Below are 113,271 nucleotides of genomic sequence, written 5' to 3'. Positions count from 1 at the left end.
GCTCGGTCGACGGCTGGATCACCTCGGAGAGCGCGAGGTCGGCGACGAGGACCTCGTACACGCTCTGCTGCTCGGAACGGTGGTCGACGCCGAGTGCGGTCGACGCATTTCCCTGCGGATCGAGATCGATGACGAGCACGCGTGCACCTGATCGCGCCAGTGCGGCGGCGAGATTCACGGCAGTGGTCGTCTTGCCGACGCCACCCTTCTGATTCGAGATCGTGAGCACACGAGTCTTCGCCGGCTTCGGAAGCACGGCCTCCTCGAGCGCAATGCGCCGGCGCGTTTCGTCGGCAAGTTCGTAAGCCAGGGGAGTTCCTCCGTGATTGATCGATGTTTCACGTGAAACATCGGGGGTTGTGATCGGCTGCAGGGCAGCGGCTTCGGGCGCGGGGAGCGGCTCGGCGAGCGTTCCAGCGGCCGACGAAGCCGGTTCTTCGGCGACAGAAGGCGCCGCGGAAGGCTCCGCAGAGGCGGTCGGCTGTGGTTGCTCGACGGGCGGTGCATCGAGCGGCTCCGGCGCGACAATCGGCGACGCGGGCGGCTCGCTCACGGGCTCAGCCTCGGACGGCTCTGTCGCCAGGGGCTCCGGCGCGGGCGCCGCAGGCATAGCCGGCTCGGTCGCAGCGGCCACCGCCGCCTCAGCGGCGGATGCGGGGGCCGCCGCGGGCGCTTCCAGGTGATCTGCCTCGGATGACGACTGCGCTGGGTCACTCGATGCAACGTCTGCAGCGGTGCGCGAGACCGGCTCGTCCTGCTCCTGCACGACTTCCGTGCCTGACGACTCGGGGTGGAGCGACGTGGCGGTGTCGACTGCCGCGTCACCGACGATCTCGCGGATGAGGTCCTCGAGCAGGCGATCGGGCCCGCTTTCGACATCGAGGGGATGCACCTCGGGGAGCGCGGAGCGGTCGGCCTCGTCGTTCAAGGCCGCGGCAGTCGCCGCATCCCAGTCGAATGCAGCTGCCGGGGGAGTGGTCTCGGCCCCGGACGTCGCATTCGCCGACTGCGCTGCCGGCGCGGCATTCGTCGGGGGCTGAGTCACCGAAGACCCGAGCTGCTCACGACCGGCCGTCGGTTCGGTGATGGCATCGACCTCGTTCGGAACACCCGGATTCATCGTCGACTCGGGAGTCGATTCCGGTTCATTCTGGCGGGAGCGTCGACGATGGAACCATCCTCGTCCCCCACCAGGCGTCATAACCGTCGTCTCCCGTTCCTCGTGGATCTTCCTGCGAATTCACGTGCTGCGACCCGAGAGTCCAGCCTAACCGTCACCGCCGTCGCGTGCCGGTCGAATCGACAACCAGCAGGCACTCCACGAGACTCACGACGTCGTTTCACGTGAAACGCGCCGGACCCGGGCAGCGCAACGAACACGCGCGCGCGGCTGACGATGTTTCACGTGAAACGGAGCAACCTCCGGCCTGGTGCGAGCTTCAGCGCTCGTATCCCTCCGAACGTGCCGCGAGGGCCCAAGCGGTTTCGCAGCACGACGTTGGACTTCGACGACCGAACCGTCGCTGCACGCGAACGGAAGACACTGCGCGAAGCTGCGATCATCTCGGGCTCGGCACATGCGAATGCCGGGGCGCACCGTTCAAGCTCCGCCACAGAACAGGCTCCTCCGCCCTGATCACCGACAGTTCGGCGGCTACCCGTCGGTAGTCACTCCGCGCCGATTGCTGCCGGGCTGAGCCGATGTTTCACGTGAAACGCTCGGACTTTCGATCGCGCCCGAACCCACTCGTTGCCCGGCCGTCCGATGCGTGGCGAGCACTCACTCACGACGGGACACACGTGCGCCCGACGCGAGAGATGCTCTGCCGCGTGAGGTGAGGGCGAGAAGGCAGGATCCGCTCACCGTGGCAGGCGAGACAGCCATCCGGATCGGCATCTCGCGACAGCCGAGCACACTCAACCTGCGCAGTGGTGCCACACCGACGAGCAGTGACGCGGTCGGCAACGCTGATCCACCTCGCCACCCCGCCGTTCGGAGCTCTCCGCATGACGATCCGCTGCGGCGATACAGCGTCTGCTCGTTTCGGTGAGGCACTGGATCGATCGACCAGGCAACCGCGTGGATCCGACTTCGTGACCGAGATCCGAACAACCGGCCCCGGCAGCAGCGTGAGGTGGGAGCTGGATGTCAGCGCTCGATCCATCGAACGCCCGTACAGCCACACGACTTGGCCCATCCCGGCATGGAGCCCGGCGCTCTGCACGACAGCACAGGTTCGGCGTCACAGCGGCTTTCCACCACCCGCGCCGGCAGTGGGAGAAGCACCAGATAGTCGAACGCACGCTTACCGCGACCGCTTCGAACGATGCGATGCGCCTGTTCGAGCGTGGCCGGCCGGGAGAGCCAGTCGTTCACGACGCGTTGCCGGCGCTACCGGCTCAACGCACACTGGCCCGGCGCGCATGCAACAGGTGACTCATGGCGCTGCTGGGCCTGCGGACTCGTGCGCCCAACGTCCACCATGGCAGCAGCCAACTCAGTGTGACGAGAGTCCCGCCCCGTCCGACGGAGGTGGCGCGCGCGTCTGGAGCACAGATCGCCCCGAATGGTCACGACACACTGCTCGAGCCAGAAGCCGTCGCTGCAGATGGCGCCACTACAGACGAACGACGCCATCGTGGCGCACCGAGAAATTCGTGCGCACCGCTCGAGATCGAGGTCTTCAGGCGAGCTCGACCGCGCCTGCTTGAGAGCGACCATCCGTCGCCGAACTGGCGGCACGACCCGATGTCCGAAGTGACGACTGCGGCACGCACGCCAAGACGTCGAACCGTGTGCGGCTGGGCGTTGCACCGGGATGCACTAGCCTCGCCTTCCCCGCCTCGTCCCCACGTTCCAGCTCACCATGCGGTTCCCATGCCTGCCCTGGAAGAAGGCCTCCACGTACAACAGGGGCGATGCCGTCTCCATGACTCCAGGCGCGACGAAACATGAGAACGGCCGGCATCGATTTTCGCCCGGCGACCAGTAGCCGATCACGGCTCACGGCCCACGGCCCACGGCCCCACGGCTCACCACTCGCCACTCACCACTCACGGCTCAGGGCTCACCGCTCCCGACTCATCACTCCCGACTCATCACTCACGGCTCACGGCTCACGGCTCACGGCTCACGGCTCACGGCTCACGGCTCACGGCTCACGGCTCACGGCTCACGGCTCACGGCTCACGGCTCACGGCTCACGGCTCACGGCTCACGGCTCACGGCTCACGGGCATAGCCTCACTCCTTGATGACAAGCGAGGAGGCCTACTGTCGGCAAGCACCACGCACCACGTCGCGCATGATCGATCGCCCACGGGGGAGAGGTGAAGTGAGAGGTGGTCACCGCCATGGGCTCCCGTACTCTCATCGCCCCAGCCGACCACCGCAAGGCCAAAGCGTTTCACGTGAACATCCGTACGCCGCCCCACCGGCCCTCGGCTGACGCGGCGAGGTGATCCGAGTCGAGGACTGGATGGACCGGACCCCTGGCGAGATGTGAATGCACGCGCAGCCGCGGTCGTCCGGCGGCGCGATGTCGAGAAGGCTACGTTTCACGTGAAACATCCACCCCGCCGCAAGCGCCAGACACCGCAACCAACGGCGGCGGGATTGCACGAACCGAGCAGGACCCGGGGGAGCGCCCGCAGCCGGATACCCGACCCCTCCTGACGGCGACACTGCGCAGATTCCATCGCGTCGAGCGAATGGCGACCTACCGCGAACCCCATCCCGGCGACGGAACCAGCCGCACCGACCGCCTTGCTCCTCCGCGAATCCGGCTAACCGCTTCAGGCGTCCTTGGTGTACTGGTCGGCTCAGCTACTCAGCGCGTCTGGTTGGCAGGCCCTTGGGCTCGAGCGGAACGACGGCGCGCGCGATGATCCCCGGTCGCACGTCTCCCCGCCCGCGTCGATGCCGCCATCGACAGCGCCGGGGTGGCCCCGAGTTGATCGTCGCGAAGTCGACCGCGACACTCGCGCTCCCAATCGGGATCGCGCGTGGCATCCCGGGCATCTCGTTGCTCCCGCTGCTTACCGAGCCCGCGGTCGCCCGCGCGATCGAGGCCACGACCGGTGAACACCCATGATCGATGGCACCGCGGACCACTGCTGGCAGCCGGCCGTCACCGCGGACGATCACCACGGGCGCGCGGGTGCGTGAGATCGAGGCGGGCGCACGATCTTGAAACGACTGGCGGCTGGCGGCTGGCGGCTGGCGATGGTCCAGCACCGGCCGTCGTCGACGCCATCGCGGCCCACGCGAACGAAATGCGTATCGAGGCCGGCGAGCAACCGACTGCCCGCCACTCGGGCTCAGCCGCGGACGCGGCTCACTCCCGATCGATGGCCGATTCAATCGACCGCCGACTTCAGTCCACGACCGCGCGGAACACCCTGGTCAACTCCGACTCGGGCACGATGCCTTCACCGAGCACGAGCACCTCGACATCGCGCAGGCCGAATTTGCGGATGACCTTCTCGGCCTTGCCGATCTCACCCTCGACGCTCGCGCCCTTCATGAGCACGAGCTCGCCGCCGGGGCGGACGAGGGGAGCGGTCACCGGGATGAGCGTGCGCAGCGCACTCACCGCGCGGGCCGTGACCTGGTCGAGTGCCTCGAACAGTTTCGACTCCTCGGCGCGCGCACGCACGACGGTGACGTTCGCCAGCTCGAGTTCAGTCGCCTGGCGCTCGAGCCAGGCGACGCGGCGCTCCATCGGTTCGATGAGCACGAACTCGACGTCGGGCCGGATGATCGCGAGCACGATGCCCGGCAGACCGGCGCCGGAGCCGACATCGCCGACACGACCCTGGCGAATCAACGGTGCGACGAGCGCGCTGTTCAGTATGTGCCGCGTCCAGAGCCGCGGCAGCTCGAGCGGTCCGATGAGTCCGAGTTCCTCACCGTGTTCGGCAAGGGCGGTGGTGAACGCACGACCCTTCTCGATGTGCGCTCCGAAGAGTGTCGCGGCGCCGGCCGGTTCGGGTTCGAGTCCGTCGATCGTCATCGTTTCACGTGAAACGTCGAGTGCGGCGCGGTCAGCCGACGCGGGTGATGACGGTGTGGCGGTCAGCGCCCTCGCCGCGCGACTCCGAGTGGAAACCCTGCTCGGCGACGAGGTCGTGCACCAGCTTGCGCTCGTACGACGACATCGGGGGGAGTGCCGCCTCGGTGGCACCGCCCTCGATGCGCTCCACCGCTCGCGACACGAGCGTCGCCAGCTCATCGCGACGTGCGTCGCGCGAGCCGCCGATGTCGAGGATGAGGCGCGAGAAGGCGCCGGTCTTGGTCTGCACTGCGAGGCGAGTCAACTCCTGCAGCGCGCTCACCGTCTCAGGCTTGGAGAGCAGGCTCAGGTTCGCGCCGTCGCCGGCGTTCACCGAGATGTACGCGCGACCGTTGCGCGCATCGATGTCGATGTCACCGTCGAGGTCGGTGATGTCGAGCAGTTCCTCGATGTAGTCGGCGGCGATGTCGCCCTCTTCTTCGAGCTGGGCGGTCGAGCGCTCGTCGGCGTCGTGCTGCACGTCGGTCATCGTTCTTACTTTCCCTGCTTCTTGGCGCGCGACTTGCTCATCGGCTGCTGCCGCTGCGACTTCTTCTCTTCCACGACGACGGTCGTCGAGTCGCCCTTGTCCTCGACCACGAGCTTGCCCTTCTTGGCAAGACGCGCCTCGCGGGCCTTCGCGGCCTCACTGCCGGGCGTGGGCATGTTGCGGATGACCACGAACTGCTGACCCATGGTCCAGAAGTTCGAGACGAGCCAGTAGAACATGACGCCGAGCGGGAAGGCGACACCCGAGAACGCGAACACGAGGGGGAGCAGGTAGAGGAGGATGCGCTGCTGCCGGAACATCGGGCTCGCCTTGGTCTCGGGCGACATGTTCTTCGAGACGATCTGCAGCTGGGTGATGAACTGCGATGCGGTCATGAGCACGATCATCGACAGGGCGATGATCATCGTGTTCACGCTGAACGGATCGCCCGCGATCATGAGGTTCCACTGCTGGATGAACGTCGAGTTCAGCGGAGCGCCGAGGAACTCGGAGTTCGCGAACGAGTTGGCGAGCTCCTGCGTGAGCAGGCCGACGCCGGCCTTGTCGTGCTGTGCGTCGTTGAGCACCGAGAACAGGGCGAAGAAGATCGGCATCTGCAGCAGCAGCGGCAGGCACGACGAGAGCGGGTTGGTGCCCGTCTTCTTGTAGAGCTCCATGGTCTCGCGCGACATCGCCTCGCGAGAGAGCTGGTCCTTCTTGCCCTTGTACTTGTCCTGGATCTTCTTGAGCTGCGGCGCCACTTCGAGCATGCGGCGCTGGCTCTTGATCTGCCGGACGAAGATCGGGATGAGGGCCGCGCGGACCACGAGCACGAGGCCGACGATCGAGAGCACCCAGGTGACGCCCGCGTTCGGGTCCATCCCGAGGAAGTCCCAGAAGGAGTGGAAGGCGACGAGGATCAGCTCGACGGCCCATTTGATGGGCCAGAGAACCAGGCTGATGAGATCCATGGGCTGGGGTCAGTCCTTTCGGGACGGGCTGGGGGAGGAGATCATGGCGGCTGCTGCGGCGGGCATCCGCTGCGCCGAGAATTCGAAGGATGCCTCGTGGCCGGCGTGCGACCCGTGATGGTTGTGCGGCGTCGGCGCCGAGGCATCCGCCTTCACATACCCGGCCGGGAGCACCCAGCCGAATCGGGTCACGCGATAGCGATCGTGGCGAGCGGGCCGGACATCGTCGATGCCGCCGGGCGACCAGGGGTTGCAGCGCAGGATGCGCCACGCGGTCAGCACCGAGCCGATGACGAGCCCGCGCTGCTGCACCGATCCGAGCCCGTAGGCCGAGCAGGTCGGGTAGTAGCGGCACACGTCGCCGTAGAGCGGAGAGATGAGCTTGCGGTAACCGCGGATCAGGAGGACCCCGAGGTTACGGGGGATGAGTACGACGAAAAGGGCGAGGTCACGCATGCGACCCGCCCTGTTGCTGTTTCGTCGACGTCGTACGCGCACGGCGCTTCTCGACCGCCCGGACCACGTCGGCCCTCAATGCCGCCCAATCGGCGTCGGCCGCCGAGGGCAGTGCCCGCACCACGATGTCGGTGCCTGCGAAGCCGTCGCCGAGCACCTCGTAGCACGCCGCCTTGAGGCGACGTCGCACGAGGTTGCGGCGCACCGCGCCGCCGACCTTCTTCGAGACGATGAAGCCGAAGCGCGCGTCGGTGCCCGACTCCCGTGAACGCATGTAGCTCACGGTGTGGGCACCGGCGACCTTCGCACCGCGGCGCACGATGACTCGGTAGTCGTCGGCGCTCGTGATGCGATTGGCTTTGGCGAGCACCGACGAATTACGCGGAGAGCTCGGTGCGGCCCTTGGCGCGGCGTGCCGACAGGATGGCACGGCCCGCACGGGTGCGCATGCGAAGGCGGAAGCCGTGCTTCTTGGCGCGACGACGGTTGTTCGGCTGGAACGTACGCTTGCTCATTCTTCTTCTCCGGCTGTCGGATCTCCTCGCCGGAAAGTGGCTGCGACACGTGCTGCAGCGCGGCGGCGGGAAAACTGGGTGCCCGAAAGGGCTGGGGTCAACTGATTAAAACTACGGCCTCGACGGCCCCCGGTCAAACCGGCGGCCGCGCACGACGGCGCAATTCGAACCCCACAGTATCGCTCGAACCTCGATACCACCTGTGGAACGACACGCCCGCGATGTCGAATCCTCCGATCGGCATTTGTCGGCGGCGGCATCCTCGGATAGCGTTTGACACCAGTTATCCCCAGCTTCGTGCGCGGAATCCCGGGCGAGTTCCCGAATCTCCCCACAGGCGGTGGAGAACGTTGTGAACACTCGCCTCGCGCCGCTCGCTTCGTCGATGGGGGATCGATGAGCGGCCCACGAGAGCACCGAAACTTGATTGCGGGGAACGATGACCGAACAGCCCATTTCCGAGACGTGGGCGACGATCCTCGATCGACTGTCGGACGACGACGCGATCACCCCGATGCTCCAGGGCTTCCTCAACCTGGTCGAACCGAAGGGCATCGCCGCCGGCACCTTCTACCTCGAGGTGCCGAACGACTTCACCGCGAGCATGCTCAACCAGCGCATGCGGGTCTCGCTCCTCTCGGCCATGAGCACGGTCGAGGCACCGTCGCCCGTGACCTCCTTCTACGTCGTCGTGAACCCCGAGCTCGAAGAGGTGCGCGCGGCCGCCGAGCAGCAGGCCGGCTACGCGACCGAGCCCGACCCCGTCGAGCTGCCGGCATCGCCGCAGTCGGTGTTCGAGAACACGAGCCCGGTCACGCCGCGCGATACGCGGCTGAACCCGAAGTACTCGTTCGACAGCTTCGTCATCGGCCAGTCGAACCGGTTCGCGCATGCCGCCGCGGTCGCCGTGGCCGAGGCGCCGGCCAAGGCGTACAACCCGCTCTTCATCTACGGCGACTCGGGTCTCGGCAAGACGCACCTCCTGCACGCCATCGGCCACTACGCGATGAGCCTCTATCCGGGCATCCGCGTCAGGTACGTCTCCTCCGAGGAGTTCACGAACGACTTCATCAACTCGATCGCGAACAACCGCGGCTCCCTCTTCCAGCAGCGGTACCGCAACATCGACATCCTGCTGATCGACGACATCCAGTTCCTGCAGGGCAAGGCCGAGACGCAGGAGGCGTTCTTCCACACCTTCAACCAGCTGCACGACCACAACAAGCAGGTCGTGATCACGAGCGATGTGCCGCCGAAGCACCTCACGGGCTTCGAGGACCGCATGCGCAGCCGGTTCGAGTGGGGCCTCATCACCGACGTCCAGGCGCCCGACCTCGAGACGCGCATCGCGATCCTCCGCAAGAAGGCGCAGTCCGACCGACTGCAGGTGCCCGACGACATCCTCGAGTACATGGCGTCCAAGGTCTCCTCGAACATCCGCGAGCTCGAGGGCACGCTCATCCGCGTCACGGCGTTCGCGAGCCTCAACCGCACGCCCGTCGACATGCCGCTCGTGCAGACGGTGCTCAAAGACCTGATCACGGATGACTCGGACAACGTGGTGGCACCGGTCGACATCATCACGGCGACGGCGGACTACTTCAAGCTCACCGTCGACGACCTCTACGGCTCGAGCCGTTCGCAGGCGGTCGCGACGGCACGCCAGATCGCGATGTACCTCTGCCGCGAGCTCACGAACCTCTCGCTGCCGAAGATCGGGCAGCTCTTCGGCAACCGCGACCACACGACGGTGATGTACGCGAACAAGAAGATCTCGGAGCTCATGAAGGAGCGCCGCTCGATCTACAACCAGGTGACCGAGCTCACCGCGCGCATCAAGCAGACGACGCGCTACCGCTGACCCGCGTCGGTTGGTTGAGGAGGGAGCCGAGCGACCGTCTCGAAACCCAGTCCCGCCGTTACATGGTTTCGAGACGCTCCTTCGTCGCTCCTCAACCAGCCCGAGCAGGCTCTGCAGCGCCCGTGCAGACCCATCTCCGAACGGTTCCCACAGTTGTGGAGAACCTGTGGATTGTTAACGAGCAACCGCGACGGGACTGTTGACACCGTTCTGCGCCCTGTGCAGAACACCGTTCGGCGATCGACGCCGCCCCGCTGCATCCGTCGACGATTCCACACGGTGTGCACAGACCCGAACCCCCTCGATCGGCATCGTTCCGCGGGTCTCCGAACACCATCCACAGTTTCCACAACGGTTAACACCGTTAAGAGAGAGTGATTAAGGGTCGATTCCCACAACCTCGAGGTCGGCGCGCGTCGAGCGCGGGTCGGGTGTTCGCACAGGCGGGCTCGATTCACCGGCGCCCCGAACGGCTCTGCGGATAGCATGGGACCCACCAAGCGACATCCACGACGGGAGAACCGTGAAGTTCCAGGTCAATCGCGACGTCTTCAGTGAGGCCGTTTCCTTCGCCGTCAAGCTGCTGCCGCAGCGCACCACGCTGCCGATCCTGTCGGGCGTGCTGATCCAGGCGAACGCCGACGGCCTCGTGCTCTCCTCCTTCGACTACGAGGTGTCCTCGCAGACCGAGATCCAGGCCGACGTCGAGGAGCCCGGCACCGTGCTCGTCTCCGGCCGCCTCCTCGCCGAGATCGCCGGCCGCCTGCCGAACGCGCCCGTGCGCGTCGCGACCGAAGAGAGCCGCATCTCGGTGAGCTGCGGCTCGGCGAGCTTCACCCTGCTGTCGATGCCCGTCGAGGAGTATCCGTCCATCCCCGAGATCGGCGAGCAGTCGGGTCTCGTTCCGGCCGAGGAGTTCGCGGCCGCCGTCGCGCAGGTCGCCGTCGCGGCGTCGCGCGACGACGTCACCCCCGTCATCACCGGCGTGCAGCTCGAGGTGCGCGAGAACAGCCTCGGGCTCGTCGCGACCGACCGCTACCGCGTCGCCGTGCGCGAGATCGACTGGGACGGCGGCAGCGTCGCCGGCGCGGGCGACGCCGAAGCCGTCACCGCCCTCGTCCCGGCGCGCACTCTGCAAGAGGTCGGCAAGACCTTCGGCCACTCGGGCAACATCTCGGTCGCGATCACGAGCCGCGACGACCGCGAGCTCATCGCCTTCAGCGCCGACAAGAAGACCGTCACGTCGCTGCTCATCAAGGGCAACTTCCCGCCCGTGCGCCGGCTCTTCCCCGACACGGTCGACAACTACGCGGTCATGAACACCGCTGACCTGATCGAGGCGACCCGTCGTGTCGCGCTCGTCCTCGAGCGCGAGGCCGCCCTGCGCTACAGCTTCTCCGCCGACGGGCTCACCCTCGAGGCGATCGGCTCCGAGCAGGCCCAGGCATCGGAATCGATCGACGCGATCCTCACGGGCGACGACACGGTCGTGTCGTTGAAGCCGCAGTTCCTGCTCGACGGCCTCGGCGCCGTGCACTCGGAGTACGTGCGCATCTCGTTCACGAAGACCGAGAACCCGAACAAGCCGGGCCCGGTGCTCATCACGAGCCAGACCTCGCGCGAACAGGCCGGCTCCGACAGCTACCGCTACCTGCTGCAGCCCAACCTGCTGCTGCGCTGATCGGGGTCCATGCCGGTTGAGGAGCGCCCGACGGGTCGGCCGCTCCTCGAAATCCGTGGTGCCGGATGTCTCGGGCGAGTGTCGGTCGCCGCCGGTAACGTCGTCCTGGTCGATCGAGAGGAGTGGTGCCCGTGCACGTCGCCCGCCTCTCACTGACCGACTACCGCAACTACGCGAGGGCCGAGCTCGAGCTCGGCCCGGGCGCGACCGTGCTGGTCGGCCGCAACGGCCAGGGCAAGACGAACCTCGTCGAGTCGATCGGCTACCTCGCGACCCTCGGCTCGCACCGGGTGTCGAGCGACCAGGCGCTCATCCGTGCCGGTGCCGACGCGGCGATCATTCGGGCGCAGCTCGCCCACGGCGACCGCCGTCTGCTCGTCGAGCTGCAGCTCAACCGGCAGGGTGCGAACCGTGCGCAGCTCAATCGCTCCGCGGTCAAGACCCGCGAGCTGCCGCGCTACGCGCACAGCGTGCTGTTCGCGCCCGAAGACCTGGCGATCGTGCGCGGCGAACCCGGGGTCCGGCGACGCATGCTCGATGAACTGCTCGTCCAGCGCTCACCGCGACTCGCGGGCGTCATGGCCGACTACGACCGCGTGCTGAAGCAGCGCAACTCGCTGCTCAAGAGTGCCCGCGCCCGCGGTCTCGCCGCCGACAAGCTGACGACCCTCGACATCTGGGACGAACGGCTCGTCGAACTCGGCACCGAGCTCATCGACCAGCGCGTGGCGCTCATCGCCGAGCTCGCCGAACCGGTCGCGGCGGCCTACCGGTCGATCGTCGACGCCGATCACCGGCCCGAGCTACGCGCCGTGCTGTCGGTCGACGGGGCCGATGTCGACGGCGAATCGACGGGTTTCGACGCGACCACCGGTGGTCGCGTGGCGCCCGAGCGCACCGACGACGCGTATCGAGACCCGTCGGGCGCTGCTCAGCCGGCGGTCAACACCGCCGAGCGGTTCGCCGGCGCGCTTCGCGCGCTTCGCGCGAAAGAGCTCGAGCGCGGGGTCACGCTCGTCGGGCCGCACCGCGACGACGTGCTGCTGCTGCTCAACGGGCTGCCGGCGAAGGGGTATGCGAGCCACGGCGAGTCCTGGTCGTTCGCCCTGGCGATCCGGCTCGCGTCGGCAGAGCTCCTCCGTCGCGACTCGGCGACGGGCGACCCCGTGCTCGTGCTCGACGACGTCTTCGCCGAGCTCGATCGCCTTCGTCGCGAGCGGCTGGCCGAGGCGATCGTCGGCTTCGAGCAGGTGCTCGTCACCGCCGCGGTGCTCGAAGACGTGCCGGCGCCACTGACCGCGCGTATCGTGCACATCGAGGCCGGCCGAATCGTCGATGTCGACGATCCGTCGCCCGCGCCCGCGACCGAGACCGAAACCGAAACCGAGATCGAGACCGAGACTCCTACCGACATCCCGATCGACGAGGAGGGGGCCCGCCCATGACCGACGTCTCCGAGTCCGTGCGCGTCTACCGCCATTTCCGCGAGGTCTTCGGCGGCGAGCCCCGGGTGCGTCCGGGCCGCTCGAGGGTCCGCACCCGCGACGAGTCGGGCAGCCAGCCGTTCACGCCGGGTCGCGACCCGAAGCCGCTCGCCGCGACGCTCGACGGCCTGAGCTCGCAGCTCGGCTGGACGGGTCCGCTCTCGCAGCACGACGTCCTCGCGTCGTGGGCCGAGATCGTCGGTGACGAGACCGCTCGGCACTCCGAGGCGATCGCGATCGAAGGCGGGGTGCTGCAGGTGAAGTGCGCGTCGACGGCGTGGGCGACGCAGCTCCGACTCATGCGCACGCAACTCGTCACCGAGATCGTGTCCCGGTTCCCCGGCGCGGGGGTCGAGACGATCCGCTTCCAAGGACCCGACGCCCCCACCTGGAAAAAGGGTCCCAGATCGGTTCCAGGGCGCGGTCCTCGCGATACCTACGGTTGACGAGACGAAAACGGTCGCTCGAGTCGAGTTATCCCCTGAGAGGGCCCGTCGGCGGTCGGACGCAAGGCTCCGTTTGATAGGATCGACTGTCGCCAGAACGACGGTTTGGAGCCCGATTCACCCATGACAGCGGAACCGACGAAGGCCCAGAGCGCGCCCGAATACGGCGCAGACGCGATCCAGGTTCTCGAGGGCCTCGAAGCGGTACGCAAGCGGCCCGGCATGTACATCGGATCGACCGGGCCCCGAGGGCTCCACCACCTCGTCTACGAGATCGTCGACAACTCCGTCGACGAGGCGCTTGCGGGCTACGCCACGCAGATCGACGTCACGATCCTCCCCGACGGGGCCGTGCGCGTCGTCGACAACGGCCGCGGCATCCCCGTCGGCATCCACAAGACCGAGGGCCGGTCGACGGTCGAGGTCGTGCACACGGTCCTGCACGCCGGCGGCAAGTTCGGCGGCGGCGGGTACGCCGTGTCGGGCGGCCTGCACGGCGTCGGCGCCTCGGTCGTCAACGCGCTGTCGACCCGGTTCGAGGTCGAGGTCCGGCGCGAGGGCCACGCGTGGCGGCAGGCGTACGAGATCGGCGTGCCGCTGGCTCCGCTCTCGCAAGACGAGGCGAGCGACGAGACCGGTACGACGACCACGTTCTGGGCGAGCCCCGACATCTTCGAGACCGTCGAGTACGACTACGAGACGCTGCGCACCCGCTTCCAGCAGATGGCGTTCCTCAACAAGGGCCTGCGCATCACCCTGACGGACGAGCGCGCCGGCCACGACGTCGTCGACCCCGACGACACCGCCGAGGTCGAGGCGGATGCCGCGTCGTCGGGTCCCCGCACCGACACGTTCCTCTACGAGCGCGGCCTGAGCGACTACGTCGAGTACCTCAACAAGTCGAAGCGCGCCGAGCTCGTGAACGAGGAGATCATCTCGTTCGAGGCGGAGGACACCGAGCGCAAGATCGCCCTCGAGGTCGCGATGCAGTGGACGACGGCGTACACCGAGTCGGTGCACACCTACGCGAACACGATCAACACGCACGAGGGCGGCACGCACGAAGAGGGCTTCCGCGCCGCGCTCACGACGCTCGTGAACCGGTACGCGCGCGAGAAGAGCATCCTCAAGGAGAAGGACGACAACCTCTCGGGCGATGACGTGCGCGAAGGGCTCACCGCCGTCATCTCGGTCAAGCTCTCCGAGCCGCAGTTCGAGGGCCAGACGAAGACGAAGCTCGGCAACACCGAGGCGAAGTCGTTCGTGCAGAAGGTCACGGCCGACCAGCTCGGCGACTGGTTCGAGCGCAACCCCACGCAGGCGCGTGACATCATCCGCAAGGCGATCCAGGCGGCGACCGCCCGCATCGCCGCCCGCAAGGCGCGCGAGGCGACCCGGCGCAAGGGCCTGCTCGAGTCGGGCGGCATGCCCGGCAAGCTCAAGGACTGCTCGTCGAAGGACCCGTCGATCAGCGAGATCTTCATCGTCGAGGGCGACTCGGCCGGCGGCTCCGCCGTGCAGGGCCGCAACCCCGAGACCCAGGCGATCCTGCCGCTGCGCGGCAAGATCCTCAACGTCGAGAAGGCCCGTCTCGACCGTGCGCTCGCGAACAACGAGGTGCAGGCGATGATCACGGCGTTCGGCGCCGGCATCGGCGAGGACTTCAACACCGAGAAGGCCAGGTACCACAAGATCGTGCTCATGGCCGACGCCGACGTCGACGGCCAGCACATCACGACCCTGCTGCTGACGCTGCTGTTCCGCTACATGCGGCCGCTCATCGAGCTCGGCTACGTGTACCTCGCGCAGCCGCCGCTGTACCGGCTCAAGTGGTCGAACGCCGACCACCAGTTCGTCTACTCCGACCGCGAGCGCGACGCGCTGCTCGTCGACGGGCAGGCGAAGGGCTGGCGCATCCCGAAGGACAACGGCATCCAGCGCTACAAGGGTCTCGGCGAGATGAGCTACCAGGAGCTCTGGGAGACCACGATGAACCCCGAGACCCGCACGCTGCTGCAGGTCACCATGGACGACGCGGCCGCCGCCGACGAGATCTTCTCGACCCTGATGGGCGAAGACGTCGAGAGCCGCCGCAACTTCATCCAGAAGAACGCGAAGGACGTGCGTTTCCTTGACATCTGATGTGATCAACCCGGGCGCCGACGAGAACGAGGGTCCCGGCATCCACGGCAGGATCGACCAGGTCGATCTCCAGCTCGAGATGCAGCGCTCGTACCTCGACTACGCGATGAGCGTCATCGTCGGGCGCGCGCTGCCCGACGTGCGCGACGGCCTGAAGCCCGTGCACCGCCGCGTGATCTACGCGATGTACGACGGCGGCTACCGTCCCGACAAGGCGTTCTCGAAGTGCGCGCGCGTCGTCGGCGACGTCATGGGCCAGTTCCACCCGCACGGCGACACGGCGATCTACGACGCGCTCGTGCGACTCGTGCAGCCGTGGTCGCTGCGGTACCCGCTCGCGCTCGGCCAGGGCAACTTCGGTTCGCCCGGCAACGACGGCGCGGCCGCCCCGCGGTACACCGAGACGAAGATGGCTCCGCTCGCGCTCGAGATGGTGCGCGACATCGACAAGGAGACCGTCGACTTCCAGGACAACTACGACGGCCGCACCCAGGAGCCGTCGATCCTGCCTGCCCGGTTCCCGAACCTGCTCGTCAACGGCTCGGTCGGCATCGCCGTCGGCATGGCGACGAACATCCCGCCGCACAACCTCCGCGAGGTGGCCGACGGTGCGCAGTGGTACCTCGAGCACCCCGAGGCATCCCGCGAAGAGCTGCAGGAGGCGCTGCTGCAGCGCATCAAGGGGCCCGACTTCCCGACCGGCGCCCAGATCCTCGGCGTGAAGGGCATCACCGACGCGTACCGCACGGGCCGCGGCTCGATCACGATGCGCGCCGTCGTCGACGTGGAGGAGATCCACGGCCGCACGTGCCTCGTGGTCACCGAGCTGCCGTACCAGGTGAACCCCGACAACCTCGCGATCAAGATCGCCGACCTCGTGAAGGACGGCAAGGTCTCGGGCATCGCCGACATCCGCGACGAGACGTCGGGCCGCACGGGCCAGCGCCTCGTGATCGTGCTGAAGCGCGACGCGGTCGCGAAGGTCGTGCTCAACAACCTGTACAAGCACACGCAGCTGCAGGAGAACTTCGGCGCGAACATGCTCGCGATCGTCGACGGCGTGCCGCGCACGCTCTCGATCGACGGCTTCATCGCGCACTGGGTCGACCACCAGATCGAGGTCATCGTCCGCCGCACGCAGTACCTGCTGCGCGAGGCCGAGGCGCGCATGCACATCCTGCGCGGCTACCTCAAGGCGCTCGACGCCCTCGACGAGGTCATCGCGCTCATCCGCGCGTCGGCGACGGTCGACGTCGCACGCGACGGCCTGAAGGCGCTGCTCGAGATCGACGACCTGCAGGCCGACGCGATCCTCGCGATGCAGCTGCGACGGCTCGCCGCGCTCGAGCGCCAGAAGATCATCGACGAGGCGAACGACCTCGAGGCGAAGATCGCCGACTACAACGACATCCTCGCGACGCCCGAGCGCCAGCGCACGATCGTCTCCGAGGAGCTCGCCGAGATCGTCGAGAAGTACGGCGACGAGCGTCGCACGCACATCGTGCCCGGTTTCGACGGCGACATGTCGGTGGAAGACCTCATCCCCGAAGAGGAGATGGTGGTCACGGTGACCCGCGGCGGGTACGTCAAGCGCACGCGCAGCGACAACTACCGCTCGCAGCACCGGGGCGGCAAGGGCGTGAAGGGCGCGCAGCTGCGCGCCGACGACGTGGTCGACCACTTCTTCGTCACGACGACGCACCATTGGCTGCTGTTCTTCACGAACATGGGCCGCGTGTACCGCGCGAAGGCCTACGAGATCCAGGAGGCCGGCCGCGACGCGAAGGGCCAGCACGTCGCGAACCTGCTCGAGATGCAGCCCGACGAGGAGATCGCCGAGATCCTCGACATCCGCGACTACGCGGTGGCGAAGTACCTCGTGCTCGCGACCCGCGGCGGACTCGTCAAGAAGACCGACCTCACCGCCTACGACACGAACCGCTCCCGCGGCGTCATCGCGATCAACCTGCGCGAGGGCGACGAGCTCGTCTCGGCGATGCTCGCCGACGAGCACGACGAGATCCTGCTCGTGTCGAAGAAGGGCATGTCGCTGCGGTTCGAGGCGACCGACGAGGCGCTGCGGCCCATGGGCCGCTCGACATCGGGTGTCAAGGGCATGGCCTTCCGTGAGGGCGACGCACTGCTCGCGGCGAACGTCGTGCCCGGTTCTGGGCCCGACTCCGGTGAAGAAGCCGAGAATGCGGCGGATGCCGCAGCCGAGGTCGCGGGCGCGCAGTACGTGTTCGTCGTCACCGAGGGCGGCTACGCCAAGCGCACCGCGGTCGGCCAGTATCGCCTGCAGAACCGCGGCGGTCTGGGCATCAAGGTCGCCAAGCTGAACGAGGACCGCGGCGATCTCGCCGGCGCGCTGATCGTCGGCAGCGACGACGAGGTGCTGGTGGTTCTTGCCAGCGGCAAGGTGGTACGCTCCGATGTCGCCGAGGTCCCCGCCAAGGGCAGGGATACGATGGGCGTCGTCTTCGCGAAGTTCGCGGAGGACGACAAGATCATCGCCATCGCGAAGAATTCCGAACGGAATCTCGTGGAGGAGGCCGCCGAGACCGAGGCGGCCGAGACCGCGGGAGAGGAGTAATCGTCTATGAGTAGCGTCGCCGAGAAGCTGGCCCGCAAGTCGAGCAAGCGCCCGCCGGCCAAGCAGGTGCGCCTGCGGCTCGTGTACATCGACTTCTGGTCGGCGGTGAAGCTGTCGTTCCTCGTCGCGGTGTGCCTCGCGGTGGTGTCGATCGTGGCGACGTTCCTCATCTGGACGGTGCTCAACTCGACCGACGTCTTCGACAAGCTCAACGAGCTCGTGAAAGACGTGGCCGGCACGGGTGGCGACCTCTCGTCGGTGCTGTCGCTCGGCAACGTCATGGGCTTCGCCGTCGTGGCGTCGCTGCTCAACCTCGTCGTGACGACCGCGCTCGGTGCGATCCTCGCCGTGCTGTACAACCTGAGCGTCAAGATCACGGGCGGAATCCTGGTCGGCTTCACCAACAATTGAGCCGGCTTCGGCTCGATTCGGACTTTCGCCCGGAGTCGGGTAGTCTGTCCTTCGGCCGAAATTCGGGGATATAGCTCAGGCGGTTAGAGCGCTTCGCTGATAACGAAGAGGTCCGAGGTTCAAGTCCTCGTATCCCCACTCCAAAACTCCACATCGCAGGTGCCCATGGCACCTGCTCAGGGGCCTTAGCTCAGTTGGTAGAGCGCCTGCTTTGCAAGCAGGATGTCAGGAGTTCGATTCTCCTAGGCTCCACCCTTCGCATTTCGTTCGAAGCGTGTGATCTTCCGCGCTGTCCGACACGCCCTCCTCCCGCTAATCTTGAGTCAAGCGCATCGGCGATCCCGGGCGTCTCGATCACAGCGAAAGGCGATCCCGATGGACATGTGGAGCAATTTCTGGAACATCTTCAGCGGGCTCTTCGGCGTCTTCGTCTTCATCGCCTATCTCGCGGTGCTGCTGACGATCGTGCTCGACCTGTTCCGTGACCCGAAGCTCGCCGGCTGGGCCAAGGCCGTGTGGCTGATCTTCCTGGTCTTCGTGCCGTTCCTCACGGCGCTCGTGTACGTCATCGCGCGCGGCCGCGGTCTCGCGCAGCGCGAGCGCGCCCGGCACGGCCTCGAGCAGGAGTACATCGACGACCGCGGCAACGTCTCGCAGGCGAGCGTCACCCCCGAGGTCGCGAAGGCCCAGGCGCTCGGCGGCGACCCTTCGATCGGCCGCTCGGCGTACGACTCGGTGCAGAACGACTCGATGATCCAGAGCTGATCGGCTCGTCGTCGCAGCCCTCGCGGGTAGGGTGACGGCATGGACATCCGCATCGCCGCGTACGCCGTGATCATCCGCGACGGCGAGATGTTGCTCTCGCACTGGAACGAGCACGGTCGGTCGGGTTGGACGCTGCCTGGCGGCGGCATCGAGGGCGACGAGCATCCCGCGATCGCCGCGCGACGCGAGGTGGCCGAGGAGACCGGCTACGAGGCATCCATCGACCGCCTGCTCGGCATCGACACGATGGTCATCCCGGCGGCGAAGCGGCGCACGGGCGGCGTCCCGCTCTACGCGATGCGGGTGGTCTATCGGGGGAGCGTGACCGGCGGCGAGTTGCGCAACGAAGTCGGCGGTTCGAGCGACGAGGCCCGCTGGGTGCCGCTCGACGAGGTGTCGGGGCTCAAGCGGGTCAGCCTCGTCGACATCGCACTGCGCCTGAACGCGGCTGAGCCGGCAGACGGGGTGCCGCCCGCCGCCTGACGCAGCGCCGGCACGACGTCGACGTTCCGACCGAGGTCGAACCGTCGGCGACGTGCCGGCGCTGCGTGGGCGGATCCGGGGTTTCGAACGGCCAGCTCGTCGAGGCGCATGAGCGCAGGGGAGGGGAGCCGGGGGGACGGCGCCGCCGCGATGGCGGCGGCGCCGTCGGTGGTGGTGATCATGGTGCTGGACATGGGAGCTGTCCGATCACATGTGGGACGAGACGAGGGCGACCCGCTGGAGGTCGCCGCCGCGGACCCGGTGCGCGAGACGGGTGTTCTGCTGACGCAGGAGCACGGCCTCGTGCGAGAGACGCTCGTTCTGCCGGCGGCTCCACGCGATGAGCGCGAGGCCGGCGCGCAGTGCGATGCGCTCGTTGAGTCGGCGCGCCTGGACGCGCACGTCGGTGGCCTGTCGCTGCGACTGGCCGAGGGCGAGAGAACTGGTGTTCACGGTGTGTCCTTTTCAGGGTGATGGATGGGTGCACCGGTCGGTGCGTGGGCATCGCCGCGACTGCGACGATGTCGTCTGCGGGAGAGAAGCGGCGACGGACATCGGGTCCTGGTCACCGGAGCGTGCGGCGGAGCCGCGGGACCGACGAGGTGGGGCGAGGCATCCGGCGATCTGCCCGAACGGTCGGGCGTGACGGATGCTGCGGCAGGGCCGCGGCTCGCACCTCGAGGGTGGCGAGGCCTCAGGCGATCAGAACGATCACTCGTGAAGCCAGGGGCGGAGAACTAGCAGGCCGAAGCGGCGAGGAGGATCACCGTGCGGCCGGCAGTAAATGCTGGCGTGAAGATGTACTTCATCATCGGGATCAACTCCTCTCGTGGCTCTGCGGTCTCGCGGGGCGCGTTTGCGCCGAAATCAGACACTAGCGGGGAATTCACGTCGAGCGCAAGGCGATTTCTCAGATTCGTCGAGAATCAGTGCAGGCCCTGAGCGACGGAGGCGTCAGGCGTGCGCTTCGACGGTGCGCTCGGCCGACTGGATGACCGCGTCGACGCCCAGCATGAACAGTTCACGGTCTTCGAGATCGAGCAGGCGCGTGTTGATCGACGTGATGAGGGGGTAGCGCCGCGGATCGGCGAGCAACGGCCCGTCGAACCACGGACTCGGCTCGTCGTCGGTGATGCCGTGCTCGCGCCGCTCGCCGCGGGCGCGCGCGATGCCCGCCGCGCTCGAGAGCACGTGCGACGCGAGCAGCGCGTAGTGGCGCACGAGGTCGTCGCCCGTGAGGCCGGCGACCGTGAAGGACTCGAGCATGAGTTCGATCGCGTCGAGCTCGCCGGTGCCGTGCGTCGTGAGCACCGTCGCCTCGACGCCGATCGACGGGTGCTGCGAGTACTCGTCGAGCGTCGCGGCTGCGAGCTGGCGAAGCCGATTGCGCCAGTCGTCATGGCCTGCGGTGACGGCCGCCACGCTGCGGCGGGTCAGCTCGTCGAGCAGCGCCTGCATCAACTGGTCCTTGTTGCGGAAGTGCCGGTAGATCGCGGTCGGGTCGGCGCCGAGGTGGGCGCCCAGCTCACGCACCGACAGCGAGGTCGACGCCTTCGCGGCGAGCTCGAGGCCCGCGGCGATGATCGACTCGCGATCGAGACGGGTCTTGCCGCCGGAGCCGGATCCGCCTCGCCGTCGTGTCGTGCTCGTCGGCATCGGTCTCCTTCCGGCTGCTCCGCCATCCATGCTGCCACGCCCGCGACCCCTGTGTCGCGAAGACCTCGCAGGCGTGGCAGCCCGCCCAGCATAACAATTGGATCAATGGTGCTGTCAACAGTGTTGACAGCGCGAACGCGCCCGGGCTATCGTCTCGACGTCCGACGCATTCGATGAGGAACGAGGGGCGAAGTGCCTGCTGCCGACGTACTGTTCACCGGGGGATCCGTGTTCACCGGAACGGGGGAGCCGCTCCGCGGCCACTCCGTCGCCGTGACCGGCGATCGCATCACCGCGGTCGTGCCCGATGCCGAGGCGGCCGCCCTCGTCGGCGAGGCCACGCGAGTCGTCGAACTCGACGGGGCCCTCCTCGCCCCCGGATTCCAGGACGCGCACATCCACCCGGTCGGCGGCGGCGTCGAACTCCTGCAGTGCAACCTCACCGAGGCCGAGAATGCCGACGAGGCCGTTGCGACGGTCGCCGCCTACGCGTCCGCGAACCCCGACGAGCCGTGGATCCTCGGCGGGGGCTGGTCGATGGACCACTTCCCGGGCGGCGCTCCCGTGCGCACCCTCCTCGACGCGGTGGTGCCCGACCGTCCGGTGCTGCTCATGAGCCGCGACCACCACAGCGCCTGGGCGAACACGGTCGCCATCGATCTCGCCGGGCTCGAGGCATCCACCCCCGACCCGGCCGACGGCCGGATCGAGCGCGAAGCCGACGGCACCCCCGCCGGCACGTTCCACGAGGGTGCGATGGGACTCTTCGCGCATGTGAGTCCCGAGACCACCGCCGAGGTGGCCTACCAGGGGCTGCTCCGCGCGCAGGACGAGCTGATCGCCCTCGGCATCACCGGCTGGCAGGACGCGATGGTCGCGGGCGGCACGGCCGGCGCCGGTGACGGGCTCGCCGCCTACCAGCGGGCGCTCGAGGAGGGCACCCTCAAGGTGCACGTCGTCGGCGCCCAGTGGTGGGAGCGCGACGGCGGGCTCGAGCAGGTCGACGCCATGGTGCGGCGCCGCGAGGCGATCGCCGCCCTCGGCCAGGAGAACCGGCTCTCGCTCGGCACCACGAAGATCATGGTCGACGGCGTCGCCGAGAACCAGACCGCCGCGATGCTCACGCCCTACCGCGACGGCCACGGACACGACACGCACAACCACGGCATCTCGTTCGTCGACCCGCAGCTGCTGCGCGAGGCCGTCGCGGCGCTCGACGCGCAGGGGCAGCAGGTGCACATGCACGCCCTCGGCGACCGCGCGGTGCGCGAAGCGCTCGACGCCGTCGCCGCGGCCCGCACGGCGAACGGGCCGAGCGACGGCCGCCACCACCTCGCGCACCTGCAGGTCGTCGCCGAGGCGGAGACCGGACGGTTCGCCGAGCTCGACGCCGTCGCGAACCTGCAGATGCTGTGGGCGACCCACGAGGACCAGATCGACGACCTCACCCTGCCGTTCCTGCAGGACGGCCAGGAGGCGCGGCAGTACCCCTTCGGCGACCTGGTGCGCGACGGCGCCCGCCTCGCGGCCGGCAGCGACTGGCCCGTCTCATCGGCCGACCCGATGGCCGCGATCCACATCGCGGTCACCCGCGTCGCGCCCGGCATCGACGCCGAACCGCTCGGGGGCGCCCACCAGCGCCTCGACCTCGCGACGGCGATGGCCGCCTACACCTCGGGCACCGCCTACGTGAACCACCGCGACCACGACACCGGGTACGTGCGCGAGGGCTACCTCGCGAACCTCGTCGTGCTCGAGCCGAACCCCTTCACCGTTCCCGCCGAGGAGCTCTACCGCACGACGGTGGCCTCGACGTGGATCGAGGGCGAGCCGGTCTACACCCGCTCGATCGACGCCCTGCCCCGCACCACCCCCTCCACCGCATCCACCATCACTGCCTGACCTCGAGGAGGCCACCCCGATGTCCCTGAATCGAACCAGCAGCGCCCGAATCGCCCCACGACGACGCAGCGTCGCGCTCGTCGCGGGCGCGGCCGCTGCGCTCATCGCGCTCACCGGCTGCACCGCCGGCTCATCGGACGAGAAGCCCACCGGCTCCGCCGAGTGGGAGATCACCGACACCACGCCCGCCCCGTCGGGTGACATCGACTCGTTCACGTGGGCGTCGTACGCCGAGCCGTACTCGCTCGACTACGCGTACGCGTTCGACTACGCCGACAACCAGGTGCTGTCGAACGTCTGCGAGTCGCTGCTGCGCCTGAACCCCGACTACACGCTCTCTCCCGGCCTCGCCGAGTCGTACGAGCAGACGAGCGACCTCACCTGGGTCTACAAGATCCGCGAGGGCGTGACCTTCCACGACGGCAGCCCCCTCACGGCCGCCGACGTCGTCGCCTCGATGAACCGCCACCTCGACCCGGCGGTCGGCTCGTCGTGGTACTCGGTCTACCAGAACGTGGCCTCGATCGAGCAGACGGGCGACATGGAGGTCACAGTCACGACGGCGATCCCCGACTCGCAGTTCAACCAGGGCCTCGGCGGATCCGCCGGTGTCGTCGAGTCGGCGAAGACCCTCGCCGAGAAGGGCACCGACTACGGCAACTCGACGGGCCTCGTCAACTGCACCGGACCGTTCGAGCTCACCGAGTGGAAGTCGGGCGAGTCCGTCACCCTCACCCGCTACGACGACTACTGGGACGACTCGCTGAAGGCCAAGTCGGGCGAGGTGAAGATCGTGTTCATGAACGACGCGAACGCCCGCACCAACGCACTCAAGTCGGGTGACGTCGACGGCGGCTACATGATCCCGGTCGACGCGATCGACCAGCTGCGGAACTCGGGCAGCGGCGACGTGTACTTCGGTCTCACCTCGGCCGTCTCGAGCCTCATCATCTCGAACCTCGACGGACCGCTCGGCGACCAGCGCGTGCGCCAGGCGCTGCTCATGGCGCTCGACCGGCAGGGCATCCTGGATGCCGCGCTGAAGGGCTACGGCGAGGTCACGAACGCGCTCACGACCGAATCCGTGTGGACGGGCGCGACCGATGCCACCCGCGACGAGGCGTTCAGCGGCCTCGAGGAGTACCCGACCGACCTCGAGGCGGCGAAGAAGCTCGTCGAGGAGGCCGGCGCGACCGGCGAGGAGCTCGTCTTCGCCACTGCGCCCATCGGCAACGACTTCAACGTGATCTCGCAGGCGACCGTCGCGGCCGCCCAGTCGATCGGACTCGACGCGAAGATCGAGACGGTGACGCCGAACGCCTACACGGCGCTGTTCAGCGACCCGAGCGCGCGCGAGGGCATCGACATGTTCTACACGGTCTGGTACCTCTCGAGCCCCGACCCGCTGGAGATGTACGGCGTGCTGCGCACGGGCGAGTTCAGCAACTACGGCAACTGGTCCGACCCCGAGTACGACGAGATCGCGACGCAGGCCGTCGGCACGTTCGACTCGGAGGAGCGGGCGAAGCTCACGAGCCAGCTGCAGCACATCGCGAACGAGCAGTTGCCGTGGCTGCCGCTGTTCACCGGCCCCATGACCATGTACATGAACGACCGCATCACCGGCGCATCGCCGTCGATCGCGTTCCTCTACTACCCGTGGGCGGCGACCATTGGCGCTCGATAGTTCCACCAAGGCGGTCGCCGCGCAACGCGCGGCGGCCGCCGGCCCCCGACCGGGCGGCCACGCGGCCGCCGCGGTGCGGCGGATCGCCGGCAAGCTCGGCAGCCTCGCGCTGACCCTGTTCCTCGCTTCGTTGCTCGTGTTCTTCTCGCGATTCCTCGTGCCGGGCGACCCCGTGACCTTCCTCCTGCGCGGCCGCAAGCCGAGCCCCGAGGCGATCGCGCAGGTCACCGAGCAGTACGGTCTCGACCTGCCACCCTGGCAGCAGTACCTGAACTGGCTGTTCGGCGCACTGCGGGGCGACTGGGGCCGATCGCTCCAGTACCGGCAGGACGTCTCGACGGTGATCGGCGAACGCCTGCCGGTCACGCTCATGCTCGTCGTGATGTCGGGCATCCTCATCGCGATCGTCGGACTCACCGCCGGTATCGTCGCCTCGCTCAACAAGGGCAAGGTGCTCGACCGGGCGACCCTCATCGGCCTGACGGTGCTGAGCGCGATCCCGTCGTTCGTCGGATCGATCGTGCTCATCGCGGTCTTCGCGGTGCAGCTCGGCTGGTTCCCGACGTTCGGTTCGGGAGAGGGCTTCGCCGACACCGTCTACCACCTCGTGCTGCCGTCGATCGCGCTCGCGATCGTGTTCGTCGTGCTCGTCGGCAAGGTCACCCGTTCGTCGATGGTCGAGCAGCTCGGCCGCGAGCACGTCGAGGTCGCCACGAGCCGCGGCCTCAAGCGCGGCACCGTCATCCGCCGCCACGTGTTCCGCAACGCGCTCGGTCCGATCCTCACCGTCTCGGGCGTGCTGGTCGCGGGCCTCATCGTCGCCTCGACGATCGTCGAGGCGGCATTCGGCATCGCCGGCATCGGCTCGCTGCTCGTGGCGTCGGTCGACCGCCTCGACTTCCCGGTGGTGCAGGCGATCGTGATGCTCGTCGTCACGACGTTCGTGGTCGTGAACGCGATCATCGACATCGCCGAACCCCTCATCGACCCGCGATCCGCCGCAGGAGCCAGTGCCAGATGACCGTCTCGAACAACACCCTCGCCATCGAGGTGATGCGGGCGCCGAAGCTGAAGCCCGCAAACGTCACGTTCGGCATCGCCGTGGGCGTCATCGCCGTGATGACCCTCGCCGCGATCTTCGCCCCGTTCATCGCGCCGTACCCGCCCGACGCGCTCGACTTCGGAGCCGTCTACGCGCCGCCGAGCCCCGAGCACTGGCTCGGCACCGACGGGCTCGGTCGCGACCTGCTCAGCCGCCTGATCTTCGGTGCGCGCACGGCCCTGCTCGGGCCGCTGCTCGTCGTCATCGGCTCGACGATCATCGGCATGCTGCTCGGCCTCGTCGCCGGTTGGCGCGGCGGTTGGATCGACGCGGTGCTCGGCCGCGTCTTCGACGTGCTGTTCGCGTTCCCGTCGCTGCTGCTCGCGATCATGGCGGTCGCGCTCTTCGGCAAGGGACTCGTCGCACCGGTGATCGCGATGAGCATCGCCTATGCGCCGTTCGTCGCCCGGCTCACCCGTGCGCTCATCAAGGCCGAGCGCACGCGGCCGTACGTGGCCGCCTACCGGGTGCAGGGCTTCAGCGGGCCGTGGATCGCGTTCCGCCGCGTGCTGCCGAACGTGACCCCGATCGTCGGCGCCCAATCGACCCTGAACTTCGGGTACGTGCTCGCCGAGCTCGCCGGCCTGTCGTTCCTCGGGCTCGGCGTCCAGCCGCCGACGCCCGACTGGGGCGCGATGATCAACGAGGCGCAGGCGGGCATCGTCGGCGGCCACTTCCTGCCCGCGCTCGAGCCCGCGATCTGCGTCGTGCTCGTGGTCGTGGCGTTCAACATCATCGGAGAAGAGCTCTCCGACCGCATCGGAGGGGCCCCCACCTCATGACGACACCGCCCCGCACGAGTCTGCTCGACATCGCCGACCTCACGCTCGACCTGCCGAACGGCACGCGCCTGCTCGACGGCATCTCGCTCACGGTCGAGGCGGGCGAGACGGTCGGCCTCGTCGGCGAGTCCGGGTCGGGCAAGTCGCTCACGGCGCGCACCGTGCTCGGCCTGACCCCCGATGCGTCGACCCTCGGCGGCCGCGTCGTGGTCGACGGCCACGACCTGGTCGGCGCGGGCAAGCGCGACGTGCTCGACGTGCGCCGCCACGCGGCCGCGATGATCTTCCAGGATCCGCGCGCCGGCATCAACCCGATGCGCACCATCGGCGACCACATGACCGAGACGTTGCGCCTCTGCGAGGGCAGGTCCGAGGCCGACGCGCGGGCGCGGGCGCTCGAGCTGCTCGCCGCCGTGCGGCTGCCGCGGCCCGAGGACCACCTCAAGCAGTTCCCGCACGAGTTCTCGGGCGGGATGCTGCAGCGCGTCATGATCGCGGGGGCGCTCACGAGTTCGCCGAAGCTGCTCGTGTGCGACGAGCCGACGACCGCTCTCGACGTGACGACGCAGGCCGAGATCATCCGCGTGCTCGTCGAGCAGCGGGCGAGCCGCGGCATGGGCATGCTCTTCATCACGCACGACCTCAACCTCGCGGCATCCATCTGCGATCGCGTGGTCGTCATGAGCAAGGGCCGGGTCGAGGAGACGGGAGATGCCCGCCGTGTCTTCTCGACGCCCACCGCCGACTACACGAAGCGCCTCGTGGCGGCGACCCCCACGGTCGCCGGCCCTGCTGCATCCGTCATCGAGATCGCGGATGCCGCTCCGGCGACGGCCCCGGACGCGTCTCGCGAGGCGGCCCCTCGAGCCGACTCCATGCTCGACGTGCGCGGCGTGTCGAAGACGTACCACCTGCGCGGCAAGCCGCCCGTCAACGCCGTCGCGGCCACCGACCTGCAGCTCGCTCGCGGCCGTGCACTGGCCGTCGTCGGCGAGTCGGGCTCGGGCAAGTCGACCCTCGCGCGCATGATCGTGGGACTCGAGGCACCCGACACCGGCGAGATCCTCATCGCCGGGCGCGACCGCACGGTGGCGCCGCGGTCGCGTGCGGAGCGCATCGCGCACGCCCGCAGCGTGCAGATGGTCTTCCAGGACCCGTACCTGTCGCTCGACCCGCGCATCACGGCCGGTCGGGCGATCGAAGACGGGCTGCGCCTGCACACCGACCTGTCGACGACCGACGCGCGGGCCAAGGTGGTCGACCTGCTCGAGCAGGTCGGCCTCGGCGCGCAGCACGCGCAAGCGCGTCCCCGCACGCTCTCGGGCGGCCAGCGGCAGCGCGTCGCGATCGCCCGGGCGCTCGCGATCGAGCCCGACGTGCTCGTCATGGACGAGGCGACGAGCGCCCTCGACGTCTCGGTGCAGGCGCAGGTGCTCGATCTCGTCGCGCGCATCCGGGCGGAGCGCGGGCTCACCCTGCTGTTCATCAGCCACGACCTCGCGGTCGTGCGGCGCGTCTGCGAGGAGACCGTCGTCATGCGGTACGGCGAGATCGTCGAGCGCGGCGAGACGGCGGAGCTGCTCGCGGCACCGCAGCATCCCTACACCCAGCTGCTCATCGACTCGGTGCCCAGACCCGACTGGGTGCCGGAGCCGGCCCGGCCCGTGGCATCCGCCTGAGGTCGTCGGCCGCTCGTCGTCGATGAGCCCACCGGGCCGCGTTTCCCCGGCCTGCACGAAGAACGGCCCCCGCGCTCGCGGGGGCCGTTCTTCGTACGTCTGGTGCGGGGGTCAGCCCTCGTTCACGGGGCCGGCCGGCTCGTCGTCGGCGACCCACAGCTCGTCGTCGGCGCGGAAGGTCTGCCAGACCGCGTAGGCCACGCCCGCGGCGGCCACGACGCCGGCGCCGATCGCGAGCCAGGTGCCCACGCCGGGGCCCTTCTTCTCCTCGACGACGACCGTGCGCGGCGACGCGACCCGCTCGAGTGCGTGGCGCACGCGGGTGTCGCTGGCGATGTCGCCGATCGCGAGGATCGACCCGAGCGCCGTGCCGAGGCCGCGCTGCGCGGTGTCGCCGGCCGAGCGGGCGTACCGCCCCGCGGTCTCCATGCCCGGGCGCACGTAGCTGTCGTACCCGGTGCGGACTCGCGGCACGACCTCTTCACGAGTGAGGTGCCCGAGCTGTCGGCTGGCCTCGCGAGCGACCGCATTGGCGTGCTCGAGCACGTTCTGCTGGTTTCCCCAGAGTTCCTCTGCGCTGCTTCGCAGACGCTTCAGTTCCTTCCGGCGCTTGCGTGACAGGCTCATCTCGTCCTCCATCGTCAGTACAGCGAACTCCTCCCATCTTGCCACCGAACCGGCTGTATGCGAGGTGGGAGTCGGAATACGGCATGCCCGTTGACGAATCCGCCCGTGACAGAATATGAGAATGCCGATTCACACCGCCGTCGCGACGATCAACACCAACCACGGCCCGATCAAGGTCGACCTCTACGGCGACCACGCGCCGAAGACCGTCAAGAACTTCGTCGGCCTCGCCACGGGCGAGATCGAGTGGACCCACCCCGCGACCGGTGAGAAGACCACCGCGCCGCTCTACGACGGGGTCATCTTCCACCGCATCATCCCCGGCTTCATGATCCAGGGCGGCGACCCGCTCGGTCAGGGCGTCGGCGGCCCCGGCTACCAGTTCGACGACGAGATCAACCCCGAGCTCGACTTCACCGAGCCCTACGTGCTCGCCATGGCGAACGCCGGCCGCGACCGCATGACGGGCGGCGGCACCAACGGTTCGCAGTTCTTCATCACCGTCGGCCCGACCACGTGGCTGCAGGGCAAGCACACCATCTTCGGCAAGGTCACCGACCCGGCGAGCCAGGCCGTCGTCGACAAGCTGGCCGCGGTCGCCACCGACGGCCGCGACAAGCCGCTCGACGACGTCGTGATCGAGACCATCACCGTCGAGCAGGTCTGATCCGCCGGTGAGCACGGAGCCTGCCGGGGGCGCCGACGCGGCCGACCGGTCGAACTACTGCTATCGGCACCCCGATCGGCAGAGCTTCGTGCTGTGCCAGCGCTGCGGGCGCACCATCTGCCCCGAGTGCATGACGCAGGGCGCCGTCGGCGTCATCTGCCCCGAGTGCATGCGCGAGCAGCGCGCGAGTGCGCCCCGCACCAAGCCGGCCGTGCTCACGCGCGCCCGCTCGGCGGCCGGGCGCGGCGCGCCGGTCGTGACGTATACCCTGATCGGCATCACGCTCGCGGTCTACCTGCTGCAGCTGATCCCCGGGCTCGGCGTCACGAACTGGCTCTACTTCACCCCGCTGGCGATGAGCGACATCGCGCTGCAGCCGTGGCGGTTGTTCACGACGATGTTCGTGCACTCCACCTCGCTGATCTTCCACGTGCTGCTCAACATGTACACGCTGTGGATCTTCGGCCAGCTGCTCGAGGGCCTGCTCGGCCGCTGGCGATTCCTCGCCCTCTACCTGCTGTCGGGACTCGCGGGCTCGGTCGGCGTGATCTGGCTGGCCGACCCGAACACCTCGGTGGTCGGCGCCTCGGGTGCCATCTTCGGGCTCATGGGCGCGTTCCTCGTCATCCAACGCCGGCTCGGCGGTCAGACGACCCAGCTGTTCATCCTGCTCGGCATCAACCTCGTGATCGGCTTCGTGCCCGGCTTCAACATCGCCTGGCAGGCCCATCTCGGCGGCCTCATCGGCGGTGCGGTCATCGGGCTGATCTTCGTCGAGACGCGCAAGCGCTCGCAGCAGGCCCTGCAGACGTGGCTGCTCATCGCCTTCGGCGTCGTGCTCCTGCTGCTGAGCTGCCGGTACCTCGTCTTCCCGCTCGCCTGAGTCCGAAGTTATCCACAGCACTCTCCACAGCTGTTGAGAGTTACACGCGTGTAATTGTCCGCACTTCAGCCGACACGCGGGAGAACGAAATCTCCACACCTGTGGATAACGGTGGGGAACCTGTGGACAAGCCTGAGGATGACCGGTGGACGGGCTGTGGGCAAACCGTCCCGCATCGCACGCGGGCCGGGTACGCAGAAGGGCGGATGCCGCAGCATCCGCCCTTCGCAGTGGGTCGAGCCGGCGTCAGCGCCAGCGGGTGGTCATGAGGAAGCCGATGAAGGCGATGCCGAAGCCGATGAGGATGTTCCACGAGCCGAGGTCGGCGATCGGGAAGCGGCCCTGGCTGACGTAGAACACGATGATCCAGGCGAGCCCGATCAACATGAAGCCGAACATGACGGGCTTGAACCAGACGGGGTTCGGCGCCTCCTCGCCGTTCGCCGCGGCTTCTGCGCGCGCCGGCTTCGATGATTTCGTACGTGCCATGCGGGAGATTCTAGCCGAGGCGGCCGTGCACTCGCAGCGCGCTCACGAACAGGCGCAATAGAATCGCTCGTATGTCCGAGTCGCTGCCCGACGGCCGGCGTGCTGCGCGGCGCACGTCGCGCGAACGCCACCGCGTGAGCGTCGTCGGCGTGCTCGGCGAACTCCTGCTCACCGCGGGCGTCGTGATCCTGCTCTTCCTCGGCTGGCAGCTGTGGTGGAACGACGCGATCATGAACACCCAGCAGTCGCAGGCGGCGGGTCAGCAGAGCTCCGACTGGGCCGAGGCCGCTCGCGCGCAGCGCGGTGACGGCCAGGCGCCCGCGCCGACGCCCGACCCCGGCGAGCCGGTGGTCGACACCACCGAGTACGGCAACGGCGAGGCGTTCGCGGTCATGTACGTGCCGCGGTTCGACAGCCCGGGCACGCACGACTCCGTGCGCAACATCGCGCAGGGCTACGGGCTCGACGTGCTCAACAGCTTCGACCTCGGCATCGGCCACTACCCGACCACCCAGATGCCGGGCGAGGTCGGCAACTTCGCGATCGCGTCGCATCGCAGCGCCTACGGCGGCGGCATGCACGAGATCGAGCAGCTGCAGCTCGGCGACCCGATCTACATCCAGACGAAGGACGGCTGGTACACGTACCGCTTCCGCGACTTCGAGTACGTGACGCCCGAGACGAGCGAGGTGCTCGCCCCGGTGCCGCACCACCCAGAGACCGCGCCGACCGACCGGATCATCACGCTCACGAGCTGCAACCCGCTGTACTCGACCGCCGAGCGCATCGTGGCGTACGGGGTGCTCGAGTCGTGGCAGCCCGGCGCCGACAACCCGCCGGCCGAGATCGCCTCGGTCGTCGCCGAATGGGGGCAGTGAGCATGTACGGAGCACTCTGGCGGGTGCTGCCCGGTCCGGTGTGGCTGCGCATCATCCTGCTGCTGATCCTCGCGGCGGCCGTCGTCTTCGCACTCTTCACGTGGGTCTTCCCCTGGGTCGACTCGGTCCTGAACCCGATCAACGTCACGGTGGAGCAATGACCCGGATCCTCGTCGTCGACAACTACGACAGCTTCGTCTACACCCTCAACGGCTACCTGCGAGAGCTGGGCGCCGAGACGGAGGTCGTTCGCAACGACGACTTCCCCGCGGCCGAGGTGCCGTCGCGCATCGCCGAGTACGACGGCGTGCTCGTCTCACCCGGCCCGGGCAAGCCCGCCGACGCGGGCGTCTCGATCCCCGTCGTCGAGGCGGCGCTCGCGAGCGGGCAGCCCATCCTCGGGGTCTGCCTCGGCCACCAGGCGATCGCCGAGGCGTTCGGCGGCGTCGTCACGAACGCCGAAGAGCTCATGCACGGCAAGACCTCCCGCATCGAGCACGACGGCAGTTCGTTCTACGAGGGCGTGCCGCAACCGTTCACCGCGACCCGCTACCACTCGCTCGCGGTCGTCGACGGCACCCTGCCGCCGTCGCTCGTCGTCACGAGCCGCACCCAGGGCGGCGTGATCATGGGCCTGCGCCACGTCGAGGCGCCCATCTTCGGGGTGCAGTTCCACCCCGAGTCGGTCCTCACCGAGGGCGGCTACCGCATGCTCGGCAACTGGCTCGCCGTCGCCGGCCTGCCCGAGGCGCGCGAACGTGCACAGCACCTGAGCCCGCTCGTACGCGCGAACGCCTGAGTCCCTCGGGTCTCCATTCGCGTCGTCGCCGCGCGCCGGCGCTCCTCGACCATCGGGAGTTCAGTCGCCTGCTCAGCCGGCGCAGTAGGTGAGATCGACTGCCGATCCCTGCGCCACCTCGCCGGGGGCGACCGACTGGTGCGTGATCGGCGAGCCCTCCTTGGTCGGGCACGAGGTGTCCTGCACGGGATTCACCTGCAGCTGGTGCGCGTCGTCGGTCAGCAGGCCCATCGCGGCGTCGAGCGAGACGCCGGTGACGTCGGGCATCTCGACCTTGCCGTTCGAGAGGGTGAACTCCACCGTCGAGCCCTTCTCGACCGACTTGCCCGCCTCGGGGTTCGTCGCGATCACGACGTCGGCCGGCACGGTCGGCGAGTTCGTGCGCGTCTCCTTGCCGGGGGTGAGCCCGGCGTCCGTGAGCGCCTTCTGTGCGTCGGCGAGCGACATGTTGACGGTGTCCGGCACCTTGACGGCCTCGCGACCGGTCGACACGAAGACGGTGATCGCCTGCCCCGCGTCGACGATTACGCCCTCCGCCGGGTCGCTGCCGATCACCTGGTCGGCGGGCACGGTCTCACTGTTCTGGTCGACCTCGGTCGCCGGCAGACCGAGCTTCTGCAGCTCTTCGACCGCCTGCTCGTAGGTCATGCCGGCGAGGGCCGGTACCTTGCGCGCACTCGACGGGATCTCCTGCGTCGGCTGCAGGTTGAACGCCCAGTACATCACCGCGATCACGATCACGACGACGGCCACGATGCCCGACCAGATCCAGATCGCCGGTGGGCGCCGCTGCGTGCGCGACATGGTCTCGTCCTCGGTGAGCTGGCGCAGGGCGAGCTCCGAGCTCGACAGCGACGCGGTGGGCGCGCCGAACAGCATGGTGGCCTGGTCGGGCTCCCGGTGCACGGGCACCTTGCCGGATGCCGCGGTGTCGACGTCGGCGCGGAACTCGACGGCCGTCTGGTAGCGCTGGTCGCGGTTCTTCGCGAGTGCGCGCATGACGACGGCGTCGAGCGCCGGTGAGACCTTCGGGTTGATGACGCTCGGCTTCACCGGGCGTTCGCTGACGTGCTGGTACGCGACCGCGACCGGGGTGTCGCCGCGGAACGGGGGCCGTCCGGTGAGCAGCTCGAAGAGCACGACGCCCGTCGAGTACAGGTCGGTGCGAGCGTCGACCGTCTCGCCCTTCGCCTGCTCGGGAGAGAAGTACGACGCGGTGCCGAGGATCGCGGTCGTCTGCGCGACCGTCGTCGACGAGTCGGAGACCGCGCGCGCGATGCCGAAGTCCATGACCTTGACCTGGCCGGTCGTCGTGATCATGATGTTGCCCGGCTTGATGTCACGGTGCACGACGCCGGCGCGGTGCGAGTACTCGAGCGCGGTGAGCACCCCGTCGATGACGCGCACGGCGGCCGTCGGTTCGAGCGGGCCGTCGTGGATGATGTCCTTGAGCAGGCGCCCCTCGACGTACTCCATGACGATGAACGGCAGCTGCACCTCGTGGCCCGAGGCATCCACGACGGTCTCTTCGCCGGCGTCGAAGACGCGCACGATCGTCGGGTGGGCCATGCGCGCCGCCGACTGCGCCTCCTGGCGGAACCGCATGCGGAACGCCGGGTCGGTCGCGAGCTGCGGCTTCAGGAGCTTGACGGCGACCTGGCGGCCGAGCCTCGTGTCGGTGCCGACGTGCACGTCGGACATGCCGCCGCGGCCGATGAGGGCGCCCACGCGATACCGTCCGGCGAGGACGCGTCCTTCATCGTTCACGGTGTGCGGCTCCCTTCATGCGGCGCGGCCGGGTTCGTCAGTGCTGGTTGCGGATGCCTCGTCGGTGCGTCAGCCGCCGATGCCGGTGCCGCCGTCGCCCGTGTCGGGGCCTTCGGCTCCGGCGACGACGACCTGCGTCGACGCGGCGGGCGAGGCCGGCGAGCTCGTCTGGCCGCAGAAGTACACGTACGTGACCTTGATGGTCGACTTGTCGGCCGCGTCGGCGTTCGCCGTGATCTGGGTCTCGGTCGTGTTGGAGTCGAACTGCTTCTGCGGAGCGGTCGCCGGTCCGTCGACGGTGATCGAGTAGCCGGAGAGGTTCTGGCCGGCGGGGCACTGCGCACGATCCCACGAGACCGTGAACTCCTCGCCGGGCTCGACCGTGTCGGGCATCGTCGGCGCACCCGGTGCGGTCGGCTGCTCGACGGCGGCGTAGTACGTGATCGTGATCTCGCTGTTGAGCGGCACCGGGCCGGTCGGGTTCACGTCGTACACCGTGCCGACCTGGGCGGGATCGGTCGCGGCATTGCCCTCGACCGCGTTCGCGACCATCTGCATGTCGGAGAGCTTCGCGCGCGCCTCGTCGACCGTGAGGCCGACGAAGTCGGCGGCGTTGATCTGCGCCGTCGTCGGGGCTTCTGACGTCGGGGGAGGCGGGGTCGGCGTCTCGCTGGGGGTCTGCGACTGCGTCGTGCTCTTCGTCGGCGTCTTCACCGGGTCCTTGTCGCCCTGGTTCATCGCGAGCGCGATGATCGTGCCGATGAGCACGATCGCGAGCAGGCCGATGAGCACGATGAGCGGCCACGTCCACGGGCTGCGCTTCTTCTTCTCGCCCTCTTCTTCGCCGTCGACGGGCTCGCCCTCGGGCGCCGCGGTGGGCAGCACCGTCGTGGCGGCGGTGGCGCCGGCCTGCGGCATGAGCATCGTCGCGGCGGTGAGTCCTGCTGCACCGAGCACGGCGGGCACGGCCGCGGCCGCCCCCTGCACGTCACCGCGGCGCAGTGCAGTCGCAGCGCGCGCGAGGTGCGCGGCCGACTGCGGACGGTCGGCCGGGTTCTTCGCGATGCACGAGTAGACCAGGTTGCGCACCGGCTCGGACACCGTGACCGGCAGGTCGGGCGGCGTCTCGTTGATCTGTGCCATGGCGATCGCGACCTGCGACTCGCCCGTGAACGGGCGGCGGCCCGCGAGCGCCTCGTACGCGACGATGCCGAGCGAGTAGATGTCGGTCGTCGGCGACGCCGGGTGGCCCGAGGCCTGCTCGGGCGAGAGGTACTGCACCGTGCCCATGACCTGGCCGGTCGCGGTCAGCGGCACCTGGTCGGCGATGCGCGCGATGCCGAAGTCGGTGATCTTGACGCGCCCGTCGGGCGTGATGAGCAGGTTGCCGGGCTTGATGTCGCGGTGCACGAGACCGGCCGCGTGGGCGGCCTGCAGGGCCGCGGCGGTCTGCGCGACGATGTCGAGCACCTTGTCGGTCGACAGCACGTGCTCGCGCTCGAGGATGGTCGACAGGGCCTCGCCGGGCACGAGCTCCATGACGAGGTAGGCGCTGCCCTCCTCTTCGCCGTAGTCGAAGACGTTCGCGATGCCCTCGTGGTTGACGAGCGCGGCATGACGGGCCTCGGCGCGGAACCGCTCGAGGAACCCGGGGTCGCCGAGGTACTCGTCCTTGAGGATCTTGATGGCGACCTGCCGGCCGATCACGAGGTCGGTGGCCTGCCACACCTCGCCCATCCCGCCGATCGCGATGCGGGATTGCAGTTCGTAGCGCCCCCCGAAGGTGAGCCCTGCGCTCGGTCTCATTTGTTCAGCACCGCCTCTAGTACCTGCTTAGCAACTGGTGCGGCAATCAGATTGCCGTACCCCTCCTGGCCCATTCCTCCGCCGTCTTCCACGAGTACCGTGATCGCGTACTGAGGATCGTCGGCGGGCGCGAATCCGGTGAACCACAAGGTATACGGGTCATCCTCGCCGTTCTCCGCTGTTCCGGTCTTACCGGCCACGCTGACGCCGTCTATTCTTGCATTACTCGCGGCCCCGTTCTCGACGCCGTTCACCATCATCTGCACCATGGTTCTGGCGGTCTCCTCGCTGATCGCGCGGCCGTACTCCGTCGCCTGGAACTCCTGCAGCGGACGGAAGTCGGGGGCCGTGATCTGGTCGACGAGGTTCGGGTTCATGACGATGCCGCCGTTGCCGATCGCCGCCGACACCATGGCCATCTGCATGGGCGTCGCACGCACGTCGCCCTGGCCGAACGCGGTGAGCGCGGTCTGCGCGTCGTCGAGCCCCTTCGGGTAGACGCTCGGCTCGGTGCCGGTGGGGATGTCGAACTCGTGGTCGAAGCCGAACTTCTCGGCCTGGTCGCGGATCGCGTTGTCGCCGAGTTCGACGCCGAGCTCGGCGAACGGGATGTTGCACGAGAGGCGCAGCGCATCGGCGAGCGTGACGGTCGCGCCGCCGCCGCAGGTGCCGCCGCCCGAGTTGCGCACGACCGACGTCGACCCGGGCAGGGTGTACTCGCCGGGGTTCGGGAAGGTCGACTCGGGCGTGTACTTGCCCGACTCGAGGGCCGCGGCGGTGACGACGAGCTTGAAGACCGACCCGGGCGGGTTCATGTCGCCGCCCGTGGCGCGGTTGTAGAGCGGATTGCTCGGGTCGTCGAGCAGCGCGTTGTAGGTCGCGAGCGCTTGCTCGCCGTCGTGCACGACGAGAGCGTTCGGGTCGTACGTCGGCTTCGTGACCATGGCGAGGATGCGGCCCGTCGACGGTTCCGTGAGGATGACCGCGCCCGTGTAGTCGCCGAGGGCGTCCCACGCGGCCTGCTGCGCGACGGGGTCGATCGCGACCTCGACCGAGGCACCCATCGGGTCCTGCCCGGAGATGAGCCGGTTGAGCTGGTCGAAGAACTGGCTCGACGACTGGCCGCTGAGGTAGTCGTTGAGCGAGCGCTCGATGCCCGTCGCCTCGCCGTTGACCGGGATGTACCCGGTCACGGGTGCGTACAGGGGCCCGTTCGAGTAGACCCGCTGGAACCGGTAGAAGTCCTTCGACGGCTCCGAGTAGGCGATCGGGTCGCCCTTCACGAGGATCGGCCCGCGCTCGACGGAGTAGCTCTCGTAGAGGGTGCGCGAGTTGCGCGGGTCGGCGGCGAGCGAGTCGGCCGACACGAACTGGATGATCGTCGAGGCGACGAGCAGCGTCAGGAACATGGCGAGGGCGAGTACCGAGACCCGCTTCAATTCGCGATTCATCCGTCGATCACCAGCCTCGGGTGGTTGCGAACCGTATCGGACAGGCGCAGGAGGAGCGCCACGATCATCCAGTTGGCGACGAGCGACGAGCCACCGGCCGCGAGGAACGGCGTCGTGAGGCCCGTGAGCGGGATGACGCGGGTCACGCCGCCGACCACGATGAAGACCTGGAGGGCGACGACGAACGAGAGGCCGACGCCGAGCAGCTTGCCGAAGTCGTCCTGGCCGGCGAAGCCGATGCGGAACCCGCGCGCCACGAACAGCAGGTAGAGCGAGAGGATCGCGAAGATGCCGGCGAGGCCGAGCTCCTCGCCGAGCGAGGCCATGATGTAGTCGCTCTGCGCGACGGGCGTGATGTCAGGTCGGCCCTGGCCCCAGCCGGTGCCGATGAGCCCGCCGTTCGCGAGGCCGAACAGGCCCTGCACGAGCTGATAGCTGCCGCCCACCTCGGCATCGAACCGCGCCGGGTCGAACGGGTTCAGCCAGTTCGCGAACCGGTTGCCGACGTAGTCGAGGAGCTGGCTCGCGATGATCGCTCCCGCGAAGAACAGCGAGAGCCCGAGCACGACCCACGAGATGCGACTCGTCGCGACGTAGAGCATCACGAGGAAGAGTCCGAAGTACAGGAGGGCGGTACCGAGGTCGCGCTGGAAGACGATGACGGCCATCGACAGCGCCCACACGATGAGCAGCGGGCCGAGGTCGCGTGCGCGCGGGAACTTCATGCCGAGGAACTTCGTGCCCACCATCGAGAGCGAGTCGCGGTTGCGCACGAGGTAGCCGGCGAAGAACACGGCGAGGGCGATCTTCGCGATCTCGCCGGGCTGGAAGCTGGCGACGTCGCCGATGCCGATCCAGACCTGCGCGCCGTCGTGCGACTGCCCGAGGCCGGGCACGAGCGGCAGGAGCAGCAGCACGATCGCGGCGAGCCCCGACACGTACATGTACTTGAACAGCACCCGGTGGTTGCGGATCACCACGATCACCGCGATCGCGCAGATGATCGCGATCGCGCTCCAAGCGATCTGACGCACGGCGGCGCTCTCCCAGCCGGCGTCGTCGTTCGCGATGTCGATGCGGTAGATCATCGCGATGCCGAGACCGTTGAGCACGGTCGCGATGGGCAGCAGGAAAGGGTCGGCGTCGCGGGCGACGAACCGCATCGCGAAGTGCAGGCCGAACACCAGCAGCGAGAGCCCGGCGCCGAGCAGCACGAGCTGGGTGTCGATGCGGCCGAGCGCGCCGAGCTGCACGAGCACGATCGCGGAGGCGTTGATGACGCAGGCCACGGCGAGCAGCCAGAATTCGAGGTTGCGCAGCTTCTGCGGCATCCGGATCCGGCGCACGCCGCTCGGAGGCGTCGCCGGCCGTGACGTCGAACCGCCGTCGCCGCTCGTCACGACGCCGTTCGGGTTCGACGGGCCCACCGGGCGGTCGGAGCGGTCAGTCAAGGGACGCCTCCAATCGCTCCACGATCTGGGATGCCTCGGCGAGGGACCCCGCGCTGATGGTCTGCTCGACGCGCTGCTGGTCGTAGGTGCGCAGCTCGGAGACGTCGATGTCGGTCTCGCGGTGCAGTTCGTGCAGCGAGATCGGGCCGAGGTCCTGCTGGATGCCCTGGAAGATCGCGACACGACCGTTCGACTCGCCGACGTAGTAGCGGGTCTGCGTCCACTGGTAGCCGAACACGACGGCGGCGGCGATCGCCGCCACGAAGAGCGCGATCCACACGCCCCAGACGATGCGACGGCGACGGTGCCGGCGCTCGTCCTCCTCGATGAGCTCGTCGAAGTAGTCGGCCGAGTCGGGCTCGAAGTGGGTCTCCTGCACCGGGTGCGGCCGGAACGGCGTGAGGCGGATGCCGCGGGGCTTCGGCGCTTCGACGGCCGTGCCGAACGCGAGCGGTGCGGCGGCCGAGCCCACGATGAGCGGCGGCGTCGCGGGTGCGGCGGGCTCGCCGATGTCGACCACGACGACCGTCACGTTGTCGGGAGCGCCGCCGTCGAGGGCCGCCTTGACGAGCCGATCGGCGATCTGCTTCGCCCCCGCGTCGGCCGACATGAGCTCGTGGATGTCGTCGAACGCGACGACGCCCGAGAGCCCGTCGGAGCAGAGCATCCACCGGTCGCCCTCGCGGGTGTCGAGCACCATCTGGTCGATCTCGGGCGACGCCTCGACGTCGCCGAGCACGCGCATGAGCACCGAGCGGCGGGGGTGCACCATCGCCTCCTCGGCGGTGATGCGGCCGGCGTCGACGAGGCGCTGCACGAAGGTGTGATCGGTCGAGATCTGGCTCAGCTCGCCCGAGCGCAGCAGATAGATGCGCGAGTCGCCGATGTGCGAGATCACGACGCGGTCGCCGAGGTGCACCATCGCGCTCACGGTCGTGCCCATGCCGGTGAGCTCGGAGTGCTCGGCGACGGTCTCGGCGAGGCGCCGGTTCGCCGCGATCAGCGCGCCCTCGAGGGCGGCGGCGGCCTCGGGCGGGCTCGCGTAGTCGACGTCGGCGTCGGCGATGCGACGGGTGGCGATCGCGCTGGCGACGTCGCCGCCCGCGTGGCCGCCCATGCCGTCGGCGACGAGGAACAGCCGGCGTCCGGCGTAGCCGGAATCCTGGTTGTTCGAGCGGATGCGCCCGACATGCGAGACCGCTGCGCTCGCCTTGACCGCCGGCATGGCCTACCGCCGCAGCTCGAACGTCGTCGCGCCGACCTTGACGGTGGCTCCGAGCGGGATGGGCGTGGGCACGGTCACTCGGGAGCCGTTGAGGAAGGTGCCGTTGGTCGAGTCGAGGTCCTGGATCATCCACCGGCCGTTCCACAGCATGAGCCGGGCGTGGTGGGTCGAGGTGTAGTCGTCGCGGATGATGATCGCCGAGTCGCTCGACCGGCCGATCGTGATCTCATCGGTGCCGAGCGGGAACTCGGTGCCCGACTTCGCCCCGTTCGTGATGACGAGGCGCCGGGCGTTGTCGCTCGAGGCGAGCTCGCCGTTGCCACCGCCCTGCGGGGTCGTCGTGACGGCCTCGGTGGGCGCGGCGGGCGAGCCCGTGACGGGCGACGTGGGGAACGCGCTCGCCGCCGGGGCCGCGGGTGTCGCAGCGGCCGCGTCGGGCTGGAGCTTGCGGACGCGCTGACCGAAGAGGTCGCTGCGCAGTGCGTAGACGATCGCGAAGATGAACACCCACAGGAGCAGCAGGAATCCGAGCTGGAGGACGAGGAGGGTCAGTTCGCTCATTCGGCCGGCCCCCAGAATCCGCCCATGTCGTGTCGACGGGTGGCCGGCGCGGGATCGCCGCCGCCGGCGGCCTGGGCGAGCACGCGGAACACGATGCGCGATCGTCCGATCGTGATGACGGAGTCGGGGGGCAGGATGGCCTCCTTCACGGGGGCGCCGTCGAGCTGGGTGCCGTTCGTGGAGCCGAGGTCGCGCACACGGGCGCGCGAGCCGTCCCACTGGACCTCGGCGTGCCGGCGCGAGGCGCCGGAGTCGTCGAGGGTGACGTCGGCCTCGGAGCCGCGGCCGATGACCGTGCGGCCCTTGATGATCGGGTAGCGCCGGCCGTTCACGTCGAGCACGGGCGTCCAGGCGACCTGGCCCTTCACGTTCTGCGAGTCGACCTGCACCATGCCGACGCTGAGGCCCTCGTCGGCTCGCAGGGCGATCGTGATGCCGCCCGCGAACTGGAAGTGCTGGCTCGCCGCGTGCTTCTGCACGAGGTCGACGAGTTCGTCGATCAGGGCCGGGCCGAGCGCCGACATGCGCTCGTGGTCGGCGGGCGACATGCGCACGGTGAAGTTGTTCGGCACGAGCACGCGGTCGCGCGAGACGACGGCTGCCTTCGTGTCGACCTCGCGCTTGAGCGCCGAGGTGATCTCGACCGGTTGCAGCCCCGAACGGAAGGTCTTCGCGAACGCGCCGTTGACGGCGCGCTCGAGACCTTTCTCGAAGTTGTCCAGTAGGCCCACAGGTCTCCCGATTCCGGTGTCTGACTTCGCGTCATGTTAGCGCGAGCGGCTGGAAACACCCCGGATCAGTCGATCGGGATGACCGATTCGATGTCGTCCGCGTCGAGTGACAGCGTCGGGATCGATGCCGTGAGCAGGGTACCGTCGGCACGGCGCGTGCCCGCGACATCCTGCATCGTCGGCGAGCCGTAGAGCCGCGGACCCTGGCCGTCGAGCGGCACCGACACCGGGGAATCCGCGGTCACGGTCACCTCGGTGCCCCGCACCGAGACCGCTGCCGACGTGCCCGACTCGATCGTGAACGCGATCGCATCGGGGGTGAGCTCGACGCGCATGCGCGTGCCGAGGAGCGTCAGCCGGAAGGTGAGGCCCGACCAGCCGTCGGGCAGGCGCGGGTCGAACGTGAACCGGCCGCCGTGGTCTCGGAACCCGCCGAACCCCGACACGAGCGAGGCCCACACGCCGCCCGTCGAGGCGACGTGCACGCCGTCGGACGCGTTGTGGTGCAGGTCGGCGAGGTCGACGAACAGGGCGGAGCGGAAGTATCGCATCGCGAGCTCGTGGTAGCCGACCTCGGCCGCGACGATCGACTGCACGACCGCCGACAACGTCGAGTCGCCCGTCGTCAGCGGGTCGTAGTACTCGAAGTTCGCGCGCTTGGCCTCGGCCGTGAACCGGTCGCCCTGCAGGTAGAGGGCGAGCACCACGTCGGCCTGCTTGAGCACCTGGAAGCGGTAGATGACGAGCGGGTGGTAGTGCAGCAGCAGCGGCCGGCGGTCGTCGGGCGTGTTCTCGAGGTCCCACAGCTCCTTCTGCAGGAACGCCGAGTCCTGCGGGTGGATGCCGAGCTGCTCGTCGTACGGGATGTGCATGTGCGCCGCCGCCCGTCGCCAGCTCGCGACCTCGGCGGGGGTCACCCCGAGCCGGTCGACGAGACGGTGGTAGGCCGCCGCGTCACCCACCTGCAGATTGTCGACGGCGGATGCCGCGGCCGCGAGGTTCGCCCGAGCCATCACGTTCGTGTACAGGTTGTCGTTCACGACCGTCGTGTACTCGTCGGGCCCCGTGACGCCGTGGATGTGGAACACGTCGTCGGCGTTCGACCGCCAGAAGCCGAGGTCCTCCCACATGCGAGCCGTCTCGACGAGGATGTCGATCGCGCCGCGTCCGAGGAAGTCGGTATCGCCGGTCGCCGCGACGTACTGGCAGAGCGCGAAGGCGATGTCGGCGTCGATGTGGTACTGCGCGGTGCCCGCGGCGTAGTACGCGCTCGACTCGAGACCGTTGATCGTGCGCCACGGGAAGAGGGCGCCCCGCTGGTTGAGCTCGAGCGCCCGAGCACGCGCCGCGTCGAGCATGCGCTGACGGAACCGCAGCACGTTGCGGGCGACGATCGGCGCCGTGTAGGTGAGGAACGGGAGCACGTAGATCTCCGAGTCCCAGAAGTAGTGGCCGCCGTAGCCCGACCCCGACACGCCCTTCGCGGCGACGCCGCCGCCGTCGGTGCGTGCGGTGGCCTGGGCGAGCTGGAAGAGGTTCCACCGCGTCGCCTGCTGCAGCATCGGCTGGTCGGCGATCTCGACGTCGGAACGGGCCCAGAAGTCGTGCAGCCACGAGCGCTGCTGCGCGAAGAGCTCGCCCGTGCCGAGCTCGGCTGCGCGGTCGAGCGTGCGGTCGCAACGGTCGGCGAGCTCGCGCGCGGGCACCTTGCGGGCCGTGTGGTAGCTGATCGTCTTGGTGATGCGGATCGGCATGCCCTGCTTCGCCTGCACCCGGTACACGTGCTTCGCGAGGTCGTCGCCGATCGTGCCGGTCTCGGTGAACGGGTTGTCGGTCGTGATCGCGTGCTCGGCGCCGATCGCGATCGTCATGCTCGAGTTCGTCGTCTGGTAGCCGAGCATGTACCGACCGCCGGCGGAGCGGCTGATGCGCGGCTGCAGCACCCGGTCGATGAACTGCTCGGCCTTGCGCGGGTCGAACGCCCCGGGCGTCTGGGCCTCCTGCTGCACACCCGAGCGGTACTCGTCGCGGCCGTCCTGCCGGTTGAGGATCTGGCTCGAGATCGTCACGGCGGCGTCGGCGTCGAGCAGCTCGACCTCGTAGTCGACGACCGCGAGGTGCCGGTCGGTGAAGCTCGTCATGCGCCGGCTCGTGATGAGCACGCGCTTGCCCGCCGGCGTGCGCCACTCGATCGAGCGGCTGAGCGCGCCGAGCCGGAAGTCGAGGCGCCGTTCGTAGCTCAGCAGTTCGGCCTCGGTGAGCACGAGCGGTTCGTCGTCGACGTACAGCCGGATGATCTTCGCGTCGGGCGCGTTGACGATCGTCTGGCCCACCCGGGCGAAGCCGAACGCCTCCTCCGCGTGGCGGATCGGCCACGTCTCGTGGAACCCGTTCACGAACGTGCCGTGCATGTGGCCGTCGCGGCCCTCCTCGACGTTGCCGCGCAGGCCCAGGTAGCCGTTGCCCACGGCGAACAGGGTCTCGGTCCGACCCATGTCGGAGTCGCCGAACTCGGTCTCGACGAGCGCCCACTCGTCGACCGGGAACCGGCTGCGGTTCAGGGGGTCGTCGTCGGCGAACCTCATTCGGTGTCCTTCCGGTTGCGCTGGAGATCGGGGATCAGCTCGTCGAGCTCGTCGACCACGACGTCGGCGCCGAGGCGCAGCAGCACGTCGCGACCGACGCCGCGGTCGACGCCGACCACGAGGCCGAAGTCGCCCGCCGCACCCGACTTGACGCCGGACTCGGCGTCCTCGACGACCGCGCACTCGGCGCCGGGCAGGCCGAGCAGCTCGGCCGCCCGCTCGTAGGTGTCGGGCGCCGGCTTGCCCGGCAGCCCATCGCGGGCGGCGACCGCGCCGTCGACGACGACCTCGAACCGGTCGGCGATGCCGGCGGCCTCGAGCACGGACGGCGCGTTCTTCGAGCTCGAGACCACGGCCACGAGGCATCCGGCGGCCTGCACCGCGTCGAGGAAGGCGACGCTCGCCGGATACGGGGCGACTCCCTCGTCGGCCAGCGTCTCGTTGAAGGCGGCGTTCTTGCGGTTGCCGAGCCCGCAGACCGTCTCGGCCTCGGGAGGGTCCGTGGGTTCACCCTCGGGCAGGTGGATGCCGCGGCTCTCGAGCAGGCTCCGGACGCCGTCGTAGCGCGGCTTGCCGTCGATGTACGAGAAGTAGTCGGCGTCGGTGTACGGCGCAGCGCCCTGCGCCTCGAGGTACGGGGTGAAGAGCCGCGACCACGCGTGCATGTGCACGATCGCGGTCGGGGTGAGCACGCCGTCGAGGTCGAAGAGCCAGCCGCGGATGCCGCTGGGGTCCGTCGTTCGGACGGGCGAGTCGTCGGGTCGTGGGTTCTGGGTCACGGGGCGCTCCTTTCGTCACGTCGGTCGGTGGGCGCCGGTACCCGGGATTCCGATGCTATTCCCGCCCGGCGGCCGGGCGCGAGGTGCGGTCGGGACTCGGAGCGGATGCCAAGGTCTGCCGCTGCCCGCCCTCGAATGGAGTTGTGGGCCGCGAGATGTTAGGCTCTCGTGGCTGGACGCACTTCGGTGCGACCACATTCGCGCGAGTGGCGGAATTGGCAGACGCGCTGGCTTCAGGTGCCAGTACTCGCAAGGGTGTGGGGGTTCAAGTCCCCCCTCGCGCACCACCACGAAGAGCCCCCGTGACAACGGGGGCTCTTCGTCGTTCAGGGCTCGCCGGTCGCGGCTACTTCGCGAGGAACGCGAGCAGCGCCTCGGTGACCTCGTCGCCGTGCGTCCACAGCAGGCCGTGGGGCGCGCCCTCGATCTCGACGTAGTCGGCCGACGGGAGTCGCTTGACGAACTCGCGGGCGGTCGCGTCGATCGGGAGGATGCGGTCGGCGGTGCCGTGCAGGATGAGGCTCGGCACCTCGACCTTCGCGATGTCGTCGCGGAAGTCGGTCAGCCACGACTGCACGACCGCCGACGAGGCGAACCAGGAGGCGCCTGCCGCCGTGTTCCAGCTCGCACGGACGGCGGCCTCGCCGATGCGGCTGCCGAGCGTCTCGTCGAGGTTGTAGAAGTCCCGGAAGAAGTCGTCGAACCAGGCGTACCGGTCGGCCTTCGCGGCCTGCTCGATGCCGGCGAAGACCTCGCCGGGGACGCCGGTCGGGTTGTCGTCGGTCTGCAGGAGGAACGGCTCGAGCGAGGCGAGGAAGGCGGCCTTCGCGACGCGCTCGCCGCCGTAGGTGCCGAGGTAGCGGCCGACCTCGCCGGTGCCCATCGAGAAGCCGACGAGCACGACGTCGCGCAGGTCGAGCTTCTCGAGCACCACGTGGAGGTCGGCGGCGAACGTGTCGTAGTCGTAGCCGGTGGTGGGCTGGCTCGACTTGCCGAAGCCGCGGCGGTCGTAGGTGATCACGCGGTAGCCGGCGTCGAGGAGCGCCGCCGCCTGCTTCTCCCAGGATGCGCCGCTGAGCGGGTAGCCGTGGATGAGCACGACGGGCTGCCCCGAGCCGTGGTCCTCGTAGTAGAGGTCGATGTTCTGGGAGTTCTCGGTTCCGACGGTGATGTACGACATGGCGCCCTCCTGGCTTCCGTTCACTTCTAACTGGAATAACGATTTGATCCGGTTAGTTCTGGTGGAAGCAACGCTATAACCCCACAGCTATTCCATGCAAGTTAGAATTTCGGTAACACCGGATGAACCCGAGGAGGCCGCATGATCGAGCCCACCGAGAACGCAGGACTGCTGCTCGACCTCGTGAATTCGCGGCTCGTCTACGGCGACCGGGTCGACGACGAGCTCGACGACGAGCGCGGGGCCTCCTGGCTGCGAGCCCACGGCGTCCCTGCCGAGGCGGCCGATCTCGCCGACGCACGCGAGGTGCGAGACGCGCTCGTCGCCGTGCTCCGCGGCCGCAGCTCGCCCGAAGCGTTCGAGCCGTGGCTCGACGAGATGACCCGTCGGCCCGAGCTCACCGCCGACGGCGGGATCGTCTGGCGCGATCGCGACGGCGCCGGTCGCCGCGTCGGCGGTGCGGCCATCCGAGAGTGGGCGGAGCTGCAGGCGCCGTCCGGATCCCGCATCCGGCCGTGCGCCGCCCCCGACTGCCAGCACTTCTTCATCGACACGAGCCGGGCGAACGCCCGAAGGTGGCATTCGATGGAGACCTGCGGCAATCGGGAGAAGGCGCGTCGACACTACGCGAAGACTGCGGTCTGAGCCGAGCCGACTCCGGGCCCTCCGTTCGATGCATCCGATCCGTCGACCGGATGATTGGATGGGCTCCTGCCGAATTCCGGCGGACCGTTCACATCGAGGTGAGATGACCGACTTGAATGCAGGGCCGGCCGAGGCGACCCGGCCGACCGGACCCGCGGCGGACGACGAAGCCGCCGCAGCCGCGGCGCAGGCAGCGGAGTCGCCCGAAGCTGCTCCAGAAGCAGCGTCCGAAGCGGCTCCCGAAGCCCTGCCGGGGGAAGACCCGGAGGTGACCGAGGATGCGCCGGCTTCGCGGCCGCGGCGATCGCGGGGAGTGATCGTCGTGATCTGCGTGCTTGCGGTCGCACTGCTGGCCGCGATCGCGGGCGGCGTCTGGTACTACCTGCAGTTGCAGGATGCGGAGGACCGCATCGACGAGCAGCAGCAGCAGATCGACGAGCAGCGCGACCTCATCGAGCAGAAGGAGACCTTCGGTGCGGCGATGGACGGGCTCGTCGAGTCCGCGGCGAAGTTCGACGGCGTGCTGATGGCGTCGGTCGTGCCGTGGGAGGACTACCACCGGCTCGCCGTGCAGTCGTGGGTGCATCGCTGGGACGCGGCGGCGATGGCCGACGACACGGAGGCAGTCGAGCGCGCCGCGGCCGAGCTCGAGTCGCGCTGGAGCGCCGCGCAGACGCAGGCGACGACGAACACGACGGGATCGACGTACGAGTCGGTCATCGATCGCCTGTCCGGCGGATTCGTCGAGTCGAAGATCGAGGGCGCCGTGCAGCTGTGCGACGCGGACGGCGGCGGCGACCGCGATCTGCTCGGGTGCGTCATCAGCGACGACCCGTACCTCGTGCACTTCGACTCGGCGGCGAACGCCCTGCCGTACATGACCGACGAGCTGCGCACCGGAATCGCGTACCACGAGTTCGCGCACGTGCTGCAGTTCACCAACCCCGTCGCCACCGCCGATGCCCTCGAGGCCTTCGACGGTGACAACGAGGTGATGGCCGACTGCTTCGCCCTCACCTACCTCGACGGATGGAAGCTCGACCACCGCATCTGGACGAGCGACTACGAGTACTGGGACGTGAACATCGGCTACGGCAAGACGTGCACCGGCCCGCAACAGCAGGCCGTGCGCGACTGGTACGGACGCCTCGGCGTCGAACTGAAGCCGATCTCGAGCGGCGCCCTCACCTGACACCGACGACGACTACTCGCGCTCGATCGGCAGCCAGAGCTCGGTCGTCGCGGTGCTGAAGTCGTCGGCGCGCTCGAGCACGGCCACGATCGACGGGCCCGGCCGCAGCCGCCACGGGTTCGACGGGAACCACTCGGTGGCCGTCGCGGCCCACGTGTCCTGCAGGGCGGCGGGGTAGGGGCCCGAGGTGCGGAAGACGACCCATTCGCCCGCAGGCACCTCGATCACATCGAGATCGGCGGGCGGAGTCGCATCCACCGACAGGGCGACGCCGTGCAGGTAGGTGAGCTCGCTGCCCTCGACGTAGTCGGGGTCGACGTCGGCGCTCACCTGCAGGAGGCCTGCGGGCTCGGTGTCGCCGAGCGCCTTGAGGCGCGCGTGCTCGGTGGGCGGCAGCGACGCGATGTGCGCCTGGATGTGCGGATTGACGCCCTCGTGAATGAGGGGCACGCGCGCGGCGCGCCCCACCAGGTGGAAGGCCGGTCGGTCGGCGATGCGGGTGTCCATGGTGAAGTTCCCTTCGACGGTCAGGCGGAACCTGAGTTTCGGTTGCGTGCGAAGGGGTCCGCCGTGGCGCCTGACGTCGGAGGGGCTCGAGCCGTGCACCGCACGGAACGCCCGCCCGAACGCCTCGGTCGAGCCGTACCCGTACCGGACCGCGATGTCGAGCATCGGCTCGCCCGCGGCGACGTCGGCCGCCGCGACGGTCATGCGCCGGCGGCGCACGTACTCCGACAGCGGCATGCCGGCGAGCGACGAGAACATGCGACGCAGGTGGTACTCGGTCGTGCCCGCGCCCTGCGCGAGCGCGGCGAGGTCGAGCTCCTCGGCGAGGTGCGCCTCGACGGTGTCGACGAGGCGGTTGAGGTCGGCGATCACGGGTTCTCCCTTCTGCACGTTCCAGCCTGCGGGCGAGCCGTCCCCGGCACCCGATCATCCCGGTCCGATCCGATCGAGTGGCGCCGGCTGCGGCATCCGCGTCGATCGAACCGGACCGGGGGAGCGCTGCCCATTGCGCCACGCCCACCCACCGGCCATTCTTGTGCAGGGCGCCCGACGCCCGACCCGAACCCGCCCGAGAGGACCCCATGCTCGAGTTCTTCGCCGCTGCCCCGATCATCGGCATCGTGATCGTCGCCGTCATCGTCGTGATCGCCCTGTGGATCTGGGCGAAGGTGCTGTATCGCAACGTGTCGCCCGACGAGGCGATCGTCGTCACCGGCAAGCGCTCGCGCCGTCGCGTCGTCGACGGCGTCGACACCGAGGAGTCGGGCCAGCGCGTCGTGCACGGCCAGGGTGTCTGGATCATGCCCTTCTTCCAGAAGGCGCACAAGATCTCGCTGCGCTCGCGCGCCATCGAGATCCGCGCCGAGGCGCAGACGAACAACGGCATCACGGTGCACGTCGACGCCGTCGCGATCGTGAAGGTCGGCGACAGCGCCGCCTCGATCCGCGCGGCCGCCCAGCGGTTCCTCGGGCAGGACAAGAACATCGACATCTTCGCCCAGGAGGTGCTCTCGGGTTCGCTGCGCGCCTCGATCGGCGCCACCGACGTGCTGACGATCATCAACCGCCGCGACGAGCTCTCGGCCGCGGTGCTCGGCGTCGCGCGCGAGTCGCTGCTCAGCCAGGGCCTCGACGTCGACTCGTTCGAGATCAAGGGCATCTCCGACACCAACGGCTACATCGACGACCTCGGCCGCGCCGAGCAGGCGAAGGTGCGCAAGCAGGCCGAGATCGCCGAGGCGGTCGCGCAGCGCGAGGCACGCGAAGCCGTGATCGCCGCCGAGCAGACCGTCGCCGAGCGCGAGGCCGAGCTCGCCCAGCGCAAGGCCGCCCTCCAGCGCGAGACCGACAAGGCGACTGCGGAGGCCGCCGCCGCCCGTCCGCTCGCCGAGGCGCTTTCGCAGCAGGAGGTCGTCGCGCAGCAGGAGATCACCGCGCAGAAGAAGGCCGCGCTGCGCGCCGCCGAGCTCGACTCCGAGGTCAAGGCCGTCGCCGATGCGCAGGCCTACAAGGTCAAGGTCGAGGCGGATGCCGCGGCCGAATCCGTGCGCATCGCCGCCGAGGCCGACCGGGTCGCGCGTACCGCTGCCGCGGAGGCGCTCAAGGCCGAGGGTCTCGCAGAGGCCGAAGCGATCCAGGCCAAGGGTGCCGCCGAGGCGGCCGCCACGAAGGCCGCGGCCGAGGCCGTCGCCCAGCAGTCCGAGGCGCTGCTGCAGATGCGCGTCATCGACGCACTGCCGCTCATCGCCCGCGAGCTCGCCGCACCCATGTCGAACATCGACCAGCTCACGGTCGTCTCGACCGACGGCGCCTCGCAGCTCGCGAAGAACGCCGTCTCGGGCATCACCGAGGTCGACGCGATGCTGAGCTCGACCATGGGCGTCGGGCTGCGTGAGCTGCTCGGCTCGATCATCGGCGGCGCAGCCGCCGGCGGTGCGGCCGCTCGGGTCGGCACCCACGACTCTGCGGCCGTGGGTGCCGCGGTCGCGTCGGCTGGAGCGCAGCTCGCCGCCGCGGTGGGGCCGGTCGCCGATCGTCTCGACTCGCTGGACGGGCTCGGCGGCGACCAGGAGGCCGGCGCCGCGCGCTGACGCGACCCGCACTCGTCGCAGCAACGGGGCCGGGCGATCTTCGCAGATCGCGCGGCCCCGTTCGCGTCGAGGTCACTCGTCCAGGTCACCCGGGCAGGTCGCACCACATGGTCGCCACGCGGCCGCCGCCGATCGGCGCCGTGAACGAGCCGATCTCGCGGAACCCGGCGCGCGCGTAGCGCCGGTCGTTGTCGGGATTCGTCGATTCGAGGTAGGCCGGCAGTCCGCGCTCGGCGAACGCACGGAGGTTCTCGGCGAGCAGTTGCTGCGCCAGCCCCTCGCCGCGGCGTGACGGGTGCGTCGCGAGCAGGCTGAGGTACATGTGCGGCGGCTTGGCCGGGTGATGGTGCTCGAACGACTCCCAGATCTCGGCGAAGGCGCCCCGCTGCTCGGCGTCGAGCCGCTCGTCGACGAACGCCTGCACCTCGGCGAGCTGGTCGTCGGTCATCTCGTCGGCGCCCGACGGCAGCCAGACCGCGACGGAGGCGCCGTCGTCGACGACCCAGACGGTGTCGTACCGGAGGGCGCCGCGTACGAACGGCGCCCAGAACAGCTCGAGATCGGCGGTCGCATCGCCCGGCAATCGCAGGATCGGGCCCCAGGCGGGGTCGTCGACGAAGGCGAGGGCGATCGTCTCGGCGATGGCGGGCACGTCGGCGTCGGTGGCGAGTCTGAACTGCACGAGAACATGGTGGCACGGATGGCGCGGCGGAGGTTCGGCGTGTCGTCAGTCGAGGCCTCGTGATCGCGGATGGTCCGCCCGATCGCTACGCTCACGAGGCGTAGGCTGCTGCCGGCTGCGACCGGCAGGCCGCACAGACCGGCTGAGGAGACGAACGCATGGCGCGACGAGACCCGCGACCGCCCACCGACGCCGACCTGGCGTACCTGCGACGTTGCGTCGATCTCGCCCGCGAGGCGCTCGACGCGGGCGACGAGCCGTTCGGTTCGCTGCTCGTCGATGCCGACGGCGTGGTGCGCTTCGAGGACCGCAATCGCGTCGCGGGCGGCGATCAGACGAGGCATCCCGAATTCGAGATCGCCCGCTGGGCCGCCGCCAACCTGACCCCCGACGAGCGCGCCGCGAGTACCGTCTACACCTCGGGAGAGCACTGCCCGATGTGCTCGGCCGCGCACGCGTGGGTCGGCCTCGGCCGGATCGTCTACGCGGGCAGCACCGAACAGCTCGTCGGGTGGCGGCGCGCGTGGGGCCTGCCCGACGGCCCCGTCGCCGCGCTGCCGATCGGCGAGATCGCGCCCGGCATCGACGTATCGGGGCCCGCGCCCGAGCTCGCCGACGAGTTGCGTGCCCTGCATGCGCGCTGCGCGGGGGTCGACGTCTCAGGCTCCTGAGGGCAGCGGGTCGATGAGCGTCGGGTCGCCGGGGTCGATCGCGCGGTGGTTGTTGATCCGCGGGTCGACCTCGTACTCGGTGATCGTCGGGGCGACGCGGTCGGACGCCTCGATCAGGAAGTCGACCATGGCCTGCATGCCGCCCGCATCCAGCTTCGCCGGGTCGAGGTAGCGCTCGATCTCGTCGAGAGGCAGGTACACCGGCATGCGGTCGTGCACTTCGCCCGACGCATCCCTCGCCTCTCTCGTGATGATCGAGGTCGACACCTGCCACTCGCCGTCAGGGAGCTTGCGCGCGGTCGAGATGCCCGCGGCGGCGAGCACGTCGCCTTCGCCGTGCAGGTAGTGCGCGCGCTTCTTGCCGGGCTCGCCCGTCCACTCGAAGTACCCGCGCATCGGCACGATGCAACGGCCTTGGGCGAACGCGCCCTTCCACAGGCCGTTGGTCGCGACCGTCTCGATGCGGGTGTTGAACTGCGGACGCTTCGCGTCTTTCATGAACGAGGGATGGAAGTTCCAGACGGCGGGTTCGAGCCGACGCACGAACTCGCCCGTCTCACGGTCGGCGCGCTCGCGGACGATCGGCACGGTGTCGGTCGGGGCGAGGCTGAAGCTCGGCTGCCAGTCGTCGAAGTCATTCTCGGCGTCGAAGACCGCGGTGAGGTCGTCGACCTTCTGCGAGACCACGAATCTGCCGCACATGGATGCCTCCTGGTCGATGTCGCCCGGGTACATCACCCAGCCTGCCACCGACCTCCGACATGTGCGACGGTATGCAGGCCGCAGGGCCGCTTGCGGCGAAAGAGTTTTGTTGCAAAACTATCTGCACGCACCCGACGAGACCATCCCCCTGCGACCGCGGCGCGCCCATGACAAGGAGGCCATGTTGAAGATCGTCATCGCCGGAGCCGGCATCGGCGGGCTCGCCGCAGCCCTGAGCCTGCACCGCGCGGGCTTCCGCGACATCACCGTGTACGAACGCGTGCGAGAGCTCAGGCCCCTCGGCGTCGGCATCAACCTGCTGCCGCACGCCGTGCGCGAGCTGACCGAGCTCGGCCTCGCCGACGAGGTCGCCTCGATCGGCGTGCCGCCGAGCCGTCTCTCGTACTACAACCGCTTCGGGCAGCCGATCTGGTCGGAGCCGCGCGGCCTCGACGCCGGCTACCGCTGGCCGCAGCTCTCGGTGCACCGCGGCGAGTTCCAGCTGCTGCTCGCCCGCGAGGTCGAGCGCCGGCTCGGGCCCGACACCATCCGCCTCGGCTGCAGGCTCGTCGGCGTCGAGCACCTCGACCCCGAATCCGCCGAGGCGCGTGCCGCCGGGCACGCCGAGTTCGCCCGCTTCGTGCGGTCGGGCGCCGGCGCGGGCGACGACGGTGCGGGCGAGACCTTCGAGGTCGCCGCCGACGTCGTCATCGGCGCGGACGGCATCCACTCGGCGATGCGCGCGCAGGCCTACCCCGACGAGGGCGGTCCGGTTTGGAACGGCCTCATCCTGTGGCGCGGTACCGCGAGCGTGCCCACCTACCTCGACGGCCGCACGATGATCATGGCCGGAGACGGCGAGCAGAAGTTCGTCTCGTACCCGCTCGTCGCGCCCGGCGCCGAGGCAGGCTCAACCCGGCTCAACTTCATCGCCGAGCGCCGTGCGCCCGAGGGGGTCGACGAGACCGCCGACTGGAACCACGCGGTCGACGCGGGCCCCATCGAAGCGCTCTTCGCCGACTGGAGCTTCGACTGGCTCGACGTGCCCGCGGTCATCGCCGCGGCCGACGAGATCCTCGAGTACCCGATGGTCGACCGCGATGCGCTGCCGCGATGGACGTTCGGCGGCTCGACCCTCATCGGCGACGCCGCGCACGCGATGTACCCGAACGGTTCGAACGGTGCATCCCAGGCGATCATCGACGGGCGCACGCTCGCCTTCCACCTGGCGAACGAGGCTGCGGGGGCGGATGCTGCTGCTGGGGCATCCCCTCTCGGAGACAGCGCACGCGCAGCGGCCGTGCGCCGCGCGCTCGAGGCGTACGAGGCCGACCGGCGCCCCGCGACCGCGCGCCTGCTCGAGATGACCCGCCAGCTCGGTCCCGAGAAGGTCATGCAGCTCGCGTACGACCGTGCGCCCGAGGGGTTCGCCGACATCCACGACGTGATCCCCGCCGACGAGCTGCAGGAGATCGCCGACGGGTACAAGCGCACCGCGGGCTTCCACCCGTCCGCGCTCAACGAGCGTGCGTCGCTCACACCCGAGTCGGCTCCGCCGCTGGCAGACTGACCGGATGACCTCCCGGGAGCCGGCCGCCGAACTCGCGCGGCTGAACTCGATCGTCTCGCCGCTGCGGCGCGGCCTGCTCAAGGCCGCCCGCTCGGCCGAGCACCTTCCCGACCTGCCCGATGCGCAGATCGAGGTGCTGCGAGCGCTGCCGCGCGGAGTCGTGCGCTCGCCGGGGGACCTCGCCACCGAGCTCGGACTCAGCCGGCCGACCGTGAGCAACCTGCTGAAGGCGATGGAGGCCGCGGGGCTCGTCGTGCGCACGGCGGCGGCCGACGACCGGCGCCGGGTCGAGGTCAGCGCCTCGACCCGGGCGCTCGGCCTCTTCGACCGGTTCGACCGGGCGAGCGAGGCGATCCTCGTCGACGCGCTCGCCCGGCTCGACGACGCCGACCGTGCCGCGCTCGCCGCGGCGCTGCCCGCCCTCGAGCGGCTGCGCGATGTCGTGCAGGAGGCGGCGCGGGGCTGATCCCGGGTGCCGATCAGACGGTGCCGAACGGGTTGTCGACGACGTAGCGCCAGCCGTGCTGCTCGTCGTGCCGCGCGACGTCGGCCGTGACGCCCCAGAGCGAGACCTCCGAGCCGTCGGGGCCGACGCCGGCGATCGACCACTCGGCCGTCACGAGGCCCGTGTCGCCGCTGACGAACGCGTGCTTCGTGCGCATCGTGATCGGCAGCTGCAGCGCGAGGAACTGTTCGAGTGCCGATCGAACGGCGTCGCCCTCGACCGGCTGGCCGGGCGCGGGCACGAAGACCGCGCCGGGGGCGTTGAGCGCGAGCAGGCCGTCGAGGTCCTGTGCGTTGAAGCGCTCGGCGAAGGCGAGGGGCAGGGCGTCGAGGTTCGCGACGGGAATAGACATGGGGGTTCCGTTCTTCGAGTAGATGACCCGGCGATCGGGTCATCGAGAAAGACGTCGACGAGCGAGAGATGTGACAGATGCCCTCATCCGCCCCGCAGGCGAGGACGCTGCTCGAGCTCATCGCCGATGAACCCCTGCGGCTTCGGCGGCGGGCGATCAGCCTCGGCGTGCGCCCCGACGATGCCGACGACCTGGCCCAGACCGTGCTGCTGCGCGCCTGGAAGGCGATCGACGGCGTGCGCGACCCGGGCGCGGGCACGGTGTGCGCGTGGGTCGACGCGATCGCGCGGACCACGGCGATCGACCACCTCCGCGGGCGGCGCCTCGACGACCGGCTCGACGACGAGTCGCGGGCCCTCGTGCCGGCCGCCGACGATCGACTGGAGGCGCGGACCGACCTGCGGGCGGCGCTGCGGGCGATCGGAGACCTGCCCGAGCAGCTTCGGACTCCGCTCGTGCTCTCGGCGCTCGAGGGCCGCCCGGGCAATGAGATCGCCGAGCTGCTCGGCATCAGCCCGGCGCTCGTGCGGCAGCGCATCAGGAGGGCGCGTCAGCGCCTCGCCGCCGCCGTGCTCGCGGAGCCCGCGATCGGTGCCGACCCGGTCTGATCGTCGTCATGCCGCCGCGAGGTAGTCATCGATGAGCTCGCGCAGCCGCACGCCGTCGAACGAGTCGCCGTGGCCGGGGTGCACGACGCGAACCGGCAGGTCGCGCAGGCGCTGCAGGCTCGTCGCGTAGTCGTCGCGGTCGGACTCGTGGAGCCCGTCGAGCAGCACGTCGTCGTAGATCACGTCACCGCTGAAGAGCGTGCCGGATGCCTCGTCGAAGAGGCAGATCGATCCGGGTGTGTGGCCCGGCAGGTGCAGCACGCGGAGGCAGCGGTCGCCGAGGTCGACAGCGTCGCCGTCGACGAGTCGGGTCGTCGCCGGTGCGGGACGGAGCCGGTACGCGTCGGGATCGAAGCCCGCCGGACGGGCGGTGATGAGCAGGTCGGGCAGCTCCTCGTCGAGGCCGAGCTCGTCGCGGAGGACCGCTCCGCGGATCGAGGCGCCGCGCGGGTCGCCCATGGGCTCGGCGGCGTGGGCGCGCCGATCGTCGAATTCGTGCGCGCCGCCCATGTGGTCGAGATGCGCGTGGGTGACGACGAGCACAGGGTCGTTCGCGAACAGCGCGGGACACTCGTCGCGAAGCGGAGCGACCCCGAGCCCGCAGTCGATCACGAGGTCACGCGCCGAACCGCGAACCTGCCAGATGTTGCCGCGCACGAACTCGTGCACGTGCGGCTCGATGATGCGCGTGATCCGCTCATCGACCGGCTCGACCGCGAACCACCGGTCGACGATCTCGAGCGATGCCGCGCTCATGCGGGAGCACCGACTCGCTCGCCGTCGGCGGAACCGGATGCCTCGCGGTCGGCGCGAGTCGCGGCATCCAGCTTCGCCCGACGCATCGTGCGCGGCGCGAGCAGCGCGTAGAGCCCGCCGCCGACGAGCACCCCGACGAAGGGCGAGACGTCGGCACCGCCGAGGGCGGCCGCGATCGGACCGGTGTAGAACGTCGTGTTCACGCAGAGGGCGGTGACGACGCTGCCGACGCCGAGCGCGAGGCAGCCGGCCGGACTCCAGCCCGCGCGGTGCCAGTTCGGTCCGCCGCGCGACTCGTCCTGCAGGGCGACGCCGTCGTAGCGGTTGCGACGCAGCACGATGTCGACGGCGTAGACGCCGAGGGCGGGCGCGAGCACGGCGATGCTGATCTCGAGCAGGCCGCTGACGGTGCCGAGGAAGTCGGAGACGAAGAGCGCGTAGAGGGTGAGCGCGACCGCGATCACGGCGTCGAACACGACCGTGATCGACCGCTTCCACCTGATACCCGACGCCATGAGCGCGAGACCCGTGCTGTACGCGGTGAGGGCGTTGTTCGTGATCGACCCGATCACGACGACGAGCAGGAAAACGGGGTAGAACCAGGCCGGCACGAGTTCGGCCATCGACTCCTCGGGCACGGACATGTCGACCACGGTGCCGGCGAGCACGCCGAGCGAACCGATCACCACCGCGGGCAGGAACCCGCCGAACGCCGTCCAGAAGGCGACCTTCGCCGGGCTCGATCGCTCGGGCAGGTAGCGCGAGTAGTCGGCGCCGACGAGCCACGAGAGTGGCGCGGAGGCGATGATCGTGAAGCCCGCCGCGGCCGCCGCCCACAGCTCGGCGCCCTCGAGCACGCCGCCGTCGGGCACGTACGACAGGTCGGCGTTCGCGAGCACGAACCAGGCGAGCACGGCGATGCCTGCGAGGAGCGCCCACATCACCCAGCCGCTGATCCTGACGATCGTCGCGTGCCCGTAGACGCTGATCGTGAAGGTGAGGAGCGCGAGTCCGATCACGATCGCGGCCATGACCGCGTCGGGTGCGTCGGGGGCGAACCAGCGCACGAGCGTGAAGCCGACGAGCGCGCCGACGGACAGGTTGATCGCCTCGTAGAGCACGCCGATGAGCCAACCGAGCACAACGTTGACGACGCGGTTGCCCCGCACGCCGTAGAAGCTGCGCGTGATGACCTCGCTCGGCACCCCGGCGGGCGGACCGCTGACCGCGAGGAACCCGACGCCGATGAAGAAGAGGTTGCCGGCGACGACGACCGCGAGCGCCTGCCACGCGTCGAGCCCGAGCAGCACCAGGATGCCGCCGAGCACGAAGTACAGGTAGCTGACGCCCGAGCCCGCCCAGACGGCGAACAGGTTCCGCGGCGTGCCGTGCCGCTCGGCGGCGGGAATGTGGTCGGTGCCGTGCTGCTCGACGCGTCCGGCCCTGGTGTTGGCCTCGAGCGCGGACTCGCCCGTCTCAACGCTGGTGGCCACTGCCACGGTCTCCGTCGTCTCCGCCATCTCGAACGCCTCCTCGCGTTGTTGGCCTTGCGGCCAATTTCAAGCCACGGGGAGAGTATCGCGTGTTGGCCAATTGGTCAATAAGTGCGCAGCGGATGCGCCGAGCCCGGTCAGTCCTCGGGCTGCAGTGCGCCGGGCGGGAGACCGAGCTCGCGCTCGGCGGTGCTGAACACGAAGTCGGTCACGTTCGCGTAGTCGAGGGTGGGCTCGTCGAGTCCGGCGCGCACGGCGGCGTTCGCGGCGAGTCCGTCGACGAGTGCGATGATGCGCATCGACGACTTCGCGGATGCCTCGGGGAATGCACCGCTCGCGATGCCCGCCTCGATGATCGCGTCGAGGTCGGCGACGTCGCCTTCCATCTGCCGGATGACCGCCTGCCGCACCGCGGGGCGATGGGCGCTCTCGCGCCAGGCGTCGAGCCACAAGAGCGCTGCCGGGTCGCGGTCATGCGAGACGTAGAAGCCGAGCACCCGCCGCATGTCGGCGACCGGGTCGCTCGAAGGGCGAGGATCGAGCTCGTCGCGCTCGGCCTCGGCGGCCCGCTCGAAGGCCGCCGCGAGCAGCTCGTCGATCGAGCCGAAGTAGTGCGTGACGAGGCCCTGCGCGACTCCGACCCGGGCGGCGACACGGCGAGCCGTGATCTTGCCGAGGCCGTCGTCGAACGCGAGCGCAACCGCGGCGTCGAGGAGTTCGTCGCGGCGGTCTTCGCGCGGCAATCGCTTGAACGTGCCGCTCTGCGTTCGTGTCATCGTGTTCAGGCTAGCCGTGCCGTCGAGACGGTTTCGAGACGCGTGCTCCTTCGTCGCTCGCTCCTCAACCGGCCGAGGGGATGGCGATCGGCAGCACCTCGGCGCCGGGCAGCCTCGCGAGGTAGGCGCCCGACACGAGCAGCTTCGCGTCGCGGTTGCCGCTGCCGATGATGAGGCGCTCGTGCGCGGCGACCGACTCGTCGACGAGGATCGGCCAGCCATCGGGCAGCCCCACCGGCGTGATGCCGCCGACCTGCATGCCGGTCAGTTCGACCGCGAGATCCATCGGCGCGAACGACAGCTTGCGCGCGTCGAGGTGCCGCCGCACGGCGCCGTTCACGTCGAGCCGGTCGGCGCCGCGCACGAGGCACGCCGCGTACCAGGTGCGCTCGCCGCGGCGGGCCTGCACGACGACGCAGTTCGCACCGTCGGCCGGCGAGATCTCGTAGTGCTCGCAGAACGCCGCGGTATCGGCGAGCGACGCGTCGATCGCGGCGACGAGCACGTCGCCGTCGGGCGCGGCGGCCAGGGCGGCGGCCGTCGGCGCGGCGAGCAGCTCGGGCGAGTCGACGGCGGCCGTGAAGTCGAGGGTTCCGAAGCGCATGGTGGCAGCGTACGCGCCGGCGGCGTGGTTTCGAGACGCGTCGCCGCTTCGCGTCGGCGCTCCTCAACCCGCGATGCGGGACTCGAACTTCCGGTCGATGCCTCGCCCCGAGGCATCCGCGTACGCTCGAAACGAAGGGGAGTGCACCATGGATCTCGAGCCGATGCTGCTGAAGCTCGACCGCATCGCCGGCGGCCGCGCCGCGGGCGTGAAGGTCGACGACGAGCTCGTCGGGCACCCCCGCACCCGCCGCGCGTTCACGTGGATCACCTGGCTGCTCGCCGTCGAGGTGCTCATCGGCGGGGCGGCGTTCGTCGTCGCGGCGGTGCTGCTGTTCAACGGAACCGTGCTCGCGTTCCCCGTGTGGATGCGCATCCTCGTCGTGCTCGGCATGACCGTCACGCTCTTCTACTTCGCCTGGCGGGCGCAGAAGGGCTACCGCTGGGCGTACTCGCGGCTGCGCCTGTTCAGCAAGATCTTCCCGGTCGTGACGCTCGTGATGGCGGCGATCCCCGGCCTCTTCCCGTTCTGGATGGTGACCGAGCAGATCGTGTTCAGCCTCATCCTCATCGGCATCGCAGACTTCCTCGACAGCGACCACATGCGGCAGGTGTTCCGGAAGCCCGACGCGACCGACGCGCCCCCACCGGCCTAGCGCGGGCGCGTCGGCGCCTCAGAACCGGCGTGCGAGCAGGCGGGATGCCTCGGCGGTGAGCTCGTCGATGATGTCGGCGACCGGTCGGGCGGAGCGGAGCAGTCCCACGCCCTGACCGGCATCGAAGGGGACGACGTCGTGCTCACCTGCGGCGTTCGCCCGGGCGAAGTCGGCCTTGAACGCGTCGAGACCGTCTCCGGTGCGCAGCTCGGGTACTCGGTGCTCCCACTCGTCGACGAAGGCGTTGCGGATGACGCGCTCGGGGAATCGCTCGGGCCACGGCAGCGCGAGGGCGGCGTCGGCGGCGGTCGTGTTGACGGTGTCGTCGCCCGTGGCGGCGAAGATCACGGGCCTCGCCGATTCGGGGGTGAGGGTCTCAGGACTGGCGATGAACGCGGTGCCGATCCAGGCGGCGTCGGCGCCGGCCGCGAGCACGGCGGCGAGGCTGCGCCCCGAGGCGATGCCCCCCGCGGCGAGCACCGCAGGGGAGCCGGGTCGACCGGTCGTGCGGCCGGCGGGTTCGGCTGCGTCGCCTGCTCGCCGGTCGTCGAGCGCGTCGAGCACGGCGTCGAGCAGGGCGAGCGTGCCCATGCGCGGGTCGCCGTGACCGCCGCCCTCGGCGCCCCTGGCGACGATCACGTCGACCCCGGCGTCGGCCGCGACGAGCGCTTCGGCGGCCGTGTAGACCTGCGTCGCCGCGAGTGCGCCCGCATCGTGGACGCGCGCGACCCAGTCGAACCGGGTCGCGAAACCGACCGACACGAGCGTCGGTCGCGCCTCGAGCGCGACGTCGAGCATGGCGGGGTCGCGCTCGAGTCCCCAGTGCACCATGCCGATGCCGAACGGACGGGCGTCGGCTCCACCGGCCGCATCGAACTCGGCGAGCTGCGCCGCGAGCTTCGTCGCCGAACCGGAGCTGCCCATGCCGATCGTGCCGAGGGCGCCGGCCCGAGAGACCGCGTCGGCGAACCGTCCGCCGGCCACGCCGCCCATCGGGGCGCTGACGATCGGCGTCGTGAGGCCCAGCGAACGGGACCATGGCGTCGACAGCTGGGGGGTCGCGTCGTTCACGGCTGCGCCTCCTGCTCGGACGCCCACGAGATGAACGCCGGATCGGACGACACGATGCGGGACACCTCTTCACCGCCGTCGCAGCGGCACAGGCTCACGATCGCACCGTCGTCGGTCAGTTCGCGCAGCGCCCAGGTGCCGCCGAAGCTCTCCCAGCGCTCGAGCTCCTGGAGGGGCGTGCGGGCGACGCCGGGCGCCGTGGGCGGCGCCGGCTCCGAGGCATCCGGATCGGGCGACGTCGGTTCGGACAGATCGGGCAGCGCACCCGCGGTCGGCGACTTGCGCGTCCAGCCCACCTGTTCGCCGCGGTCGAAGAAGTGGCGGAAGCTGTAGATGAGCGGATGCCACGCGTGCGGGTCGATGTGCTGGGTGCCGGGCACGTTGAGCTCGGGCAGCGCGTGCACGCGCACGACCGCGACCTCGACCATGAAGTAGCCCGGGTCGACGCCCGGGGTCATGCGACGCACCTCGCCCTCGAACTGCAGCGGCGCCTCGCGCACCCGCGGCGGCGCGACCAGGTCGGAGGGCTGCGCGCTGAAGCCCGCGAGCTCGAACTTGCGCGGCTCGAAGCGGTACTGGCCGGCCTTCGCGTCGGGCACCGGGTCGCGTCCGGTGACGGCCGAGAGCCGCTCGACGTTGCGCCACTGCGCCGCCGCGGGAAAGTTCACCGTCAGTTGCGGGCGCTCGAGCAGGTTCTGCGCCGACTGGCCGTCGGTCTCGAGGCCGAGCACGAGCATGCGTCCGAGCGCCCAGTGGCTCGACGCAGGGGCGAGGTTCGCGGTGCCGTCGGGGTTCTCGGTGACGACGAGGTAGACGGGCGTGCCCACGTAGAGCACGCTCGGCTCGATCACGAGATGGAGGTCGGGCGCCGGCCCATCGGGTCGGCCCACGGTGGCTCCGGGCGCATCGGCTCGCGTCATTGTTCGCCTCCCGGCGGTCGGTTCGCGGATGCCTCCACGCTACGCCCGCCCGGGGGTGAGGAGCGCCGTGTGACGCGACTGCTCAGCGGAAGGCGTCAGGCGGCCGCTTCGGCGTCGACGGCGCGCTTGACGGCGGAGATCTCGAACTCGAGGGTGATCTTCTCCGACACGAGCCAACCGCCCGTGTCGAGTGCCACGTTCCACTCGAGGCCGAACTCGCGGCGGTCGATGCGGCGAGTGCCCTCGAACCCGGCCCGCAGTTCGCCGGCAGCGTCGGTGTGCGCACCGGTGAACTCGATCGGGATGGTGATCGGCTTCGTGACGTCGCGGATCGTCAGCTCACCCGACACGACGAGCGCGTTGTCGGCGACCTCTTCGATGCGGTCGCTCGTGAAGGTGATCTCGGGCCACTGCTCGACGTCGAAGAAGTCCGCGCTGCGCAGGTGCTCGTCGCGCTGCGCGTTGCGGGTGTCGATGCTGGCGGTCTTGAGCACGATCTCGGCGGTCGACTTCGCCGGGTCGTCGAAGTCGACGTGCAGGTGGCCGGCGACGTCGTTGAACGCCCCGCGGACGTTCGCCACCATGGCGTGCTTGGCCGAGAAGCCGATGCGGCTGTGCGCGGGATCGATGTCCCAGTCGCCGCTGAGGTCGAGTTCGTTGGCGGTCATGTTGATTCCCCTGGTCTGTTGCACGAACTCACACAGTCTCGCATCTGCGGGCTGGGAGGCGACTCACCGCCGGGGTGCGGCCTCAGCGCATCGAGTCGAGGATGCCGACGAGCTGCTCGAACGTCGTCATCGGGTTGATGATCGCGAAGCGCGTGTTCGGGCGGCCCGCGTGCGAGCTCGGCGTGACGAACGCGCGCTGCTCGTCGAGCAGCTTCGCCGACCAGCGCTCGTAGTCGTCCATCGTCCAGCCCTCGCGTTCGAACACCACGATCGAGAGCTGCGGGTCGCGCACGAGCTGCAGCTCGGGGCGGCGGCGGATCTCGTCGGCGATGCGCTGCGCGAGCTCGAGCGAGTTCGTGATCGCCGCGCGGTAGGCCGCGGCGCCGTAGGTCGCGAGCGAGAACCAGAACGGCAGGCCGCGCGGGCGCCGGGTGAGCTGCACGGCGTAGTCCGACGGGCTCCACTCGGGCTTGCCGGTGAGGGTGTCGAGGTACTCGGCGTGCTGCGTGTGCGCCCGACGGCCGATCTCGGGGTCGCGGTAGATGAGGGCGCACGCGTCGAACGGGGCGAACAGCCACTTGTGCGGGTCGACGATGACCGAGTCGGCGCGCTCGACGCCGCGGTAGCGCTCGCGCGCGACGGGCGAGAGCATGCCGGTCAGGCCGTAGGCGCCGTCGATGTGCAGCCAGAAGTCGAACTCGTCCTTGAGGGCGGCGATCGACGCCACGTCGTCGACGATGCCGAAGTTCGTCGAGCCGGTCGTCGCGATGACCGCGAAGACGTCGCCGCCGTGCTCCTCGAGGGCCGCGCGAACGGCGTCGCCGCGCAGCATCCCGTCGTCGCCGGCTGGAACCAGCACGACGTCGACGTCCATGACCTTCGCGGCCGACTTGTTCGACGAGTGCGCCTCCGTCGAGCAGACGAGCTTCCAGCGGGCCGGCATCGGTTCGCCCGCCGCGGTGCGCTTCTCGCGCGCGAGCTCGCGGGCTGCGACGAGTGCCGAGAGGTTGCCGATCGTGCCGCCCTGCACGAAGACGCCGCCCGCGCCGGCGGGCAGGCCGAACTCGGTCGCGAGCCAGGTGAGCACCTCGTTCTCGGCGTGCACCGCGCCGGAACCCTCCATCCAGCTGCCGCCGTAGAGGCTCGATGCCGAGACGACGAGGTCGAACGCCATCGCGGCCTTCGTCGGGGCCGCAGGGATGAACGAGAGGTACTGCGGGTGGTCGATCGTGATGCACGCGGGCGCGAGCACGTGCTCGAAGATCGAGAGCGCGCGGCTCGCACCGATGCCGCGCTCGTCGATCGTGCGGCCGGCGAGGCGCTTGAGCTCGGACTCGGTCTCGGGCTTGTCGAGCGGGGTGTCGGTCGAGAGCAGGCGGCGGCGCGAGTAGTCGAGCACGAGGTCGACGATCGACTCGGTCTCGCCGGTGACGGCGTGCATGCGCGTGGGGTCTTCGGATGCTGGCACGGAACGATTTTCACCCGCGCCCATGATCTGCGCAACTTCCTCGCACGAATCCGATCTGGAGCGCAACGAATCGCCATCGAACGCCTCGTGGCACCGCATCGGTGCGTTCGGCGACCGTCTTGCGCGTTCGTGGTTGCGCGGGCCGGACGTCTGCGCCGTCAGGTGGCTGTCGGCGGAGTGGCGCACACTTGAGGGCGTGACCGTGGACGCCGAGCTCGACTGGCGCGCGCCGCATCCGACCGATTTGCTGCAGACCGTCGGCGTGCTGCGCCGCGGCCCCGGCGACCCGACCTACCGGCTCGCCGCCGATGGCTCGGTCTGGCGCACGACGCGCATGCCCGCGGGGCCCGCGACGATGCGGCTCTCGCAGCGCGGGGCGAATGAGTTCCGTTGCGAGGCGTGGGGGCCCGGAGCGGCCGAGGCCGTGGCATCCGCACCCGACCTGCTCGGCGCGCGCGACGAGACCGATGCGTTCGAACCGCGGCTGCCGCGCATCGCCGACGCCCACCGGCGCAATCCCGGTATGCGGGTCGCGCGCAGCGGCCGGGTCTTCGAGGCGCTCGTGCCGGCGGTGCTCGAGCAGAAGGTCATCACCCTGCAGGCGCACGACTCGTGGCGCATGCTGCTGTGGCGGTTCGGTGAGGATGCCCCGGGCCCGACGCCGTTCCGCATGCGAGTCGCGCCGGCCCCCGACGGCTGGCGGCGCATCCCGAGCTGGGAGTGGCACCGCGCCGGCGTCGACCCGAAGCGCTCGCGCACGATCGTCTCGCTCGCGCCGTTCGCCGCACGCATCGACGAGGCCGCGGCCATGACGCCCGCCGACGCCTTCTCCCGGTTGACCCACTTCACCGGCGTCGGGGCGTGGACGGCCGCCGAGGTCGCCCAGCGCGCACTCGGCGACGCCGACGCCGTGTCGGTCGGCGACTATCACCTCGCGAACTTCGTCGGGCATGCGCTCGAGGGCCGCGACATGACCGACGACGAGATGCTCGTCGCGCTCGAGCCGTGGGCGGGTCAGCGGTACCGGGCGATCCGGCTGCTCGGCTACTCGGGGTCGCGCGGCAAGCCGCGCCGCGGCCCGCGCATGGAGTTCGTCGACCACCGGGCCCGCTGATCGCGCTACCCGAGGATCGGGTCGAGCGCCGGGTGCAGGTGGCGGGTCGTGAGCACGGATGCCGCGTGGCGGGCGCCGGCCGCGAGGGCCTCGGGCAGCTCGGCACCGTCGAGCGTCGCGTCGAGCACGCCCGACATGAACGCGTCGCCGGCGCCGTTCGTGTCGAGCACCTCGACCGGTATCGCCTCGACCCGGTGCTCGCGCCCGGCCGCATCGAGCCCGACAGCGCCGTCGGCCCCGAGCGTGCACACCGCGACCGAGGCGCCGCCGTCGACGAGCGAGCGCAGGAACGGCACCGGATCTTCGCCGATGCCGTCGGCGTTCATGAACACGGCGTCGGCCGCGTCGATGAACGGGCGGTGGAACTCGGCGCGCCCGTCGTAGTCGTGGATGTCGGTCCAGATCGGGCGACCGGTCGCGCGGGCCGCGGGGATGAGTCGCCCAGCCTCGGGCGCGAGGTCGAGCACGATGGCCGGGGCATCCGTCATCGCCGCTGCCACGGATGCGCCGGTGGCGCGCTGCGACTCGGTCGACGCCTCGCCGGGGGAGGAGAGATAGAGCGACACGCGCTCGCCGGCGGGCGTCATGAGGTTGAGGTGCCGTTCGGTCGCCTCCGTCGGCCCGACGATGAGCTCGACCCCCGCGCTGCGCAGTGCAGCCGTGACGCGGGTGCCGTCGGCGTCGTCACCGACGAGCGTGTAGAACGCGTGTCGTCGGCCGAGACCCGCGAGCCCGAGCGCCTTTCCGGCGGAGGTGCCGCCGACGGTCTCGTGCTCGGCGAGGGCGAACTGCATGTGCGGCACCGGTTCGGGTAGGCGGTCGAGCAGGACGATGCGGTTCCAGGACGCGGGCCCGGCGATGAAAACGCTTGCAGTCACGTGCCCATCTTGTCGGATATGCCGACCGAGGCGCCAGCATCGGCGCGCTGCCACTCGACGAGGGGCTGCAGCAGTTCCATGAGCTGGAGAGCCCGGGTGCTCGGCGTGTACTGGATCGTGACGGGAGTGGTCGGCCTGACGTGCCGTTCGATCAGCCCGTCGGCCTCGAGCTCGCGCAGCCGTGCGGCGAGCACGCGATCGGAGATGCCGTGCACGGTGTCGCGGTACTCGCTGAACCGTCGGGCGCCGCGCACGCCCGCGAGCAGGATCGCGGCGTTCCACTTGCGGCCGGCGAACTCGATCGCCCCCGTGAACCGGCGGCAGGCCTCGTCGTCGATGTGGCCGAGCTCGCGCAGGCGGGCGGAGCGGCGGGCGCCGATCTCGTCGGGCGCCGCCGCCTCGGCTCCGGGGGAATACTCCATGGGCGCGACTCCTTCACTTACTTCGAGTTAGTAGCTTACCCGCGGAGTGCGCGGGCCGCGGCATCCGGGAAGGATGATCACCATGCACTACGGACGCGAACTGCAGTTCGGCACCTTCGTCACGCCGGTCAACGACCCGCCCCAGCAGGCGGTGCGCCTCGCCGAGCTGAGCGAGACGCTCGGCTACGACCTCGTCACCTTCCAGGACCACCCGTACCAGCCGGCGTTCCACGACACGTGGACCCTCATGAGCTGGGTCGCGGCGCGAACGAGCCGCATCCACGTCGCGGGCAACGTGCTCAACGTGCCGCTGCAGCGCGAGCCCGCGGTGCTCGCACGGGCGTCGGCGAGCCTCGACCTCTTGAGCGGCGGGCGCTTCGAGCTCTCGCTCGGGGCCGGCGGCTTCTGGGACGCGATCGCCGCGATCGGCGGTCGCCGACTCACGCCGGGCCAGGCCGTCGACGCCCTCGACGAGGCGATCCGCATCATCCGCGGCACGTGGGACGCGGACAATCGCGAGCGGTTCACGGTGGCGGGGGAGTACTACCACGTCGACAGTGCGAAGCGCGGGCCGGCGCCGGCGCACGACATCCCGATCTGGATCGGCGCCCTCAAGCCGCGCATGCTGCGCCTCATCGGGCGCGCGGGCGACGGCTGGCTGCCCTCGCTCGCGTACCTGCAGCCCGGCGACTACGCCGGCGCGCATCGACGAGGCGGCGCTGAAGGCCGGTCGCAACCCGGCCGAGATCCGCCGGCTCATCAACGTCGCGGGACGGTTCACGAACGGGGCGAGCGGTCGCCCGGCCGACGTGCGCACCCACGGCGGCGCCGTCGAGGGCACGCCTGCCGATTGGGCCGAGCAGCTGCTGCCCTTCGTCGTCGAGGATGGCGCCGACACCTTCATCCTCGCGGGCGACGACCCGACGAACATGCAGCGCTTCATCGAGGAGGTCGCGCCCGCCCTGCGCGAGGCGGTCGAGCGAGAGATCGGCCCGGATGCCTCGGCCGGGGTGATCCGATCGAGCGCGGCGCTCGCGAAGCGACGTGGCGGGATCGACTACGACGCCGTGCCCGCCTCGCTCGCGGCATCCGCGATCGAACCGGGCGACGCGAAGTTCGCCCGGGTGCGCTCGACCTACCTGCGCGGGGGAGACCCGGGCATCGTGCTGCAGCCGACGTCGACCGCCGAGGTCGTCGACGCGGTCGCGTTCGCCCGGGCCAACCCCGACGTGCCGCTCGGCATCCGCAGCGCGGGCCACGGCATCAGCGGCCGGTCGACGAACGACGGCGGCATCGTCATCGACCTCTCGCGCATGCACGCGATCGACGTGCTCGACGAGGCATCCCGGCTCGTGCGCATCGAACCCGGCGCCCGCTGGAAGGACGTCGCGGCAGCCCTCGAACCGCACGGCTGGGCGCTGAGCTCGGGCGACTACGGCGGGGTCGGCGTCGGCGGCCTCGCGACGGCCGGCGGCATCGGCTGGCTCGTGCGCGAGCACGGCCTCACGATCGACCACCTGCGCGCGGTCGAGCTCGTGCTCGCCGACGGCAGCGTCGTGCGCGCGAGCGCCGACGAGCGGCCCGACCTGTTCTGGGCGGTGCGCGGCGCGGGCGCGAACATCGGCATCGTCACGGCCTTCGAGTTCGAGGTCGACGAGGTCGGCACGGTCGCGTTCGCGCAGCTGACCTTCGACGCGAGCGACACCGAGGGGTTCCTCGTCGCGTGGAGCGACTGGGTCGTCGACGCGCCGCGCGACCTCACGAGCTTCCTCATCGTGCAGCCGGGCGGCGGCGGCCGACCGCCCATCGCGCACGTCATGGCCGTCGTCGACTCCGACGACGCCGACACCGTGCTCGCGAGGCTGCAGCCGCTCGCCGACGCGGCGCCGCTCGTCGGACAGGACGTGCGCCTCACGAGCTACCGCGGCATCATCTCGAACTCGAGCGACGGCACCCACGGCGCCGAGGGCGAACCGCTGTCGCGCACGGGGCTCATCGGGCGCTTCACGCCCGGGTTCGCCCGCGACGTCGCCCGCTTCCTCGCGTCGGGGGCGAGCCACTTCTTCCAGGTGCGGGCCGCGGGCGGGGCGGTGCACGACGTGCCGGCGGATGCCACGGCCTACGCCCACCGCGACGCCGAGTTCTCGGTCGTCGCGATGGGGACCCGCGCTCGCCGGACTTCGGAGACCTGGGACGAGCTGCTCGCCCCGCACATGACGGGCTCGTACCTGAGCTTCGAGACCGAGGTCGGGCCTGCGCAGCTCGAAGCGGCCTTCCCGCCCGCGACGCTCGAGCGGCTACGCCGCATCAAGGCCGAGGTCGACCCGGGCAACCTGTTCCGCGACAACGCGAACGTGGCGGAGGGGGTGGGGGCGTAGGGGGAGAGGTCTCGATACGCGTCCTGCTTCGTCGGGCGCTACTCGACCGGCGTAACGGTCGGGGTGCCGTCGACCACCTTCGGCGTCGGGACGCTCGCCGCGACGACGGTCGCGTAGCCCACGAGGCTGCCGGTCAGCTCGACCGAAAGTTGCTGGTCCAGCTGATCGACGCTCGGGATGAAGCTCGGGGAGGTCGCGCCCTCGACGGCCGCGCCGTTCACGTACCACTGGAACGTGAACGCCGTCCCGGTCGTCCACGTGCCGGGTTTCGCGGTGAGGGTCGAGCCGACCACGGCGGTGCCGGTGATTGTGGGAGTGCCGACCGTGGCGACCTTGAGGGTCGCAGCTGAGATGCGTGAGGTCGTCGGGTAGCCCGTCAGCGATCCGGTGACGCGAACGGTGATCTGCATGCCGGCCTGGGAGCTGCTGAGTTTGAGCGTCTTCGCGGTGGCGCCGGTGATGGCGGTGCCGGAGGCGTACCACTGGTACGTGAGGGTCGATCCGGTCGTCCATGTCCCCGCGGATGCGGTGAGCGTCGACCCGACGGCCGGCGTGCCGGTGATGGTCGGGGTCGGCGCGAGGTACACCTTGGATGTGGCGGCCGAGGTCTTCGAGACCGTCGCGTAGCCGGTCTGCGATCCGGTGATGCGCACGGTGATCGTCTTGCCCGCCTGAACCGAGGCGGGCTTGAACGTCGAGGCCGTCGCACCGCTGACGGCCGCGCCGTTCGCGTACCACTGGTACGTGAACCGTGTTCCGGTCGTCCACGTGCCGGGCTTCGCAGTGAGGGTCGATCCGGTCGCCGCAGAGCCCGAGATCGTCGGCGCTCCAGCCGTGATGACCTTCGGAGTCGCTGTCGAAGTTCGCGCGGTGGTGGTGTAGCCCGACAGCGACCCGGTAACGCGAACGGTGATCTGCTTGCCGGCCTGCGAGCTGCTGAGTTTGAGCGTCTTCGCGGTGGCGCCGGTGATGGCGGTGCCGGAGGCGTACCACTGGTACGTGAGGGTCGATCCGGTCGTCCAGGTTCCCGCGGTCGCGGTGAGGGTGGCTCCGACGGCGGGGGTGCCGGTGATGGTCGGGGTCGGAGCGAGGTACACCTTGCCGGTCGCCGGTGACGTCTTCGAGGCCGTCGCGTAGCCGGTCTGCGACCCGGTGACCCGGACGGTGATCGTCTTGCCGGCCTGAGTTGAAGTGGGCTTGAATGTCGAGGCCGTCGCGCCGCTGATGGTCGTGCCGTTGGCGTACCACTGGTACGTGAACCGTGTTCCGGTCGTCCACGTGCCGGGCTTCGCAGTGAGGGTCGATCCGGTCGCGGCGGTGCCCGAGATCGTCGGCGCTCCGGCAGTGATCACCTTCGGGGTCGCGGTCGAAGTTCGCGCGGTGGTCGTGTAACCGGAGAGTGACCCGGTGACTCGAACGGTGATCTGTTTCCCCGCCTGGGAGCTCGCCGGCTTGAACGTCGATCCGGTCGCGCCGCTGATCGTCGAGCCGGAGGCGTACCACTGGTACTTCAGCGTCGTGCCGGTCGCCCAGGTGCCTGGCTTCGCCGTCAGCGTCGAGCCGACCGCGGCTGTCCCGCTGATCGTCGGCGTGGACGCCAGGAACACCTTCGACGTCGCGGCCGAGCTCTTCGACACCGTCGTGTAGGCGGGCTTGGAGCCGGTGACGCGCACGGTGATGGTCTTGCCGGCGTGGGCGCTCGTCAGTGCGAGCGTCGATGCGGTGGCACCGCTGATCGCCGTTCCGTTCGCGTACCACTGGTAGGCGAACGTGGTGCCGGTCGTCCAGCTGCCCGGCTTGACCGTCAGGGTTGAGCCCGTCGACGCGGATCCGGTGATCGTCGGAGTCGGTGCGGTCAGGAGGCCGAGACCGACGGGCTCGGTCATGGCAGAACTGTTCGTCCCGTCGGGGTAGCCGGTCAATGTCGCCCGGACCTCTACCGAGATCGTCTCTCCGAGCAGATCGGGAGTGAGGAGGAGGTCGCGGCCGGTCGCACCGTCGAGGGGCGCGTCGTCAGCGAACCACTGGTACGTGATCTGCGCGCCGAGATCCTCCGACGAGGTCACCGCAGTCAGCGTGGAGCCGACGGTCGCGGTGCCGAAGATCTCCGGGTAGCGGATGTCGGCCGGGCGGATGAGGGTCGCATCGATCGTCACCGGGGCTTGGCCGGCGACCAACTCGATGGGATCGAACTCCGTGGAGTCGGGGTGGTCGTTCCAGAACTCGTCCTCATACGGCGAGGCGGGCGGGGGATCGAACCCGACCGCGTACGAGCCGCTGATGAGACCGATGATCGAATAATGTCCCTCCTGGTCGACGTACGCACTCTTCCAGGGCATGTACCACCCGTTCTCCTCCAGGCGATAGGTCTGAACCCGGGTATTCCAGGCCGGCTTGCCGTCGATGCCCATCACCGTCCCCTCGATGGCGGCGCCGGTTTCGAGCACGACATCCACTCCCGAGCGGATTTCACTGGTCGAGAGCGTGATCGCGGTCGACGAGGCCTTCGACGACGCGTTCTCCCACCATTCCTGGAGCATGTTCACGCCCCACGGCGGCCTGAAGTAGACCCGATAGTCCTGCGGCTCGAGTCCGAAGATCTCGTACCTGCCGTCGTCGTTCGTCGACACGATGGCGATGGGATGGTCGGTTCCGCCGATCAACTCGACCTCGACGCCGACTCCCTTGAGCGGTGCGCCTGCGTCATCGGTGACCGTACCGGAGATGACGGCGCCGGGCCGGAGCGACGGATCGGCCGTGAGGTGGTCGCGCTCGCCCACCTCGATGACCTCGGCGGACGACAGGCCCGAGGCGGCGTCCCACCATTGATCGCCGTCCTGACTCCCGCTCGGCGCGAGGATCCGCAAGTGATACCGACCGGCATCGATGCCCGCGAGGGTGTACGCGCCGCTCGCGTCCGTCCAAACTCGTTCGACGAACTGCTGCGAATCGTTCGTGTCGTACAGTTCGACGACCGCCTGCGCCGCCGGAGCACCATCCGACCCTCGGACCACTCCTGAGATCGTCGACTTCGCAGCGAGTTCGGCATCGATCCCGCGGATGGTGTCGCCCCGGGTGACGTGTACGCGGTCGGCCGCCGCCAAATCGATGGCGTCGTGCCACCATTCGTCATCGAAGTACGAATCCGACGGTTGGAACTTCACCGCGTACGTGCCGTCGGGAACGCCGAAGAACGTGTACTGTCCGGGAGCACTCACGTGGACAGTGTGGAATTCGCGCGCCGTTCCGTCCGACAGGTCGTAGAGGACAGCGTCGACGAAGCCGGGCGGCTTCCCGGCTTCGCCGGTGATCATGCCGGTGATCGTGGCCCCGACTTCAAGCTGGACATCGATGTGTTCGGTGACGTGACCGCCCTCGACCACTATCGAGTCGGCCACCGATTCGCGCGGGCGGTTGTTCCACCATTCACTCGCGTAGGAGGACCCCTCTCTCGGCTCTACGCGAATCGTGTACTCGCCGCTGAGCAGCCCGCTGAATGAGTAACTGTGGTCGTCGCGAGGCCAAACACCGTTGAGTTTCTCGAACCCTCCGTCGTCGCGGCGGACATACAGCTCGACGGTGACAAAGGCGACTCCGACCGACTCGGGCCCACTCGCGCTGATCGTCCCCGTGATCGAACCACTGAGGCTGAGTTGCACGTCGATTCCACGGAGCGTCTGACCCCGGGCGATGCTGATCTCGACCGATGAGCGCGAGTCGGCCGTGTGCCCCCACCATTCCGTTGCGAAGGTCGGATCGTCTGGAGTGAACCTCATCTTGAAGGTGGTGGCCGGCAGATCGGTGATCTCGTACTCGCCGGCGGCATTTGACTTCACCGACTGCCAGTGCGACAGCGGACGGCCATCGGTGAAGATGTACAACGTCACGTCGACATCCGGCATGGCGGCGCCGTCTGGCCCAGTGATGATTCCCCCGATGCTTGCCGGCCCGGTCTCATCGGCATGGGCGGGCGTGGCGCTGCCGAACGCCAGCACCGCCACGACGAGGGCGGTCAATGCTGTCCGAACGTATGCACCCAGCCGGGAGGAGGCGGCGAAGCCGGTCAATCGGGTCTCCAACGATGAGGGCTCGCGAGTCGGCGATCGCCGTGCGACGGTGAACGAGGGTGGGATGATTCCACCACACCCACGCTTCGAAAGAAACCTTCCCTATTCGTCCTTGCTGCCGAACCGCGGCGGGTTGTCGACGGCCGGTCGCTCGGCGACGACGGGGAACGCGCCCGTGTGCCCCTGTCGCTCGAGCGCGGCCTCGGCGATGCGCTTGCGGAACGCGAACCAGCCGATGATGAGCAGCGGGATGAGCGCGAGACTGCAGATGAGCACCCATCGCCCGGTCGGCGAGAACGCCATCGTGACGATCACGAACGCGAGGAACGCGAGCGTCAGGTAGCCCGTCCACGGCGCGCCCCACAGCCGGAACGACGGCCGCTCGATGCGCCCCTGCCTCGCCCACGAGGCGAGCTTCATCTGGCAGAGGATGATCGTCGCCCAGCCGCCGATGATGCCGATCGCGGCGACCTCGAGCACGATCTCGAACGCCTCCGACGGCACGACCGCGTTGAGCCCGACGCCGAAGAGCGTGATGACCGCGGTGAGCAGGATGCCGCCGTACGGCACGCCGTTCTTGCTCATGCGTTCGGTGAACCGGGGCGCCGACCCGTTGACCGCCATCGACCGCAGGATGCGACCGGTCGAGTAGAGGCCCGCGTTGAGCGACGACAGCGCAGCGGTGAGCACGACGAAGTTCATGACCGATGCCGAGATCGCGCCCGCTTCGGGCGAGCCGATGTGCGAGAAGAACGTCACGAACGGCGACTCATCCGCCTCGTACACGAAGTAGGGCAGCAGCAGCGAGAGCAGCAGGATCGAGCCGAGGTAGAACACCGCGATGCGCATGACGACCGTGTTCACCGCTTTCGGCATGACCTTGCGGGGCTCAGCCGTCTCGCCTGCGGCGGTGCCGACGAGCTCGATCGCCGCGTAGGCGAAGACCACGCCCGAGATCGCGAGGATGGGCGCGATCGCTCCGTTCGGGAACCAACCGCCGTTGTCGGTGATGACGCTGAGCCCGGTCGGCCCGACGTCGGTCTGCCCGATGAACACGATGAAGACGACGCCGATGACGAGGAACGCGATGAGTGCCGCGACTTTGATGAGGGCGAACCAGAACTCCATCTCGCCGAACATCTTCACCGAGACGAGGTTCAGCGACAGCACCACGATGAGCGCGACGAGGGCGATCACCCACTGCGGGATGGCCGCGAGCGCCGGGAAGTACTGCCCCCAGAACTTCACGTACAGCGCCGCAGCAGTGACATCCACGATCGAGGTGAACGCCCAGTTCAGGAAGTAGAGCCAGCCCGCGGTGTAGGCCATCTTCTCGCCGTAGAACTCGCGCGCATACGAGACGAACGAGCCCGAGCTCGGCCGATGCAGCACCAGTTCGCCGAGCGCGCGCAGGATCAGGAAGGCGAAGAATCCGCAGACGGCGTAGACGATGAGCAGCGACGGGCCCGAGCTGTGGAGCCGCCCGCCGGCACCCATGAAGAGGCCGGTGCCGATCGCGCCGCCGATGGCGATCATCTGGATCTGGCGCGGCTTGAGGCTCTTGTGGTAGCCGTGCTCCTCGTTCGAGAAGTCCTGCACGGCGAGCATCTCGTCGCCGATGCGCTCCCGGTAGTTCTCGAAGTCGTCGGCCGGGTCGTGCTCAGGGATGTGGTCCTGCTGGGTCGTCATCGCGGTTCCCCCTCCGCCGAGACGGTCGCGATCGATGCCGGGACGGCATCGTCACGGTCGGCTGGGTCACACGATACGCGCGGGCCCCGTTCGGGCGCGAGGGCTTCGTTGCGTCAGGCCGCGTGGCGCGCGCGGCTCGGCCCCGACGCGGGCATGAACGTGAACCGCGTGCGGGGCTGCACGTGTCGACGCGACCGCGACCGTGCGCGCACGCGCTGGGAGCGGGGCGGCAGCACTGCTGCCGTCGAGGCCGCGACCAGCTCGCCGTCGAACTCGTCGGCGATGCGCGAGTCGGAGGTCGGCCGCAGGTGGTTGGCGCCGCGCGGGCAGGCGCAGGCCAGGCGGGTCTCCTCGCCGAGCGGTCCGAGCACGAACTCGAGGTGGTGGTGGGCCATGGCGCTTTCCCCTTCCTGGCGGCAGAATCACGTGCTCTACCTGAAGAGATGCGCGCGGCCTCCGATCATGACGCGGGTTCGCCGTGCCGACGGTTGACGGTGGACTCGCTCAGGGGTAGACAGGCCGCGAGGACGCCGGTCCGGTTCCGGCCCACGAGGGGAGGCGCGGATGACGAGCGACGATGACCGGCCGCCGGTGCGCGAAATGCCCTCGGTCGAGTGCTGGGAGCGGATCGAGGCTGCACCGTACGGCCGGCTGGGCACCTACGCAGCCGGCGAGATGGATCTCTTCCCGGTGAATCACGGAGTGGATCAGCACAGCATCGTCTTCCGTACGGCGCCGGGCACGAAGCTCTTCGCGCTCGGCGTGCGGCGTGCGGTGCTGTTCGAGGTCGACGGCATCGACGGCGGCGAAGCCTTCAGTGTCGTCGTGAAGGGCGCAGCCGCCGTGATCGACCGCGTGCAGGAGATCGAGCGCGCCGAACGGCTCGGCGTCACGACCTGGGCGCCGGGCCGCAAGGCCGAGTGGGTGCGAATCACGCCGAGGGACGTCCAGGGTCGCGCGTTCGAACTCCCGCCCGGGATCGTCGGCGATTCGCCGCCTAGAACTCGCCGCCCCTGACCTCGAGGCTGATCTGCTCGGCGTCGAGGCCCTCGAGCGCGGCGCCGAGGCTCGCCGCGCTGAAACGCCCCTCGTCGCGCGCGTCGAGCAGGGCGTCGCGTTCGGCCTTGATCATGCGCAGGCGCAGGCGGCGCACCTGCTCGGGGTCGATGCGGCGGGCGGATGCCTCGAGCGAATCGGGCTCGGCCGCGGCATCCGGTTCGCCTGAAGCCGCCGGCCCGGCCGACGAGGCCGCCGGCGCGGCGGACGGGGCCGCCGTGCCTGCGGCATCCGCCTCGCCGGTGTCGTCGTCGCTCGCGCCCTCGTCGACCGAGAGCTGCCAGGCCGACCGCATCTTCTCCGCGACCGAGGCGAGCGCGGGGTCGCCCGACTCGGCGAGCTCGGTCATCGCGGCCTCGCGCAGCACGCCGGCGAGCTCGCGTCGCTCGGCCGCATCGGCACCCGCGTCACGTGCGGGCACGAGCCAGCGCACGAGCCACGGCAGGGTGCCGCCCTGCACGAGGAGCGACCCGACGGCGACCGCGAACGCGATGAGCACGAGCAGCGAGCGGTCGGGGGTGTCCTTCGGCAGGGTCTGCGCGGCGGCGAGGGTGACGACGCCGCGCATGCCGGCCCACACGACGATCGCGCCCTCGCGCCAGCCGAGTCGTTCGTCGAGGTAGTAGTCGATGTCCGCGACGCGTCGGCGGAAGATCGTGCGGAAGCGTTCGGCCTGCGCGGGGGTCGGCTTGGGGCCGCGGCGTCGGCGCTGCTCGAGCTCGGTGCGATGCCGTTCGATCTCGGGCAGTGTCGCCGTGCCGCCCTTCGCCCGGTCCTCGAGCACCGACTTGATCGTCGCCGCCCGCTTCGCCCGGCGCGCGAGCCCGCCGAACAGCGACGCGACGTAGGCGGCCCGGATCAGCACGGTCGCCACGAGCGCGATCGCGGCGAGGCCGACCGCGTGCCAGGCACCCGAGTGCGACGTCTCGACGTCGTCGACGATCGCGGTGAGCTCGAGTCCCATGACGAGGAAGACCGCACCCTCGAGCACGAGTTCGACGGTGCGCCAGTTCTGCGTGTCCGACAGCCGGTGCTGCGGGCTCAGGAATCTGGCCGCGCCGCGTCCCGTGACGATGCCGGCGACCACGGCGGCGACGAGACCCGAGGCACCGAGGTGCTCGGCGGGGATCGACGCGATGAACGGCATCGTGAACGAGATGACGGTGTTCACGGTCGGGTTCGACACTCGCGCCCGCAGCCGCAGGTTGACCCAGCCCACCGCCGCACCGATGATGACCGCGACCACGACGGCGTAGACGAACGATCCGGCGACCGACCAGATCGACACCGAGGCGGCGATGCCCGCGATCGCGGCGCGCAGCAGCACGAGTGCCGAGGCGTCGTTGAGCAGGCTCTCGCCCTCGAGCAGCGCGGTGACGCGCGGGCTCACGCCGAGCCGTTTCACGATCCCCGTCGCGACGGCGTCGGTCGGGCTCACGATGGCGCCGAGGGCGATGCCCGCCGCGATGCCGAGTCCGGGGATGAGCCACGCGAACAGCAGGCCGAGCAGCACCGAGGTGACGACGACGAGCACGACCGAGAGCCCGCCGATCGTCGAGAAGTCGCGGCGGAACTCCATCGTCGGCATCGACACGGCCGCCGAGTAGAGCAGCGGCGGCAGCACGCCCGCGAGGATCCACTCGGGGTCGATCTCGAACGCGGGCACGATCGGCAGCAGGCCGATGCCGAGACCCAGCAGCGTGAGCAGCAGGGGCGCGGCGACGCCGAGCTTCGGCCCGAACGCGGTGGCGGCGGCGATGGCGAGCAGGGCGAGCACTCCGGCCAGCAGCAGGTCCATCCGCCCATTCTGGCGCGCGTCCCGGCGGTCGAGTAGCGCCCGACGCAGGAGGGCGCGTGTCGAGACCGATGTCGCCCGTATGTGGTGTGCTGTCGGCATGGGTTTCGACGCGACGTTCCTGGGGGTGCCGGCGCCGCTGCCGCGAGTGACGGGCCCGCGTGCCGCCGAGTGCGTCGAGCTCGACTACGTGCACTTCGCGGTCGTGCTCGACTCGGTGCGTCGGTTCGCGCGGGTCACGGGCGTCAACGTCGACGGCGCCGCACTCGTCGACCTCGACCGCGGCGGCGACCGGTGGCAGCTCGACGACCGGGTGCCCGCCGACTGGCAGGCCGGGCCGCTGGTCTACGCCGACAACGACTTCGACCGCGGCCACCTCGTGCGCCGGCGCGACCCCGTCTGGGGCGAGCGGGCCGTCGCCGCGCGTGCGAACAGCGACACGTTCCACTACACGAACGCGGCGCCGCAGGCGTCGGGGTTCAACCAGTCGAAGGAGCTGTGGCTCGGCCTCGAAGACCACGTGCTCGCCTACGCCCAGGCGACGGCACAGCGACTCAGCGTCTTCACGGCGCCGGTGCTCGCCGCGGGCGACCCCGAGTACCGCGGCGTCCGCGTGCCGCTGCGCTTCTGGAAGGTCGTCGCTTGGAATGCGGGCGGCGCGGCGGCCGGCGGCGCGGCGGCCGCCGCGACCGCGAGCCCTGCGCTCGCCACGACCGCGTTCGTCGTCGACCAGGCGCCGCTCGTCGACACGAGCGAGGCGCGACCCGTAGTGGGCGGCGCGCCGCCGCTCGGTCCGTTCCGCACCTTCCAGGTTCCCGTTGCGGATGTCGCGGAGCTGACCGGCCTCGAGATGCCCGAGCTCATCGCGGCCGACGTGCTGCCGCCGACCGCGGTCGCCGCCGGCTGGCGACGGCTCGAGTCGGTCGACGAGGTGCTGCTGCCCGCAGTCTGAGCGGTCGGGCGCCCGCAGTGCCACGATGGAGACATGGATTCGGCGAGCGGCTCCATCACGACCGACGTGCTCATCGTGGGCGCGGGCCCCAGCGGGCTCATGCTCGCGGTCTGCCTCGCGAAGCTCGGCGTCGACGCGATCATCGTGGATGCGAAGGACGGCCCGACCCGGGAGTCGCGGGCGCTCGGCGTGCAGGCCCGCTCGATGGAGCTCTACGACCAGCTCGGCCTCATCGACCGGGTGCTCGCCGAACGCGCGCCGGCCGCCGCGATCGCACCCGGGGCGGGGCACCGGGCGTTCGGCACGATCGAGTTCCGCGGTCTCGGCGACGGGATCACGCCGTACCCCGACATCACCGTCTTCGAGCAGAGCCGCAACGAGCGCCTGCTCGTCGACGCGCTCGCCGCCGCCGGCCGCGAGGTGCTCTGGGGGCATCGCCTCGAACGACTCGAGGTCGAGCGACTCGGGCGCGAGGACGGCGCCGGCGCCGAGGCATCCGCCGTCGTCGCCGAACTGGCGGCCCCCGACGGCGTGAGCCGCACGGTGCGCGCCCGGTACTGCGTGGGCGCCGACGGCGCGCACTCGCCCGTGCGCGAGACGCTCGGCATCCCGTTCGAGGGCGTGACGAACGAGTACACGTACTACATCGCCGATGCGCTCGACGTGACCGGGCTCGTCGGCGACGCGATCAACCTGCGTTTCACGACCGAGCACTTCGTCCTGGCGTTCCCGATGGGCGGCGGGCGCATGCGACTGCTCGGCATCGTGCGCGACGCCGACCTCGACGCCGACGGGAGCCTGCGCGAGGAGCGGATGCGCGAGCTCGTCGACCGCGAGTTCGGGGTCGAGTACGCCGGGAGCGCGTGGTTCACGACCTACCGGGTGCACCACCGGCTCGCCGCGCGGTTCCGCGACGGGCCGTGCTTCGTCGTCGGCGATGCCGCGCACATCCATTCGCCGGTCGGCGCGCAGGGCATGAACACCGGCCTGCAGGAGGCGCACAACCTCGCCTGCGCGCTCGCCGACGTCATCGTCGGCGGCATGCCCGACGCCAGGCTCGACCGTTATGAGGCCGAGCGGCGCCCCGTGGGTGCGACGCTCGTGGCGACGACCGACCGCCTCTTCGGCGAGATCACGTCGGAGTCGCGGTTCGCGCGCTTCCTGCGCGGGCGGGCGCTGCCGGCGCTCGGCCCGGTCGGGGTGCGGCTGCTGCCGCTCGTGGCCGGCCGCCGCGTGTTCGGGTACCTCTCGCAGACGCGCATCAGGTATCAGCTTCGGGATGCCGCGGGGCGAGGTGCCCGCTCGGGCGGACGCCGACGTCGGCGCGAGGCCGCCGTCGGGGTGCGCCTGCCGTGGACCGGAGACAACTACGACGTGCTGCGGTCGATGCAATGGCAGGTGCACGGGTACGGCGTTCCCGAGCGGGTCGTGCTGCGCATCGCACGCGAGCTCGGGGTCGAGCCGCACGTGTTCCCGAGCGATCGCGGCGTGCGTGGCCGGCCGCGGCTGCGCCACGACCGCGTCTACCTCGTGCGACGCGACGGGTTCGTCATGGCCGAGGTGCGTGCACCGGGCGTCGGCGCCGACCTCGATGCGGCGCGCGCGGCGATGTTCGCGCCCACCGCCGGTTGATCAGGGAGCGGAGCGACCGTCTCGACACCATGCAGTGTGCGATCCTGCACACCGCGTGTGCGTGATCGGGCCTTGTCGCACGCATTCGCGCACGGCCAGAATCGCCTCCATCGCGACCCCCCGATCGCGGGCCGAACTACAAGGAGGTAGTCCATATGGCTGTCGACGCATCGACGCCCCGCACGTCCCCGAATCCCCCCGGCTCACCCGTCCGTTCAGGACTGCGCAAGGTCGTCGCCGCCTCGATGGCCGGCACGATCGTCGAGTGGTACGAGTTCTTCCTCTACGCCACGGCGGCGACGCTCGTGTTCAACGTCATCTTCTTCCCGCCGAGCGACAACCCGCTCGACAACATCATCAAGGCGTTCCTCACCTACGCCGTGGGCTTCATCGCCCGACCGCTCGGCGGCATCGTGTTCGGCCACTTCGGCGACAAGTACGGCCGCAAGAAGCTGCTGCAGCTCGCGATCATCCTGGTCGGCGTCACGACGTTCCTCATGGGCTGCCTGCCGACCTTCGACCAGATCGGGTACGCCGCACCGATCCTGCTCATCGTGCTGCGATTCTTCCAGGGCTTCGCGGTCGGCGGCGAGTGGGGCGGCGCCGTGCTGCTCGTCGCCGAGCACTCGCCCGACAGGCAGCGCGGTTTCTGGGCGAGCTGGCCGCAGGCCGCGGTGCCCGCAGGCAACCTGCTCGCGACGGTCGTGCTGCTCGTCCTCTCCCGCACGCTCACCGAGGAGCAGTTCCTCGCCTGGGGCTGGCGCGTGGGCTTCTGGCTGTCGGTCGTCATCGTCGCGGTCGGCTACTACATCCGCACGAAGGTCACCGATGCGCCGATCTTCATCGAGGCGCAGGCCGAGGCCGAGGCGGCGAAGAAGTCGTCCTACGGCGTCGTCGAGGTGCTCAAGCGTTACCCGCGTGGCGTCTTCACCGCGATGGGCCTTCGGTTCGGCGAGAACATCATGTACTACCTCGTGGTGACGTTCTCGATCACCTACATGTCGGCGCACCTGCAGATGGACACGTCGACGATCCTCACGCTCATCCTGTTCGCCCACGTCGTGCACTTCTGCGTCATCCCCGTCGTCGGACGGTTCAGCGACCGTCTCGGCCGCAAGCCGGTCTACGCGGCCGGCGCCGCGCTCGGTGCGCTCTGGGGCTTCGTCGCCTTCCCGATGTTCGACACGAAGAACGACTGGCTGATCGTCGGCATCCTCATCCTCGGGCTCGTCATCCACGCGCTCATGTACGCGAGCCAGCCGGCGATCATGGCGGAGATGTTCCCGACCCGGATGCGTTACTCAGGCGTCTCGCTCGGCTACCAGGTCACCTCGATCATCGCGGGGTCGCTCGCGCCGATCATCGCGACGATGCTGCTGGCGAGCTTCGGCTCGTGGGTGCCGGTCGCGATCTACCTCGCGCTCGCCGCGGGCGTCACGCTCATCGCGGTCGCCGCGATGCGCGAGACGAACGGAATCTCGCTGCGCTCGATCGACGAGGCCGACCGCGCGCGCGACGCGGAGGAGGTGCGGGCCTGAGGCGTCGTCGATGACGGGATGCCGCGACCGCCCGGTTCCTCGGAGCCGGTTCGGTCGCGGCATCCCTCGTTCTCACCTCAGCGGGTGGAGCCAGGACTCGACCACCACCGTGCCGTCACCGTATTCGGTGTCGAAATCGGCTTGGAGCCCGCCGTCGGTCTCGAGTGGGACGAGGACCTCGACCACGTCACCACTCGTGCCGACGGAGAGGATGCCGGCCCGCCCGCTCGTTCCGATCTCCTCGGCGGTCGCGGCGAGCCGTGCCGCGTCGGTCGGCTGAACAGGCGGGTCGACCGTCGGCTGCCGACTCGGGACAGGAGGCGGCATGGGGTCGCGCGTGAGCGTCAGGGTCCCGTCATCGAACGTTCCGACGAGTCGCGCCTGTCCCCAGATGACACCTTCGTGGCGCTCGAAGAGACTCGCCGGCAGCGTCTCGGCGTCGACGCCGGCGACGGGAACCCCGCCACCGCACTGCGGCGGATAGCTCTGCAACTCCAGCACGCACACGTTCACCGCTTGGTCGGTGACGTGGAGCAGGCCGACGACTTCGTACTCGGTCGCCGCGGCCGCCGGAACGGCGCCCGCCGAGGCCGCGGGACGGGACGTTTCTGCTGGCACGGAGCCCGCGACCGATGCGCACGCTGCGACGGTCGCGGACGCCGCGAGGACGACGGACGCCGCCACGAAGCGTCTGGGGGTCATGTTCATTCCTTCCACGGATCGATGCCCGATGACGCGCAGGCGGATTCGTCGCCCGGGAGGACGCCGGGGCGACCGTCAGGCAGGGTGCAGACGACGAGATCGGGACCGGGTGGCGGACCAGGCTCTGCGTCGTGCTCACCTGATCGCTGCCCGCCCACCTGGAACTCGACGGATTCACGCTGCAGGACGCCGTCGGACCACAATCCCCGGCACACCGACTCGGCATCACGTACCGAGAGCGTCCCGCGTGGGGTCGGGAGCGTCACCGTCGCCGCGTCCGCGACACTCGCGACGGCGGCCGCGCCGCCGTGGTCGAGGCAGACGATCTCGACCCGTTCGCCGCCATCGGCCCACGTCGTCGCCAGCGCGCCCGCGACGAGCGCGGATGCTGCGATCGCGCTCGCGCTCGCAGCCGCGATGACGAGCGTGCGACGTTTCGTGCGCGCCCGGGTGGGTTCCGCCACGTCGTCGGCGACCATCGCCTGCAGCGTCGATCGCAACCGTCGGCGGTACCGGGCGTCGAGTGGTCGATCGTCGTCGTCGATCATGATGTCCCTCCCAGTCCGGCAAGCGTCGATCGGCCGTGGTCCTCGCCCAGTGCTGCACGCAGCCGGCTCTTCGCGCGGCTGAGGCGCATCCGCACGGTTCCGGCCGGCACGTGCAGGAGCCGGGCGACGTCGGCGGGTGCGAGCTCTTCGAGCACGCACAGGGCGAGGATCTCCTGGTCGCGGGTGCTCAGCCCGTCGAATGCTTCGCGCACCCGCCCGCGAACCGCTGGTCGCATGAACGAGTCGAGGACCTCGTCGGCGTGGTCGGGCACCGTCTCGACCCGGACCTTCCGGAGCAACCCCTCGTAGCGAATCCGTGAGCGCTCGCGATTGCGCGCCACGTTCGTCGTCGTCACGAGGAGCCAGCCGATGACGGAGCCGTTCACGATTCGGACGCTGCGCCGACGGCGCCACGCCTCGAAGAAGACCATTGCCGTGACATCTTCGGCGTCGGCTCGAGCCTCCACGAGACGCCGCGCTTGTCGATGCACGCGCGAGGCATGGAGGTCGAAGACGGCGGCGAAGGCGTCGTCGTCGCCTGCGAGCACGCGCTGCCAGAGCAGGTGCTCGTCGTCGTCCATGTCGCCCACACTATGGAGTGTCCGCTCGGCGCGTTGCGTCACAGGGGCGCGGGCCGCGGGGCGCGGGGCGCGGGGCTCGAGCCACGGGGCTCGGGCCGCGGGGTCGATGGTGCGGCCCGGCGTATCGTGGGAATCGGGAGCGCTTCACGTCGACGAGGTCGGGAGGGCAGGTCATGGCGAACATCGCATGGATCGGGTTGGGTCACATGGGCGGGCCCATGTCGACGAATCTCGTGGCCGCCGGGCACGTCGTGCGCGGCGTCGACCCGATGCCCGAGGCCCGCGACGCGGCGGCGGCGCACGGCGTGCGGGTGGTCGACTCGATCGCGCAGGCGGTCGAGGGCGCCGACGCGGTCTTCACGAGCCTGCCGCGCAGCGAGCACGTGCGCGAGGTCTACGCCGGCGACGGCGGGGTGTGGGCGACGGCCCCGGCGGGTGCACTCCTGCTCGACACCTCGACGGTCGACGTCGAGACGTCGCGCTGGTGCCACGACGGATCGACGTCGCGCGGATTCCGTTTCGTCGACTCCCCGGTCTCGGGCGGCATCGCGGGCGCCGCGGCCGGCTCGCTCACGTTCATGCTGGGCGGTGAACCGGATGCCACGGCCGATGCCCGCGAGCTCGTCGAACCGATGGCCGGCCATGTCTTCGAGCTCGGTGGCCCGACGCTCGGCATCGCGGCGAAACTCGCGAACAACCTCATGCTGTTCGTCTCGCTGCTCGGCGTCTCGGAGGGCGCTGCGCTCGCCGACACGCTCGGTCTCGACCCGGCGAAGTTCTTCGAGGTCGCGTCGGTGTCGTCGGGAGAGTCCTGGCCGCTGCGCACCTGGTACCCGGCACCGGGCGTGGTCGAGACGAGCCCCGCGAACCGCAACTACGACGCGACGTTCACGACGGTGCTCGCCGAGAAGGACCTGTCGTTCGCGGTCGACGCGGGCACGGCGGCCGGGCTGCCGATGCCGGCATCGCGCATCGCGCTCGACCAGTTCGAGCGGCTCATCGACGAGGGGCTCGGCGGCAAGGACGCGAGCCTGATCGCGAAGTTCGCCACGGCCGACGGTGGTGTTGCGGGCTTCACGCCGCCGACGGAGTGAACTCGGCGCCAGGTCGAGCCTCGGCCGCTCGCCGCTCGCCGCTCGCCGCTCGCCGCTCGCCAATCCCGGGTGCGGGACGGGGTGAGTTCGCTGCGACGCGGGGATCGCGTCGCGGAGTGTGCCGGGCATCTCGAAACGATCGACACCTGCAGCGTGCGCGCCTGCACTGCATGTCCGAGCGTGCAGGGAATCACGAACTCATGGCGCCACCGCTCGCGGCCACCCCTGCCGGACCCGGTCAGAAGGGCGGTGGGTCGGTGTAGCTGCGTCCGGTGGGGCTTGTCCAGGTGATGGTCTGGTCGGAGTTCAGGGTCTGGGTGTAGAGGGTGCAGTGCTTGAGCACGTGGTCGCCGCGGCAGAGCGGGCAGAGGTTGTCGGTGTTCGTGGGGCCGCCGCTGCTGGTCCAGGCGGTTCGGTGGTCGAGGTCGGTGCTGATCGCAGGCCGGTTGCAGGCGGCGCGGGTGCAGCGTTCGTAGACCAGGGCGAGCCAGAGGCGTTGCGCCCGGGTGGGCCGGTAGCGGGTGCGGTCGAGGGCGAGCGGTGCCGCGGTGATCGGGTCGGTGGCGAGGCGGAGGAACGAGGATGCTTCGCTGAGGAGCTTCAGAGCGGTGACGTCGTCGATCGGGCCGACACCGTCGAGCATCGCGTACTCGTTGCGGGTGCCGCTGACGGGTGGCCGGTTGACCGCGCCGGCGCCCGTGTCGGTGCCGGGGATTGGGACAGCGGCTTCGTCGGTGGCGGTGGCGGTGGCGGTGGCGGTGGCGGTGGCGATCTCGGTGTGGGCGTCGGTGCGGATGTCCGTGTCGATCCCGGGGCCGCGGAGAGCCTCTCGGACCGCTGCTGGTCGCTCTGCCGACGGGCGATCGGCGGCGGCGGTGCGGGCGATGTTGAGGAGCGGGACGGTGATGATGATCTCGGCACGCGCCGCGGTCGGGGTTTCGGCGCCGGTGAGCCACGCCGTCGCGGTGTCGGCGCGGAGCTGGTCGAGGGTGCGGGTCTCGCCCTGGGTGCCGGCGTCGCGGCGGGCGGTGGCGTCGATGCGAGCCATGATCTTCGCGATCTCGACCTGCGACGTGTAGAGGTTGAGCCAGCCCATGCCGTCGTCGGCGTACTCGGCGATCACGCGGCGTTCGGTGAACGTGCGAGCGTGCCGTGCGGGTGGTTCGTCGCGGTCGAGGCCCGCGCGGATCGTTTTCGCCCGTTGCCGGAACCGGGCGGTGGTGACGTTGCCGGCCACGTCGACGAGGGCGTCGTCGAGAACGCGGAGGCGGGCGTCGCCGGGCGGGAACCCGGCCGCCGTGTCGACCGCGACCCTCGCGTCGGTGTAGGTGACCGTTCCGGCGGCGAAGCCGGCCCACAGGCGGGGAGCCGGTCGTGCAGCACGGTCGCTTCGTGTGCACGGTTTCGGATCGTGCCGACCGGGAGGTGGAGCCGCATCGACAACTCGGTGGCCGCGGCACGGACCGCGAGTTCGGATGCGTCACGGTCGCCGAGCGACCCGGGGTGCAGGTACAGGGCAGGATTGCGGGCGGCCGCGTCGAGCGCGGCCCGGCACGCGCCGAGATGGGCGGCCATCGCCCGGTTGGCCGCCTGCTGCGCCTGCTCGGCCGCATCGAGCGCCGCCCGCAGATCAGTCATCGCGTCAGGCGGCGCCGACGTGTCAGCGATCGTCGCATCCGAGGTGGTCGACCCGGCGGTGCGGATCGACCCGGCAGTGCCGATCGACCCGGCGGCGCCGGTCGACCCGGCGGTGCCGATGAACTGCGATGTGTCGAATGGTGGCCTGATGTCGATGATGTCGGCCGAGTCGATGAACTCGCCGGGATCACGGAGACGATCGAGGGGGCCGAGCAGGTCGAACGGATCCCACTCCGCGAACGGGTCGGGCGAGAACGGCGCATCGAACGGCACATCGAGCGAGAATCGCCTATCGGACGGGCAGGTCGGCGCGAGCGAGGCAGCCGGCGCATCGAGCAGCGCCACCCCGGCGGGTGCGAGCTCGAACATCTCTGCCATACATGTATGGTCTCACCACCCACCGACATCGTATGAAGGTTCGAGTCATTGCATCGAGGCTGGAGTCGAGCGCCGCCCGAATCGCCCGAATCGCCCGTGCCGGACATGGCTCAGGCGGCCGAGCGATGTCGCTTCGAGGCATCCGCGAACAACTCGAGCATGAGCCCGCTGAGTTGACCCGATCAGCCCGCTGCGCCGCCGCGATCAGCCCCGCTGCACCGCGGCGATGACCTCGCTCAACCGGTCGCGCAGCGCGCCGAGCTCGGTGAGGCTCATGCCGAGCCGGTCGACGACCTGCGGCGGGATCGACAGCGCCTGCTCGCGCAACGCCCGCCCGGTGTCGGTCAGCGCCACGTCGAGCGCGCGCTCGTCGTGCGGGTTGCGCGTGCGCGTGAGGTAGCCCTGGGCCTCGAGGCGCTTGAGCAGCGGTGAGAGCGTCGCGGGCTCGAGCTGCAGCGCCTCGCCGAGGTCGCGCACCGTGCGCGGGCTGCGCTGCCAGAGCGCGAGCATCACGAGGTACTGCGGGTGGGTGAGGCCGAGCGGCTCGAGGATCGGACGGTACACGCCGATCACGCCCCGGGCGGCGACCGCGAGGGCGAAGCACACCTGGTTCTCGAGGGCGAGCAGGTCGACGGGGCCGTCGGCATCGACGGGTGCGGATGCCTCGGAGCGGTCGATCTCGACGGTGGCGGTGTGCTCGGTCATGGCTCCATTATGACTTGCGGACGAATTGTTAGTACACTAACGATTGTGACACGAAAGAGGAAGACGGTCGAACCCGGAGCCCAGCGCGGCTACGCCGGGTTCATCGACCGGCTCAACGCCAAGCTGCTGCCGTACATCGGCCCGCCGCCGCTCGGCCCCTACGACGAGGAGCCGAAGCCGGCCACTGCGCCGACCTGCCCGCTGTGCGGCGCCGCGATGTCGGCGCACGAGATCGACCGTTCGGGCGAACGCACCCAGTTGCACTGCCCGGTGCCCGCGGCCGCGGCGGAGTAGGAGCCGTTCGGGCGGTGGTCTCGATACGGCGCTTCGCGCCTACTCGACCGACCTACAGGCGCGGGCGCGCGAGGTGCCGGCTCACCCAGCGGTCGTACTGCAGCCACGGGTCGTCGACGCCCGCCGCCAGCTCGGCGATGTGCTCGAGCAGCGCGTCGTGCACGTCGAACCATTCGGTGCCCGCACCCCGGTACGCCGCGAACTGCTCGTGCCTCCGGCGCTCGAGCCGCCGCCCGCCGCGCTCGAAGGCGAGCACCTCGTCGTGGGGAAGACTCGCGACGCGCTGGCGCGGGTTGGCCGAAGTGCCGATCTTCACCTGGTCGCGATAGCGCAGGTAGTAGACCACCTCGACCGGATCGTCGTCGACGGGACGGTCGGGCACCTCCCCGTAGCGCCACTCGCAGTCGGCGCAGATCCATCCCGAGGGGTAGTGCACGCCGACCCGTGCGCCGCATGCGGGACAGGGGCTCGGCAGCAGGTCGAGCTCGCCTGCTTCGCGAGCGATCCAGTCGTAGGCGACGAGCAGGTGACCGGCGCAGAGTGCGATCGGGGCTCCCGCTGCGACGGAGTTCGAACACCGCGCGCCGTCGGCCTCGACGATCGAACAGGGGGCGGTCGGGGCATCCGTCTCGACAGCGCCGGCGGCGGCTCTCGACCCGCCGAACCGCTTCGCAACCATGCCGCAACCGTACGTTCGGCCGCCGACATGGCCGCCCGTCGGCGCGCCGCGATAGGCTCGTTCTCCGACGTCGTGTGGCGTCGGACATCGGTGTTCGAGGGGCGTGAGTCATGGCGTTCTGGCGCAGAAAGCGGGCGAAGCGGTTCAAGCCGTTCGACCGCAGCGCGCTGCCCGAGGTCACCCCGCCGACCTTCGACGAGATGCTCGCAGAAGGCCTCCTCGTCGCCGAGGCGGCCGGGCGCATGGCGCTGCGCAACCGCTTCGTGATGCACGCGCTGCGCGGCGACGAGCCGTTCGACAACGACCGCGCCGCCGCCGCCGCGCGCGAGGTGCTCTACGAGCTCGTGCAGGAGGCCGACGAGGTCGCCGAACGCACCTCCGAAGACCGGGCGACCGCCGCGAAGCGCGAGGGGCGCGCCTCGAACGAGCACGACTACCGCAAGGCCGACGCGGCGAACCTGCGCCGCCGCGAGCAGGTCTACGCCGCGATCGCGAAAGAGCTGTGGACCCGCCGCGGCGACCCCGAGTACCTCGCGAGCTTCGCCGAGCGCGCCCGCAACGAGGCGTGGGACGACGTGGCCGGCGCGATCGACGCCCGCCTCGCCCGCGAGTGGGGCAGCGGCTGGCCCGAGATCGAGGTCGACGAGACCTACGAGGTCGAGCGCGACGACCGGCTGCGCGACCTGCTCGGCGACCTCGAGCGCGACCTGCGCGAGGCCGAGTCCGAGCGCGAGCGGCGCGAGGAGGAGGCGAACCCGTTCCGCGGGTACGTGGGCTGAGGATTGCGGCGGCCCTGCGCGACCGCTCGCGTCCCGACTAGCGTGGTCGCATGCAGTCGCGCGACGTGGAATGGGCCGAAGGACGCTGGACGAGAGACCCCGCCGGGTCGCGATCGGCGGGCGACGCGCTGGTGGTGAGGGCTGTCGCTGGCAGCGACTACTGGCGAACCACGCACTACGGGTTCGTGCACGACGACGGGCACGGGCTGCTCGGCGACTGGCCGGTGGATGCGGCCGTCGAGGTGACGTTCGACACCTCGACGCTCACGGGGCTCTACGACCAGGCCGGGCTGCTGCTGTGGGTCGACGAGACGCACTGGGTGAAGGCCGGCATCGAGATCTCCGACGGCGTGCCGCACCTCGGTGCCGTCGTGACGAACGAGGTGTCCGACTGGTCGCTCGCGCCGGTGCCCGACTGGACCGGGCGGCTCGTGACCGTTCGGGCCAGCCGCGGCGGCGAAGCGGGCGACGCGGTCACCCTGCGGGCGCGAGCCGACGACGGCCCGTGGCGCACCCTGCGGGTCGCGCCGTTCGCAACCGGCACGGATGCCGCCGCGCAAGCCGGACCGATGCTCTGCGCGCCGCTGCGGGAGGGGCTCGAGGTGCGGTTCACGCGCTGGGCGCTCGCGGCGGCGGATGTCGAGTTGCACGCGGAGCCGCCGGCGGGCTGAGCAGGGGTTTCGAGACGCTCGCTGCGCTCGCTCCTCAACCCGCCGACGGGGGTTTCGAGACGCTCGCTGCGCTCGCTCCTCAACCCGCCGGGGAGACTTTGTCCTGTCATGTTGTGAATATGTCAGAACTTAGTATTCTTGACCGCGGAGACAGCGCAGGTGCGTCTCCGCGGTTGAGAGGAACCTCGGTTGATCCGAACAGCGAACGCCCCCGTCAGCTACGGCGTCTTCGAACTGTCCATCCCCGGTCTCGTTCCGCTGCCCGACGGCGAGCAGCTCGCCGCCTGGGTCGCCGAGGCGGGCTATGAGGGCGTCGACCTCGGTCCGGTCGGCCTGTTCGGCGACCGCGAGACGCTGCCCGCCCTGCTCGCGCGTCACGGTCTCGCGCTCGCCGGGGGATGGGTCGACCTGCCCTTCTCCGCCGATGACGACGGGTTCGAGGCATCCTTCGCCGGTCTCGCGCCCGTGCTCGACCTCTTCGCCGCCGCGGCCGCCGCAGCACCGGCCGGCGCGCTCGCGCCGAAGCCCACGATCGCCGACTCGGGCTCGCCCGAGCGCAAGGCCCGCCCGGGCGGAGCACCCGAGCTCGAGCTCGACGACGCGCGCTGGGCCCGCTTCGCGGCCCGCGTGCAGCGCGTCGCAGACGCCACTCGCGCCGCAGGGCTCGAGCCGACGTTCCACCATCACGCGTGCACGTACGTCGAGACGCCCCGCGAGATCGAGCGCCTGCTCGCCGACACCGACATCGACCTCACCTTCGACACGGGCCACCTGCTGATCGGCGGCGGCGACCCGGTCGCCGACTTCGCCCGCTGGTCGAGCCGCATCAACCACGTGCACCTCAAGGACGCCGACCGTTCGGTGCTCGCCGCAGCCTCCGGCTCCGACGACCCCATGCGCGACGTCTGGCAGCGCCGCATGTTCGTCGCGCTCGGCGAGGGCGACCTCGACGTCGACCGCATCGTCGACGCCGTCGTCGACTCGGGCTTCGACGGCTGGCTCGTCGTCGAGCAGGACGTGATCCTGCAGGACGCGGCCGACGTCGACCGCGCCCGCACCGATCAAGTCGCCAACCGCGAGCGCCTGCGGCGGTGGTTCGCATGACCGGCTTCGACGCGCCCGACCGTACGGGCGAACTCGGGGATGCGACGGCCCACGACCCCGTGAACCTCGCGGTCATCGGCCTGGGTGCCATCAGCCAGAGCGTGCACCTGCCGCTCATCCGCCGCAACGCCGACCGCATCGTGCTGACGGCCGTCGTCGACCTGTCGTCGTCGCGCGCGCAGGGCATCGCCGCAGCCTCGGGCACGGGCGTCGCCGCGTTCGACTCGATCGACGCGCTCATCGCCGCGGTCGCAGCGGGCGAGGTCGCCGTCGACGGCGCGATCCTCGCGACCAGCGGCTCGCACGCCCCCGACGTCGCGAAGCTCGTCGGCGCAGGCATCCGCGTGCTCGCCGAGAAGCCGCTCGCCTTCTCGCTCGGCGAGGTCGAGACGCTGCGCGCCGTCGCCGCCGAGCGCGGCGTCGACCTCGCCGACCAGGTGCGGGTCGGCTACATGAAGGAGCACGACCCGGCCTCGGCCGAGGCGAAGGCCCTGCTCCAGCGCGTCGAACTCCGCGCGGTGACGGTCGAGGTGCTGCATCCCGCCGACGGCGCCCAGCTCGCCTTCGCGAACCTGCAGGCACCGCCCGCCGACGTGCCCGCCGACCTGCTCGCGACGCTCACCGCGGCCACCGACGCCTCGGTCGACGCGGCCATCGGCGACGCCGACGGCGACCTGCCGAAGCTCTACACGAACGTCGTGCTCGGCTCGATCGTGCACGACACCGGCCTGCTGCGGCACCTCGTCGGCGGCATCGGCACGGTCGACCGGGCCCGCCACACGGGCGGCTTCCCCGGTTCGCTGAGCCTCGGCGGCATGCTCGCCGAGCATGCCGCCGTGCCGTGGTCGGTCGACTGGCACTTCATCCCGCGCTACCCCGAGTACCGCGAGACCGTGACCTTCCACCACGAGGAGGGCAGCATCTCGCTGGTCTTCTCGGTGCCGTACGTGCTCAACGTGCCCACCGTGCTCACCGTCGTCGAGAACGCCGACCGGCTCGGCGCGCGACGCAGCGAGACCCGGTGGATGCAGGAGGAGGCGTTCGAGCACGAGCTCCGCAGCTTCGCGGCACTCGTCGCCGGGCTCCCCGCACCGGGCCCCTCGGTCGCCGAGGGCGCCGCCGACATCGTCGTGGGCCAGCGGATGCTCCGCGCCCTCGCCGAGGCACTCGGTACGCCGGTCGACGCCGGCGCCGAGGCATCCGCCTCGTAATCAGACGCACCACCCGCCCGCCGGTCACCCTGCCGGCGGGGAATCAGAGAGAGGTCGAAGATGATCCACCACAGCAGGCGAAAGACCGTCGCGGCGATCGCGCTCGCCGCCGCCGGCGCCCTCGTGTTCACCGGATGCTCCGGTGAACAGAGCGAGGACGAGAACGGGCCCGTCACCCTCACCATCACGGCCAACGCCATCACGGGCGGCAAGAACGCCGCCGAGGCCGACTGGGTCACCGACTGGGTGATCCCGCAGTTCGAGGACGCCATGAAGGAGGAGGGCAAGGACGTCACCGTCGAGTTCGAGCCCCAGGGCGTCGACGACGAGAACTACAAGACGAAGATCGCGCTCGACCTGCAGTCGGGCGAGGGCTCCGACATCATCGGCATGGACGGCATCTGGGTCGGCGAGTTCGCCGAGGCCGGGTACATCAAGCCGCTCAGCGACGTCGGCGGCGACGCGGTCGATGGCTGGGAGGGCTGGGACCAGATCCCCGAGGCCGTGCAGAACGCCGTCTCGTTCGACGGCGACCGCTACGGCGTGCCGCAGGGCGCCGACGGCCGCGTGCTCTACTACAACAAGGACCTGTTCAAGCAGGCCGGCCTGCCCGAGGACTGGCAGCCCGAGAGCTGGGACGACGTGATCGAGGCCGGCAAGGCGCTCAAGAAGCTCGACGGCGTCACCCCGATCCAGCTCAACGCGGGCACCGCGATGGGCGAGGCGACGACCATGCAGGGCATGCTGCCCGCCCTCGTCGGCACCGGCGAGCAGGTCTACGAGGACGGCAAGTGGGTCGGCGACACCGACGGCATGCGCGACGTGCTCGACCTCTACAAGACGATCTACGTCGACGAGAAGCTCGGCGACGCCGTGCTCCAGCAGGAGGCCGCCGGCCGCGACACCTCGTTCCAGATGTTCGCCGCGAACCAGATCGGCATCCTGCTCGAGGGCGACTACTTCTGGCGCAGCGTCGTCAACCCCGAAGAGGGCGTCGGCACCGCGCCGATGGCGAACCGCGACGAGGTCGTCGGCTACACGAAGATCCCCGCGATGAAGCCCGGCTCGGGTGTCGACGACCAGGACTTCGTCTCGATGTCGGGCGGCACCGGCCGCGTGCTCAACCCGAACAGCGACCACCCCGAGCTCGCCTGGGAGCTGCTCGCGTTCATGAACTCGAAGGAGGCCTACGAGGCCCGCAACGAGGGCACGATCTCGATCACGCCGCGCACCGACGTCAACGACGAGATCCTCTCGGAGGACCCGATGCTGACCTACGTCAGCGAAGAGGTGCTGCCGATCACCGCCTACCGTCCGCCGCTCGCGGCGTACCCGCAGGTCTCGACCGCGATGCAGCAGGCCAGCCTCGACGTCGTCTCGGGCACGAGCGTCGACGACGCCCTCGCCACCTACGTCGACTCGCTCAAGGACATCGTCGGCGACGACGCGGTCTCGGGTGACTGATGACGGCTAGCACCACCACGACGCCGGCGGGGAGCGCGATCGCTCCCCGCCGGCGGCGGGCCGACGACGTCGCGGGCCTCGGCACGGCCCGCGCCGGAATCTTCGTCGCCCCCGCCCTGATCATCATCGGCCTGTTCCTGCTGTTCCCCGCGGTCTGGACCATCTGGCTCGGCATGACCGACTACCGGCTGACCGGCCTGCAGGCCGCGTCGCCCGAGTTCGTCGGGTTCGAGAACTACATCGACGCGCTCACCGATCCGTCGTTCTGGAACTCGCTCGGGCTCACCCTCGTCTTCGTGGTCGCCTCGGGCATCGTCGGCCAGACGCTCATCGGCTTCGCGCTCGCCTGGTCGGTCCGCAACATCCACGGCTGGGTGAAGGCCCTCATCGAGGGGCTCGTGCTCGCCGCCTGGGTGATCCCCGCCTCGGTCGCCTCGTTCCTCTGGCTCGTGCTCATGGACCGGCGCTCGGGCACGCTCAACGGCCTGCTCGGCACCGACGGCTACGCGTGGCTGATCGAGCACCCGATGGAGGCGATCATCCTCTTCAACATCTGGGTGGGCACCGCCTTCTCGATGCAGCTGTTCTCGTCGGCGCTGAGCGCCGTGCCGCCGTCGCAGATCGAGAGCGCGAAGATGGTCGGCGCGTCTGGCTGGCAGCAGCTGCGCGACGTGATCATCCCGAACATCAAGGGCCACATCCTCACGAACACGCTGCTCATCACGCTGTGGACGTTCAACACCTTCACGCCGTACCTCGTCACGGCGGGCGGCCCGAACGGCAAGACCGAGATCCTCTCCGTCTACATCTACGAGACGGCGATCCCGGGCGGCCAGCTCGGCCTCGGTGCGGCGATCTCGCTCATCATGCTGCTCATCAACCTCGTCATCGCGCTCGCCTACATCCGCGTGTCGAGAGGAAGGAAGAAGGCATGACCGCCCCCGCAACCGTGCGCAAGGTCGCGGCGAACACGACCGTGCGGCACTACGTCGCCCGCGTCGCCTTCGGCCTCGTGCTGACGATCGTCGGCCTGCTGTTCGCGCTGCCCCTCGTGTGGCTCGTGCTCGCGCCGTTCGACGCGACGCCGACGCTCTCGCTCGCGTGGCCCGACTGGACGCTCGACAACTTCGCGCGCCTCTTCCAGAACCCGTACGCCATGCGGTCGATCGGCAACTCGCTGCTGCTCGGCGTCGGCACGATGATCATCGTCGTCGTGCTCGGCGCGCTCGCCGCCTACGCGATGAGCCGCATCCGCATCCCGGGGCGCGACGGCATCCTCTACGGGCTGCTGCTGCTCTCGTCGATCGTGACGGGCACCGCGGCGATGGTGCCGACCTTCCAGATCATCACCTCGCTCGGGCTCATCAACACCTACACCGGCGTGCTGCTCGTGCTCGCCGGCGGCATCCTGCCGACCGTGATCTTCATCCTCAAGGACTTCATGGACTCGATCCCGAAGTCGTACGAGGAGTCGGCACGGCTGTACGGCGCGGGCCCGTTCCGCATCCTCCGCGACGTCGTCGTGCCGATCGCGCGGCCCGGCCTCGCGTTCATCGCGATCTGGACGATCGTGCAGGTCTGGGGCAACTTCCTCGTGCCGTTCATCCTGCTGCGCAGCCCCGACCTGCAGCCCGCGGCCGTCGTCATGTACACCTTCTACACCGAGAGCGGACAGGCCGACCTCCGGCTCATCTCGGCCTTCGCCCTGCTGTTCTCCGCTCCCGTCCTCATCATCTACTTCGTCGTGAACCGTCGCTACGGTTTCCGCTTCCATGGAGGGATCAAGTCCTGATGGCCGGTATCAACGCCACCCGACTCGTCAAGGAGTACCCCGGCGGGGTGCGCGGCGTCGACGAGGTCGACGTCGAGATCGTCGACGGCGAGTTCTTCGCCCTGCTCGGCCCCTCGGGCTGCGGCAAGACCACCCTGCTGCGTTCGATCGCGGGCCTCGAGGCGATCTCGTCGGGGCAGCTCGTGATCGGCGATCGGGATGTCACCGACGCCGAGCCGGGCGCCCGCGGCGTCGCGATGGTCTTCCAGGACTACGCGCTGTTCCCGCACATGGACGTCGCCGACAACATCGCCTACCCGCTGCGCATCAAGCGCGTGAAGCGCGACGAGCGGCGGGCGACGGCGGAGAAGGTCGGCGACGGGCTCAGCCTGCAGGGGCTCATCGAGCGCCGGCCCGGCCAGCTCTCGGGCGGCCAGCAGCAGCGCGTCGCCCTCGCCCGCGCGGTCGCCACGCGGCCCGACGTGCTGCTGCTCGACGAGCCGCTCTCGAACCTCGACGCCCGCCTGCGACTCGAGGCCCGCACCTTCCTCAAGGAGCTGCAGCGCGACCTCGGCGTGACGACGGTGTTCGTCACGCACGATCAGGCCGAGGCGCTCGCGCTCGCCGACCGCATCGCGGTCATGAAGGCGGGCAAGCTGCAGCAGATCGGCACGCCGCGCGAGGTGTTCCAGCGCCCGAACAACACGTTCGTCGCGGGCTTCATCGGGTCGAACCCGATGAACCTCGTGCCGGCCACCGTCTCGGCCGGGGCGATCGCGATCGGCGGCGGCGACGTCTCGACGGCGCTGCCGCCCGGCACCGAGGACCACGTCCGCGAGGGCCAGTCGGTCGTCTGGGGCGTGCGCCCCGAGTACCTGCGCTGGACCACGGCCGAGGAGCCAGGCGCGATCGCCGCCGAGGTGAGCGTCGTCGAGAACCTCGGCGCGAGCGTGCTCATCGCGGTCAACGTCGACGGCCACAAGCTGCAGGTCGTCGTGCCCGAGGACCACGAGCCCGCACCGGGCGACCACGGCTACCTCGTGCCGACGGGCTCGAAGACCCTGCTCTTCGACGCCGAGTCGACCGAGCGCATCGGCTGACGCGATGGCCACGATCCGCCGCAGCATCCCCGTCACGGTCGACCTGCAGAACGAGAACCGGTACCTGAACGTGCCGTTCGAGGTGCCCGCGGGCACCGAGTCGCTCGAGGTCGTCATCCGCTTCGACCCCTCCGAGGCGGGCATCGACCTCGGCTGCGCCGGGGCGGGCGGGTGGCGCGGCTGGTCGGGCGGCGCGCGCACCGAGTACGTGATCACGACCACGGATGCCACGCCGGGATACCTGCCCGGCGAGCTCGAGCCGGGGGAGTGGAACGTCGTGCTGGGCCTCCACCGCGTGCCGCTCGCGGGCGTCGACGTCGAGGTCGAGATCACGATCCCCGCGTCGCGGCCGGTGCCGCCCGTGCCCGAGTCGGCGCCCGTCGCCCGTGCGGTGCGCGGCAGCGACCGGGGCCTCCCGGCCGAACCGGGGCTCACCTGGTTCGCGGGCGACTTCCACGGGCACACGATCCACTCCGACGGTCGCCTGCCTATCGGCGGGCTCGCGGCACTCGGCGTGGCATCCGGCCTCGATTTCATGGCGGTGACCGACCACAACACGGTGAGCCACCATGCCCACCTGCCGGGCGAGGGCGCGAAGCACGGCATCACGCTGCTGCCCGGGCAGGAGGTCACGACCCACCGAGGACACGCGAACGCGTTCGGCGACCTCGGGTGGATCGACTTCCGCGAGCCCGCGCAGCACTGGGTCGACGAGGTCGACCGCCGCGGCGGCATCCTCAGCATCAACCACCCGATCTCGGGCGACTGCTCGTGGCTGCACCGGCTCGAGCGCCGGCCCGCCGCGGTCGAGCTCTGGCACGCGACCTGGTTCCTCGAGCTCATCTCGACGGCGCCGTTCGCGTGGTTCCGCACGTGGCCGGCCGGCGCGACCCTGCTGGGCGGCAGCGACGTGCACATGCTCGAGGAGCCGCAACGGCCGGGCACCCCGACCACGTGGGTGGCCGCCGAGGATGCCTCGGCGGAGGCCATCCTCGAGGGCGTGCGCGCCGGTCGCACCGCGATCACGGGCAGCGGCCATTTCGACGGCACCGTGCTCATGCCCGAGCTCATGCGGGCCCCCGCGCTCGTGCGGCTCGGCGACGAGGTGGTCGCGGTCGACGCCGAGGGGCTCGTGCTCGTCGACGGCTTCGGCCGCCGCCGCTCGGTGCGCTCGGCCCGCGAGTCGTTCGCGGTCGACCCCGCAGACGGCCCCCACTACCTCGTGCTCGCCGACCGCCGCGTCATGGCGCTCTGCGCCTGAGCGCTGTTCCTGCTCGCCTCTTCGCCTTGGAGTCATTCATGAACCTGCCCGACGAACTCGTCATCGTGCCGCACACGCACTGGGACCGCGAGTGGTACGAGCCGCACGACGTGTTCCGGTTGCGGCTCGTGCACATGGTCGACCGGCTGCTCGATACGCTCGAGCAGAACCCCGGGTACCGGTTCACGCTCGACGGGCAGGCCGCCGCGGTCGACGACTACCTCGAGATGCGGCCCGAGCAGCGGGCGCGCGTCGCCGCCGCCGTCGAGCGGGGGCAGCTCGCGGTCGGGCCGTTCCTCATCCTGCTCGACGAGTTCCTGTGCGACGGCGAGACGATCGTGCGCAACCTCGAGCTCGGCCTGCGCTCGAGCCGCCGACTCGGTCCCGAGATGCGGCTGGGCTACCTGCCCGACATGTTCGGCCACTCGGCGCAGATGCCGCAACTGCTGCGCGGGTTCGGCGTGCGCGACGCGATGATGTGGCGAGGCGTGCCCGCCCGGGTCGACGCGCACGCCTTCGCGTGGGTTGCGCCCGACGGCTCGACGGTGCGCGCCGAGTACCTCATGGACGGCTACGGCAACGCGCTCGACCTCTTCGCCCTGCCCGGGCAGCTCGACGGGCTCGTGCGCGAGTACCGCGACCAGGTCGCGAGCCGGTACGGCCACGAGCCCGTGCTCGGCATGCTCGGCACCGACCACAGTGCGCCGCCGGCGGACCTCATGCAGGTCGTGGAGGCGGCGAACGCAGCGGGCGGCGACGGCCGTGTCGCGCTCACGGTCGACACGGCCGAGGGCTACGTGCGCCGGGTCGCGCCGGAGTGGACCGCCGGTGACGAGGGGGCGCTCGCCGGGTTGCCCGTCGTCGAGGGCGAGCTGCGCTCGCACGCACGGGGCAACCTGCTGCCGGGGGTCTTCTCGATCCGCACCAACCTCAAGCAGGCGATGGCCGACGCCGAGCGCCGCCTGAGCATCGCCGAGCGGCTCGACGCGGCCTTCGGCTCCGACGACCACCGTGCCTTCTTCGACACGGCCTGGTACCGGCTCGTCGAGTCGACCGCGCACGACTCGGTGACCGGCTGCGGCGTCGACGCGACCGCGAACGAGGTCGAAGGCCGGCTCTCGACCGCCGCCCACGTCGCCCGCGGCGTCGTGCTGCGCACCATGGAACGCATCGCCGCGTCGACGACGCCCGACCGGCACGTCGTCGCGAACCCGACCGGGTTCGCGCGCCGCGCGCACGTCGAGATCCGCCTGCACGACCCCGCCCGGCTCGAGCTCGGCAGCGGCGTGCAGCTGCTCGACGCCCTGCCCGAGCTGCTCGGCGACGAGACCATGACGACCCGCGAGCTGCGCAAGCTGCTCGCCCGCATCCACGGTCGCGAGCTCTTCGGCCAGCTCATCAACGACTGGACCTTCACCGACGCGGGCGTGCGGTTCCAGGTCGCGGAGGCGCCCGTCGGCGACTTCGACCTCGCCGCGTTCACCGAGGAGCTCGAGCGGCGCATCGCCTCCGACCCGTCGGGTGAGCGCACCTGGCGCGTCGAGATCATCGCCGACCCGCGACGCGTCGCGCTCGTCGGCGTCGACGTCGGGGGCGTCGCGCTCGCCGAGCTCGACCCCACGACGGCGACGGCGACCGACGACCCCGTGACGGTCGGCGACCGCACCCTCGCGAACCGGCAGCTCACCGCGACCGTCGACGAGCACGGCAACGTCACCATCGAAGCCGCCGACGGCACCGTCCTGCGCGATGCGCTGCGCCTCGTCGACGAGGGCGACCGCGGCGACTCGTACAACTACGGCCCGGTCGCCTCGGCGTCGGCCGTCACCGACCCCGACGAGGTCGAGGTCTCGGTGCTCGAGGTCGGGCCGCTGCGCGGCCGGCTGCGGGTGCGGCGCCGCTACGCCGTACCCGCGCGGCTCGACGCCCGCGATCCCGACGCCCGCTCCGAGGCATCCGTGCCGCTCGTCGTCGACACCGTGATCGAACTGCGCGAGGGCGAGCCGATGCTGCGCGTCGAGGTCGACTTCGTGAACCCCGCCGCCGACCACCGCCTGCGCGTGCTCGTGCCGACGGCCGAGCACGAGCTGCCCGGATCGTCGGCGGCCGGCCAGTACGTCGTGACCGAGCGCGGACGCGAGGGCGAGGGCGGCTGGGGCGAGTTCCCGCTGCCGACGTACCCGGCGGCACGCTTCGTGCACGCCGGCCGGGCGAGCCTGCTCGTGACGAAGCACTCGGAGTACGAGGTCGTCGCAGGCGATAGGTCGGGCGACGACGCGATCGCGCTCACCCTCGTGCGCGCGGTCGGCATGATGAGCGTCAACGTGCACCCGCTGCGCGACGAGCCGGCCGGCGGTCAGTTCGAGGTGCCGGGCGCGCAGTACCTCGGCACGCGCGTGCGCACCACGTTCGCCGTGCTGCCGTCGGCGGCCGGCTGGGCCGAGTCGGGCGCGGCACGTTGGGCCGAGCTGCTGCGCAGCGAGCCCGAAGTCGTGCGCGGCACCCGCGGCGGGCCTGCGGTGGTCGGCGGCGTCGCGGGCGCCGGCGGGGCCGCCGGCGCGGCCGACGACCTGCCCGACGGCTCGGTCGTCGAGGTCGGCGGCGACGTCGTGCTCGAATCGCTGCGCACCGTCACGGATGCCGCGGGCGCGGCCGTGCTCGAGGCGCGATTCGTCAACTACCGGGGTGCGGCGCAGCCGCTCGCGGTGCGGGCCGACGGCGTCTGGGATCGCACCGATCTCGCAGGCGAGGTGCTCGAGCACGAGGTCGACCTCTCGGCGTTCGAGATCGGGCCGTCGCGCATCGAGACGTTCCGGCGGCGCGCGGTTTCGACGGATGACGCGACCCCCGGTCGCGGGTGAGAGCCGCACGCCCCGCACCGTCTACTGTCAGAACAACCGAACAAGTGGAGAGATGATGGCCCAGCTCCCCGAGCAGCGACTTCCCGTCGAGCTGTTCCTCGATCTCGACCGCTCGGGGCCCGTGCCGCTGTACTACCAGATCTCGAGTCGGCTCGAGCAGGCGATCCGCGACGAGACCCTGCCGGCCGGGTCGCGCCTCGAGAACGAGGTCGCGCTGGCGGCGCGGCTCGGCCTGTCGCGGCCGACGATCCGGCGCGCCATCCAGGAGCTCGTCGACCAAGGCCTGCTCGTGCGCCGCCGCGGCATCGGCACGCAGGTCGTGCACGGCAAGGTGACGCGCAACGTCGAGCTCACGAGCCTCTACGAAGACCTCGAGCGGTCGGGGCAGAAGCCCGAGACGACCGTGCTCGCGGTCGAGCAGGGCACGGCCGACGACCGGGTCGCCGAGGCGCTCGGCGTCGAGCTCGGCAGCCCAGTGCTGCACATCCGGCGCCTGCGCAGCGCCGACGGTGTGCCGCTCGCGATCCTCGACAACGTGCTGCCCGAGGCGTTCGTCGACCTCGACCGCGAGTCGCTCGCGAAGCACGGCCTCTACCAGCTGCTGCGCGCCCGTGGCGTGACCATGCGCGTCGCGAAGCAGCGCATCGGCGCCCGGGCCGCGACCGCCGGCGAGGCCGAGCTGCTCGACCTCTCGCGCGGGGCACCCGTGCTCACGATGTCGCGCACGGCCTTCGACAACTCGGGCGTCGCCGTCGAGTTCGGCCAGCACTGCTACCGGCCCGACCGGTACTCGTTCGAGGTGACGCTCGTCGATCGGTGATCGGAGGCGGCGCGCTCGCCCGCCGACCGGCATGGTCCCGCTCAGTAGGCTGGCCCGCATGACCTCGCGCCGACTGCCGCCCACCGCGGTGCGGGCGATCGCATGGGGTCGAGTCGCGGCCGGTGCGCTGTGCGTCGCCGTGCTCGGCTACGCGTACGCCCTGCGCATCGCGGCCGATGACGGCAATCCGTTCGACTTCTTCGGCTACTTCACGAACCAGACGAGCCTGCTGACGAGTCTCGTGCTGATCGGCACGGGCGTCACCACGCTGCGCGGGCGTCGGGTGCCCGACTGGCTGTCGACGGTTCGCGGCATCGCGGTCGCGTGCCTCGTCATCGTCGCGCTCGTCTACAACCTGCTCGTGCCCGGAACCGGCTCGGCACCGCCGTGGGTGAGCGCCGTGCTGCACGTCGTCTTCCCGATCGCCGTCGTGCTCGACTGGGTGCTCGTCGCCGACCGGCCGCCGCTGCCGTGGCGCCGGCTGTGGCTCGTGCTGCCGTATCCCGTCGTGTGGCTCGCGGTCGTGCTCGTGCGCGGCGTCACCGACGGCTGGGTGCCGTACGGCTTCCTGCTGCCCGAGCGCGGGTTGCCGTCGCTCGTGCTGCACGTCGTCGGGCTGCTCGCCGCGCTGCTCGCGTCGGGCGCGCTCGTCTGGACGGCCAGCCGGCTGGCCGTCTTCAGCGTCGCGGATGCCCCGGGCGAGGTCGATCGAGAAGCTGCAGCCGCTCGCAGTTGAGGCGGGTGGTCAGCCGAGCAGCGGCCGCTGCGCCTTCCGCGCCTCGTCGTACTCCGCCCGAGCCTCCTGGATGCTCGGCGTGGACGAGACCTCGGAGACCGGCACGTCCCACCAGCCGCCGCCGTCGGGCCCGCCGAGTAGCGGGTCGCTCTCGACGTGGATGAGGGTCGTCGTCTCGGAGGCCTTGGCCGTCGCCATCGCGCGGCCGAGCTCGGCGATCGCATCGGGGCCCGGGGCGATCTCGATGACGTCGACGCCGTAGCTTCGCGCGTTCGCGGCGAGGTCGACGGGCAGCACCGCGCCGGCCTGGAAGTTGCGCGCCACCTCGTCGTACTGCCGGTAGCGGGTGCCGAAGCGCTGCGAGCCGACCGACTCCGAGAGGTTGCCGATCGACGCGAAACCCTGGTTCTGCACGAGCACGACGATGAGCTTCTGCCCCTCGGCGACCGCGGTCACGAGCTCGGTGTGCAGCATGAGGTACGAGCCGTCGCCGACCATGACGATGACGTCGCGATCGGGCGCCGCCCGGCGCACGCCGAGGCCGCCCGCGATCTCGTAGCCCATGCACGAGAACGCGTACTCGACGTGGTAGCCGAGCGGGTCGCGCACGCGCCACATCCGGTGCAGGTCGCCCGGCAGTGAGCCCGCGGCTTGCACGACGACGTCGCGGGGGTCGCTCGCGGCCTGCACGGCGCCGATGATCTCGGCCTGGCTCGGCCGGTCTCGGCCCGAGGGCACGAACGCGGCGTCGACCGCGGCATCCCATTCGGCCTTCTCTCGGGCCATGCGCTCGCGCAGGCCGTCGCTCACCCGGTAGCCCTCGAGCGCCCGCGCGAGGGCCTCGAGCCCCTCGCGGGCGTCGGCGATGAGCGGCAGCTGCGTGCCGTGCTTGTAGGCGTCGAAGCTCGCGATGTTGAGGTTCACGAACCGCACGTCGGGGTGCTGGAACGCCGACCGGCTCGCGGTCGTGAAGTCGCTGTAGCGGGTGCCGACGCCGATCACGAGGTCGGCCTCGGCGGCGAGCCGGTTCGCGGCGGTCGTGCCGGTCGCGCCGACGCCGCCGAGGTAGGCGGGGTGGTCCCACGGCAGCGATCCGCCGCCCGCCTGGGTCGTGCCGACGGGGATGCCGGTGGCCTCGACGAGCGCTCGGAGCACGTCTTCGGCGCCCGAGTAGAGGACGCCGCCGCCGGCGACGATGAACGGCGCCTTCGCGGCACGGATCGCGGCGACCGCACGCTCGAGCGGGCCGGCTTCGGGAACGGGGCGACGCACGTGCCACTCGCGGTCGGCGAGGAAGGCGAGCGGCACGTCGATCGCCTCGGCCTGCACGTCTTCGGGCAGCGCGATCGTCACGGCGCCCGTCTCGGCGGGGTCGGTGAGCACGCGCATCGCGGCCAGGGCGATCGAGAACAGCTGTTCGGGGCGCTCGACCCGGTCGAAGAACCGCGACAGCGGGCGGAACGCGTCGGTCACCTGCACGCTCGTGTCGTGCGGCAGCTCGAGCTGCTGCAGCACGGGATCGGCGACGCGCGTGGCGAAGGTGTCGCTCGGCAGCAGCAGCGCCGGCAGCCGGTTGCTCGTCGCGAGGGCGGCGCCCGTGAGCATGTTCGCGGCGCCCGGCCCGACCGACGCGGTGCTCGCGAACGTGGCCCGACGGCGCCGCATGCGCGCGTAGCCGACCGACTGGTGCACCATCGCCTGCTCGTTGCGGGCCTGGTAGTACGGCATGAGCTCGGGGTCGGCGGCGTTCGACTCCATGAGCGCCTGCCCGAGGCCGGCGACGTTGCCGTGCCCGAAGATGCCGATCACGCCCGGAATCGTGCGCTCCCGGAGGTCGCCGTCGACGGTCCACTGGTGGGCCAGGAACTCGACGAGGGCCTGGCCGACGGTCATGCGCTTCGTGGTCACTGCGGGGTTCCTTCGTTCGAGGCGGACTGGTTCGTTGCGGGTGCGGCCGGATACGGCAGGCGCGGGTCGACGGCCTCGTCGTTCCACGTGTCGCGCACCCAGGCGTGGGCGGGTTCGTCGGTGATGCGCCACACCCGCTCGCCGGGGCCGGCCATGACGTTGAGGTAGTACAGGTCGTAGCCGGGGGCGGCCGCTGCCGGGCCGTGGTAACCGCCGGGCAGCAGGGCGACGTCGCCGGTCGTGACCCGTTCGTCGATCGTGATGTCGGTGACCGACGAGGATGACGCGGAGAACAGTGCGAACGGCTGGGCCGCGCCGTGCGACGCCGTGCCCGAGGCATCCCCGGTCGGCGACGGCCGCACCGTCGGTGCCGCCTCGAAGTAGTAGATCTCCTCGAGCTGCGACTCGACGCCCGGAACCTCTTCGTCGTGCTTGTGGGGCGGGTACGACGACCAGTTTCCGGCCGGTGTGATGACCTCGCACACGATGAGTCGCTCGGCGGCCATCACCGCCGGTGTGCCGAGGTCGTGCACCTGGCGGCTCGCCTGGCCGCGTCCGCGCAGCTCGACGGGTGCCTCGTCGCGACCGATCAGGCGAAGCGGATGCCTCGTGGTCGCCGGTGCCTCGGCCACCGCGAGGCGGCCGGTGCCGTGGACGACGGCGCTCGCGCCGACGGGCAGGTAGAGGGTGTCGGTCGGGCCGTCGAACACCGAGGCGCGACCGTCGAGCTCGAACGCGTGGACCGAGCCGTCGGCATCGACCACGTCCACGTGCACACCGCCGCCCGCGAGCGGCACGAGCTGGCGCTCGACCTCACCGGCGGGCAGCTCGAGGCCGCGCGCCGCACTGCCGCCGTCGGTGTCGCCGCTGCGCCCGCCGAGCTCGGCCACCCGCAGGCCGGTGTGCCGCCAGCCGGGGATGGTGCCGTCGACGACGACACTCCAGCCGTCGCGGGCGAGCGAACCGTGCGGGTGGAACCAGCGGGCGTCGTTGCTCATCTCTCGTCTCTCTCGGGTGCGGCGGTGCGTGGGAGCGGGGCGTCAGGCGTCGTGCACGAGCGCGGCGGCGGTGTCGACGGCGCGCTGCACGTCGTGGTCTGGCGGATAGAGCAGCGTACGTCCGACGACGAGGCCGCGCACCCCGGGCAGCGCGAGCGCATCGTGCCAGCTCGCGTAGGCGGCGTCGGGGTCGGCGGTGCGCTCGCCGCCGAGCAGTAGCGTCGGCAGCGTCGTCGCCGCCATGACGCGGGCCATATCGTCGACGACGGGCAGCTTCATCCACGTGCAGGCCGAGCTCGACCCGAGTCCGGCGGCGATCGCCACCGAGGTGATGACCGCCTCTGGGCTGAGGTCGTTCACGACGCGGCCGTCACGACGCGAGCTCATGAACGGCTCGAGCATGATGGGCAGGCTCGCCGACGCGGCATCCGTCACGGCCTTCGCCGTCGCCTCGATGGTCGCCGCGGTCGCGGGGTCGTCGAGGTCGATGCGCACGAGCGCCTTCGCGAAGTCGAGCCGATCGCGCACCATGCCCTCGACGTCGTAGGCCGTGTAACGGTCGTCGAGCTCGAAGCTCGACCCCCGCAGGCCGCCGCGGTTCATCGAGCCGACGACGACCTTGTCGTCGAGGAGGCCCAGCAGCGCGAGGTCGTCGATGATGTCGGGGGTGCCGAGCACGCCGTCGACGCCGGGCCGCGAGAGCGCGAGGGCGAGGCGGTCGAGCAGTTCGTAGCGGTCGGCCATCGCCATCGGCTCGTCGCCGATGCCGAGTGCGCCGCGCGCGGGATGGTCGGCCGCGAGGATGAAGAGCCGTCCGTCGTCGCCGAGCAGGGGGCGGCGGGTGCGGCCCGCGTGAGCCTCGGCGATCGCGGTCGGTCCGGCGGCGCGCAGCTCGCGCAGGCGTTCGAAGCGGTCGGTGTCGAGGAAGCGGTCAGCGTGCGACATCGGATGCTCCCTCCGCGGCCAGGCGCGCCTCGACCTCGGCGGTCGTGGGCATCGCGGTCGAGCACTCCCGGCGCGAGGCGACGATCGCCCCGGCGACGTTGGCGAAGGAGATCGTGCGTTCGCGCTGCCAGCCGGCGAGCAGCCCGTGGCAGAGGGCGCCGCCGAAGCCGTCGCCCGCTCCGAGCCCGTTGACGACGTCGACCGGGAAGCTCGGCGCCTCGACCGTCTCGTCGCGCGTCTTCGCGAGCACGCCGTCGGGGCCGCGCTTCACGATCGCGAGCTCGACGCCGCGGGCGAGCAGCGCGTCGGCCGCCCGGTGCGGGTCGCGCTCGCCGACGGCGATGTCGCACTCCTCCTGGTTGCCGACGGCGACGGTCACGTGGTCGAGGGCGCGGTCGACCTCGCGTCGTGCCTCCCCGGGCGACGACCAGAACATCGGGCGGTAGTCGAGGTCGAGGATCGTGAGCGGGCGCCGCCCGCGTGCGGCCCAGGCGGCGTGGTGCGCGGCGCGACTCGGCTCGGCGCTGAGACCCGTGACGGTCGCCCAGAACACCCCGGCGTCGCGGATCGCGTCGAGCGGCAGGCTCTCGGCGGTGATCTCGAGGTCGGGCGCCTTCGGGCTTCGGTAGAACGTCAGCGGAAAGTGGTCGGGCGGGAAGATCTCGCAGAACGTGATCGGCGTCTGCAGCGTGTCGACGGTGCCGACGAACTCGGTGGCGACGCCGAAGCCGTCGAGCTCGCGGCGGATGTAGCGGCCGAACGCGTCGTCGCCCGTGCGGGTGATGACGGCGCTCGAGTGCCCGTGGCGCGCAGCCGCGATGGCGACGTTGGTCGCGCTGCCGCCGACCGACTTCGAGAACGTCTCGACGTCTTCGAGGTGCACGCCGTCTTGCAGCGGATAGAGGTCGACGCCGACCCGGCCCATCGTGATGATCTCGAAACGACTCGTCGCGGTGCTGGTCATACTGCGCCGTACAACTTTCTCTCAGGGCCGCGAGCGCTTCCCCGGCGCTCGCGGTGCGATCAGTCTACACAGAATGTCCTAACAAAGTCTCGCAGGCTTGTCATGCCCCCGAGCGGGGGAGCACACGACGATCCCGTCGCATCGACGAGCGGATGCGACGGGATCGGGTGCTTCGCAGCGGCTCAGCCGGCCGGCGTGACGTTGTGGTTGCGCCGGAACGAGTTGCCCGGGTCGACCTCGGCCTTGATGCGCCGCAGCCGCTCGAGGGTCGCGGGCGGGTACATCGACGCCGTGATCTCGTCGCTGCGGTTGGCCTCGAAGCCGCCGTACGAACCGGTCGTGAACGCGACGGCTGCGTCGCTGCCGGCCTTCACCGCAGCGACGAGCTCGGCCGGTGCATCGGCCGGCAGCACGCCGTTCACGACGACGAGGGCCTCGGCGTCGCGGTGGGCGATGGCCGTCGCATCCGCATCGACCCGCGAGAACGCGCCGCCGAGCCACCGCAGCAGCGCCATGGTGGGCACGTCGCGCGCGTAGGCTGCGGCGACCGCGTCGAGCAGCTCGTCGGAGACCTCGGGCACGAAGCCGTTGCCGCCGACGAACTGGAACGGCGGGCGCCCGGGCGGCGCGTCTTCGAGCAGGTCGCCATAGGCGACCGGGCCGAGCTCGACGGCCGTGACCGACGGCAGCGCGAGCAGCGGGGCGGCGAGGTCGCGCAGCTCGCTCTCGGTGCCGCGCAGCGCGATGCCGACCTGTGGGCCGCCGGGCATCTCGGGCCCCATCGGCGGCATGAGCATGATCGATGAGTTGAGCCCGTCGCCGCCGGCGCGCATGACCTCGCGCCAGGCGCGCAGCACGGTCGGCACGTCGGAGCGGTCGAAGTGGATCGAGCCGCCGACGAGGCCGTCGACCGGGCTCGCCTGCACGGTGAAGCGGGTGACGACGCCGAAGTTGCCGCCGCCGCCGCGCACCGCCCAGAACAGGTCGGGGTGCGACTCGGCGTTCACGGTGAGCACCTCGCCCGCCGCGGTGACGAGCTCGACCTCGCGCAGCGCGTCGATCGTGAGGCCGTACGTGCGCACGAGCCAGCCGATGCCGCCGCCGAGCAGGAGACCGCCGACACCCACCTGGCGGGTGTCGCCCGAGCTGATGCCCAGCCCGCGGGGCGCGAGCGCCGCCGCCACGTCGCCCCAGTGGGCGGCGGGGCCGAGCGTGACGAGCCCGGTGTCGTCGACCTCGATGGTGTCGAACTCGGCGAGATCGATGACGAGGCCGTCGTCGACGGGGAGCAGGCCGTGGCCGCCGCTGCGCACGGCGATCGACCGGCCGGATGCCGCGGCCTTCGCCACGGCGGCGGCCACCTCGTCGACGGTATGGGGCCGCACCACGGCCTCGGGGTCGCCGGCCCCGGCGAAGACGGTGCGGCCGCTGTCGTATTCGGATGCGCCGGGACCGAAGGCCCGGCCTGGGAGTTGCTCGCTCAGTTCGGTGAGAAGAGACATTTCGTCAGTCTCGCAGCGGCCGCCGACACGGGGAAGCGTGCTCGCTCAGCGCGGAATCGATGCGCGCGCATGGGGAGCCGCTCCCGCCTCTCGCGGGCGTCGGCGCCGCGGCGTAGGGTGCTCGGCATGACATTCGACGACGGCCTCGTCACGGCCAACATCACCATGTCGCTCGACGGCTTCGTCGCGGGCCCGAACCAGTCGCTCGAGGACCCGCTCGGCGAGAACGGCGAGTCGCTGCACCGGTGGATGTTCGAGCAGCCCGACGAGGCGCAGCCCATCGTCGACCAGATCCTCGCGCCGCGCGCCTACATCATGGGCCGCAACATGTTCGGCCCGATCCGCGGCGAGTGGCCCGACGACGAGTGGAAGGGCTGGTGGGGCGACGAGCCGCCGTACCACGGCCCCGTCTTCGTGCTCACCCACCACCCGCGCGAGCCCGTCGAGATGGAGGGCGGCACGACGTTCCACTTCGTGACCACGGGCATCCACGATGCGCTCGAACGGGCGCGGGCCGCCGTGGGCGACGACGGCCGCATCTCGGTCGCTGGCGGGGCGAGCACCGTGCAGCAGTACCTGCGGGCCGGGCTCATCGACCGCATCATCGTGAGCGTCTCTCCGATCACGCTCGGCTCGGGCGAGAGCCTCTTCGCGGGGCTCGACCTCGAGCTGACACCGCTCGACGTGCTGCAGACCGACCTCGTGACGCACATCACCTACGACGTGCCGCGCTGAGCACTCACTCGCCCGACGGGTGCGCTCCCGCCGCGTCGATGACCCACGCATAGGCGAAGGCACGCTCGCGCCAGGCCGCGTAACGGCCCGAGACCCCGCCGTGCCCGGCGGCCATCTCGATCTTGAGCAGCGGGTCGGCGCCGGCGTCGCGCAGCTTCGCGACCCACTTGGCCGGCTCGACGTAGAGCACCCGGGTGTCGTTGAGCGAGGTCACGGCCAGGATCGGCGGGTAGTGGTTGACGTGCACGTTCTCGATGGGCGAGTACGACTTCATGTACGAGTAGACCTCTTCGTCGTGCAGCGGGTCGCCCCACTCGTCCCACTCGATCACCGTGAGCGGCAGCGACGGGTCGAGGATCGAGGTCAGCGGGTCGACGAACGGCACCTCCGCGAGGAAGCCGGCGAAGTAGCGGGGGCGAGGTTCGCGACCGCGCCCATGAGCAGGCCGCCGGCGCTGCCGCCCTGGGCCACGAGCCGGTCGGGGGCCGTGATGTCGTTGTCGACGAGGTGCCGGGCGACGGCGATGAAGTCGGTGAAGGTGTTGCGCTTCTCGAGCTTCTTGCCGTGCTCGTACCAGAGCCGCCCCATCTCGCCGCCGCCGCGCACGTGTGCGACCGCGAAGACCATGCCGCGGTCGAGCAGCGACAGCCGGGGGATGCCGAACCCGGGGTCGATCGAGTGCTCGTACGAGCCGTAACCGTACAAGAGAGTGGGCGCAGGTTCGCCGAGCGTCACGAGGTCGTGGCGGTAGACGAGCGAGACGGGGATGCGCGTGCCGTCCTGCGCGGTCGCCCACTCGCGTCGTTGCGCGTACCGGGTCGCGTCGTAGTCGCCGAGCACCGCCTGGCGCTTGCGCAGCTTGCGCTCGCCCGTGGCGACGACGAGGTCGAGCACGGTCGAGGGGGTCGTGAAGCTCGTGTAGCCGAGGCGCAGGGTCGGCTGCTCCCAGTCGGGATTGCCGGCGAGTCCGACCGAGTAGAGCTCCTCGTCGAAGGCGAGCTCGTGCAGGGTGTCGTCGGGCGTCGCATCCGCGGGCAGGCCGCCGGCGGGCACCTTCGCCACCGCGACGCGCGGCAACCCCTCTCGCCGGTACTCGAGGGCGACGAAGTCGCGGAACCCGTCGACGCCCTCGATGCGCACGTCGGCGCTGTGCGGCAGCAGCATGCGCCGCGGCCCCTGCGGGTCGTCGGCCGCGACCGACACGAGCTCGAAGTTCACGGCGCCGTCGTTGTGCGTGATGAGCAGCCGGTCGCGCCCGCCCGCGACGACATGCTCGACGTCGTACTCGACCCCGTCCTTGCGCGGCCACACGACCGCGAACGAGCCCGTCGGGTCCGCGGCATCCAGCAGCCAGGTCTCGCTCGTGACGTTCGACCCGGCCTCGATCACGAGGAACCGACGGCTGCGGGTCAGCCCGACGCCGAGCCAGAACCGCTCGTCGGGCTCGGTGAAGACCGAGACGTCGTGGGATGCCTCGGTGCCGACCTCGTGCCGCCAGATCGTGTCGGGGCGCCACGCCTCGTCGACCGTCGCGTAGAAGAGGTGGCGTCCGGAGGGCTCGAACATCGCGCCCGCGGCGGTGCCCTCGATCACGTCGGCGAACTCGCGCCCCGAGTCGTCGAGCGCCCGCAGGCGCACCGTGTACCGCTCGTCGCCCTCGACGTCGACGCCGTAGAGCAGGAGGGTGCCGTCGGCCGACACGTCGAAGCTGCCGAGCGCGAAGAACTCGTGGCCCTCGGCCTCGACGTTCTCGTCGAGCAGGACCTGCTCGCCGGGGAGCGCCGACCCCGATTCGTCCATGACCGGCGGCTCCCAGTCCTCGGGTGCGGATGCCGCCACCCGGCAGTGGATCGCGTACTCGAGCCCCTCGACGGTGCGGCTGTAGTACCACCAGTCGCCCTCGCGCACGGGCACCGAGAGGTCGGTCTCCTTCGTGCGGGTGCGGATCTCCTCGAAGACCTGCTCCTGCAGGATCGCGAGGTGCTCGGTCTTCGCGTTGGTGTACGCGTTCTCCTCGTGCAGGTGCGCGATGACCTCTGGGTCGTCCTTGTCGCGCAGCCACTCGTAGTCGTCGACGACGACGTCGCCGTGGTGCACGCGTTCGATCGGTCGCTTCGGTGTCGCGGGAGGAGTCAGCACCCCTCCACGCTACGTCGTCGGACCCGTCCGGCGGGAGGCCGTAATGGTAAGGAAAGTGAAGTTTGCTCCGTCGCGCACTTAGGTTAGCCTTAGCTCAACCCCCACATCGTTCATCCCGGGAGACGCGCGTGCTCGCCAACTACCTGATCGGTCTTCGCGAAGGCCTCGAGGCCGGTCTCATCGTCGGCATCCTGCTCGCCTACCTCTCCAAGATCGGGCACCGCGAGCTGCGCGGCCGGCTCTGGATCGGCATCGGCATCGCCGTGGCGGTCTCGCTCGGCGTCGGCGCCCTGCTCACGTGGGGCCCGTACGCGATGACGTTCCAGGCGCAGGAGATCCTCGGCGGCGTGCTCTCGCTCGTCGCGGTCGCGATGGTCACCTGGATGATCTTCTGGATGGGCACGCACGGCCGCACGCTCTCGGGCGAACTGCGCGGGCAGGTGGATGCCGCGATCGAACGCTCGACGTGGGCACTGGTGCTGCTCGGCGCCCTGTCGGTGGGCCGCGAGGGCGTGGAGACCGCGCTCTTCGTGTGGGCGAACGTCTCGGGCGGCAGCGACCCCGTGCTCGGCACGCTCGGCGCCGTCGCCGGCATCGCGACCGCGATCGTCATCTCGTGGGGCATCTCGAAGGGCCTCGTGAAGTTCAACCTCGGCAAGTTCTTCACGTGGACGGGGCTCTTCCTCATCCTCGTCGCGGCCGGCGTGCTCTCGTACGGCATCGGCGACCTTCAGGAGGCCTCGGTCATCCCCGGCTGGGGCACGGCGGCCTACGACCTCACCGCGATCGTTCCGGCCGGCAGCTGGCTCGACTCGCTGCTCGGCGGCATCTTCAACTTCACCCCGCAGCCGACCTGGGCGCAGGTCATCGGCTGGGTCGTCTACGTCGCCGTGACGATGACGCTCTACCTCGTGATGCTGAAGCGCCGGCACGCTCCCAAGCCCGCACCGGCTGCCGCCCCGGCGGTCGCGGCGGCGCACTGACCCCCGCTCCACGCACCGACTTCTTCATCCCCGACCTCTCGAACCAGGAGCCCCAATGACCCGTCGTGCCCTCGCGGCCTCCGTCGCCGTGACCGCACTCACCGCCCTCGCCCTCACGGGGTGCGTGGCGAAGGCCGACCTCGCGAAGGCGATCGACGTGAAGATCACCGACGACGGGTGCGCCGTCGCCGTCGACACCGCCCCCGCGGGCGCGGTCACCTTCGCGCTCGCGAACAGCGGCACCGACGTCAACGAGTTCGAGATCCTCGCCGATGACAAGCTGCGCATCGTGGGCGAGAAGGAGAACGTCACCCCCGGCCAGGAGGTCGACTTCACCGCGCAGCTCGAGCCCGGCACCTACTACACGGCCTGCAAGTTCCAGCAGGTCGGGGCACCCGTCGGTCTCGCCGAGTTCACCGTCACGGGTGCGGCGTCCACCGCTTCGGCGGGGGAGCAGGAGCTGAGCGACCAGGCCGTCGAGGAGTACCTCGCCTACGTGCGCTCGCAGTCGAGCGAGCTGCTGCCGCTCGTGCAGCAGTTCGCCGACGCGTACGCGGCGGGCGACGACGAGACCGCCCGGTCGCTGTACGCCGCGGCCCGTGTGCCGTACGAGCGCATCGAGCCGACCGCGGAGGCGTTCGGCGACCTCGACCCGAAGATCGACTTCCGCGAGGTCGACGCCGTCGCCGACGGGCTCGACTGGACGGGCTTCCACCGCATCGAGAAGGACCTCTGGGCGCCGCAGGCGGGCGACGTCAACTCCGACGGACAGGACGCCCTGAAGGACTGGGCACCGTCGACCCCCGAGGAGCGCAAGGCCTACGCCGAGGCGCTCGTCGCCGACGTCACCCAGCTGCACGAGCTCGTCACCGACGACTCGTTCACGGTGAGCCTCGCCGACATCTCGAACGGCGCGATCGCGCTGCTCGACGAGGTCGCCGCGGGCAAGATCACCGGCGAGGAGGACTGGTGGAGCGGCACCGACCTCTCGGACTTCGCCGCCAACGTGCAGGGCGCGGGCGTCGCGTTCGGTGCGGTGCGCGCGCTCGCCGAGGCGAAGGGCGACGAGGGCACCGAGCTCGCCGCCGAGATCGACGACCAGTTCGCCGCGCTCGAGGCCGAGCTCGCGAAGTACGGCTCGCTCGACGACGGGTTCGTGAACTACAGCGAGCTCACCGACGCCGACAAGAAGGCGCTCAGCGACCA

101 protein-coding genes, 3 tRNA genes and 2 pseudogenes (2 of these 106 cut by a window edge) are annotated in these 113,271 nt (G+C 70.3%); 54 read left to right on the top strand and 52 right to left on the bottom strand.

The annotated features are described in order from the left end of the window. The 7 genes from MUN74_RS08935 to rpmH all read right to left on the bottom strand — a co-directional run. Positions 1–331: the 5' portion of a ParA family protein gene (locus tag MUN74_RS08935; RefSeq protein WP_305038273.1), read on the bottom strand. Its footprint begins 563 nt before the window's first position; only the first 331 of its 894 coding nucleotides appear in the window; it begins with the start codon at positions 329–331; the stop codon falls past the left edge of the window. Between the two features lie 4,044 nt (positions 332–4,375). Then, complete coding sequence (gene rsmG / locus MUN74_RS08930) at positions 4,376–5,014, bottom strand: 16S rRNA (guanine(527)-N(7))-methyltransferase RsmG (protein ID WP_244856123.1); 639 nt, start codon at positions 5,012–5,014, stop codon at positions 4,376–4,378. Between the two features lie 31 nt (positions 5,015–5,045). Continuing rightward, complete coding sequence (locus MUN74_RS08925; RefSeq protein WP_244856122.1) at positions 5,046–5,543, bottom strand: Jag family protein; 498 nt, start codon at positions 5,541–5,543, stop codon at positions 5,046–5,048. A 5-nt stretch (positions 5,544–5,548) separates the two neighbouring features. Beyond that, positions 5,549–6,514, bottom strand: a complete 966-nt coding sequence (gene yidC, locus MUN74_RS08920) for a membrane protein insertase YidC (RefSeq protein WP_244856121.1) — start codon at positions 6,512–6,514, stop codon at positions 5,549–5,551. Between the two features lie 9 nt (positions 6,515–6,523). Then, complete coding sequence (gene yidD, locus MUN74_RS08915; RefSeq protein ID WP_244856120.1) at positions 6,524–6,970, bottom strand: membrane protein insertion efficiency factor YidD; 447 nt, start codon at positions 6,968–6,970, stop codon at positions 6,524–6,526. Further along, positions 6,963–7,340 carry a ribonuclease P protein component gene (gene rnpA, locus MUN74_RS08910; protein WP_244856119.1) on the bottom strand — a complete coding sequence of 126 codons (378 nt, stop codon included), beginning with the start codon at positions 7,338–7,340 and terminating at the stop codon, positions 6,963–6,965. The genes yidD and rnpA overlap by 8 nt, the downstream gene beginning before the upstream one ends. 7 nt (positions 7,341–7,347) lie before the next feature. Continuing rightward, entirely contained in the window at positions 7,348–7,485 is a 138-nt protein-coding gene (rpmH, locus tag MUN74_RS08905; protein ID WP_022889115.1) for a 50S ribosomal protein L34, read from the bottom strand. A 439-nt stretch (positions 7,486–7,924) separates the two neighbouring features. Here rpmH and dnaA point away from each other — a divergent pair, with 439 nt between their 5' ends. From dnaA to MUN74_RS08850, 11 genes are all read left to right on the top strand, one after another. Next, entirely contained in the window at positions 7,925–9,346 is a 1,422-nt protein-coding gene (gene dnaA / locus MUN74_RS08900) for a chromosomal replication initiator protein DnaA (RefSeq protein ID WP_244856118.1), read from the top strand. Positions 9,347–9,869: 523 nt separating this feature from the next. Beyond that, complete coding sequence (gene dnaN, locus MUN74_RS08895; RefSeq protein WP_244856117.1) at positions 9,870–11,027, top strand: DNA polymerase III subunit beta; 1,158 nt, start codon at positions 9,870–9,872, stop codon at positions 11,025–11,027. A 131-nt stretch (positions 11,028–11,158) separates the two neighbouring features. Continuing rightward, positions 11,159–12,472 carry a DNA replication/repair protein RecF gene (recF, locus tag MUN74_RS08890; RefSeq protein WP_244856116.1) on the top strand — a complete coding sequence of 438 codons (1,314 nt, stop codon included), beginning with the start codon at positions 11,159–11,161 and terminating at the stop codon, positions 12,470–12,472. Continuing rightward, entirely contained in the window at positions 12,469–12,957 is a 489-nt protein-coding gene (locus tag MUN74_RS08885; protein ID WP_244856115.1) for a DciA family protein, read from the top strand. The genes recF and MUN74_RS08885 overlap by 4 nt, the downstream gene beginning before the upstream one ends. Before the next feature lie 123 nt (positions 12,958–13,080). After that, positions 13,081–15,099 (top strand): DNA topoisomerase (ATP-hydrolyzing) subunit B, encoded by a 2,019-nt coding sequence (gyrB, locus tag MUN74_RS08880; RefSeq protein ID WP_244856114.1) that lies wholly within the window; start codon positions 13,081–13,083, stop codon positions 15,097–15,099. 79 nt (positions 15,100–15,178) lie between these two features. Next, positions 15,179–17,692 (top strand): DNA gyrase subunit A, encoded by a 2,514-nt coding sequence (gene gyrA / locus MUN74_RS08875; protein ID WP_244856402.1) that lies wholly within the window; start codon positions 15,179–15,181, stop codon positions 17,690–17,692. Positions 17,693–17,698: 6 nt separating this feature from the next. Next, a complete protein-coding gene (locus tag MUN74_RS08870) occupies positions 17,699–18,103 on the top strand; it encodes a DUF3566 domain-containing protein (RefSeq protein ID WP_244856113.1) in 405 nt (134 codons plus the stop codon). Between the two features lie 64 nt (positions 18,104–18,167). Continuing rightward, positions 18,168–18,241: transfer RNA gene (locus tag MUN74_RS08865), tRNA-Ile, on the top strand. A 41-nt stretch (positions 18,242–18,282) separates the two neighbouring features. Beyond that, positions 18,283–18,355, top strand: a tRNA-Ala gene (locus MUN74_RS08860). Positions 18,356–18,478: 123 nt separating this feature from the next. Continuing rightward, on the top strand, positions 18,479–18,868 hold the full coding sequence (locus MUN74_RS08855; protein ID WP_244856112.1) for a hypothetical protein: 390 nt from the start codon (positions 18,479–18,481) through the stop codon (positions 18,866–18,868). 39 nt (positions 18,869–18,907) lie between these two features. Then, positions 18,908–19,351 carry an NUDIX hydrolase gene (locus MUN74_RS08850; protein ID WP_244856111.1) on the top strand — a complete coding sequence of 148 codons (444 nt, stop codon included), beginning with the start codon at positions 18,908–18,910 and terminating at the stop codon, positions 19,349–19,351. A gap of 207 nt (positions 19,352–19,558) precedes the next feature. Here the strand turns inward: MUN74_RS08850 and MUN74_RS08845 are convergent, their stop codons facing one another. Continuing rightward, the gene (locus MUN74_RS08845; protein ID WP_244856110.1) at positions 19,559–19,804 is read right to left on the bottom strand and encodes a hypothetical protein; all 246 of its coding nucleotides are present in this window, start codon (positions 19,802–19,804) and stop codon (positions 19,559–19,561) included. Positions 19,805–20,305: 501 nt separating this feature from the next. After that, positions 20,306–21,007, bottom strand: coding sequence for a TetR/AcrR family transcriptional regulator (locus MUN74_RS08840; protein ID WP_244856109.1), 702 nt, complete (start codon positions 21,005–21,007; stop codon positions 20,306–20,308). 192 nt (positions 21,008–21,199) lie between these two features. Here MUN74_RS08840 and MUN74_RS08835 point away from each other — a divergent pair, with 192 nt between their 5' ends. The 5 genes from MUN74_RS08835 to MUN74_RS08815 are packed head-to-tail and all read left to right on the top strand — an operon-like array spanning position 21,200 to position 28,159. Continuing rightward, positions 21,200–22,909: an amidohydrolase gene (locus MUN74_RS08835; RefSeq protein ID WP_244856108.1), complete on the top strand. Its 1,710-nt coding sequence runs from the start codon at positions 21,200–21,202 to the stop codon at positions 22,907–22,909. 19 nt (positions 22,910–22,928) lie between these two features. After that, on the top strand, positions 22,929–24,596 hold the full coding sequence (locus tag MUN74_RS08830; protein WP_244856107.1) for an ABC transporter substrate-binding protein: 1,668 nt from the start codon (positions 22,929–22,931) through the stop codon (positions 24,594–24,596). After that, the gene (locus MUN74_RS08825; protein WP_370647370.1) at positions 24,583–25,617 is read left to right on the top strand and encodes an ABC transporter permease; all 1,035 of its coding nucleotides are present in this window, start codon (positions 24,583–24,585) and stop codon (positions 25,615–25,617) included. The genes MUN74_RS08830 and MUN74_RS08825 overlap by 14 nt, the downstream gene beginning before the upstream one ends. Continuing rightward, positions 25,614–26,480: an ABC transporter permease gene (locus tag MUN74_RS08820; protein ID WP_244856106.1), complete on the top strand. Its 867-nt coding sequence runs from the start codon at positions 25,614–25,616 to the stop codon at positions 26,478–26,480. Before MUN74_RS08825 ends, MUN74_RS08820 begins: the two co-directional genes overlap by 4 nt. After that, positions 26,477–28,159, top strand: a complete 1,683-nt coding sequence (locus tag MUN74_RS08815; protein ID WP_244856105.1) for a dipeptide ABC transporter ATP-binding protein — start codon at positions 26,477–26,479, stop codon at positions 28,157–28,159. The genes MUN74_RS08820 and MUN74_RS08815 overlap by 4 nt, the downstream gene beginning before the upstream one ends. A gap of 111 nt (positions 28,160–28,270) precedes the next feature. Here MUN74_RS08815 and MUN74_RS08810 read toward each other — a convergent pair whose 3' ends face one another. Continuing rightward, positions 28,271–28,786 (bottom strand): hypothetical protein, encoded by a 516-nt coding sequence (locus MUN74_RS08810; RefSeq protein WP_244856104.1) that lies wholly within the window; start codon positions 28,784–28,786, stop codon positions 28,271–28,273. Positions 28,787–28,907: 121 nt separating this feature from the next. Here MUN74_RS08810 and MUN74_RS08805 point away from each other — a divergent pair, with 121 nt between their 5' ends. Beyond that, a complete protein-coding gene (locus MUN74_RS08805) occupies positions 28,908–29,453 on the top strand; it encodes a peptidylprolyl isomerase (RefSeq protein WP_244856103.1) in 546 nt (181 codons plus the stop codon). Between the two features lie 7 nt (positions 29,454–29,460). Next, a complete protein-coding gene (locus MUN74_RS08800; RefSeq protein ID WP_244856102.1) occupies positions 29,461–30,336 on the top strand; it encodes a rhomboid family intramembrane serine protease in 876 nt (291 codons plus the stop codon). Between the two features lie 246 nt (positions 30,337–30,582). On the opposite strand, the gene MUN74_RS08795 is transcribed toward MUN74_RS08800, so the two are convergent. Next, positions 30,583–30,825, bottom strand: coding sequence for a cell division protein CrgA (locus MUN74_RS08795; protein ID WP_244856101.1), 243 nt, complete (start codon positions 30,823–30,825; stop codon positions 30,583–30,585). Positions 30,826–30,896: 71 nt separating this feature from the next. Here MUN74_RS08795 and MUN74_RS08790 point away from each other — a divergent pair, with 71 nt between their 5' ends. Genes MUN74_RS08790 through MUN74_RS08780 form a run of 3 tightly spaced genes read left to right on the top strand, consistent with a single transcriptional unit; the run spans position 30,897 to position 32,502 of the window. Further along, positions 30,897–31,703: a class E sortase gene (locus tag MUN74_RS08790; protein ID WP_244856100.1), complete on the top strand. Its 807-nt coding sequence runs from the start codon at positions 30,897–30,899 to the stop codon at positions 31,701–31,703. Beyond that, positions 31,700–31,864, top strand: coding sequence for a hypothetical protein (locus MUN74_RS08785; protein WP_244856524.1), 165 nt, complete (start codon positions 31,700–31,702; stop codon positions 31,862–31,864). Before MUN74_RS08790 ends, MUN74_RS08785 begins: the two co-directional genes overlap by 4 nt. Further along, complete coding sequence (locus MUN74_RS08780; protein WP_244856099.1) at positions 31,861–32,502, top strand: anthranilate synthase component II; 642 nt, start codon at positions 31,861–31,863, stop codon at positions 32,500–32,502. Before MUN74_RS08785 ends, MUN74_RS08780 begins: the two co-directional genes overlap by 4 nt. A gap of 72 nt (positions 32,503–32,574) precedes the next feature. Here the strand turns inward: MUN74_RS08780 and pknB are convergent, their stop codons facing one another. The 9 genes from pknB to MUN74_RS08735 all read right to left on the bottom strand — a co-directional run bounded on the left by pknB (position 32,575) and on the right by MUN74_RS08735 (position 44,858). Next, positions 32,575–34,203 (bottom strand): Stk1 family PASTA domain-containing Ser/Thr kinase, encoded by a 1,629-nt coding sequence (pknB, locus tag MUN74_RS08775; protein ID WP_244856400.1) that lies wholly within the window; start codon positions 34,201–34,203, stop codon positions 32,575–32,577. A 135-nt stretch (positions 34,204–34,338) separates the two neighbouring features. Further along, positions 34,339–36,075, bottom strand: a complete 1,737-nt coding sequence (locus tag MUN74_RS08770; protein WP_244856098.1) for a protein kinase domain-containing protein — start codon at positions 36,073–36,075, stop codon at positions 34,339–34,341. Further along, positions 36,072–37,526 carry a peptidoglycan D,D-transpeptidase FtsI family protein gene (locus MUN74_RS08765; protein ID WP_244856097.1) on the bottom strand — a complete coding sequence of 485 codons (1,455 nt, stop codon included), beginning with the start codon at positions 37,524–37,526 and terminating at the stop codon, positions 36,072–36,074. The genes MUN74_RS08770 and MUN74_RS08765 overlap by 4 nt, the downstream gene beginning before the upstream one ends. Beyond that, positions 37,523–38,857, bottom strand: a complete 1,335-nt coding sequence (locus tag MUN74_RS08760) for an FtsW/RodA/SpoVE family cell cycle protein (protein ID WP_244856399.1) — start codon at positions 38,855–38,857, stop codon at positions 37,523–37,525. The genes MUN74_RS08765 and MUN74_RS08760 overlap by 4 nt, the downstream gene beginning before the upstream one ends. Positions 38,858–38,969: 112 nt before the next feature. Further along, entirely contained in the window at positions 38,970–40,202 is a 1,233-nt protein-coding gene (locus MUN74_RS08755; protein WP_244856096.1) for a PP2C family protein-serine/threonine phosphatase, read from the bottom strand. Positions 40,203–40,205: 3 nt separating this feature from the next. After that, the gene (locus MUN74_RS08750) at positions 40,206–40,763 is read right to left on the bottom strand and encodes an FHA domain-containing protein FhaB/FipA (RefSeq protein ID WP_244856095.1); all 558 of its coding nucleotides are present in this window, start codon (positions 40,761–40,763) and stop codon (positions 40,206–40,208) included. After that, complete coding sequence (locus tag MUN74_RS08745) at positions 40,760–41,494, bottom strand: FhaA domain-containing protein (RefSeq protein ID WP_244856094.1); 735 nt, start codon at positions 41,492–41,494, stop codon at positions 40,760–40,762. The genes MUN74_RS08750 and MUN74_RS08745 overlap by 4 nt, the downstream gene beginning before the upstream one ends. A 65-nt stretch (positions 41,495–41,559) precedes the next feature. Next, a complete protein-coding gene (locus tag MUN74_RS08740) occupies positions 41,560–44,079 on the bottom strand; it encodes a glycoside hydrolase family 65 protein (RefSeq protein ID WP_244856093.1) in 2,520 nt (839 codons plus the stop codon). After that, positions 44,076–44,858 (bottom strand): HAD family hydrolase, encoded by a 783-nt coding sequence (locus MUN74_RS08735; protein WP_370647368.1) that lies wholly within the window; start codon positions 44,856–44,858, stop codon positions 44,076–44,078. The genes MUN74_RS08740 and MUN74_RS08735 overlap by 4 nt, the downstream gene beginning before the upstream one ends. Positions 44,859–45,058: 200 nt before the next feature. Here MUN74_RS08735 and MUN74_RS08730 point away from each other — a divergent pair. Then, positions 45,059–45,145, top strand: a tRNA-Leu gene (locus MUN74_RS08730). Between the two features lie 59 nt (positions 45,146–45,204). Here the strand turns inward: MUN74_RS08730 and MUN74_RS08725 are convergent. After that, entirely contained in the window at positions 45,205–46,038 is an 834-nt protein-coding gene (locus MUN74_RS08725; protein ID WP_244856092.1) for an alpha/beta fold hydrolase, read from the bottom strand. A gap of 141 nt (positions 46,039–46,179) precedes the next feature. On the opposite strand from MUN74_RS08725, the gene MUN74_RS08720 reads away from it, so the two are divergent. Continuing rightward, positions 46,180–46,683, top strand: coding sequence for a CGNR zinc finger domain-containing protein (locus MUN74_RS08720; protein WP_244856091.1), 504 nt, complete (start codon positions 46,180–46,182; stop codon positions 46,681–46,683). 322 nt (positions 46,684–47,005) lie between these two features. Next, positions 47,006–47,875, top strand: coding sequence for a hypothetical protein (locus tag MUN74_RS08715; protein WP_244856090.1), 870 nt, complete (start codon positions 47,006–47,008; stop codon positions 47,873–47,875). A 12-nt stretch (positions 47,876–47,887) separates the two neighbouring features. Here MUN74_RS08715 and MUN74_RS08710 read toward each other — a convergent pair whose 3' ends face one another. Beyond that, positions 47,888–48,754 carry an AraC family transcriptional regulator gene (locus MUN74_RS08710; RefSeq protein ID WP_244856397.1) on the bottom strand — a complete coding sequence of 289 codons (867 nt, stop codon included), beginning with the start codon at positions 48,752–48,754 and terminating at the stop codon, positions 47,888–47,890. A gap of 209 nt (positions 48,755–48,963) precedes the next feature. On the opposite strand from MUN74_RS08710, the gene MUN74_RS08705 reads away from it, so the two are divergent. Beyond that, on the top strand, positions 48,964–50,472 hold the full coding sequence (locus tag MUN74_RS08705) for an SPFH domain-containing protein (protein ID WP_244856089.1): 1,509 nt from the start codon (positions 48,964–48,966) through the stop codon (positions 50,470–50,472). Between the two features lie 85 nt (positions 50,473–50,557). Here the strand turns inward: MUN74_RS08705 and MUN74_RS08700 are convergent, their stop codons facing one another. Beyond that, positions 50,558–51,154 (bottom strand): GNAT family N-acetyltransferase, encoded by a 597-nt coding sequence (locus tag MUN74_RS08700; RefSeq protein WP_244856088.1) that lies wholly within the window; start codon positions 51,152–51,154, stop codon positions 50,558–50,560. Between the two features lie 158 nt (positions 51,155–51,312). Here MUN74_RS08700 and MUN74_RS08695 point away from each other — a divergent pair, with 158 nt between their 5' ends. Then, positions 51,313–51,825 (top strand): nucleoside deaminase, encoded by a 513-nt coding sequence (locus MUN74_RS08695; protein ID WP_244856087.1) that lies wholly within the window; start codon positions 51,313–51,315, stop codon positions 51,823–51,825. On the opposite strand, the gene MUN74_RS08690 is transcribed toward MUN74_RS08695, so the two are convergent. Then, complete coding sequence (locus tag MUN74_RS08690; RefSeq protein ID WP_244856086.1) at positions 51,814–52,575, bottom strand: SOS response-associated peptidase; 762 nt, start codon at positions 52,573–52,575, stop codon at positions 51,814–51,816. The two genes, MUN74_RS08695 and MUN74_RS08690, sit on opposite strands and share 12 nt — an antisense overlap. Positions 52,576–52,711: 136 nt before the next feature. Between MUN74_RS08690 and MUN74_RS08685 the strand changes: the two genes are divergently transcribed. Both MUN74_RS08685 and MUN74_RS08680 read left to right on the top strand, forming a co-directional pair. Next, positions 52,712–54,097, top strand: coding sequence for a flavin-dependent oxidoreductase (locus MUN74_RS08685; RefSeq protein WP_244856085.1), 1,386 nt, complete (start codon positions 52,712–52,714; stop codon positions 54,095–54,097). A 4-nt stretch (positions 54,098–54,101) separates the two neighbouring features. Beyond that, positions 54,102–54,563, top strand: a complete 462-nt coding sequence (locus tag MUN74_RS08680) for a MarR family winged helix-turn-helix transcriptional regulator (protein ID WP_244856084.1) — start codon at positions 54,102–54,104, stop codon at positions 54,561–54,563. A 13-nt stretch (positions 54,564–54,576) separates the two neighbouring features. On the opposite strand, the gene MUN74_RS08675 is transcribed toward MUN74_RS08680, so the two are convergent. Next, complete coding sequence (locus MUN74_RS08675) at positions 54,577–54,954, bottom strand: YybH family protein (RefSeq protein WP_244856083.1); 378 nt, start codon at positions 54,952–54,954, stop codon at positions 54,577–54,579. Positions 54,955–55,031: 77 nt separating this feature from the next. Between MUN74_RS08675 and MUN74_RS08670 the strand changes: the two genes are divergently transcribed. After that, positions 55,032–55,562, top strand: coding sequence for an RNA polymerase sigma factor (locus MUN74_RS08670; RefSeq protein ID WP_244856082.1), 531 nt, complete (start codon positions 55,032–55,034; stop codon positions 55,560–55,562). 6 nt (positions 55,563–55,568) lie between these two features. On the opposite strand, the gene MUN74_RS08665 is transcribed toward MUN74_RS08670, so the two are convergent. From MUN74_RS08665 to MUN74_RS08650, 4 genes are all read right to left on the bottom strand, one after another. Beyond that, entirely contained in the window at positions 55,569–56,318 is a 750-nt protein-coding gene (locus tag MUN74_RS08665; RefSeq protein WP_244856081.1) for an MBL fold metallo-hydrolase, read from the bottom strand. Further along, a complete protein-coding gene (locus tag MUN74_RS08660) occupies positions 56,315–57,838 on the bottom strand; it encodes a purine-cytosine permease family protein (RefSeq protein ID WP_244856080.1) in 1,524 nt (507 codons plus the stop codon). Before MUN74_RS08660 ends, MUN74_RS08665 begins: the two co-directional genes overlap by 4 nt. Before the next feature lie 110 nt (positions 57,839–57,948). Then, on the bottom strand, positions 57,949–58,587 hold the full coding sequence (locus MUN74_RS08655) for a TetR/AcrR family transcriptional regulator (RefSeq protein WP_244856079.1): 639 nt from the start codon (positions 58,585–58,587) through the stop codon (positions 57,949–57,951). 64 nt (positions 58,588–58,651) lie between these two features. Next, positions 58,652–59,191 carry a YbaK/EbsC family protein gene (locus tag MUN74_RS08650; protein ID WP_244856078.1) on the bottom strand — a complete coding sequence of 180 codons (540 nt, stop codon included), beginning with the start codon at positions 59,189–59,191 and terminating at the stop codon, positions 58,652–58,654. Positions 59,192–59,339: 148 nt separating this feature from the next. Between MUN74_RS08650 and MUN74_RS08645 the strand changes: the two genes are divergently transcribed. After that, positions 59,340–59,846: a hypothetical protein gene (locus MUN74_RS08645; RefSeq protein ID WP_244856077.1), complete on the top strand. Its 507-nt coding sequence runs from the start codon at positions 59,340–59,342 to the stop codon at positions 59,844–59,846. 18 nt (positions 59,847–59,864) lie between these two features. On the opposite strand, the gene MUN74_RS08640 is transcribed toward MUN74_RS08645, so the two are convergent. The 4 genes from MUN74_RS08640 to MUN74_RS08625 all read right to left on the bottom strand — a co-directional run bounded on the left by MUN74_RS08640 (position 59,865) and on the right by MUN74_RS08625 (position 63,997). Then, the gene (locus MUN74_RS08640; protein ID WP_244856076.1) at positions 59,865–60,917 is read right to left on the bottom strand and encodes an NAD(P)H-dependent flavin oxidoreductase; all 1,053 of its coding nucleotides are present in this window, start codon (positions 60,915–60,917) and stop codon (positions 59,865–59,867) included. Beyond that, a complete protein-coding gene (locus MUN74_RS08635) occupies positions 60,914–61,807 on the bottom strand; it encodes a flavin reductase family protein (RefSeq protein WP_244856075.1) in 894 nt (297 codons plus the stop codon). The genes MUN74_RS08640 and MUN74_RS08635 overlap by 4 nt, the downstream gene beginning before the upstream one ends. Before the next feature lie 125 nt (positions 61,808–61,932). Next, a complete protein-coding gene (locus MUN74_RS08630) occupies positions 61,933–62,505 on the bottom strand; it encodes a YceI family protein (RefSeq protein WP_244856074.1) in 573 nt (190 codons plus the stop codon). Between the two features lie 82 nt (positions 62,506–62,587). After that, a complete protein-coding gene (locus MUN74_RS08625; RefSeq protein ID WP_370647367.1) occupies positions 62,588–63,997 on the bottom strand; it encodes a pyridoxal phosphate-dependent decarboxylase family protein in 1,410 nt (469 codons plus the stop codon). Positions 63,998–64,169: 172 nt separating this feature from the next. Between MUN74_RS08625 and MUN74_RS08620 the strand changes: the two genes are divergently transcribed. Next, positions 64,170–65,087, top strand: a complete 918-nt coding sequence (locus MUN74_RS08620; protein WP_244856073.1) for a DNA-3-methyladenine glycosylase family protein — start codon at positions 64,170–64,172, stop codon at positions 65,085–65,087. A 5-nt stretch (positions 65,088–65,092) separates the two neighbouring features. Here the strand turns inward: MUN74_RS08620 and MUN74_RS08615 are convergent, their stop codons facing one another. Together MUN74_RS08615 and MUN74_RS08610 are read right to left on the bottom strand one after the other, a co-directional pair. Then, positions 65,093–65,965 carry a carbohydrate kinase family protein gene (locus MUN74_RS08615; RefSeq protein WP_244856072.1) on the bottom strand — a complete coding sequence of 291 codons (873 nt, stop codon included), beginning with the start codon at positions 65,963–65,965 and terminating at the stop codon, positions 65,093–65,095. Further along, complete coding sequence (locus MUN74_RS08610; RefSeq protein ID WP_244856071.1) at positions 65,962–66,387, bottom strand: winged helix-turn-helix transcriptional regulator; 426 nt, start codon at positions 66,385–66,387, stop codon at positions 65,962–65,964. Before MUN74_RS08610 ends, MUN74_RS08615 begins: the two co-directional genes overlap by 4 nt. Positions 66,388–66,460: 73 nt before the next feature. On the opposite strand from MUN74_RS08610, the pseudogene MUN74_RS19320 reads away from it, so the two are divergent. Together MUN74_RS19320 and MUN74_RS19315 are read left to right on the top strand one after the other, a co-directional pair. Beyond that, a pseudogene (locus MUN74_RS19320) lies at positions 66,461–67,078 on the top strand (LLM class flavin-dependent oxidoreductase); the annotation flags it as partial. Positions 67,079–67,196: 118 nt separating this feature from the next. Further along, complete coding sequence (locus MUN74_RS19315; RefSeq protein ID WP_454665266.1) at positions 67,197–68,765, top strand: FAD-binding oxidoreductase; 1,569 nt, start codon at positions 67,197–67,199, stop codon at positions 68,763–68,765. A gap of 38 nt (positions 68,766–68,803) precedes the next feature. Here MUN74_RS19315 and MUN74_RS08600 read toward each other — a convergent pair whose 3' ends face one another. The 3 genes from MUN74_RS08600 to MUN74_RS08590 form a co-directional block, all read right to left on the bottom strand. Continuing rightward, entirely contained in the window at positions 68,804–72,781 is a 3,978-nt protein-coding gene (locus MUN74_RS08600; protein ID WP_244856070.1) for a carboxypeptidase regulatory-like domain-containing protein, read from the bottom strand. 153 nt (positions 72,782–72,934) lie between these two features. Next, the gene (locus MUN74_RS08595; protein WP_244856395.1) at positions 72,935–74,440 is read right to left on the bottom strand and encodes an amino acid permease; all 1,506 of its coding nucleotides are present in this window, start codon (positions 74,438–74,440) and stop codon (positions 72,935–72,937) included. Positions 74,441–74,634: 194 nt separating this feature from the next. Further along, the gene (locus MUN74_RS08590) at positions 74,635–74,916 is read right to left on the bottom strand and encodes a hypothetical protein (protein ID WP_244856069.1); all 282 of its coding nucleotides are present in this window, start codon (positions 74,914–74,916) and stop codon (positions 74,635–74,637) included. 169 nt (positions 74,917–75,085) lie between these two features. Here MUN74_RS08590 and MUN74_RS08585 point away from each other — a divergent pair, with 169 nt between their 5' ends. Then, entirely contained in the window at positions 75,086–75,538 is a 453-nt protein-coding gene (locus tag MUN74_RS08585; protein WP_244856068.1) for a pyridoxamine 5'-phosphate oxidase family protein, read from the top strand. On the opposite strand, the gene MUN74_RS08580 is transcribed toward MUN74_RS08585, so the two are convergent. After that, positions 75,519–77,375 carry a cation:proton antiporter gene (locus MUN74_RS08580; protein ID WP_244856067.1) on the bottom strand — a complete coding sequence of 619 codons (1,857 nt, stop codon included), beginning with the start codon at positions 77,373–77,375 and terminating at the stop codon, positions 75,519–75,521. The two genes, MUN74_RS08585 and MUN74_RS08580, sit on opposite strands and share 20 nt — an antisense overlap. 97 nt (positions 77,376–77,472) lie before the next feature. Between MUN74_RS08580 and MUN74_RS08575 the strand changes: the two genes are divergently transcribed. From MUN74_RS08575 to MUN74_RS08565, 3 genes are all read left to right on the top strand, one after another. Beyond that, positions 77,473–78,324 (top strand): DNA/RNA non-specific endonuclease, encoded by an 852-nt coding sequence (locus MUN74_RS08575; RefSeq protein ID WP_244856066.1) that lies wholly within the window; start codon positions 77,473–77,475, stop codon positions 78,322–78,324. A 33-nt stretch (positions 78,325–78,357) separates the two neighbouring features. Beyond that, on the top strand, positions 78,358–79,956 hold the full coding sequence (locus tag MUN74_RS08570) for an FAD-dependent monooxygenase (protein WP_244856065.1): 1,599 nt from the start codon (positions 78,358–78,360) through the stop codon (positions 79,954–79,956). 155 nt (positions 79,957–80,111) lie between these two features. Beyond that, positions 80,112–81,494, top strand: a complete 1,383-nt coding sequence (locus MUN74_RS08565; RefSeq protein ID WP_244856064.1) for an MFS transporter — start codon at positions 80,112–80,114, stop codon at positions 81,492–81,494. 72 nt (positions 81,495–81,566) lie between these two features. On the opposite strand, the gene MUN74_RS08560 is transcribed toward MUN74_RS08565, so the two are convergent. From MUN74_RS08560 to MUN74_RS08550, 3 genes are read right to left on the bottom strand one after another with little or no spacing between them, the layout of a single operon-like run. Beyond that, positions 81,567–82,196, bottom strand: coding sequence for a hypothetical protein (locus tag MUN74_RS08560; protein WP_244856063.1), 630 nt, complete (start codon positions 82,194–82,196; stop codon positions 81,567–81,569). A gap of 2 nt (positions 82,197–82,198) precedes the next feature. Next, positions 82,199–82,744, bottom strand: a complete 546-nt coding sequence (locus tag MUN74_RS08555; protein WP_244856062.1) for a hypothetical protein — start codon at positions 82,742–82,744, stop codon at positions 82,199–82,201. Next, positions 82,741–83,325, bottom strand: a complete 585-nt coding sequence (locus MUN74_RS08550) for an RNA polymerase sigma factor (protein ID WP_244856061.1) — start codon at positions 83,323–83,325, stop codon at positions 82,741–82,743. The genes MUN74_RS08555 and MUN74_RS08550 overlap by 4 nt, the downstream gene beginning before the upstream one ends. A gap of 173 nt (positions 83,326–83,498) precedes the next feature. On the opposite strand from MUN74_RS08550, the gene MUN74_RS08545 reads away from it, so the two are divergent. Beyond that, positions 83,499–84,419, top strand: a complete 921-nt coding sequence (locus MUN74_RS08545) for an NAD(P)-dependent oxidoreductase (RefSeq protein ID WP_244856060.1) — start codon at positions 83,499–83,501, stop codon at positions 84,417–84,419. 238 nt (positions 84,420–84,657) lie between these two features. Here the strand turns inward: MUN74_RS08545 and MUN74_RS08540 are convergent, their stop codons facing one another. The 3 genes from MUN74_RS08540 to MUN74_RS08530 form a co-directional block, all read right to left on the bottom strand. Then, entirely contained in the window at positions 84,658–85,656 is a 999-nt protein-coding gene (locus MUN74_RS08540; RefSeq protein ID WP_244856059.1) for an HNH endonuclease signature motif containing protein, read from the bottom strand. Then, a complete protein-coding gene (locus MUN74_RS08535) occupies positions 85,539–86,435 on the bottom strand; it encodes a hypothetical protein (RefSeq protein ID WP_244856058.1) in 897 nt (298 codons plus the stop codon). Before MUN74_RS08535 ends, MUN74_RS08540 begins: the two co-directional genes overlap by 118 nt. A 204-nt stretch (positions 86,436–86,639) precedes the next feature. Continuing rightward, entirely contained in the window at positions 86,640–87,140 is a 501-nt protein-coding gene (locus MUN74_RS08530) for a MarR family winged helix-turn-helix transcriptional regulator (protein WP_244856057.1), read from the bottom strand. A gap of 45 nt (positions 87,141–87,185) precedes the next feature. Here MUN74_RS08530 and MUN74_RS08525 point away from each other — a divergent pair, with 45 nt between their 5' ends. Further along, positions 87,186–87,434, top strand: a complete 249-nt coding sequence (locus MUN74_RS08525) for a hypothetical protein (RefSeq protein WP_244856056.1) — start codon at positions 87,186–87,188, stop codon at positions 87,432–87,434. A gap of 52 nt (positions 87,435–87,486) precedes the next feature. Here MUN74_RS08525 and MUN74_RS08520 read toward each other — a convergent pair whose 3' ends face one another. Further along, a complete protein-coding gene (locus MUN74_RS08520) occupies positions 87,487–88,113 on the bottom strand; it encodes a GIY-YIG nuclease family protein (protein WP_244856055.1) in 627 nt (208 codons plus the stop codon). 110 nt (positions 88,114–88,223) lie between these two features. Here MUN74_RS08520 and MUN74_RS08515 point away from each other — a divergent pair, with 110 nt between their 5' ends. From MUN74_RS08515 to MUN74_RS08460, 12 genes are all read left to right on the top strand, one after another. Next, the gene (locus MUN74_RS08515) at positions 88,224–88,892 is read left to right on the top strand and encodes a hypothetical protein (RefSeq protein WP_244856054.1); all 669 of its coding nucleotides are present in this window, start codon (positions 88,224–88,226) and stop codon (positions 88,890–88,892) included. Positions 88,893–88,942: 50 nt separating this feature from the next. Continuing rightward, positions 88,943–89,563, top strand: coding sequence for a DUF1349 domain-containing protein (locus MUN74_RS08510; RefSeq protein WP_244856053.1), 621 nt, complete (start codon positions 88,943–88,945; stop codon positions 89,561–89,563). Positions 89,564–89,752: 189 nt separating this feature from the next. Further along, a complete protein-coding gene (locus MUN74_RS08505) occupies positions 89,753–90,667 on the top strand; it encodes a TIM barrel protein (RefSeq protein WP_244856052.1) in 915 nt (304 codons plus the stop codon). Beyond that, entirely contained in the window at positions 90,664–91,878 is a 1,215-nt protein-coding gene (locus MUN74_RS08500; RefSeq protein ID WP_244856051.1) for a Gfo/Idh/MocA family protein, read from the top strand. Before MUN74_RS08505 ends, MUN74_RS08500 begins: the two co-directional genes overlap by 4 nt. Before the next feature lie 60 nt (positions 91,879–91,938). After that, positions 91,939–93,342, top strand: coding sequence for an extracellular solute-binding protein (locus tag MUN74_RS08495; RefSeq protein ID WP_244856050.1), 1,404 nt, complete (start codon positions 91,939–91,941; stop codon positions 93,340–93,342). Next, positions 93,342–94,277, top strand: coding sequence for a carbohydrate ABC transporter permease (locus MUN74_RS08490; RefSeq protein ID WP_244856049.1), 936 nt, complete (start codon positions 93,342–93,344; stop codon positions 94,275–94,277). Before MUN74_RS08495 ends, MUN74_RS08490 begins: the two co-directional genes overlap by 1 nt. Further along, the gene (locus MUN74_RS08485; protein ID WP_244856048.1) at positions 94,274–95,134 is read left to right on the top strand and encodes a carbohydrate ABC transporter permease; all 861 of its coding nucleotides are present in this window, start codon (positions 94,274–94,276) and stop codon (positions 95,132–95,134) included. The genes MUN74_RS08490 and MUN74_RS08485 overlap by 4 nt, the downstream gene beginning before the upstream one ends. Next, complete coding sequence (locus MUN74_RS08480; RefSeq protein ID WP_244856047.1) at positions 95,134–96,213, top strand: ABC transporter ATP-binding protein; 1,080 nt, start codon at positions 95,134–95,136, stop codon at positions 96,211–96,213. Before MUN74_RS08485 ends, MUN74_RS08480 begins: the two co-directional genes overlap by 1 nt. Before the next feature lie 4 nt (positions 96,214–96,217). Continuing rightward, positions 96,218–97,474 (top strand): CehA/McbA family metallohydrolase, encoded by a 1,257-nt coding sequence (locus MUN74_RS08475; protein WP_244856046.1) that lies wholly within the window; start codon positions 96,218–96,220, stop codon positions 97,472–97,474. 38 nt (positions 97,475–97,512) lie between these two features. Beyond that, complete coding sequence (locus MUN74_RS08470; RefSeq protein ID WP_244856045.1) at positions 97,513–100,335, top strand: glycoside hydrolase family 38 N-terminal domain-containing protein; 2,823 nt, start codon at positions 97,513–97,515, stop codon at positions 100,333–100,335. A gap of 52 nt (positions 100,336–100,387) precedes the next feature. Further along, the gene (locus tag MUN74_RS08465) at positions 100,388–101,155 is read left to right on the top strand and encodes a GntR family transcriptional regulator (RefSeq protein ID WP_370647366.1); all 768 of its coding nucleotides are present in this window, start codon (positions 100,388–100,390) and stop codon (positions 101,153–101,155) included. A 58-nt stretch (positions 101,156–101,213) separates the two neighbouring features. Beyond that, the gene (locus tag MUN74_RS08460; protein ID WP_244856044.1) at positions 101,214–101,891 is read left to right on the top strand and encodes a Pr6Pr family membrane protein; all 678 of its coding nucleotides are present in this window, start codon (positions 101,214–101,216) and stop codon (positions 101,889–101,891) included. A gap of 9 nt (positions 101,892–101,900) precedes the next feature. On the opposite strand, the gene iolD is transcribed toward MUN74_RS08460, so the two are convergent. The 5 genes from iolD to MUN74_RS08435 form a co-directional block, all read right to left on the bottom strand. After that, positions 101,901–103,784: a 3D-(3,5/4)-trihydroxycyclohexane-1,2-dione acylhydrolase (decyclizing) gene (gene iolD / locus MUN74_RS08455; protein WP_244856393.1), complete on the bottom strand. Its 1,884-nt coding sequence runs from the start codon at positions 103,782–103,784 to the stop codon at positions 101,901–101,903. A gap of 11 nt (positions 103,785–103,795) precedes the next feature. Then, entirely contained in the window at positions 103,796–104,797 is a 1,002-nt protein-coding gene (gene iolB / locus MUN74_RS08450) for a 5-deoxy-glucuronate isomerase (protein WP_244856043.1), read from the bottom strand. A gap of 42 nt (positions 104,798–104,839) precedes the next feature. After that, positions 104,840–105,742 carry a class I fructose-bisphosphate aldolase gene (locus tag MUN74_RS08445; RefSeq protein WP_244856042.1) on the bottom strand — a complete coding sequence of 301 codons (903 nt, stop codon included), beginning with the start codon at positions 105,740–105,742 and terminating at the stop codon, positions 104,840–104,842. Continuing rightward, positions 105,729–106,706: a 5-dehydro-2-deoxygluconokinase gene (iolC, locus tag MUN74_RS08440; protein ID WP_244856041.1), complete on the bottom strand. Its 978-nt coding sequence runs from the start codon at positions 106,704–106,706 to the stop codon at positions 105,729–105,731. The genes MUN74_RS08445 and iolC overlap by 14 nt, the downstream gene beginning before the upstream one ends. Before the next feature lie 182 nt (positions 106,707–106,888). Then, a complete protein-coding gene (locus tag MUN74_RS08435; RefSeq protein ID WP_244856040.1) occupies positions 106,889–108,208 on the bottom strand; it encodes an FAD-binding oxidoreductase in 1,320 nt (439 codons plus the stop codon). Positions 108,209–108,334: 126 nt separating this feature from the next. Here MUN74_RS08435 and MUN74_RS08430 point away from each other — a divergent pair, with 126 nt between their 5' ends. Further along, positions 108,335–108,943 carry a dihydrofolate reductase family protein gene (locus tag MUN74_RS08430; RefSeq protein ID WP_244856039.1) on the top strand — a complete coding sequence of 203 codons (609 nt, stop codon included), beginning with the start codon at positions 108,335–108,337 and terminating at the stop codon, positions 108,941–108,943. A 4-nt stretch (positions 108,944–108,947) separates the two neighbouring features. On the opposite strand, the pseudogene MUN74_RS08425 reads toward MUN74_RS08430, so the two are convergent. Then, positions 108,948–111,082, bottom strand: a pseudogene (locus tag MUN74_RS08425) (S9 family peptidase). A gap of 128 nt (positions 111,083–111,210) precedes the next feature. Between MUN74_RS08425 and efeU the strand changes: the two are divergent. Then, positions 111,211–112,065, top strand: coding sequence for an iron uptake transporter permease EfeU (gene efeU / locus MUN74_RS08420; protein ID WP_244856038.1), 855 nt, complete (start codon positions 111,211–111,213; stop codon positions 112,063–112,065). A 55-nt stretch (positions 112,066–112,120) separates the two neighbouring features. Further along, on the top strand, positions 112,121–113,271 hold the 5' portion of the coding sequence (efeO, locus tag MUN74_RS08415; RefSeq protein ID WP_244856037.1) for an iron uptake system protein EfeO. The gene runs 58 nt beyond the window's last position; only the first 1,151 of its 1,209 coding nucleotides appear in the window; it begins with the start codon at positions 112,121–112,123; the stop codon falls past the right edge of the window.

It is taken from the genome of Agromyces sp. H17E-10 (assembly GCF_022919715.1).
Lineage (GTDB): Bacteria > Actinomycetota > Actinomycetes > Actinomycetales > Microbacteriaceae > Agromyces.
The sequence above is the reverse complement of the archived record's forward strand: the minus strand, read 5'-3'. Positions and strand labels throughout refer to the sequence as shown.

What these genes read in the sequence shown, in the direction of transcription:
- MUN74_RS08545 (WP_244856060.1), top strand. Translation starts at nt 83,499, where the DNA reads ATGGCGAACATCGCATGGATCGGGTTGGGTCACATGGGCGGGCCCATG.
- MUN74_RS08795 (WP_244856101.1), bottom strand. Translation starts at nt 30,825, where the DNA reads ATGGCACGTACGAAATCATCGAAGCCGGCGCGCGCAGAAGCCGCGGCG.
- MUN74_RS08830 (WP_244856107.1), top strand. Translation starts at nt 22,929, where the DNA reads ATGTCCCTGAATCGAACCAGCAGCGCCCGAATCGCCCCACGACGACGC.
- yidD (WP_244856120.1), bottom strand. Translation starts at nt 6,970, where the DNA reads ATGCGTGACCTCGCCCTTTTCGTCGTACTCATCCCCCGTAACCTCGGG.
- pknB (WP_244856400.1), bottom strand. Translation starts at nt 34,203, where the DNA reads ATGTCCGACGTGCACGTCGGCACCGACACGAGGCTCGGCCGCCAGGTC.
- MUN74_RS08515 (WP_244856054.1), top strand. Translation starts at nt 88,224, where the DNA reads ATGGCGTTCTGGCGCAGAAAGCGGGCGAAGCGGTTCAAGCCGTTCGAC.
- MUN74_RS08650 (WP_244856078.1), bottom strand. Translation starts at nt 59,191, where the DNA reads ATGCGCTTCGGAACCCTCGACTTCACGGCCGCCGTCGACTCGCCCGAG.
- MUN74_RS08485 (WP_244856048.1), top strand. Translation starts at nt 94,274, where the DNA reads ATGACCGCCCCCGCAACCGTGCGCAAGGTCGCGGCGAACACGACCGTG.
- MUN74_RS08850 (WP_244856111.1), top strand. Translation starts at nt 18,908, where the DNA reads ATGGACATCCGCATCGCCGCGTACGCCGTGATCATCCGCGACGGCGAG.
- MUN74_RS08725 (WP_244856092.1), bottom strand. Translation starts at nt 46,038, where the DNA reads ATGTCGTACATCACCGTCGGAACCGAGAACTCCCAGAACATCGACCTC.
- MUN74_RS08575 (WP_244856066.1), top strand. Translation starts at nt 77,473, where the DNA reads ATGGGTTTCGACGCGACGTTCCTGGGGGTGCCGGCGCCGCTGCCGCGA.
- MUN74_RS08630 (WP_244856074.1), bottom strand. Translation starts at nt 62,505, where the DNA reads ATGACCGCCAACGAACTCGACCTCAGCGGCGACTGGGACATCGATCCC.
- MUN74_RS08645 (WP_244856077.1), top strand. Translation starts at nt 59,340, where the DNA reads ATGGATCTCGAGCCGATGCTGCTGAAGCTCGACCGCATCGCCGGCGGC.
- MUN74_RS08475 (WP_244856046.1), top strand. Translation starts at nt 96,218, where the DNA reads ATGGCCACGATCCGCCGCAGCATCCCCGTCACGGTCGACCTGCAGAAC.
- MUN74_RS08720 (WP_244856091.1), top strand. Translation starts at nt 46,180, where the DNA reads ATGATCGAGCCCACCGAGAACGCAGGACTGCTGCTCGACCTCGTGAAT.
- MUN74_RS08435 (WP_244856040.1), bottom strand. Translation starts at nt 108,208, where the DNA reads ATGTCTCTTCTCACCGAACTGAGCGAGCAACTCCCAGGCCGGGCCTTC.
- MUN74_RS08695 (WP_244856087.1), top strand. Translation starts at nt 51,313, where the DNA reads ATGGCGCGACGAGACCCGCGACCGCCCACCGACGCCGACCTGGCGTAC.
- MUN74_RS08765 (WP_244856097.1), bottom strand. Translation starts at nt 37,526, where the DNA reads ATGAATCGCGAATTGAAGCGGGTCTCGGTACTCGCCCTCGCCATGTTC.
- MUN74_RS08760 (WP_244856399.1), bottom strand. Translation starts at nt 38,857, where the DNA reads ATGCCGCAGAAGCTGCGCAACCTCGAATTCTGGCTGCTCGCCGTGGCC.
- yidC (WP_244856121.1), bottom strand. Translation starts at nt 6,514, where the DNA reads ATGGATCTCATCAGCCTGGTTCTCTGGCCCATCAAATGGGCCGTCGAG.
- MUN74_RS08670 (WP_244856082.1), top strand. Translation starts at nt 55,032, where the DNA reads ATGCCCTCATCCGCCCCGCAGGCGAGGACGCTGCTCGAGCTCATCGCC.
- MUN74_RS08430 (WP_244856039.1), top strand. Translation starts at nt 108,335, where the DNA reads ATGACATTCGACGACGGCCTCGTCACGGCCAACATCACCATGTCGCTC.
- MUN74_RS08610 (WP_244856071.1), bottom strand. Translation starts at nt 66,387, where the DNA reads ATGGAGTATTCCCCCGGAGCCGAGGCGGCGGCGCCCGACGAGATCGGC.
- MUN74_RS08520 (WP_244856055.1), bottom strand. Translation starts at nt 88,113, where the DNA reads ATGGTTGCGAAGCGGTTCGGCGGGTCGAGAGCCGCCGCCGGCGCTGTC.
- MUN74_RS08595 (WP_244856395.1), bottom strand. Translation starts at nt 74,440, where the DNA reads ATGCTCGCCGTGCAGGACTTCTCGAACGAGGAGCACGGCTACCACAAG.
- MUN74_RS08495 (WP_244856050.1), top strand. Translation starts at nt 91,939, where the DNA reads ATGATCCACCACAGCAGGCGAAAGACCGTCGCGGCGATCGCGCTCGCC.
- MUN74_RS08565 (WP_244856064.1), top strand. Translation starts at nt 80,112, where the DNA reads ATGGCTGTCGACGCATCGACGCCCCGCACGTCCCCGAATCCCCCCGGC.
- MUN74_RS08925 (WP_244856122.1), bottom strand. Translation starts at nt 5,543, where the DNA reads ATGACCGACGTGCAGCACGACGCCGACGAGCGCTCGACCGCCCAGCTC.
- MUN74_RS08550 (WP_244856061.1), bottom strand. Translation starts at nt 83,325, where the DNA reads ATGGACGACGACGAGCACCTGCTCTGGCAGCGCGTGCTCGCAGGCGAC.
- MUN74_RS08465 (WP_370647366.1), top strand. Translation starts at nt 100,388, where the DNA reads ATGATGGCCCAGCTCCCCGAGCAGCGACTTCCCGTCGAGCTGTTCCTC.
- MUN74_RS08655 (WP_244856079.1), bottom strand. Translation starts at nt 58,587, where the DNA reads ATGACACGAACGCAGAGCGGCACGTTCAAGCGATTGCCGCGCGAAGAC.
- MUN74_RS08480 (WP_244856047.1), top strand. Translation starts at nt 95,134, where the DNA reads ATGGCCGGTATCAACGCCACCCGACTCGTCAAGGAGTACCCCGGCGGG.
- MUN74_RS08590 (WP_244856069.1), bottom strand. Translation starts at nt 74,916, where the DNA reads ATGGCCCACCACCACCTCGAGTTCGTGCTCGGACCGCTCGGCGAGGAG.
- MUN74_RS08530 (WP_244856057.1), bottom strand. Translation starts at nt 87,140, where the DNA reads ATGACCGAGCACACCGCCACCGTCGAGATCGACCGCTCCGAGGCATCC.
- MUN74_RS08560 (WP_244856063.1), bottom strand. Translation starts at nt 82,196, where the DNA reads ATGACCCCCAGACGCTTCGTGGCGGCGTCCGTCGTCCTCGCGGCGTCC.
- MUN74_RS08625 (WP_370647367.1), bottom strand. Translation starts at nt 63,997, where the DNA reads ATGGGCGCGGGTGAAAATCGTTCCGTGCCAGCATCCGAAGACCCCACG.
- MUN74_RS08660 (WP_244856080.1), bottom strand. Translation starts at nt 57,838, where the DNA reads ATGGCGGAGACGACGGAGACCGTGGCAGTGGCCACCAGCGTTGAGACG.
- MUN74_RS08840 (WP_244856109.1), bottom strand. Translation starts at nt 21,007, where the DNA reads ATGCCGACGAGCACGACACGACGGCGAGGCGGATCCGGCTCCGGCGGC.
- MUN74_RS08535 (WP_244856058.1), bottom strand. Translation starts at nt 86,435, where the DNA reads ATGGCAGAGATGTTCGAGCTCGCACCCGCCGGGGTGGCGCTGCTCGAT.
- iolB (WP_244856043.1), bottom strand. Translation starts at nt 104,797, where the DNA reads ATGAGCAACGACGCCCGCTGGTTCCACCCGCACGGTTCGCTCGCCCGC.
- MUN74_RS08585 (WP_244856068.1), top strand. Translation starts at nt 75,086, where the DNA reads ATGACGAGCGACGATGACCGGCCGCCGGTGCGCGAAATGCCCTCGGTC.
- MUN74_RS08460 (WP_244856044.1), top strand. Translation starts at nt 101,214, where the DNA reads ATGACCTCGCGCCGACTGCCGCCCACCGCGGTGCGGGCGATCGCATGG.
- gyrB (WP_244856114.1), top strand. Translation starts at nt 13,081, where the DNA reads ATGACAGCGGAACCGACGAAGGCCCAGAGCGCGCCCGAATACGGCGCA.
- MUN74_RS08740 (WP_244856093.1), bottom strand. Translation starts at nt 44,079, where the DNA reads ATGAGGTTCGCCGACGACGACCCCCTGAACCGCAGCCGGTTCCCGGTC.
- MUN74_RS08705 (WP_244856089.1), top strand. Translation starts at nt 48,964, where the DNA reads ATGCTCGAGTTCTTCGCCGCTGCCCCGATCATCGGCATCGTGATCGTC.
- MUN74_RS08445 (WP_244856042.1), bottom strand. Translation starts at nt 105,742, where the DNA reads ATGTCGCACGCTGACCGCTTCCTCGACACCGACCGCTTCGAACGCCTG.
- MUN74_RS08770 (WP_244856098.1), bottom strand. Translation starts at nt 36,075, where the DNA reads ATGAGACCGAGCGCAGGGCTCACCTTCGGGGGGCGCTACGAACTGCAA.
- iolC (WP_244856041.1), bottom strand. Translation starts at nt 106,706, where the DNA reads ATGACCAGCACCGCGACGAGTCGTTTCGAGATCATCACGATGGGCCGG.
- MUN74_RS08780 (WP_244856099.1), top strand. Translation starts at nt 31,861, where the DNA reads ATGACCCGGATCCTCGTCGTCGACAACTACGACAGCTTCGTCTACACC.
- MUN74_RS08810 (WP_244856104.1), bottom strand. Translation starts at nt 28,786, where the DNA reads ATGAGCCTGTCACGCAAGCGCCGGAAGGAACTGAAGCGTCTGCGAAGC.
- MUN74_RS08470 (WP_244856045.1), top strand. Translation starts at nt 97,513, where the DNA reads ATGAACCTGCCCGACGAACTCGTCATCGTGCCGCACACGCACTGGGAC.
- MUN74_RS08500 (WP_244856051.1), top strand. Translation starts at nt 90,664, where the DNA reads ATGACCGGCTTCGACGCGCCCGACCGTACGGGCGAACTCGGGGATGCG.
- MUN74_RS08790 (WP_244856100.1), top strand. Translation starts at nt 30,897, where the DNA reads ATGTCCGAGTCGCTGCCCGACGGCCGGCGTGCTGCGCGGCGCACGTCG.
- iolD (WP_244856393.1), bottom strand. Translation starts at nt 103,784, where the DNA reads ATGACCGTCGGCCAGGCCCTCGTCGAGTTCCTGGCCCACCAGTGGACC.
- MUN74_RS08755 (WP_244856096.1), bottom strand. Translation starts at nt 40,202, where the DNA reads ATGCCGGCGGTCAAGGCGAGCGCAGCGGTCTCGCATGTCGGGCGCATC.
- MUN74_RS08510 (WP_244856053.1), top strand. Translation starts at nt 88,943, where the DNA reads ATGCAGTCGCGCGACGTGGAATGGGCCGAAGGACGCTGGACGAGAGAC.
- rsmG (WP_244856123.1), bottom strand. Translation starts at nt 5,014, where the DNA reads ATGACGATCGACGGACTCGAACCCGAACCGGCCGGCGCCGCGACACTC.
- gyrA (WP_244856402.1), top strand. Translation starts at nt 15,179, where the DNA reads ATGCAGCGCTCGTACCTCGACTACGCGATGAGCGTCATCGTCGGGCGC.
- MUN74_RS08570 (WP_244856065.1), top strand. Translation starts at nt 78,358, where the DNA reads ATGGATTCGGCGAGCGGCTCCATCACGACCGACGTGCTCATCGTGGGC.
- MUN74_RS08815 (WP_244856105.1), top strand. Translation starts at nt 26,477, where the DNA reads ATGACGACACCGCCCCGCACGAGTCTGCTCGACATCGCCGACCTCACG.
- MUN74_RS08870 (WP_244856113.1), top strand. Translation starts at nt 17,699, where the DNA reads ATGAGTAGCGTCGCCGAGAAGCTGGCCCGCAAGTCGAGCAAGCGCCCG.
- MUN74_RS08805 (WP_244856103.1), top strand. Translation starts at nt 28,908, where the DNA reads ATGCCGATTCACACCGCCGTCGCGACGATCAACACCAACCACGGCCCG.
- MUN74_RS08675 (WP_244856083.1), bottom strand. Translation starts at nt 54,954, where the DNA reads ATGTCTATTCCCGTCGCGAACCTCGACGCCCTGCCCCTCGCCTTCGCC.
- MUN74_RS08490 (WP_244856049.1), top strand. Translation starts at nt 93,342, where the DNA reads ATGACGGCTAGCACCACCACGACGCCGGCGGGGAGCGCGATCGCTCCC.
- dnaA (WP_244856118.1), top strand. Translation starts at nt 7,925, where the DNA reads ATGACCGAACAGCCCATTTCCGAGACGTGGGCGACGATCCTCGATCGA.
- MUN74_RS08680 (WP_244856084.1), top strand. Translation starts at nt 54,102, where the DNA reads ATGACCTCCCGGGAGCCGGCCGCCGAACTCGCGCGGCTGAACTCGATC.
- MUN74_RS08555 (WP_244856062.1), bottom strand. Translation starts at nt 82,744, where the DNA reads ATGATCGACGACGACGATCGACCACTCGACGCCCGGTACCGCCGACGG.
- MUN74_RS08580 (WP_244856067.1), bottom strand. Translation starts at nt 77,375, where the DNA reads ATGGACCTGCTGCTGGCCGGAGTGCTCGCCCTGCTCGCCATCGCCGCC.
- rpmH (WP_022889115.1), bottom strand. Translation starts at nt 7,485, where the DNA reads ATGAGCAAGCGTACGTTCCAGCCGAACAACCGTCGTCGCGCCAAGAAG.
- MUN74_RS08885 (WP_244856115.1), top strand. Translation starts at nt 12,469, where the DNA reads ATGACCGACGTCTCCGAGTCCGTGCGCGTCTACCGCCATTTCCGCGAG.
- MUN74_RS08855 (WP_244856112.1), top strand. Translation starts at nt 18,479, where the DNA reads ATGGACATGTGGAGCAATTTCTGGAACATCTTCAGCGGGCTCTTCGGC.
- MUN74_RS08665 (WP_244856081.1), bottom strand. Translation starts at nt 56,318, where the DNA reads ATGAGCGCGGCATCGCTCGAGATCGTCGACCGGTGGTTCGCGGTCGAG.
- MUN74_RS08750 (WP_244856095.1), bottom strand. Translation starts at nt 40,763, where the DNA reads ATGAGCGAACTGACCCTCCTCGTCCTCCAGCTCGGATTCCTGCTGCTC.
- MUN74_RS08820 (WP_244856106.1), top strand. Translation starts at nt 25,614, where the DNA reads ATGACCGTCTCGAACAACACCCTCGCCATCGAGGTGATGCGGGCGCCG.